Annotated in this window: 107 protein-coding genes, 2 tRNA genes, 3 rRNA genes and 1 pseudogene (2 of these 113 running past the window's edge); 60 read left to right on the top strand and 53 right to left on the bottom strand. The window is 42.6% G+C overall.

Annotation, left to right across the window (positions count from 1 at the left end; all coding sequences use genetic code 11):
- Nucleotides 1–228, bottom strand: the 5' portion of a protein-coding gene (gene purE, locus QLH32_RS10960; RefSeq protein ID WP_267982147.1) for a 5-(carboxyamino)imidazole ribonucleotide mutase. The gene continues 285 nt to the left of window position 1, outside the view; 228 of the gene's 513 nt are visible here — the first part of the coding sequence; the start codon lies at nucleotides 226–228; the stop codon falls past the left edge of the window.
- 134 nt (nucleotides 229–362) lie between these two features.
- Nucleotides 363–716, bottom strand: coding sequence for a DMT family protein (locus tag QLH32_RS10955; RefSeq protein ID WP_061517215.1), 354 nt, complete (start codon nucleotides 714–716; stop codon nucleotides 363–365).
- Nucleotides 717–899: 183 nt separating this feature from the next.
- Between QLH32_RS10955 and mpl the strand changes: the two genes are divergently transcribed.
- A complete protein-coding gene (gene mpl, locus QLH32_RS10950) occupies nucleotides 900–2,261 on the top strand; it encodes a UDP-N-acetylmuramate:L-alanyl-gamma-D-glutamyl-meso-diaminopimelate ligase (RefSeq protein ID WP_283266251.1) in 1,362 nt (453 codons plus the stop codon).
- A gap of 231 nt (nucleotides 2,262–2,492) precedes the next feature.
- Here the strand turns inward: mpl and QLH32_RS10945 are convergent, their stop codons facing one another.
- The 4 genes from QLH32_RS10945 to QLH32_RS10930 are packed head-to-tail and all read right to left on the bottom strand — an operon-like array spanning nucleotide 2,493 to nucleotide 6,319.
- Complete coding sequence (locus QLH32_RS10945; RefSeq protein WP_279960805.1) at nucleotides 2,493–3,236, bottom strand: SDR family oxidoreductase; 744 nt, start codon at nucleotides 3,234–3,236, stop codon at nucleotides 2,493–2,495.
- Between the two features lie 20 nt (nucleotides 3,237–3,256).
- Nucleotides 3,257–3,955, bottom strand: coding sequence for a histidine phosphatase family protein (locus tag QLH32_RS10940; protein WP_283266250.1), 699 nt, complete (start codon nucleotides 3,953–3,955; stop codon nucleotides 3,257–3,259).
- Nucleotides 3,952–5,073 (bottom strand): phosphotransferase family protein, encoded by a 1,122-nt coding sequence (locus tag QLH32_RS10935; protein ID WP_283266249.1) that lies wholly within the window; start codon nucleotides 5,071–5,073, stop codon nucleotides 3,952–3,954. The genes QLH32_RS10940 and QLH32_RS10935 overlap by 4 nt, the downstream gene beginning before the upstream one ends.
- Before the next feature lie 16 nt (nucleotides 5,074–5,089).
- Nucleotides 5,090–6,319, bottom strand: coding sequence for an acyl-CoA dehydrogenase family protein (locus QLH32_RS10930; protein WP_283266248.1), 1,230 nt, complete (start codon nucleotides 6,317–6,319; stop codon nucleotides 5,090–5,092).
- Between the two features lie 105 nt (nucleotides 6,320–6,424).
- On the opposite strand from QLH32_RS10930, the gene QLH32_RS10925 reads away from it, so the two are divergent.
- From QLH32_RS10925 to QLH32_RS10910, 4 genes are all read left to right on the top strand, one after another.
- Entirely contained in the window at nucleotides 6,425–7,375 is a 951-nt protein-coding gene (locus QLH32_RS10925; RefSeq protein WP_283266247.1) for a LysR family transcriptional regulator, read from the top strand.
- A 268-nt stretch (nucleotides 7,376–7,643) separates the two neighbouring features.
- On the top strand, nucleotides 7,644–8,600 hold the full coding sequence (locus QLH32_RS10920) for a TerC family protein (protein ID WP_283266246.1): 957 nt from the start codon (nucleotides 7,644–7,646) through the stop codon (nucleotides 8,598–8,600).
- Nucleotides 8,601–8,791: 191 nt separating this feature from the next.
- Nucleotides 8,792–9,181 (top strand): hypothetical protein, encoded by a 390-nt coding sequence (locus tag QLH32_RS10915; RefSeq protein WP_283266245.1) that lies wholly within the window; start codon nucleotides 8,792–8,794, stop codon nucleotides 9,179–9,181.
- 21 nt (nucleotides 9,182–9,202) lie between these two features.
- A complete protein-coding gene (locus QLH32_RS10910) occupies nucleotides 9,203–10,363 on the top strand; it encodes a glutathionylspermidine synthase family protein (RefSeq protein ID WP_283266244.1) in 1,161 nt (386 codons plus the stop codon).
- Between the two features lie 70 nt (nucleotides 10,364–10,433).
- On the opposite strand, the gene QLH32_RS10905 is transcribed toward QLH32_RS10910, so the two are convergent.
- Nucleotides 10,434–10,907, bottom strand: a complete 474-nt coding sequence (locus QLH32_RS10905; RefSeq protein ID WP_283266243.1) for a hypothetical protein — start codon at nucleotides 10,905–10,907, stop codon at nucleotides 10,434–10,436.
- A gap of 181 nt (nucleotides 10,908–11,088) precedes the next feature.
- Here QLH32_RS10905 and guaD point away from each other — a divergent pair, with 181 nt between their 5' ends.
- From guaD to QLH32_RS10890, 3 genes are all read left to right on the top strand, one after another.
- A complete protein-coding gene (gene guaD / locus QLH32_RS10900; protein ID WP_283266242.1) occupies nucleotides 11,089–12,405 on the top strand; it encodes a guanine deaminase in 1,317 nt (438 codons plus the stop codon).
- 223 nt (nucleotides 12,406–12,628) lie between these two features.
- Nucleotides 12,629–13,159, top strand: coding sequence for a hypoxanthine phosphoribosyltransferase (gene hpt, locus QLH32_RS10895; protein ID WP_267982135.1), 531 nt, complete (start codon nucleotides 12,629–12,631; stop codon nucleotides 13,157–13,159).
- Nucleotides 13,160–13,359: 200 nt separating this feature from the next.
- A complete protein-coding gene (locus tag QLH32_RS10890; RefSeq protein ID WP_004675429.1) occupies nucleotides 13,360–13,611 on the top strand; it encodes a GlsB/YeaQ/YmgE family stress response membrane protein in 252 nt (83 codons plus the stop codon).
- 50 nt (nucleotides 13,612–13,661) lie between these two features.
- Here the strand turns inward: QLH32_RS10890 and QLH32_RS10885 are convergent, their stop codons facing one another.
- From QLH32_RS10885 to QLH32_RS10855, 7 genes are all read right to left on the bottom strand, one after another.
- Nucleotides 13,662–14,360 (bottom strand): DsbC family protein, encoded by a 699-nt coding sequence (locus QLH32_RS10885; protein ID WP_283266241.1) that lies wholly within the window; start codon nucleotides 14,358–14,360, stop codon nucleotides 13,662–13,664.
- A 130-nt stretch (nucleotides 14,361–14,490) separates the two neighbouring features.
- Nucleotides 14,491–15,642, bottom strand: a complete 1,152-nt coding sequence (locus QLH32_RS10880; protein ID WP_283266240.1) for a hypothetical protein — start codon at nucleotides 15,640–15,642, stop codon at nucleotides 14,491–14,493.
- Nucleotides 15,643–15,680: 38 nt separating this feature from the next.
- Nucleotides 15,681–16,862 (bottom strand): TolC family protein, encoded by a 1,182-nt coding sequence (locus QLH32_RS10875; RefSeq protein ID WP_283269327.1) that lies wholly within the window; start codon nucleotides 16,860–16,862, stop codon nucleotides 15,681–15,683.
- Nucleotides 16,863–16,943: 81 nt separating this feature from the next.
- Complete coding sequence (locus QLH32_RS10870) at nucleotides 16,944–18,572, bottom strand: GH3 family acyl-acid amido synthetase (RefSeq protein ID WP_283266239.1); 1,629 nt, start codon at nucleotides 18,570–18,572, stop codon at nucleotides 16,944–16,946.
- Nucleotides 18,566–19,372, bottom strand: coding sequence for a hypothetical protein (locus QLH32_RS10865; protein WP_279960820.1), 807 nt, complete (start codon nucleotides 19,370–19,372; stop codon nucleotides 18,566–18,568). Before QLH32_RS10865 ends, QLH32_RS10870 begins: the two co-directional genes overlap by 7 nt.
- Nucleotides 19,373–19,466: 94 nt before the next feature.
- Entirely contained in the window at nucleotides 19,467–21,005 is a 1,539-nt protein-coding gene (locus tag QLH32_RS10860; protein ID WP_283266238.1) for a DHA2 family efflux MFS transporter permease subunit, read from the bottom strand.
- A gap of 24 nt (nucleotides 21,006–21,029) precedes the next feature.
- Nucleotides 21,030–22,178: an HlyD family secretion protein gene (locus tag QLH32_RS10855; protein WP_283266237.1), complete on the bottom strand. Its 1,149-nt coding sequence runs from the start codon at nucleotides 22,176–22,178 to the stop codon at nucleotides 21,030–21,032.
- A 650-nt stretch (nucleotides 22,179–22,828) separates the two neighbouring features.
- Between QLH32_RS10855 and QLH32_RS10850 the strand changes: the two genes are divergently transcribed.
- Nucleotides 22,829–23,995, top strand: coding sequence for a PilT/PilU family type 4a pilus ATPase (locus QLH32_RS10850; protein ID WP_283266236.1), 1,167 nt, complete (start codon nucleotides 22,829–22,831; stop codon nucleotides 23,993–23,995).
- A gap of 135 nt (nucleotides 23,996–24,130) precedes the next feature.
- Here QLH32_RS10850 and QLH32_RS10845 read toward each other — a convergent pair whose 3' ends face one another.
- From QLH32_RS10845 to rpmH, 6 genes are all read right to left on the bottom strand, one after another.
- Entirely contained in the window at nucleotides 24,131–24,478 is a 348-nt protein-coding gene (locus QLH32_RS10845) for a hypothetical protein (RefSeq protein ID WP_283266235.1), read from the bottom strand.
- Nucleotides 24,479–24,669: 191 nt separating this feature from the next.
- Entirely contained in the window at nucleotides 24,670–26,025 is a 1,356-nt protein-coding gene (gene mnmE / locus QLH32_RS10840; protein WP_283266234.1) for a tRNA uridine-5-carboxymethylaminomethyl(34) synthesis GTPase MnmE, read from the bottom strand.
- A gap of 114 nt (nucleotides 26,026–26,139) precedes the next feature.
- Nucleotides 26,140–27,897: a membrane protein insertase YidC gene (yidC, locus tag QLH32_RS10835; RefSeq protein ID WP_283266233.1), complete on the bottom strand. Its 1,758-nt coding sequence runs from the start codon at nucleotides 27,895–27,897 to the stop codon at nucleotides 26,140–26,142.
- 5 nt (nucleotides 27,898–27,902) lie between these two features.
- On the bottom strand, nucleotides 27,903–28,223 hold the full coding sequence (gene yidD, locus QLH32_RS10830; RefSeq protein WP_283266232.1) for a membrane protein insertion efficiency factor YidD: 321 nt from the start codon (nucleotides 28,221–28,223) through the stop codon (nucleotides 27,903–27,905).
- A 9-nt stretch (nucleotides 28,224–28,232) separates the two neighbouring features.
- The gene (rnpA, locus tag QLH32_RS10825; protein ID WP_283266231.1) at nucleotides 28,233–28,628 is read right to left on the bottom strand and encodes a ribonuclease P protein component; all 396 of its coding nucleotides are present in this window, start codon (nucleotides 28,626–28,628) and stop codon (nucleotides 28,233–28,235) included.
- Between the two features lie 27 nt (nucleotides 28,629–28,655).
- Entirely contained in the window at nucleotides 28,656–28,790 is a 135-nt protein-coding gene (gene rpmH / locus QLH32_RS10820) for a 50S ribosomal protein L34 (RefSeq protein ID WP_000831329.1), read from the bottom strand.
- Nucleotides 28,791–29,455: 665 nt separating this feature from the next.
- Between rpmH and dnaA the strand changes: the two genes are divergently transcribed.
- The 4 genes from dnaA (at nucleotide 29,456) to gyrB (ending at nucleotide 35,724) form a co-directional block, all read left to right on the top strand.
- Nucleotides 29,456–30,847 (top strand): chromosomal replication initiator protein DnaA, encoded by a 1,392-nt coding sequence (gene dnaA, locus QLH32_RS10815; protein ID WP_267982122.1) that lies wholly within the window; start codon nucleotides 29,456–29,458, stop codon nucleotides 30,845–30,847.
- Between the two features lie 89 nt (nucleotides 30,848–30,936).
- Complete coding sequence (gene dnaN, locus QLH32_RS10810; protein WP_283266230.1) at nucleotides 30,937–32,085, top strand: DNA polymerase III subunit beta; 1,149 nt, start codon at nucleotides 30,937–30,939, stop codon at nucleotides 32,083–32,085.
- A 28-nt stretch (nucleotides 32,086–32,113) separates the two neighbouring features.
- Entirely contained in the window at nucleotides 32,114–33,208 is a 1,095-nt protein-coding gene (recF, locus tag QLH32_RS10805) for a DNA replication/repair protein RecF (protein ID WP_283266229.1), read from the top strand.
- Nucleotides 33,209–33,255: 47 nt separating this feature from the next.
- Entirely contained in the window at nucleotides 33,256–35,724 is a 2,469-nt protein-coding gene (gene gyrB / locus QLH32_RS10800; protein ID WP_283266228.1) for a DNA topoisomerase (ATP-hydrolyzing) subunit B, read from the top strand.
- Nucleotides 35,725–35,827: 103 nt separating this feature from the next.
- Here the strand turns inward: gyrB and QLH32_RS10795 are convergent, their stop codons facing one another.
- From QLH32_RS10795 to QLH32_RS10780, 4 genes are all read right to left on the bottom strand, one after another.
- Nucleotides 35,828–36,004, bottom strand: a complete 177-nt coding sequence (locus QLH32_RS10795; protein ID WP_283266227.1) for a hypothetical protein — start codon at nucleotides 36,002–36,004, stop codon at nucleotides 35,828–35,830.
- Nucleotides 35,988–37,139 carry a PepSY-associated TM helix domain-containing protein gene (locus QLH32_RS10790; RefSeq protein WP_283266226.1) on the bottom strand — a complete coding sequence of 384 codons (1,152 nt, stop codon included), beginning with the start codon at nucleotides 37,137–37,139 and terminating at the stop codon, nucleotides 35,988–35,990. The genes QLH32_RS10795 and QLH32_RS10790 overlap by 17 nt, the downstream gene beginning before the upstream one ends.
- A gap of 210 nt (nucleotides 37,140–37,349) precedes the next feature.
- Nucleotides 37,350–37,907 (bottom strand): VTT domain-containing protein, encoded by a 558-nt coding sequence (locus tag QLH32_RS10785; protein WP_267982116.1) that lies wholly within the window; start codon nucleotides 37,905–37,907, stop codon nucleotides 37,350–37,352.
- Between the two features lie 272 nt (nucleotides 37,908–38,179).
- On the bottom strand, nucleotides 38,180–40,108 hold the full coding sequence (locus tag QLH32_RS10780; protein ID WP_283269326.1) for an ATP-binding cassette domain-containing protein: 1,929 nt from the start codon (nucleotides 40,106–40,108) through the stop codon (nucleotides 38,180–38,182).
- Between the two features lie 302 nt (nucleotides 40,109–40,410).
- Between QLH32_RS10780 and QLH32_RS10775 the strand changes: the two genes are divergently transcribed.
- From QLH32_RS10775 to erpA, 7 genes are all read left to right on the top strand, one after another.
- Nucleotides 40,411–41,418, top strand: coding sequence for a putative solute-binding protein (locus QLH32_RS10775; RefSeq protein WP_283266225.1), 1,008 nt, complete (start codon nucleotides 40,411–40,413; stop codon nucleotides 41,416–41,418).
- A 48-nt stretch (nucleotides 41,419–41,466) separates the two neighbouring features.
- On the top strand, nucleotides 41,467–42,474 hold the full coding sequence (locus QLH32_RS10770; protein ID WP_283266224.1) for a putative solute-binding protein: 1,008 nt from the start codon (nucleotides 41,467–41,469) through the stop codon (nucleotides 42,472–42,474).
- A gap of 43 nt (nucleotides 42,475–42,517) precedes the next feature.
- Nucleotides 42,518–43,525, top strand: coding sequence for a putative solute-binding protein (locus tag QLH32_RS10765; protein ID WP_283266223.1), 1,008 nt, complete (start codon nucleotides 42,518–42,520; stop codon nucleotides 43,523–43,525).
- A 216-nt stretch (nucleotides 43,526–43,741) separates the two neighbouring features.
- Complete coding sequence (locus QLH32_RS10760) at nucleotides 43,742–44,743, top strand: putative solute-binding protein (RefSeq protein WP_267982112.1); 1,002 nt, start codon at nucleotides 43,742–43,744, stop codon at nucleotides 44,741–44,743.
- 216 nt (nucleotides 44,744–44,959) lie between these two features.
- Nucleotides 44,960–45,967, top strand: coding sequence for a putative solute-binding protein (locus QLH32_RS10755; RefSeq protein ID WP_283266222.1), 1,008 nt, complete (start codon nucleotides 44,960–44,962; stop codon nucleotides 45,965–45,967).
- Between the two features lie 284 nt (nucleotides 45,968–46,251).
- Nucleotides 46,252–47,256, top strand: a complete 1,005-nt coding sequence (locus QLH32_RS10750) for a putative solute-binding protein (protein ID WP_279960774.1) — start codon at nucleotides 46,252–46,254, stop codon at nucleotides 47,254–47,256.
- 123 nt (nucleotides 47,257–47,379) lie between these two features.
- A complete protein-coding gene (gene erpA / locus QLH32_RS10745) occupies nucleotides 47,380–47,715 on the top strand; it encodes an iron-sulfur cluster insertion protein ErpA (RefSeq protein WP_004675453.1) in 336 nt (111 codons plus the stop codon).
- 59 nt (nucleotides 47,716–47,774) lie between these two features.
- On the opposite strand, the gene QLH32_RS10740 is transcribed toward erpA, so the two are convergent.
- Entirely contained in the window at nucleotides 47,775–48,908 is a 1,134-nt protein-coding gene (locus QLH32_RS10740) for an anhydro-N-acetylmuramic acid kinase (protein ID WP_283266221.1), read from the bottom strand.
- A gap of 61 nt (nucleotides 48,909–48,969) precedes the next feature.
- Between QLH32_RS10740 and tyrS the strand changes: the two genes are divergently transcribed.
- The 7 genes from tyrS (at nucleotide 48,970) to QLH32_RS10705 (ending at nucleotide 56,596) form a co-directional block, all read left to right on the top strand.
- A complete protein-coding gene (gene tyrS, locus QLH32_RS10735; protein ID WP_283266220.1) occupies nucleotides 48,970–50,202 on the top strand; it encodes a tyrosine--tRNA ligase in 1,233 nt (410 codons plus the stop codon).
- A 527-nt stretch (nucleotides 50,203–50,729) separates the two neighbouring features.
- Nucleotides 50,730–52,266: ribosomal RNA gene (locus tag QLH32_RS10730) — 16S ribosomal RNA — on the top strand.
- A 59-nt stretch (nucleotides 52,267–52,325) separates the two neighbouring features.
- Nucleotides 52,326–52,402 (top strand) — tRNA-Ile (locus tag QLH32_RS10725).
- Between the two features lie 68 nt (nucleotides 52,403–52,470).
- Nucleotides 52,471–52,546 (top strand) — tRNA-Ala (locus QLH32_RS10720).
- A gap of 381 nt (nucleotides 52,547–52,927) precedes the next feature.
- Nucleotides 52,928–55,822 (top strand): 23S ribosomal RNA (locus tag QLH32_RS10715).
- Nucleotides 55,823–55,999: 177 nt separating this feature from the next.
- Nucleotides 56,000–56,114, top strand: a 5S ribosomal RNA gene (gene rrf / locus QLH32_RS10710).
- The 16S, 23S and 5S rRNA genes sit together here with 2 tRNA genes alongside, the layout of an rRNA operon.
- Before the next feature lie 152 nt (nucleotides 56,115–56,266).
- Nucleotides 56,267–56,596 carry a hypothetical protein gene (locus tag QLH32_RS10705; protein ID WP_283266219.1) on the top strand — a complete coding sequence of 110 codons (330 nt, stop codon included), beginning with the start codon at nucleotides 56,267–56,269 and terminating at the stop codon, nucleotides 56,594–56,596.
- Between the two features lie 91 nt (nucleotides 56,597–56,687).
- Here the strand turns inward: QLH32_RS10705 and QLH32_RS10700 are convergent, their stop codons facing one another.
- Nucleotides 56,688–57,224 (bottom strand): IS630 family transposase, encoded by a 537-nt coding sequence (locus QLH32_RS10700; RefSeq protein ID WP_283269262.1) that lies wholly within the window; start codon nucleotides 57,222–57,224, stop codon nucleotides 56,688–56,690.
- A 26-nt stretch (nucleotides 57,225–57,250) separates the two neighbouring features.
- The gene (locus tag QLH32_RS10695) at nucleotides 57,251–57,730 is read right to left on the bottom strand and encodes a helix-turn-helix domain-containing protein (protein ID WP_283266218.1); all 480 of its coding nucleotides are present in this window, start codon (nucleotides 57,728–57,730) and stop codon (nucleotides 57,251–57,253) included.
- A gap of 37 nt (nucleotides 57,731–57,767) precedes the next feature.
- Here QLH32_RS10695 and QLH32_RS10690 point away from each other — a divergent pair, with 37 nt between their 5' ends.
- Together QLH32_RS10690 and QLH32_RS10685 are read left to right on the top strand one after the other, a co-directional pair.
- Nucleotides 57,768–57,932 carry a hypothetical protein gene (locus QLH32_RS10690; RefSeq protein WP_283266217.1) on the top strand — a complete coding sequence of 55 codons (165 nt, stop codon included), beginning with the start codon at nucleotides 57,768–57,770 and terminating at the stop codon, nucleotides 57,930–57,932.
- A gap of 3 nt (nucleotides 57,933–57,935) precedes the next feature.
- Nucleotides 57,936–58,248: pseudogene (locus QLH32_RS10685) on the top strand (ankyrin repeat domain-containing protein).
- 219 nt (nucleotides 58,249–58,467) lie between these two features.
- Here QLH32_RS10685 and QLH32_RS10680 read toward each other — a convergent pair.
- From QLH32_RS10680 to ribF, 5 genes are all read right to left on the bottom strand, one after another.
- Complete coding sequence (locus tag QLH32_RS10680) at nucleotides 58,468–59,010, bottom strand: NADPH-dependent FMN reductase (protein WP_283266216.1); 543 nt, start codon at nucleotides 59,008–59,010, stop codon at nucleotides 58,468–58,470.
- Between the two features lie 114 nt (nucleotides 59,011–59,124).
- Nucleotides 59,125–59,607: an FKBP-type peptidyl-prolyl cis-trans isomerase gene (locus tag QLH32_RS10675; RefSeq protein ID WP_283266215.1), complete on the bottom strand. Its 483-nt coding sequence runs from the start codon at nucleotides 59,605–59,607 to the stop codon at nucleotides 59,125–59,127.
- Between the two features lies 1 nt (nucleotide 59,608).
- Nucleotides 59,609–60,139, bottom strand: coding sequence for a signal peptidase II (gene lspA, locus QLH32_RS10670; RefSeq protein WP_283269325.1), 531 nt, complete (start codon nucleotides 60,137–60,139; stop codon nucleotides 59,609–59,611).
- A 4-nt stretch (nucleotides 60,140–60,143) separates the two neighbouring features.
- Nucleotides 60,144–62,981, bottom strand: a complete 2,838-nt coding sequence (gene ileS, locus QLH32_RS10665) for an isoleucine--tRNA ligase (RefSeq protein ID WP_283266214.1) — start codon at nucleotides 62,979–62,981, stop codon at nucleotides 60,144–60,146.
- Between the two features lie 62 nt (nucleotides 62,982–63,043).
- Nucleotides 63,044–64,045 (bottom strand): bifunctional riboflavin kinase/FAD synthetase, encoded by a 1,002-nt coding sequence (ribF, locus tag QLH32_RS10660; protein ID WP_283266213.1) that lies wholly within the window; start codon nucleotides 64,043–64,045, stop codon nucleotides 63,044–63,046.
- 184 nt (nucleotides 64,046–64,229) lie between these two features.
- Between ribF and QLH32_RS10655 the strand changes: the two genes are divergently transcribed.
- Nucleotides 64,230–64,796, top strand: coding sequence for a 5'-methylthioadenosine/S-adenosylhomocysteine nucleosidase family protein (locus QLH32_RS10655; RefSeq protein ID WP_283266212.1), 567 nt, complete (start codon nucleotides 64,230–64,232; stop codon nucleotides 64,794–64,796).
- 48 nt (nucleotides 64,797–64,844) lie between these two features.
- Here QLH32_RS10655 and QLH32_RS10650 read toward each other — a convergent pair whose 3' ends face one another.
- The 11 genes from QLH32_RS10650 to ubiG all read right to left on the bottom strand — a co-directional run bounded on the left by QLH32_RS10650 (nucleotide 64,845) and on the right by ubiG (nucleotide 75,312).
- Entirely contained in the window at nucleotides 64,845–65,456 is a 612-nt protein-coding gene (locus tag QLH32_RS10650) for a TetR/AcrR family transcriptional regulator (RefSeq protein WP_283266211.1), read from the bottom strand.
- Between the two features lie 244 nt (nucleotides 65,457–65,700).
- Nucleotides 65,701–66,501 (bottom strand): ATP-binding cassette domain-containing protein, encoded by an 801-nt coding sequence (locus QLH32_RS10645; RefSeq protein ID WP_283266210.1) that lies wholly within the window; start codon nucleotides 66,499–66,501, stop codon nucleotides 65,701–65,703.
- Between the two features lie 15 nt (nucleotides 66,502–66,516).
- The gene (ssuC, locus tag QLH32_RS10640) at nucleotides 66,517–67,320 is read right to left on the bottom strand and encodes an aliphatic sulfonate ABC transporter permease SsuC (protein ID WP_283266209.1); all 804 of its coding nucleotides are present in this window, start codon (nucleotides 67,318–67,320) and stop codon (nucleotides 66,517–66,519) included.
- Nucleotides 67,317–68,492, bottom strand: coding sequence for an FMNH2-dependent alkanesulfonate monooxygenase (ssuD, locus tag QLH32_RS10635; protein WP_283266208.1), 1,176 nt, complete (start codon nucleotides 68,490–68,492; stop codon nucleotides 67,317–67,319). The genes ssuC and ssuD overlap by 4 nt, the downstream gene beginning before the upstream one ends.
- A 30-nt stretch (nucleotides 68,493–68,522) precedes the next feature.
- Nucleotides 68,523–69,509 (bottom strand): aliphatic sulfonate ABC transporter substrate-binding protein, encoded by a 987-nt coding sequence (locus QLH32_RS10630; protein ID WP_283266207.1) that lies wholly within the window; start codon nucleotides 69,507–69,509, stop codon nucleotides 68,523–68,525.
- 14 nt (nucleotides 69,510–69,523) lie between these two features.
- Nucleotides 69,524–70,465, bottom strand: a complete 942-nt coding sequence (locus QLH32_RS10625; protein ID WP_432442314.1) for a sulfonate ABC transporter substrate-binding protein — start codon at nucleotides 70,463–70,465, stop codon at nucleotides 69,524–69,526.
- 342 nt (nucleotides 70,466–70,807) lie between these two features.
- Nucleotides 70,808–72,163: an amino-acid N-acetyltransferase gene (argA, locus tag QLH32_RS10620; protein WP_283266205.1), complete on the bottom strand. Its 1,356-nt coding sequence runs from the start codon at nucleotides 72,161–72,163 to the stop codon at nucleotides 70,808–70,810.
- 111 nt (nucleotides 72,164–72,274) lie between these two features.
- A complete protein-coding gene (locus tag QLH32_RS10615) occupies nucleotides 72,275–72,688 on the bottom strand; it encodes an RcnB family protein (RefSeq protein WP_283266204.1) in 414 nt (137 codons plus the stop codon).
- A gap of 435 nt (nucleotides 72,689–73,123) precedes the next feature.
- A complete protein-coding gene (locus QLH32_RS10610; protein WP_267981884.1) occupies nucleotides 73,124–73,870 on the bottom strand; it encodes a YciK family oxidoreductase in 747 nt (248 codons plus the stop codon).
- A 30-nt stretch (nucleotides 73,871–73,900) separates the two neighbouring features.
- Complete coding sequence (locus QLH32_RS10605; RefSeq protein ID WP_283266203.1) at nucleotides 73,901–74,599, bottom strand: HAD family hydrolase; 699 nt, start codon at nucleotides 74,597–74,599, stop codon at nucleotides 73,901–73,903.
- On the bottom strand, nucleotides 74,599–75,312 hold the full coding sequence (gene ubiG / locus QLH32_RS10600; RefSeq protein ID WP_279960854.1) for a bifunctional 2-polyprenyl-6-hydroxyphenol methylase/3-demethylubiquinol 3-O-methyltransferase UbiG: 714 nt from the start codon (nucleotides 75,310–75,312) through the stop codon (nucleotides 74,599–74,601). Before ubiG ends, QLH32_RS10605 begins: the two co-directional genes overlap by 1 nt.
- 181 nt (nucleotides 75,313–75,493) lie before the next feature.
- Here ubiG and QLH32_RS10595 point away from each other — a divergent pair, with 181 nt between their 5' ends.
- On the top strand, nucleotides 75,494–76,117 hold the full coding sequence (locus QLH32_RS10595) for a thiol:disulfide interchange protein DsbA/DsbL (protein WP_267981881.1): 624 nt from the start codon (nucleotides 75,494–75,496) through the stop codon (nucleotides 76,115–76,117).
- Nucleotides 76,118–76,168: 51 nt separating this feature from the next.
- On the opposite strand, the gene QLH32_RS10590 is transcribed toward QLH32_RS10595, so the two are convergent.
- Entirely contained in the window at nucleotides 76,169–76,804 is a 636-nt protein-coding gene (locus QLH32_RS10590) for a TetR/AcrR family transcriptional regulator (RefSeq protein ID WP_283266202.1), read from the bottom strand.
- 105 nt (nucleotides 76,805–76,909) lie between these two features.
- Complete coding sequence (locus tag QLH32_RS10585) at nucleotides 76,910–77,560, bottom strand: TetR family transcriptional regulator (protein WP_267981879.1); 651 nt, start codon at nucleotides 77,558–77,560, stop codon at nucleotides 76,910–76,912.
- A 312-nt stretch (nucleotides 77,561–77,872) separates the two neighbouring features.
- Here QLH32_RS10585 and QLH32_RS10580 point away from each other — a divergent pair, with 312 nt between their 5' ends.
- The 3 genes from QLH32_RS10580 (at nucleotide 77,873) to rph (ending at nucleotide 80,872) form a co-directional block, all read left to right on the top strand.
- Nucleotides 77,873–78,898, top strand: a complete 1,026-nt coding sequence (locus tag QLH32_RS10580; protein ID WP_283266201.1) for a ferredoxin reductase — start codon at nucleotides 77,873–77,875, stop codon at nucleotides 78,896–78,898.
- 34 nt (nucleotides 78,899–78,932) lie between these two features.
- Entirely contained in the window at nucleotides 78,933–80,081 is a 1,149-nt protein-coding gene (locus tag QLH32_RS10575) for a fatty acid desaturase family protein (protein ID WP_432442283.1), read from the top strand.
- Between the two features lie 74 nt (nucleotides 80,082–80,155).
- The gene (gene rph, locus QLH32_RS10570; RefSeq protein ID WP_279960850.1) at nucleotides 80,156–80,872 is read left to right on the top strand and encodes a ribonuclease PH; all 717 of its coding nucleotides are present in this window, start codon (nucleotides 80,156–80,158) and stop codon (nucleotides 80,870–80,872) included.
- Between the two features lie 63 nt (nucleotides 80,873–80,935).
- Here the strand turns inward: rph and QLH32_RS10565 are convergent, their stop codons facing one another.
- Nucleotides 80,936–81,181, bottom strand: coding sequence for a hypothetical protein (locus QLH32_RS10565; protein ID WP_283266200.1), 246 nt, complete (start codon nucleotides 81,179–81,181; stop codon nucleotides 80,936–80,938).
- A gap of 198 nt (nucleotides 81,182–81,379) precedes the next feature.
- Here QLH32_RS10565 and QLH32_RS10560 point away from each other — a divergent pair, with 198 nt between their 5' ends.
- Nucleotides 81,380–81,574, top strand: coding sequence for an ABZJ_00068 family colistin stress protein (locus tag QLH32_RS10560; protein ID WP_283266199.1), 195 nt, complete (start codon nucleotides 81,380–81,382; stop codon nucleotides 81,572–81,574).
- Here the strand turns inward: QLH32_RS10560 and nadC are convergent.
- A complete protein-coding gene (gene nadC, locus QLH32_RS10555) occupies nucleotides 81,571–82,416 on the bottom strand; it encodes a carboxylating nicotinate-nucleotide diphosphorylase (RefSeq protein ID WP_283266198.1) in 846 nt (281 codons plus the stop codon). The two genes, QLH32_RS10560 and nadC, sit on opposite strands and share 4 nt — an antisense overlap.
- A gap of 351 nt (nucleotides 82,417–82,767) precedes the next feature.
- Here nadC and QLH32_RS10550 point away from each other — a divergent pair, with 351 nt between their 5' ends.
- The 4 genes from QLH32_RS10550 (at nucleotide 82,768) to murJ (ending at nucleotide 85,778) form a co-directional block, all read left to right on the top strand.
- A complete protein-coding gene (locus QLH32_RS10550; RefSeq protein WP_283266197.1) occupies nucleotides 82,768–83,049 on the top strand; it encodes a hypothetical protein in 282 nt (93 codons plus the stop codon).
- A gap of 72 nt (nucleotides 83,050–83,121) precedes the next feature.
- Entirely contained in the window at nucleotides 83,122–83,535 is a 414-nt protein-coding gene (locus QLH32_RS10545; RefSeq protein WP_283266196.1) for a hypothetical protein, read from the top strand.
- A gap of 61 nt (nucleotides 83,536–83,596) precedes the next feature.
- The gene (gene ampD, locus QLH32_RS10540) at nucleotides 83,597–84,166 is read left to right on the top strand and encodes a 1,6-anhydro-N-acetylmuramyl-L-alanine amidase AmpD (protein WP_283266195.1); all 570 of its coding nucleotides are present in this window, start codon (nucleotides 83,597–83,599) and stop codon (nucleotides 84,164–84,166) included.
- A gap of 61 nt (nucleotides 84,167–84,227) precedes the next feature.
- Entirely contained in the window at nucleotides 84,228–85,778 is a 1,551-nt protein-coding gene (gene murJ / locus QLH32_RS10535; RefSeq protein ID WP_283266193.1) for a murein biosynthesis integral membrane protein MurJ, read from the top strand.
- Between the two features lie 46 nt (nucleotides 85,779–85,824).
- On the opposite strand, the gene bamJ (QLH32_RS10530) is transcribed toward murJ, so the two are convergent.
- From bamJ (QLH32_RS10530) to QLH32_RS10515, 4 genes are all read right to left on the bottom strand, one after another.
- Complete coding sequence (gene bamJ, locus QLH32_RS10530; RefSeq protein WP_267981870.1) at nucleotides 85,825–86,508, bottom strand: BamJ family beta-barrel-assembly machinery protein; 684 nt, start codon at nucleotides 86,506–86,508, stop codon at nucleotides 85,825–85,827.
- A 47-nt stretch (nucleotides 86,509–86,555) separates the two neighbouring features.
- Nucleotides 86,556–87,263, bottom strand: coding sequence for a BamJ family beta-barrel-assembly machinery protein (gene bamJ / locus QLH32_RS10525; protein ID WP_283266192.1), 708 nt, complete (start codon nucleotides 87,261–87,263; stop codon nucleotides 86,556–86,558).
- A 184-nt stretch (nucleotides 87,264–87,447) separates the two neighbouring features.
- The gene (locus QLH32_RS10520) at nucleotides 87,448–89,571 is read right to left on the bottom strand and encodes a GNVR domain-containing protein (protein WP_283266191.1); all 2,124 of its coding nucleotides are present in this window, start codon (nucleotides 89,569–89,571) and stop codon (nucleotides 87,448–87,450) included.
- A gap of 83 nt (nucleotides 89,572–89,654) precedes the next feature.
- Entirely contained in the window at nucleotides 89,655–90,749 is a 1,095-nt protein-coding gene (locus QLH32_RS10515; RefSeq protein WP_283266190.1) for a polysaccharide biosynthesis/export family protein, read from the bottom strand.
- A 495-nt stretch (nucleotides 90,750–91,244) separates the two neighbouring features.
- Here QLH32_RS10515 and rfbB point away from each other — a divergent pair, with 495 nt between their 5' ends.
- From rfbB to galE, 17 genes are all read left to right on the top strand, one after another.
- Complete coding sequence (gene rfbB / locus QLH32_RS10510) at nucleotides 91,245–92,321, top strand: dTDP-glucose 4,6-dehydratase (protein ID WP_283266189.1); 1,077 nt, start codon at nucleotides 91,245–91,247, stop codon at nucleotides 92,319–92,321.
- Nucleotides 92,322–92,333: 12 nt separating this feature from the next.
- Nucleotides 92,334–93,242, top strand: a complete 909-nt coding sequence (rfbD, locus tag QLH32_RS10505; RefSeq protein ID WP_283266188.1) for a dTDP-4-dehydrorhamnose reductase — start codon at nucleotides 92,334–92,336, stop codon at nucleotides 93,240–93,242.
- On the top strand, nucleotides 93,239–94,126 hold the full coding sequence (gene rfbA / locus QLH32_RS10500; RefSeq protein ID WP_283266187.1) for a glucose-1-phosphate thymidylyltransferase RfbA: 888 nt from the start codon (nucleotides 93,239–93,241) through the stop codon (nucleotides 94,124–94,126). The genes rfbD and rfbA overlap by 4 nt, the downstream gene beginning before the upstream one ends.
- Before the next feature lie 42 nt (nucleotides 94,127–94,168).
- Nucleotides 94,169–94,732 (top strand): dTDP-4-dehydrorhamnose 3,5-epimerase, encoded by a 564-nt coding sequence (rfbC, locus tag QLH32_RS10495; RefSeq protein WP_283266186.1) that lies wholly within the window; start codon nucleotides 94,169–94,171, stop codon nucleotides 94,730–94,732.
- A 60-nt stretch (nucleotides 94,733–94,792) separates the two neighbouring features.
- Complete coding sequence (locus QLH32_RS10490; protein ID WP_283266185.1) at nucleotides 94,793–96,076, top strand: oligosaccharide flippase family protein; 1,284 nt, start codon at nucleotides 94,793–94,795, stop codon at nucleotides 96,074–96,076.
- A 154-nt stretch (nucleotides 96,077–96,230) separates the two neighbouring features.
- Nucleotides 96,231–97,127, top strand: a complete 897-nt coding sequence (locus QLH32_RS10485; RefSeq protein ID WP_283266184.1) for a glycosyltransferase family 2 protein — start codon at nucleotides 96,231–96,233, stop codon at nucleotides 97,125–97,127.
- A gap of 43 nt (nucleotides 97,128–97,170) precedes the next feature.
- Nucleotides 97,171–98,235 (top strand): EpsG family protein, encoded by a 1,065-nt coding sequence (locus tag QLH32_RS10480; protein WP_283266183.1) that lies wholly within the window; start codon nucleotides 97,171–97,173, stop codon nucleotides 98,233–98,235.
- 5 nt (nucleotides 98,236–98,240) lie between these two features.
- A complete protein-coding gene (locus QLH32_RS10475) occupies nucleotides 98,241–99,320 on the top strand; it encodes a glycosyltransferase family 4 protein (RefSeq protein WP_283266182.1) in 1,080 nt (359 codons plus the stop codon).
- Nucleotides 99,299–100,099 carry a glycosyltransferase family 2 protein gene (locus QLH32_RS10470; protein WP_283266181.1) on the top strand — a complete coding sequence of 267 codons (801 nt, stop codon included), beginning with the start codon at nucleotides 99,299–99,301 and terminating at the stop codon, nucleotides 100,097–100,099. The genes QLH32_RS10475 and QLH32_RS10470 overlap by 22 nt, the downstream gene beginning before the upstream one ends.
- The gene (locus QLH32_RS10465) at nucleotides 100,096–100,695 is read left to right on the top strand and encodes a DapH/DapD/GlmU-related protein (protein ID WP_283266180.1); all 600 of its coding nucleotides are present in this window, start codon (nucleotides 100,096–100,098) and stop codon (nucleotides 100,693–100,695) included. Before QLH32_RS10470 ends, QLH32_RS10465 begins: the two co-directional genes overlap by 4 nt.
- Nucleotides 100,692–101,825 carry an NAD-dependent epimerase/dehydratase family protein gene (locus QLH32_RS10460; protein WP_283266179.1) on the top strand — a complete coding sequence of 378 codons (1,134 nt, stop codon included), beginning with the start codon at nucleotides 100,692–100,694 and terminating at the stop codon, nucleotides 101,823–101,825. Before QLH32_RS10465 ends, QLH32_RS10460 begins: the two co-directional genes overlap by 4 nt.
- Nucleotides 101,826–102,854: a WaaS/CpsH family glycosyltransferase gene (locus QLH32_RS10455; protein ID WP_283266178.1), complete on the top strand. Its 1,029-nt coding sequence runs from the start codon at nucleotides 101,826–101,828 to the stop codon at nucleotides 102,852–102,854.
- Nucleotides 102,855–103,074: 220 nt separating this feature from the next.
- A complete protein-coding gene (locus QLH32_RS10450; protein WP_283266177.1) occupies nucleotides 103,075–103,689 on the top strand; it encodes a sugar transferase in 615 nt (204 codons plus the stop codon).
- Between the two features lie 12 nt (nucleotides 103,690–103,701).
- A complete protein-coding gene (gene galU, locus QLH32_RS10445; protein ID WP_283266176.1) occupies nucleotides 103,702–104,577 on the top strand; it encodes a UTP--glucose-1-phosphate uridylyltransferase GalU in 876 nt (291 codons plus the stop codon).
- A 16-nt stretch (nucleotides 104,578–104,593) separates the two neighbouring features.
- A complete protein-coding gene (locus QLH32_RS10440) occupies nucleotides 104,594–105,853 on the top strand; it encodes a nucleotide sugar dehydrogenase (protein WP_283266175.1) in 1,260 nt (419 codons plus the stop codon).
- A 2-nt stretch (nucleotides 105,854–105,855) separates the two neighbouring features.
- Nucleotides 105,856–107,529: a glucose-6-phosphate isomerase gene (pgi, locus tag QLH32_RS10435; protein ID WP_283266174.1), complete on the top strand. Its 1,674-nt coding sequence runs from the start codon at nucleotides 105,856–105,858 to the stop codon at nucleotides 107,527–107,529.
- Nucleotides 107,522–108,541 carry a UDP-glucose 4-epimerase GalE gene (gene galE, locus QLH32_RS10430; protein ID WP_283266173.1) on the top strand — a complete coding sequence of 340 codons (1,020 nt, stop codon included), beginning with the start codon at nucleotides 107,522–107,524 and terminating at the stop codon, nucleotides 108,539–108,541. Before pgi ends, galE begins: the two co-directional genes overlap by 8 nt.
- A 90-nt stretch (nucleotides 108,542–108,631) precedes the next feature.
- Here galE and QLH32_RS10425 read toward each other — a convergent pair whose 3' ends face one another.
- Nucleotides 108,632–110,002 (bottom strand): phosphohexomutase domain-containing protein, encoded by a 1,371-nt coding sequence (locus QLH32_RS10425; protein WP_283266172.1) that lies wholly within the window; start codon nucleotides 110,000–110,002, stop codon nucleotides 108,632–108,634.
- 249 nt (nucleotides 110,003–110,251) lie between these two features.
- Nucleotides 110,252–111,457 carry an amino acid aminotransferase gene (locus QLH32_RS10420; protein WP_283266171.1) on the bottom strand — a complete coding sequence of 402 codons (1,206 nt, stop codon included), beginning with the start codon at nucleotides 111,455–111,457 and terminating at the stop codon, nucleotides 110,252–110,254.
- Between the two features lie 441 nt (nucleotides 111,458–111,898).
- Between QLH32_RS10420 and QLH32_RS10415 the strand changes: the two genes are divergently transcribed.
- The 4 genes in view from QLH32_RS10415 to acnD are tightly spaced (at most 31 nt apart) and all read left to right on the top strand, a layout consistent with a single transcriptional unit that may run on beyond the window.
- Nucleotides 111,899–112,609, top strand: coding sequence for a GntR family transcriptional regulator (locus QLH32_RS10415; protein ID WP_283266170.1), 711 nt, complete (start codon nucleotides 111,899–111,901; stop codon nucleotides 112,607–112,609).
- Entirely contained in the window at nucleotides 112,602–113,483 is an 882-nt protein-coding gene (gene prpB / locus QLH32_RS10410) for a methylisocitrate lyase (protein WP_283266169.1), read from the top strand. Before QLH32_RS10415 ends, prpB begins: the two co-directional genes overlap by 8 nt.
- Nucleotides 113,484–113,514: 31 nt before the next feature.
- Nucleotides 113,515–114,672 (top strand): bifunctional 2-methylcitrate synthase/citrate synthase, encoded by a 1,158-nt coding sequence (gene prpC / locus QLH32_RS10405; protein ID WP_283266168.1) that lies wholly within the window; start codon nucleotides 113,515–113,517, stop codon nucleotides 114,670–114,672.
- A protein-coding gene (gene acnD / locus QLH32_RS10400; protein WP_283266167.1) for a Fe/S-dependent 2-methylisocitrate dehydratase AcnD crosses the window boundary here: on the top strand, nucleotides 114,672–115,343 show its start. The gene runs 1,959 nt beyond the window's last position; 672 of the gene's 2,631 nt are visible here — the first part of the coding sequence; it begins with the start codon at nucleotides 114,672–114,674; the stop codon falls past the right edge of the window. The genes prpC and acnD overlap by 1 nt, the downstream gene beginning before the upstream one ends.

Below are 115,343 nucleotides of genomic sequence, written 5' to 3'. Positions count from 1 at the left end.
CGCCGCACCACCTGCACCCGCAATAATCACCTGAATGCCACGATCACGCGCTGTTTCCGCATATTCAAACAAACGGTCTGGGGTACGGTGCGCAGAAACCACTTCAGCTTCAAAAGGCACACCCAGTTGTTTGAGCATGTTCGCGGTATGTTCGAGTGTTGCCCAATCGGATTGAGAACCCATGATAATCCCGACTAAAGGTTGGCTATCTGTTGCGACCGCATTCATTGGCTTTTCCAAAACATGATAAAAATAGGGGAATGTCTCGACTCGCGCCAAGCACAAAGGAATAAATTGGCAAATATTATAGCGGTTTTTTCAGGCATCCCCAAATAAAGAACACCTGGGCAGTGTCCGAAAAATTAGCTTTGGTTACGGAACACAAAATAGACACAGCCCATCAAACAAAACATCGCCCAGACATAGTCCAGTTTAAAAGGCTGCTTAAACAGGAAAATCATAAAGGGCACAAACACCAATAAAGTGACGACTTCCTGTGTAATTTTCATTTCCCCCAGACTCCAGCCATGCTGACTTAACAGTTTGGTTGCAGGAATCATAAAACTGTATTCCAGCAGGGCAATACACCAACTGAACAGGATCGCTTGCCAAAGTGGGGCATCATGTAAAATTTTAAGATGCCCATACCATGCCAAAGTCATAAAACAGTTGGAAATTATCAATAGGCATAACGCCAGCAGAGGGAAGCTCAACATAATGTCCTTTTATAGGAATACTATTTTAAAAACACTGGAATTTTATCATTCCTCAACGTCATTATAAGTAAAGAACAACAACGAATTTTGACTATCTTTTCCATAGCAGCCTTGCTATCTTTTGAGGCAAATTTTTAACTGCATAACACACGTTTTACGTGAATGAATAAAGCGAGATACAACATGCATCTGCATATTTTGGGTATTTGTGGCACGTTTATGGGGTCTTTGGCTCTATTGGCACGAGATTTAGGGCATAAAGTCACAGGTTCAGATGCCAACGTGTATCCACCAATGTCAACCCAACTGGAAAATGCAGGCATTGAGCTAATGCAGGGCTATGACCGCAGCCATTTGCAGCCGCATCCTGACCTTGTGATTGTGGGCAATGCCATGAAACGTGGTATTGATGCCATTGAATATATGTTAAACGAGGGTTTGCCTTATATTTCTGGCCCACAGTTTTTGGCAGATCATGTCTTGCAAGGCAAGCATGTGCTTGGTGTGGCGGGGACACATGGTAAAACCACAACCACGACCATGCTGGCTTGGGTGCTGGATCAGGCAGGTTTAAATCCTGGCTTTTTGATCGGTGGCGTACCACTTGGCTTTAGCGAAAGCGCACGTTTAGGTGGGGGAAAATATTTCTGTGTGGAAGCGGATGAATATGACTCTGCTTTCTTTGATAAGCGTTCCAAATTCGTTCATTACCACCCTAAAACGGCGATTTTAAACAACCTTGAATTTGACCATGCCGATATTTTTGATGATCTGGCTGCCATTCAAAAACAGTTCCACCATTTAGTGCGTACCATTCCAAGTGAGGGTCGTATTATTGCCCCGATTACTGAAAGCAATATTGATGAAGTATTAGCACAGGGTTGCTGGACGCCTGTCATTCGTACCAGTCTCGAAGCCAATGACCAAGCCGCTTTATCTGCTGAGTTGGTCAGTGCCGATGGCAGCCACTTTAAAGTGCTGGAACATGGCAATGTAATCGGTGAAGTACAGTGGAACATGACAGGGCAGCATAGTGTTGCCAATGCCTTAGCCACCATTGCCGCAGCTCAGCATGTGGGTGTAACGATTGAACAGGCTTGTGCAGCTTTATCCAACTTCGGTGGGGTCAAACGCCGTATGGAGCTATTGGGAACAGTTCGTGGCATCGAAGTCTATGATGACTTTGCCCATCATCCAACCGCAATTGAAACCACACTGGACGGCGCACGTAAGCGTTTAGGTGAGCGTAAACTGTGGGCAATCATTGAGCCACGCTCCAACACCATGCGTATGGGCAGCCATAAAGATGGTTTGGCGCATTCTGCACGTTTAGCCGATGAAGTGATCTGGTATCAACCAGAGGGCTTGGACTGGGATTTACAACCTGTGATTGCCGCTTCATCAAACAAGGCCGAAGTCAGCCGTTCTTTGGATGAGATCATTGCCCGTGTGGTCAATGAAGCAGGTGAGGGTGATGCTGTGGTGATCATGTCCAATGGCGGGTTTGGTGGATTGCACCAAAAGTTGATTACGGCTTTGTCGTAATCGAGCTTTTCATAATTTTAGAACGGTATTCACTATCGTGACAGGCGGCATGGATGCCGCCCGTTGAGCAGGGGTTACATGGACGTACACTCTGCTCAACAAAGAATTTTTGTTACTTTTCATCCCTGAAAAGTAAGGGAAATGCCTATACAAAAACAATTAAACCTATTCAGCCTATATAAGGCTGTGCAGCCTTTTCCAAATGAAATATATCCAATCCATTTATTGTAATTAACTCAATTTATTTACCAGTTTTAAAGGCAAAATCCTCATGGCAATCCCCATCGGCAACCACGGCCACTGCGGTACATACGCTTTTACAGGTGCTTTCTCAATGGCTTTGACCAAAGCCTTGCAACCCGTTTTCTCATCCACCTCAAATGGTAGTTTTTTCGCACCCTCATTCATCTCGGTACGAATATAGCCTGGAAAAATCGTGGATACCTTGATTGGTGTATTGAGCAGCTCCGCACGAATCCCTTCTGCCAAGTGTGCAACCGCCGCCTTACTGGCCGCATAGGTCGATAAATGCTTTGGTAGGCCACGTAGTGCGCTCATCGAGGAAATCACCACCAAATGCCCTTTATTCTGCGCCCTAAAGATTTCAACAGCCGCCTCACACTGCGCCAATGCCGAAATAAAGTTGGTTTCAGCAGTGGCTCGGTTCACTTCAAAATTGCCCTTACCAATACGACGGCCATCACCCACACCCGCATTGACAATAATGCGGTCAATCGTCCCGAATTCTTGCTGAAAGGCCTTAAAGACAGTGAAAACATCATCGTAATGGGTAACATCCAGCACCTTGATATCCACCTGCACCGAATGTTGGCTTTGTAGCTCCTGTTTGAGTGTTTCCAACCGTTCCAGTCGACGTGCACACAGCGCAAGGTTGTAACCTTTGGCAGCAAACTCACGCGCCATACCTGCACCCAAGCCCGAACTTGCACCAGTAATTAAAATCGTCTTTGCCATGTCTGCCACCTATTGTTTTTTTAAATCCATGTAAGAAGTTCTGCATCATGTGTTTTTAAATAATGATGCTCATTAAAACTGAGTAACTGCAAACGCCCATCCACCCAACGCAACGTGGTGATACTGGCATTGGTGATAGACCAGTTCAGTGCAAAAATCTGTTTGGCATTTAAACCCAAGACCTTGCCCACAGCCACAGAAATCACACCACCAGAACTAAACACCACCGCCTGACGCTGTTGGGTTGCATCAAGATGCTCACACAGGGTTTGCAAAGCAGTTTCTACACGCGATTGAAAGCCTAACCAAGTCTCATGATATTCATGGTCATATTGCTCTCCAATCCAGCGATCAATCGCGCCATCAAAAATTTTGGCCAGATAGGCACGTGGATTGGCTACCAGCTCGACATCCTGTTTCAGCAATTCAGGCTGATTAAACCGTGGTTCGTATTGTGCAAACACCTGTTGATGGTCAAATTCATTCCATAAAGACTCTGTTTGAATCGGTGCATCGTGGAAACTTTTCGACAAGGCCAACTGTGCGGTTTGCTGATGGCGTTGCATTGAGCCTGCCACCACCAACGGTGTATGTTTCAGGGTTTGCTTAAAAAAATCACCCACAACCTGTGCCTGCTGTTCACCTTTGGCCGAAAGCTGGTCATAACTTGCCGCACCAAATGAGGCTTGCCCATGTCGCACCAAATAAATTGTGCTCATCGTTTTAAAATATCCTGTAGTTTTGCGCCATATTCAGGAATCAATTGCTGTGCTTCAGCATTGTTTGCTGCAATCAGTTTTAATGCCCGAATATGCAAGGCATGAATCAAAATCCAGAAATCCTTAAAGGCAGGATTATCGGTTTGTTGATGGTAATAACGATAATAAATCTGCTGTGCAATCACCGCCAAACGGAACAAGCCAAACACTTCATAGAAAGCCCAATTTTCTGGTTGTAGGCCTGTTTTATCCAGATAGTAATCCACCACCTGCTGGCGTGTCAGCATGCCTTTTAAGTTGGTCGGCTGGCGACGGCTGGATTTCATCAGGGCATCGTCATCTTCCTGAATCCAGTAGGCAAGGGCGCTGCCCAAATCCATCAATGGATCACCCAGTGTCGCCATTTCCCAATCGAGCACACCAATCACCTGAGTCGGTTGTTGTGGATCTAAAATGACATTATCAAAACGCCAGTCATTATGAATCACACAGGTTTTAGAATCGGCTGGAATATGTTGCTGTAACCACTGACGCACAAAGGCAAAATCAGGCACATTCGGCGTTAAGGCTTTGGCATAACGACCCTCCCAACCCTCCACCTGACGGCGGCAATAGCCATCGCCCTTACCCAGTTTTTCCAGCTCAGCTCCCTGATAAGGCACTTGATGCAACTCAATCAGCTTATCCAGCACATTCAAACACAGTTGCTGAACCTGTTGCTCATCCAGTTGTAATTCTTTGGGTAAATTGGCACGTGGAATAATGCCTTCAATCCGTTTCATCACATAGAAATCACAGCCAATTACACTGTCATCCTGACACAGTGCCAGCATTTCAGGCAAAACTGGATAGAATGGTGCAAGATAGTTCTGAACGTTATATTCACGTGCCATATCATGTGCGGACTTGGCTTTGGTGCCTTTCGGTGGACGGCGTAAAATCAGATCTACATTGTCATATTGCAGGCGATAGGTCCAGTTGGATGCACCACCCGAATATTGGGTCACTTGCGCTTGCCCTTGTAAAGACACACCCTGATTTTTTAACCAGTTTTCAACCGCTGCAATATCCAGTTCCTCACCATGTCGAACCTGACCACCCACATCAATCACTGTCATTTTTTTATATCCTTGATTAACGTCCATAACCACGTTTTTTAAGTTCCAGTTTGGCAATCATGCCTTTATGTACTTCGTCAGGTCCATCGGCTAAACGTAAACTACGCGCCTGATTAAAGAACGCAGTGAGGGGAGTATCGCGAGACACACCTTCGCCGCCGTGAATCTGGATCGCCATATCCACCACATTTTGCAATACCGTTGGCGCGACCACCTTAATCGCAGAAATTTCGGTGAGTGCTGCCATATTGCCCAACGTATCCATCTTATAAGCTGCATACAGGGTTAATAAACGGGCTTGGTCAATTTGCACACGGGCTTCTGCCACACGTTCTAAATTCCCACCCAACTTTAATAGTTCTTTGCCAAAGGCTTTACGGGACATACCACGATCAATCATCAACTCTAAGGCTTTTTCTGCTGCCCCAATACAACGCATACAATGGTGGATTCGTCCTGGCCCTAAACGCCCTTGTGCAATTTCAAAACCTTGCCCTGCGCCACCAATAAAATTGCTCACTGGCACACGCACATTGTCAAAACTGACCTGCCCATGTCCATGTGGCGCATCATAATCACCAAACACAGGCAACATTCGTTCAATGGTCACGCCTTGCGTTTCAATCGGCACAAGTACCATCGAATGTTGATGGTGACGGTCTTTGCTTGGGTCAGGGGTATAGGCCATAAAAATAATCACTTTGGCATTGGGGTCACCCAAACCAGACGACCACCATTTACGCCCATTCAGTACAATTTCGTCCCCATCCACCACCGCAGTCGCTTGCATATTGGTGGCATCACTGGACGCCACCGCAGGTTCGGTCATACAGAATACCGAGCGAATTTCACCATTGAGGAGCGGTTGTAGCCATTGTTGTTTTTGTGCCTCACTGCCATAACGCCATAACACTTCCATATTGCCGCTATCAGGCGCGTTACAGTTAAAAACCGTTGGTGCGAGCAAACTACGCCCTGTCAGTTCAGCAATATGTGCATATTCCTGCACCGATAAGCCTGCACCCAACTCGGCATCAGGTAAAAACATATTCCACAAGCCTGCGGCTTTGGCCTTATTTTTCAGTTGTTGTAATTGCTCAGGCCATTGCCATTTGGTCCAGTCACCATCGACATTTAAATGATGCACCTCATCCCAAAATGTTTTTTCAATGGGTTCTATTTCTTGTTGAATAAAGGTTTGCGTTCGTGCAATAAAATCCTGTGCGCGTTCGGATAATGCAAACATCATCAGTTCCCTCAATGTAAAATATGGCGAATATTGATTCGCTGCTTTACATCACCATAAGCGAAATTTTATTATGAATGAAATGATTTTATTTTATGCATGACTATGAATCATATTCATAATATAAGCCCACTGGAAGTGGGACATTTTCATCGGATTGACATTAATCTCTATCCACTTTTTATCGCCATTTTTGAACAAAAGAGCATTTCCAAAGCAGCGCAACTGCTGTGTATCAGCCAGTCTGCGGTTAGCCATGCCTTGCAACGTTTACGCACTCAACTAAATGATGAACTATTTGTGCGTAGTGGACAGAAAATGCTTCCCACACCGTATGCCGAGCAGATTTATCAGCCGATTCAAACCGCCTTATTGACTATTCAGGGTATTGCGGTACCGCAACAGGACTTTGACCCAAGCATGTTGCACAGCCTGAAAATTGCCATTCACGATGAAATTGAACCGATTATTTTTCCCCAGTTGGTGCATCACTTTGCCCAACTAAATCTGGATATTCAGTTTTTGAGCTCCAAGCTGGATCGTAAAAATATGTTGGCTGATCTTTCAGCCCAGCAAATTGATTTTGTGATTGATCTGGTACAGCCTTATCAAGCCAATTTGCAGTTTGAAAACCTGATTGAAGATCATTTTGTGGTATGTACGCAACAGCCTAAAATGGATTTATCGCTGTATTTATCCTCGCCGCATATTGGTGTGTCTTCACGGCGTACAGGTTTATTACTCGAAGATATTTATCTCAACCGCCAACAATTATCCCGTCAAATTTTCCTGCGTTGCCAGCACTATGCAACCGCCTTGCAGGTACTGGCACAATATCCAAATGCCATCCTCACCATTCCACAAAGCATCCTCAAACATTTGCATTATTCAGCAGATTTGCATATCCATGCCTTGCCGATTGAACTGCCCAAAATCAGGATGGGCATGTACTGGCATGAGCATGTCAAACACAATCCACGACACCAGTTTTTACGGACTGAGATCTTAAAGATTTTTAATCCTGACTTATTTGATAGAGATTTGCACATTGTTTAAAAGTATGTAATTCTATACACATCTTTGGATGTCATTATCCATACAGAATTTGACAAGGGGAGTAGCCTCCTCCAAACCTCAGTGCTGAAATCGTGGTACTCAGGTGTCAGAGCTCCGTCATTACACTTTGCAAAAAGTCGGACTCTGAGCATCATCCTTTATGGTGATGTAGGCAAGACCTTGATCATGTTGAAACAGATGTTTTATTTAATTCATCTGGCAACTGGTCAAGGTTTTTTTATGTCCATTTGCCAGATAGGGAGTTGTGATGGAAACTATCGGCAATCTATGGCTGTATGTGGTGTTTTTCGGCATTGTGGCGGTCATGCTACTGGTCGACTTTTTAGGCTTTAAACAAAAACAGGAGCAGGATGTTCCAATCAGGCAGGCTGCCTACTGGAGTGTGGCCTGGGTCACTGTGGCGGTGCTGTTTGGTGGAGGTTTGTGGCTCTATCTACAGCAAACCATCGGGACAACCATCGCCAATCAAAAAACCATGGAGTACTTTGCGGGTTATTTACTGGAAAAATCGCTGGCGATTGACAACGTCTTTGTCTGGCTGATGATTTTCGCCGCATTTGCCATTCCACCTGCGTTGCAGCGTAAAATCCTGCTGTACGGCGTACTCGGCGCAATTGTCCTAAGAACCATCTTTATCTTTATTGGGGCCTGGTTTGTTCAGGAATTTTCTTGGGTGCTCTATATTTTCGGTGCGTTCCTTGTCTATACAGGCTTCAAGTTCCTGAAAGGGCAGGATGAAGAAACCAATATCGAAGATATTAAATTACTTAAATGGCTGCGCGGGCACATGCGGATTACCCCACAGCTTGAGGGCAACAAGTTCTTCGTGCGTCAGAATGGCCTACTATGGGCAACGCCATTGTTTCTAGTCTTAATCCTGGTTGAGGCATCCGATGTGATTTTTGCGGTGGATTCCATCCCTGCAATCTTTGCCGTCACCAGTGACCCGTTCATTGTCCTGACCGCAAACCTGATGGCGATTCTAGGCCTACGTGCCATGTTCTTCCTGCTGGCTGGTGCCGCAACCAAACTGCATTACCTACCGTATGGACTGGGCATCATCTTATTGTTTATTGGTGCAAAAATGTTATTGCTGGATGTATTCCACATGCCAATCTGGATTTCATTGGGCTTTATCGTACTGGTACTCAGTATCACCGCTTATCTATCATTACGTCATAATAAAAAGCAGTTGCAATCTTAATCATTTGAATTCAGGCATTTGATAAATTCAGGTGCCTGAACAGTTAAATCATAAAAATAGACTGTACATTAAAAAAACAGATCAATATCATATGGCGGCTTAAAGCTTTTATCTTTCCTAATCAGAAACATAATAAAACAAGGGCTGTTCACATCAATGTCGATCATGCCAATTAAAATGAGTGGGGTCTCATGCGTTCTCAAAAAATTAATCTTGTGGTGGTGCCATTGTTACTCACTGCGTGTAGCCACAATGATGGCCCATTGGTGCAGGATGTCTACAACAACCAATATGACTGTGCAAGCGACTGGAACACTGAAACCTGTGAAGAGGAAAATAGTTCGGGTAGCGGTGGCTCAAGTGCTGGTGTGCGCTACTACGGCGGTTTTGGTTCTGGACGTTACCTCGGGCCACAGTATTATCAGGGCAATCGGGAAGTGTCCTTTCGCGGCAATACCCTACGCCCGCGCAGCAACCTCAGTGTCGGGCAGCCCATGATCTCAACCACGGCAAAAAGTTACTCTGCCTCCTCACCTGTTCGTGGTGGTTTTGGCCGTGGCGGTTCTTCATTTGGTGGCTGATCAGGAAAACTGAAATTTTGTATGAAAAGAAAAATCCTAGCACCGCGTACCGACTGGCAGCTTGAGCACCAAAAGATTGGTTTTGACTACTTTAACTTACCCTCACTGGATGGCTCAATTTATTGGTCAGAGGGCATTGCCTACGAATTTACCCTCAGGCAGATTGAACAGCTTGAAGATGCGTCCAATGAACTGCATCAAATGTGTTTATCTGTTGCTGGCGACTTGATTCAGCGCGGTAACTATCCTGATTATTTCCAGATTCCACAGGACGCGATTGCTCACATTGAACAGTCATGGCAACGCAATGCACCGATGCTGTATGGGCGTTTTGACTTTGCCTATGATGGACGCAACATCAAAATGTTGGAATACAATGCGGATACCCCGACAGGCCTGCTGGAAGCCTCTGTGGCGCAATGGCTGTGGATTGAACAGGTTTCAGGTATTCCCAACCGTGATCAGTTCAACAGCATCCATGAGGAATTGATCAAGCGTTGGCGAACCATTCTGCCAAGAGGTAGCCATGTGCATTTCGCTGCCTGTCAGGAAGCAGGGCGGGAAGATTGGGGCAATCTGGAATACCTGATGGATACCGCTTATCAGGCCCAACTACAGGTCTCTGAACTGTCGATGGAAAATATCGGCTGGGATGGGCAGGGTTTTGTTGATCTAAACAATCGTCCCATTCACAACCTGTTTAAGCTTTACCCATGGGAATGGATCTGGGAAGAGTCATTTTCAAAATACCTGACAGCACAAAGCAACTGGATTGAACCCTGCTGGAAAATGCTGCTTTCCAACAAGGCCATCTTAGTTGAGCTGTGGAAACGCTATCCACACCATCCGCTTTTGCTTGAAACCCATGCCTTTGACCCTCAACAACACCTTGCTGGCAAATGGGTGAAAAAGCCGATTTTGGCGAGGGAGGGAGCCAATATTCGCGTGTTGCAGGATGGTCAGGACCACGGCGCTGCATCTGGCAGTTTCTATTTTGATGACTATGACAAATACGGCTATGTGGTACAGGAATGGGTGGATACGCCATTGTTTGCAGGGCAGTTGCCCACCCTCGGTTTATGGATGGTTGGACATCAGTGTGCAGGCATGTCGATTCGTGAGGACTGCTACGACATTATTGGCAATGATGCCCATTTTGCCGCGCATTATTTTGTGGAGTAATAAACGAAGTTTAAATCCTCGCCTTATATATTGGTTTGCAATACCAATATATAAGGTAGATGATCTCATCTTAGATCGTATGCGCCGCCACCCGTTTCATATAGGATACTAAACGGGTAAAAAACAGGATTTGCAGGAAAATCGTAAAGGCAGAGACACACCATTCATACCACATCTCAAATGCGGTCTGTGCCAGACCAAAATATTGGTAAATTCCCAGTAACACCAGTCCAAAGACAACCCCAAACACCGTGTTCTGCATTAAGATGGGAAACGATAGGGCAGTAATCCGATTCAGGAAGTTCATCCCCTCATCGCCACCATTGGCCTGATAGGTACGCTGAATGCCGATCACCATAATCACCAGTGTCAATGCAGCCTCAACCCCAATCACGCGCATATCATAATAAGGGGAATACATACCGTAGTAGTACACCACACTGACAACCAACGCCGCCGCAAGATAATAGTTTTTATAGTGTTGCCTGCTCAAGGTATCTTCAGCCAGCTCATGCGCCAAAGCCTTGGTATTCCAGTAATACATATGTATTTTTCTCAAAGGGTATAATTATTGCTGACAATTTACCCATTTCCACCCAAAAGTAAAGTGAATTGATTCAATCCATTACTCACATTTATATACGTTTTAATGGCCCAAATTAGGCGAATAATCCAGTAAGCTGAATAAAATCGGGTACAATCAACGAAAAACATTGTAGGTTGTTATGACTTTGACTACTCCCATCACGGTCGTTCGTGGTCGCTTCTTGGATATCCAAAAAACCGTTTCCCAGGCAAAAGATATTATTGATCAGGTTCGTTATATCGAAGACGGCGTGCTGATCGCTGAACAGGGTAAAATTCGCTGGTTTGGCAGTTGGGATGATGCCCAAGCGTATTTACCTGCAAACGTTGAAATTCAGCATTATCCAGAGCAATTGATCATTCCAGGCATGATTGACACCCATATCCATTTTCCGCAAACTGAAATGGTCGGGGCCTACGGTGAACAGTTGTTAAGCTGGTTGAACACCTATACTTTTCCAACTGAAATCCAGTTCAAGGACAAAGCCTATGCGCAAGGGATTGCAAAGTTCTTTGTACAGGAACTGCTTAAAAATGGCACCACCACCGCACTGGTATTCTGTACCGTGCATCCTGAATCGGTGGATGCTTTATTCGAAGCCGCAGCACAGCAGCAGATGCGTTTAATTGCAGGCAAGGTGATGATGGACCGTCATGCACCAGAAGCGCTGTGTGATACTGCCGAGAGCGCCTATGACGATTCCAAAGCATTGATTGAAAAATGGCATGGTCAGGGTCGTGCCTTATATGCGATTACCCCACGTTTTGCGCCGACCTCAACACCTGAACAGTTAGAGCGGGCAGGACAGTTAAAAGCCGAATTCCCTGATGTCTACATTCATACACATTTAAGTGAAAATAAGGATGAGATTGCATGGGTCAAGGATTTATTTCCTGAGCAAAAGGGCTATCTCGATGTTTATCATCATTATGGTTTAACAGGAAACCGTTCGGTGTTTGCACATTGCGTGCATCTGGAAGATCAAGAATGGCAATGTATGCACGATACCGACTCTGCAATTGCCTTTTGTCCAACCTCAAACCTGTTTTTGGGCAGTGGCTTGTTTCCATTGAAAAAAACATGGCAGCAGCAGGTTAAGGTCGGTCTCGGTACCGACATTGGGGCGGGGACCTCGTTTAGTTTGTTGCAGACCGTCAATGAGGCCTACAAGGTGCAACAGTTGCAGGGTGATAAATTGTCTGCGTTTGAATCGCTGTACCATGCGACACTGGGCGGTGCGAAAGCCCTCGACTTGGATGACAAACTCGGTAACTTTAATGTGGGCAAGGAAGCTGATTTTGTGGTGTTGAATCTCAAGCCGACCGCATTGCAGCAACTGCGCCAGTCACGCTCAAAGTCAATCGAGGATAGCCTATTCGCCTTGTTTACCATGGGTGATGACCGAAATATTGAGGCAACCTATATCTATGGACAAAAAGCCTACAGCCAAAACTAAGGTTTTGAATAAACGCAAGTTTGGGTGGATTTTATTGGCAACCTGCTGTGCTGCACTGCTGAGACGTGACAGTCATCAGCCGAAAAATGATACATTTTCTGCACCATCAAAGGTGCATGAACGGTGATTTTGTTTTAAAATTCGCATATTCGCTCAAGATTTCGAGGTGTTGCAGGTCAACACCTTTTTTATTTCCCATTTTTTACGTTTTAGGAATCTGCCAATGACCATTGCAATGCGCATTATGATTTCCAGTGAAGAGATTCAAGCCAAAGTGAAACAACTCGGTGAGAAAATCAATGCACACTATGCTCAAAGTGACAAGGAACTGGTATTGATTGGTTTACTGCGTGGTTCAGTCATTTTTATGGCAGATTTGTGCCGTGCCATTGAAAAGCCGCACGAACTGGACTTTATGACCGTGTCCAGCTATGTCAATGGAACAACAGTTTCATCACGGGATGTTAAAATTTTAAAAGACCTTGATGGAGAAATTCGGGGTAAAGATGTGTTGGTCGTGGAAGATATTATTGATTCTGGACATACACTAAGTAAAGTGATGGAAATTCTACAAACCCGTAATCCAAACTCAATTGAACTGTGTACGCTGGTGAGCAAGCCATCACGCCGTGAGATTGACCTGGAAGTGAAGTTTTTAGGCTTTGAGGTTGAGGACCGTTTTATTGTGGGTTATGGTCTCGACTTTGACCAGAAATATCGTCACTTGCCATTTATTGGTGAGATTGGTCTTTAAATCCATATTCCTGTGCGCGGCCAAAGGCCGTGCTCTACTCAGGGGTTGAAAAGCTCCTTTTTTTATATCGCCGTATTAATCAAACCCTGCTAAAGACTGCACAAAAATACGACATAAGTGGGGAATCCACTACAGACAAAAGCTGCTCTAATCAAGCAGGATAATTATAAATACCGTTGTTAAAACAAGGAGAAAAGACAATGTGGTCTCTAATTGTGGCAATTGTAGTGGGTTTCTTTGCGGGTCTGATTGCCCGTGCGTTACACCCAGGAGATGATAAGGCGGGCTTTATCGTGACCACCCTACTGGGTATCGCAGGTTCGTTGTTGGCAACCTACGGTGGCCGCTTGCTGGGCTTATACGGCGAAAATTCGGTGGCGGGATTTATTGCCTCCGTTATTGGTGCGGTGATTATTTTATTTATCTACAACCTGGTCAGCAAAAAAAGCTAAACTCATTGAATACTCCCAATTCATGCTGTAATGGATTGGGAGCTGTTTATTTATAATCCCAGTTCTTTCCAGATCAGCTGAATTTCCTCTGCACTGCGTTCCCCCGTCATTTTAAAACCCGTCTCAAAAATCAGGGTAGGGGTTCCCTCAACACCCAGTTTACGTCCCAACACCAGATTACGCTCAATCGGGTTGGCACAGGTTTTTTCTTTAGGCTGAACATTTTTTTGCAGCAGGTTTTTCCATGCATAGGCCTGATTCGGGTCACACCAAACTTGCTTAGACACTGCAATAGATTGGGATTTTAATGGATAGATAAAGGTGTAAATGGTTACATCATTCAACTTGTCCAGCTCCGCCTCCAGTTTTTTACAGTAAGGACAATTCGGGTCTGAAAACACGACAAGCTGACGTTTTCCTGTCCCCTTAACGGTTTTGATCGCGTCCTTGAATGGAAGCTGCTTCCAGTCAATTGAATTCTGCTGAAGTAGCAAATCCTTGGTCAGGTTCTTCTGGTCTTTTAAACGCACCATTGATCCAACCAGCATATATTGCGCATTTTCATCCAGATAAATAATCTGGTTATCCAGACTGGCGCTGTATAGACCTGGCATTTCCGTGGCCTGAATGTTGCTGACCTGAATATTGGGATAATGCCTGCTTAAATTGCTTTTTAATGTCTCCACATTGGCTAAGCTGATGGCTGAAACACAGCTCAATAATGAAAACATGGCAATTTTTTTTAACATGGATATTCACTCAGGCACTGTTACGCTGGTTATTGTAATCCAGCTCCATTTCACAAACAGCCAAATTTACCGAGCAGCAACCAAAAACCAAACAGGAACATCAAGGTTTCACGTGGAACGTTGCATCTGCTTAAATCCGTCCCACTTCAAAATAGGGAATTCGTGCAAGGTCAAACAATGGTCTTGGGTCTTGTTGATAGCTTAAAAAACCATGCATGCCAGTAAGCAGTTCACCCTTATAAAACTGATTCAGTTTCTGACGTGGGTCCTGATGCGACAGGGTAAATGAAATGCAGCCAACGCCTTGTTGTCTGGAAAGTTTTAACGCCTCCCGCAACATATGGTCGTGCAGGAACAGGTGTTCAGGATGACATAACAGTGAATGCAGGGCATGATATTTAAATGATTCGCCAATTTTAGGCAGAGTCATGAGTCCAGCCCATTTTGCAAGTAGATTATAAATTGGTCGGATCAGGCCAATCGACCAGTGATAATGCAAAATCTTGCTTTGCTTGAATGCCGATTGGCGCCATAAACCAAACATGCCCACAATCTCATCATCCAGCAGGTACAACTGAAAATCATGTAAACTCAGGCCTTGAAAATACTCATCTTTTCGTAGTAAATGATAAAAATCATAGGCAGGTATAAAGTTATAGAACTGCGCCATTTTTTGCACAAACTCATTCATTTGCTCAATATACTGTGGCTGTGCGGTGACTCGTTTCACCCTGGAAAAATCAAGCTGACCCTGTGTCTTCATAATCTCTGGATACTGGGCTGTTTTAAATCCTGTCAGAGTCAAAGTTTCCACCAATCCCTCATCATAATAGTCAGGTAATCCTGTCCTACCTGTCTGCAAGGCAGCCCGTGCGGCATAATTGTCATTAAAAATAATGATTTGATTAAAATTAGGATGATGCATGGTCTCCTGCATTTTTTTACCGAGTAATTTAAGTAAGGATTGACCACGAAATTGCAGATCGACCCTTAAATCACAGGCATAACGCATTGGAAAAACATGCCCATTGACATAGCAGTGGCGATAGCCATTGCCATAGCATGCCAGTAGTTTTTTGGTGGTTTTATCCTCAATCTCTGCATTGTCATTGGCCTCATAAATGACCCTGGCTGCCTGAAAATAACTGGGCTCACGCTGAAAGCTCAGCATGACACCGCGTGTGGTCATCGGTACTGCCACCAATTGGCGTAATGCCTGATCATCTTCTGGTGTGGCTTCCCTGACCACCAGATAGGGTGCCTTTTTCTCGGTCGTTTGCATCCTGTTTACTCCTTTAAACATAGGTGGCTATCAGCAAATCATTTGCTGTTATTTACAGCGTTCAGCCCTCCCATCTGATCCAGCAATTGATAAACCAACACCACCTCATCCTGATCATTCAGGACTTGCTGGGTCTGCATATCGAATAGGGTTTGTTCTGCGGTGAGTTCATCAAAGGTGGTCTTAGTACCAACTTCCTGTTCTTTTTTGATGTATTGCAAGGCCACTGTGGCAGACTGAACTGCTTCATGAAGCGCCAGCCTATTTTGTCGGATAGCTTCAAGCTGGGCATAGCTGGTCTGAATGTCCTGCTGCAAATTTTGTTTCAGGGTTTGTGCCTTTTGCTTTGCCAGATCAACATCCGTTAACGCTTTTAAGCGATTGGCGCGATTTAACCCATCATCAAACAGTGGAATTTTCAGTTGCGCACTGACCGAGTAATTTTCACTTTTGCTGTTTGGGGTTTCAAGCTGATCCTGTACACCTGCTCGGCTATTCAACATCAACATCGGCTTAAGTTCCAGCTTGCTAAGATGATACTGTTGCTGTGCGGCCTGTTGTTCATACTGCGCCTGTCGTAACAGGGGATGTTGCTCTAATTGCCCCAAAGCGGTTTCAACATTGGCTGGAATCGTGGGTAAGTTGGCAATTTGTTTTAAGTCTTGTGCCACTTGACCCGTCACCAGATTAAACTGGGTCTGCGCTATTTTAAGGTTGGACTGTACGCTGACTACATCAGCAATGCCTTGCGCATACTGCGCCTGTACCTGCGCCAGATCGGCACGGGTAATCATGCCGACCTTAAAACGTCGTTCCGCTTCATATAAGGACTGCTTTAAATTGGCACGCATCTGGATTTTCAAGTCCAGCAAAGCCTGCTGTTTCAGTACATTACAATAGACTTTTACCGTTTGTAGAATCGTGTCAGCACTTTGACCAGACACAGCCTGTCCACGAGCTGCCAGTTGCATCTTGGCAGCATTGATGCCTGTACGGTAACGGCCAAAGGTATACAGTGGATAGTCAAATTGCAGCTCTGCACCATGAAAATTTCTGGAACCCTCGGTCGGCACATACACACCTTGCGGTGTCACCACTTTTTCATGGCCATACTGTCCCACCAGATTGACGTTAAGGCCATATTGCTGTTTGGCCTGTTGCAACATGGCCTGACCCTGTGCCAAATTCAACTGACTCAGCTTTAACTGGCTTTCATGCACCAATGGCCTGATCCAGTGTCAGGGCAAAACCTGTAGGCGCAATGCTTAAACTGCCCATTAAAAATAGCAGCTTGAGTTTAATCATTCAACTACCTCACCATTTTTAGTTGCCTGAAAACGCTGGAGGCTGGCAAAACTGACTTTTTTTAATGGCTCTGGCTTGATATTGCCCTCAATCATGCCATCCCGCATCACCAACTGTTTGTAGGCTTCCCAGCCATTGTCGGCCTCACAACATTGTGGCGGGACGAGCTGTCCTAAATCCCGTGCCAGTTCATAGTGAAAATTTTGTCGTAACACCAGATCAAGCTGTGCAGCAAATTGCGCCATTTGAGTTGGGTTAAATTGTCCTTCAATCAAGGCACAATAAAAGGGCTTGGCAGGTTGTTCGGTTTCAACCGCCAACAATGAAATCGCCTGTAGCTGTTTTTCAGCAAACATGGCAATCACTTGTTGCGCAATTTCAGGTGACAGCTTTTCACCCACCAAGTCCACGCCAAAACGTCTTCCCTGAAATTCAAAACAGGGCACTTGTCCAAAAAATCCCGTCACTTTCAGGCAATCATCCAGACAGTAACGCAATAATCCATTGCCACTGCTTAAAATCGGACTGACTACATCCCCAATTTGCAACTGCCATGAGGGAATAATCTGCCCGACTTTTTCACCTGTCAGGTATTCAAACTCATAAAAATGGCTGTGATAAGCCAGCGGATATTTACCCTCATAGGGAATGGTCACCACTCCCTCAGTCGCCCATAAACCTTTACTTTCAAACTGGGCAAAGGGCAGGGCATTCTGTAAATGTTGCGCCCATTTTTTGGAACCCGCAGTATCCCAACTGGACACAAAACTCAGCTTTTCCCATAACTGGGCAATATCGGTTGCGCCAGCCTGCTGCCATTGCTGTAACATTTTGGCACGTTGTGGCGCATAAGGTGCCTTAACTGCCTGTAATGACGCCTGACGCCCTCCCCATTGTCCATGTGCCAGCACCTGCGCAATTTCTTCCGCATACTGTTGAAGTTGATCGAGTAATTGCAGGGCAAAGGTCGGACTCCACACGGAAATCATGCTTAAATTCCGCTCTGCCACCAGATAACAGAGGGTGGCAAACATGGCATCCTCAGCATGCGCAGCAAAGGCAATTTCACTCGGCACTGCCTGCGTAAACTTGGCTAAAATCCGTTTGCCAATGCCCAATAATGCGCTGTCATCATTCAGGTTGTCATCCTTTAAGATTTCTCGCTGGCTTTCAGGCAGCCATGACACCGACCAGTAATGCTTGCCCTGTGCCAGTTGCGGACATCGCCGATACATACTTGACAGCCACGGCGCAATCGCATGATCCAGCTCATCCAAAAAAGCCTGCGTATAGGGAATAAACTTGATCTGTTCACTGGAACCGCTGGTCGGTTGATAACGCACCAGTTTGCTGGCGGATAAGGGTTGTTTTTGTGTCCGCCATTGCTGGATTTGTGCTTTCCAGTCAGCATAGCGTGTTGGCTGGAATTGCCGACAAAATCCCTCATAATCAGTGATGCCATGCTGTTTTGCCAGACTGGACTGTGCCAATACCTGTGCCAGCCGTTGACGCTGCACCGCTTCAAGCTGCATATTCTGCCGCTTAAAACGCTGGTCTGCACCACGGCAAAACCATTGCAATATCAGGTGTGCGGTTGAACTCAACCATGCAATCGCCATCAGCATCCACCCTGTTTATTGCACAACCTTGCCTCTAGTTTTCCCTTGCTGATCGGCTTACTAAAAAAGCGCAATGGATAACGCATAATGTCACCCCAGCCCAGATAGCCTATACAAGGCAACTCTGTCCCTTGCTCCCAAGTTGGATTCATTTTGGCAAAATAATCAATCTTCGGATTATCCAGACGCATTTTGGCAGTAATCGGTGCCACCTCACCTTTAAGCGGTTGGTAGTCCTCACCAAAATTCAGCAAATGACTCATTTCATTATAATATTTAGGGAAAAACTTCTTGCAGTAATATTCCAGTACAGGCGCAAGCTGCTGATGCTTACCCTCAACATTTGGATAATACACATAGTAATTATTTGCCATGAGCAAATAGGTTTTATAGCCTTTAGAAATCAGCAGCCAGTAAAACTCATCACGTGGATACTGAAAGCGGAGACGCATCACTAGCTTAACAAAGGTCGCCTGCAAGGCACGGTTGCCCCAGAATTCACGTTTCACTACGGTATCACCACTAAACAGGAACGTATAACGCTGATGCCCAAATTCAAATTGGTGAATCGCCATGGTAGAAAAACCCACGATTTGCTCAGTCTTAGGATGAAAAATCAGGATCGCCCCATGCTTATTACTAAAGTCATCTAAAAATAGCGGAAAATTGGTATTGTCATAATATTGCGCATAAATTGCATACATTTCTTGGAGTTGCTGCATACTAATTTTGCGACGTTCCAGATATTTTCCAAAAGGTTCCTGCTTCACCTGTGGCTTTTTCATTTTCGCCTTAACTAACTTCATCACCATGACATTTCATCCCTAAAATAATTTACATTTCACCTGTTCAATCAGTCTGATAAGTACAAACTGATTTAATCTTTTTAATTTCAATCCATTAAATTGACATTTTGCGTGAGCGATCCATCCATAGTGTTAATAGCGCAGCACCTAACATCAGCAGCGACAATAGCTTTAACAGGTCATTAAAACTGGCGGTCAACGCCTGATAGTGCACATCCCGATAAATGCTACTGATCGCCAGTTGTTGCGCCTGTTCGCCCAGTTCGGCATATTGCGCAGTCAGTTGATCCAGACGTTCCATAAACACAGCATTGGCAGGCGTAAGCGCACTATTTAGTTCAGTGACATGCCATGCGGTCAGCCAGTCCAGTGACGAGTTAATCAACGCCAGCCCAACCGCACCACCAATGTTGCGCATCACGTTATAAATCCCGCTGGCATCGGCAATCTTATGCATGGGCAGGGTGCCCATTGCCAGATGTGACACCACAATCAGGCAAATCATCAGGCCAATACCCCGATACACCTGCGGCCAGAACATAAAGTCGTAGTCACTGTGAATGGTTAAATGTGCATTCAGCCACACCCCAAAAGTGGCCAACAACATGCCGACAAACACCGTTTTACGGGTATCAAAATTCGGAATCAGCCAAGCCAAAAGTGGGGCAAAACAGAACATGACAATGCCCGTCACCATCATGATGTGACCGATCTGGCTACTGTTCATTTCCCGAACCTGTCCCAGAAATACAGGGATCATATAGCCCAGACCATACAAAGCCATGCCAATCACAAAGGTGATGATGGCACTTAGGGTAAAGTTCTTATTTTTAAAGACACTCAAATCCAGCAGGGGATTCGGCGAGGTAAAACTACGGTAAAAGAAAATCATTGCACCTGTAATACAGGTAATAAATGCCGTCCGTACCGCTACATCGGCAAACCAGTCATGGCGAGCGCCCTCATCCAGAAAATATTCCAGTCCACCCAGAAACATCGCCATACCGATCAAACTCAACCAGTCCAGTTGCTTGATCAGACTATGTTTTGGCTGATCAATTGCCTGATTGCTATACACAATGGTGGCAATCAAGATGCCTGGAATGATGTTGATCAGGAACATCCAGTGCCATGAAAAATGCGTGGTCAGATAACCTCCAATGGTCGGGCCAATGGCAGGACCAAGGGTACTGACCATGCCAAACAGCACTAATGGAATCGCCCGTTTATGATCTGGAAACAACAGGTATAAGGCGGTCATGGAGGTGGGAATCATGCCACCACCTGTAAAGCCCTGAATGGCCCGAAACACCAGTAAACTTTCCAGATTCCACGCCAGTGCGCACAATAGCGAACTGAGGGTAAAACCGACCGCACACAGGGTGTAATAAACACGAGTTGATAAAATCCGTGCCACAATACTGGACATGGGAATGGCAATAATTTCCGCAATTAGGTAAGTCGTTTGTACCCAAGTCACTTCATAGCGACTGGCACTCATCCCTGCCTGAATTTCATTCAGCGAACTGGCTACAATCTGGATATCCAGAATCGCCATAAAATTGCCAAAAATCATGGCAGTGAAAATGATCCATGCGGTTTTGGGAGAAAATTTCCAGTCCTGTGCAGCCATCCTGTTCTTCCTGTTTCAGCCCATTTAGCTTCTAAGGTCGACGGTTGCCAGTACAGACAAACCTGGCTTGACCAAATCCAGTTGCGGATGAGGCTGAATCGCAATGCGCACAGGAATGCGCTGTACCACCTTGTTGAAATTTCCTGTGGCATTGTCAGGTGGCATCATGGAAAAGGTGGCGCCCGAAGCAGGGGCAAAGCTTTCAATCTTGCCCTGAAAAGTCAGGCTCGGATAAGCGTCCAGCGTCAATTCTACCCGCTGCCCAATCCGCATTTTCTCAATCTGGGTCTCCTTAAAGTTGGCTTCCACATAGACGCTGTGGTCTGGAATAATTGCCATTAAACGGGTCTGTGGTGAGACACGCGAACCGAGACGTACTGCAATGTTGCCGACTTTTCCAGAAACTGGGGCGACCACCTGTGAAGAACTCACATCAATCTGGTTAAATTTTGCTGAAGCTTTGGCACTGTTCAGGTCGGCCTGCATCTGCATACGGGCAGCCTTGACACTTTCAGTCTGTGCCTGTGATGCGTAAACCACAGCCACTGCATGCTGATATTGCGCCTTTGCCGACTGAACCGCAGCTAGGGCATTTTGGTAATTTGCCTGTGCACTTAGATACTGGGCACGAATAGATTCAAATTTTTGTTGGGTAATTACTCTATCATTCAATAACTGCTGATAACGGACATGCTCAGCCTGTAACCGATCCAGTTCAGCCTTGCTGGTTTCCACAGATGACTGCGCCTGAGTAATGCTGGCCTGAGCAGCATCAACTGAAGACTGGGCCTGAAAAACACCTGCCTCTGCCGCTTTTTCATTCTGGTTCTGTACCGCAAAACTGGCTTGTTTAGCCGCAACCATCGCCTGTGACTGCTCATAACGGGCCTGCAAATCCCGATTGTCCAGCACCGCCAGCAACTGACCCTGTTTCACGGTTTGATTATCTTTCACCTGTAATTCGGTCACGGCACCTGAGACACGAGGCACAATCCAGGTTAGGTCAGCCTTGACATAGGCATTATCCGTGCTCTGGTAATAGCGATACACCAGCATGTAATAGCCCAGACCCACCAGCAAACCGATCAATAAAATCCCAAAAACCAGCCATGCGACTTTTTTTCGGTGATGAAAATCTGGCTCCTCCACCACAACTGGGGAAAGCTCATCCATGATAAAAATCCTTTATTCCTTCAACGTATTCCTCTGCCAGACATTGCTCAGTTCAAATTAAAGATGTAGTGAATGGGGAGGGCAATCTTGCTTTGCCAAACCTTAAAGGTGATATATAGAAAGCGATTCATTCACCACAAATACGGAACATATGTATAGCAATCATCATTAAGACAATTTTAGGAAATCAAGACAATGATAATTGCTGGAGAAAAATTGATACTTTATGGAGTACTGAACTGCAAAATTTCTTATAATTTTTTGTGTTTCAGTGAAATAATCAAAAATACCTGATCAATTCATACCGCCGAAATTTTTTATGTTCCACGTGAAACGTTTTTGTTGAGGCTCAAATAACTTTCTTCTTCCATCTCCAGTTTGGTAATAAACTGACAATAAATATCACACCATTTTGACAGATAAATATAAAACCAGAATAAGGTGGATCATCGCATTAAATTTTGGAATAATTCCGCCACAACCGATCATTGCGTCATATCCAGACTCACAATGATGCTTAAAATTCGTTTTGATAAAACCTATTTTCAAGGAATCTCATTTTAGAGAAACAGGGAGATGTTTTTCGGACAAATGAGATTCAAGCCCAGATCACCTGATTATTTTAAATTTTATCCAGTTTAGGTATAGCGATGTACAACGCGGAACTACTAGAAGAAGCCAAAACCTTTATGTTTCACATGCTCACCAAGGTGGTGGAGTATGGAGGATCGGATTTATTCATTACGGCGGATTTTCCCCCAAGCATTAAATTGCAGGGCCTGATGCGCCCCTTGGGACAGCAGGCATTAACAGCGGAAAAAACCAGGTTGTTTGCCTATAGTCTGATGAATGAAAAGCAGCGGCAGGAATTTGAAAATGAATGGGAATGTAATTTTGCCATCAATGTTCCCAACGTTTCACGCTTCCGTGTCAATGTGTTTAAGCAGCAACTCCAGACAGGGATGGTGATTCGAACCATCACTTCCGAAATTCCAACGTTTCAAAAGCTGAAACTTCCAGAATCCCTTAAAAATGTCATGCTGGAAAAACGTGGTCTGGTCTTGGTGGTGGGAAGTACAGGCTCAGGAAAATCAACTTCCTTGGCTGCAATGATTGACCATCGTAACGAAAACTCGGCAGGGCATATCATTACCGTTGAAGACCCAGTGGAATATGTGCACAAGCATAAAAAATCGATGGTGACCCACCGTGAAGTTGGGGTTGACTGCCACACCTGGCACCATGCCTTGAAAAATACCCTCCGTCAGGCGCCTGACGTGATCCTGATTGGTGAAATCCGTGATACCGAAACCATGGAGCATGCGATTGCCTTTGCCGAAACAGGGCATCTCTGCCTAGGCACGCTACATGCCAACAATGCCAACCAGGCCCTTGACCGTATTATCAACTTCTTCCCTGAAGAACGCCGCAACCAACTGCTGATGGATTTATCATCCAACATGAAAGCTATTATTTCCCAGCGTTTGGTACGCACCCAGGATGGTAAAGGCCGCCGTGCAGCGGTAGAAATTCTACTCAACACCCCCTTGATTGCCGAAAATATACTCAAAGGCCACTTCCATAACTTGAAAGAGATTATGACCAAATCCCGCGAACTGGGTATGCAAACATTCGATCAGGCGCTGTTTGATTTATACAATGAGGGAGATATCAGCTACGATGAGGCATTGCGCAATGCCGATTCCGTGAATGAATTGCGTTTACAGATTAAGTTAAAAGGCAATCGCCCAGAAACCTCAGTTGTCATGACACCCCTGAATATGGTGAAAGAAGAAACTGAACAACCAGAGCCTTAAAAATAAAACAGCTTAGATAAGCATGATTTATCTAAGCTGTTCATTGTTAATTCTGGCTATATTATAAAAAATAATAATCGTTATTTAATACCCATCATGTGATTATAGGTCTTATTTATATAGATTCATATATTTTCAGGAATCAACCGTAAATCTATCTTTAAAATTTTCCCACGAACGAGAAATCTTATTTTTAAAGTGCTTCATCTTTTTAATGAGAGTCATGTCTTTATTTGGTTGCTGTTTTAACTGCTCCTGTAATCTATCTTCTTTTTCACGCAGTTCAGCGATTCTCTTCTCTTTTGCCTGCTGTTCCTGTTGTAATTTATCCGCCACTGTTTGCCCCGTACCCTGGCAAGGCTTTGATTGATATATGATTGAGCCATTTTCCCTACATTTATACACTTCTGTGATTGCATACGAGGAATTCATCAACACTCCACCAATCACAACAAAAGCAAGGCTATTTAGTAGATATGACATAATATTCTTTAATAATAAACTTCTAAATTTTTAATAGATTAACAAAATGTTATTCTACAGTGATGAAATCGAATAAATTATATATCAACTAAAGTATGTTTAAATAAAAAAATATATAAAACTATTAAGTCGATATAGCTTAATACCTAGAACAGCTTTAATTGCCAAATGAATAAAAATATAGGTTTAAATTACTTTCCAATACAGAATGAACCAAAAATCTTACCCAAAAGATCATCGGCACTAAAGTCACCCGTGATTTCTCCCAAGGCATTCTGTGCCAAGCGCAGTGACTCTGCCACCAGCTCACCCGCATTAAATACCACCAACTGCTCACGAGCTTCTGATAGATAACGCTGGGTGCGCTTCATTGCGTCTAAATGACGTGTTCTGGCAATAAAGGTGTCTTCCTCAGGCTGGAAGCCCGCATGCGCTGTAATCGCATCTATAAGCGCATGAACGCCCCTATCTTGCTTGGCTGAAACGCTGATGTGACGAAAACCCTGATAATCTGTCATTTCCGCCTGCTGACCTGTTAAATCACATTTATTGCCAATCAGCAGTAAACGCTTTGGTTCAAGATGATCAGCAAAATATTCATGTGCAAGCTGTAACGGTTCATCAGCTTGGTTCAAGTCATACACCAACAGCAATAAATCCGCCTGTTCAATTTCCTTGATCGCACGACGAATCCCTTCCTGTTCCACAATATCGCCCGTTTCACGCAAGCCTGCGGTATCAGTTAGGGTAATCGGCAAGCCATTGAGGCTAATCTTTTCATGCAACACATCACGGGTGGTTCCCGCAATATCAGTGACAATGGCACGCTCATGCCCCGCCAACGCGTTTAACAGGCTGGATTTACCCGCATTTGGCTTACCTGCGATCACCACCTGCAAACCCTCACGTAATAGCTGTCCCTGGCGTGCGGATTGCTGCACTGCCTTGACCGAGTCCTGCACATCATCCAACAAAGCCAAAATCTTACCGTCAGCAAGGAAATCAATTTCTTCTTCTGGAAAATCAATTGCAGCTTCAACATGCAAACGCAAGTGAATCAGCTTTTCTAAAACGGTATTAATTTTGGTTGAAAAAGCACCCTGCAATGAACGAACTGCTGAACGGGCTGCGGCCTGTGAGGTGGCATCAATCAAGTCAGCAATCGCTTCCGCCTGCACCAGATCCATTTTGCCATTTTCAAAGGCACGCATGGAGAACTCGCCTGCCTTTGCTGCTGTCGCACCCAAATCAAGTAAACGTGCCAACAGGGCATTCTGAATGACTGGGCCGCCATGTCCCTGCAACTCCACAACATCTTCACCCGTAAAGGAATGTGGGTTCGGAAAGCACAATACAATGCCTTCATCCATCACCGAGCCATCGGCATCACAAAACTGACGAAATCCAGCCATTCGAGCCGCAGGCAGACTTTTTTGAGTCAGTTGCTCGGCAATCGCATAGGCTTTCGGCCCAGAGAGCCGAATCACCCCCACACCACCACGACCTAATGGGGTAGCAATCGCAGCAATTGTGGTTTGATGTTGCATGTTGAATTCACCTAAAAAATGAAAGGTTTGCTTGATTCAAACCTGAAATACAGACAAAGAAAAATCCGCCTAAGATTACCATCTTAAGCGGATTTATTCAGTAAAAGTTCGAACTTAAGAACTCGATTCAACCTTGTTGAGACGGTCTTTTTCGACACCTTTGTTAATAAACCATTGTTGCAAAATGGTAATACTGTTGTTGACGATCCAGTAAAGCACCAAGCCCGCAGGGAAGAACAACATGAATACCGTAAACATGATTGGCATGATACGGAACACTTTTGCCTGCATTGGATCAGTTGGTTGTGGGTTCAACATTTGCTGAACGAACATGGTCACACCCATGATCAACGGCAAGATAAACCATGGATCCATTGCTGATAAGTCTTGAATCCAGCCTAACCAAGGTGCATGACGCAGTTCAACCGATTCCATCAATACCCAGTACAGGGCCAGGAAAATTGGCATTTGCAATAGCAATGGCAAGCAACCAGACAGAGGGTTAACCTGTTCACGCTTGTAGAGCGCCATCATTTCCTGAGAGAAACGCATGCGGTCTTCACCAAATTCTTCTTTCATGCGTTGCATTTCTGGTGCAATCACACGCATTTTCGCCATCGAACGATAACTTTTTGAAGAAAGTGGCCATAAAATCAATTTCACCAAGATCGTCAACAAAATAATTGACCAGCCCCAGTTACCGATGATGTTATGGAAGAACTGTAAGCCCAAGAACAATAATTTAGCAATTGGCCATAACCAGCCATAATCAACAGTCTGGTTTAAACCATCCGCCAAATCCTTAAGTTCAGACTGAATTTTTGGACCAGAATACAGTTTCGCATCCACTTCCATTGAGGTACCCGCAGGTACATTGATCACTGGAGAGGTGAAGCCCATGATATTCATGCCATCAGCTGACTGGCGTGACTCCAGCTTAGCGTTGTATGGCTGACCATCGGCCTGGGTCAGTTTTAGGTTTCCAGGAATCCAGGCACTGACAAAGTAGTGCTGAACCATGGCAACCCAGCCACCCTTGGCCTCAACATTCAGTTTTTCATCATTAAAATTACTGAATTTTAACTTGTTGTAATGCTCATTTGGTGTACCCCAGGCACCGCCAAGATAAGTTCCCAAGGTGAAGATACCCTGAGAGGATTTACCTGGATCATCAGAATTGTCACGCTTTAACTGACCAAACATTTGGCCTTGCCAGTTTTGCTGGCTACGGTTAATGACCTGATGTTTTACCGTAATTGGATAATCACCCTGTGTGAAGGTGAACGACTTGATCACTTCCACACCTTCTGGTGTTTTAAAGACCAATGGCACCGTCAACACCTGATGGGTCTTGCCATCCTTGGACACGACACTTTTTGCATCAGCCAAGGTATACGCTGTTTTTTCAACATCATACATTGGGCGTCCGCTACGGCTGCTATCTGGTCCATTTAAACCAATTAAACCCGATTGAGCGACATAAGTACGTTTCGCGTCACTTTCCAGCATAACGAACGGTTTTTCACTATCCTTGCTTTCATCATGGCTTAACAGTTCAACACGAACGATATCACCACCTTTTGGGTTGATCCAAAGATGATAAAGATCTGTTTGAACTGAAATCAGTTGCTGACTCACAGAACTATGTTCTGTGGTTTGTGATGCAGTCACATTTGCTTGTGGCAGGTCTGAAGCCGCAGTTGCATTTTGAGCATTTGGCAAATCTGCTGACACATCATGCGCACTGACCAGCGCCGCTGGTTGTTGCGGTGCTGGTGCAGCATGACCATAGTCTTTTTGCCAAGCCAAAATAAGCAAATATGCGGTAACAAACATGGCTCCAAGAATTGCAAATCTGGCCCATTGTTGCATATCTATTATCCCAAATGGTTAGAGAGATTTTGCTTGAATAAACGATCACGAAAGGGTACAGCAACGTGATGCTTTTGAGAATCTATTTGATGAAACGAAATAAAACGAAGTGATTTGCGCGGTACGGGATCATAGCCTGAACCACCCCAGGGATGACAACGGCAAATCCGCTGAGTCGACAGCCATACGCCCTTGACCGCACCATGTGTCTGCAATGCTTCAATCGCATACTGTGAGCACGTGGGAATATAGCGACAACGAGGACCTAATAATGGACTAATTGCAATTTGGTAACATCTGATCAACCAATGCAGTAAACTTACCATTGGCGGTCTCTAATTCTGGAGGGGTGTCACAACGACTTTGGAATGCTTCTTGGCTAAGCGTTTTAATTTTTGCCAGGCAAAATCCAATTGTTGATATAATTCTTGATTGCTAATTGCCTCTATGCCCATCTTTGGCATCACCACAATATCGATATCAGCATTAAATTGTGCCTGATGTACACGGAAGCTCTCCCGAGCAAGACGTTTTACCCGATTTCTTTCATGAGCACGACGCACCTTTTTTTTGGCAACAACAATACCCAAACGGCTTTTTGGCTGTTCGGTTAATTTTGCTAAAAAAAGGAAATGGGGCTGATGCACTTTAAAAAGCGCACCATCAAACACACTTTTATAATCTGCAGCACAGCGAATACGGGATTCAGTGCCGAAACTGTAAAGTGACATCACCCAAGTCTGGTCAGCTTAACAGTATTAAACGGTTAAGCTATGACGACCTTTTGCACGACGACGAGCTAAAACCTGACGACCTGCTTTAGTAGCCATACGAGCGCGGAAACCATGAACGCGTTTACGCTTTAATTCAGATGGTTGGAAAGTACGTTTCATTTCGAAACTCCAAAATGATCTTTCTATAAAGGTCCGCGATTTTATTGTGCAATGTTTACGCTGTCAATGAAAAATCGAAAACTTTACATTTTGTTTGTTCTGTTTTGAAGCAATAAACCTGCATGCAGTTACATGCTTTTATTGAAAACAAAAAATATACACAAGCTATCTGTTTAAATTATATCAGTATTCGTTTATATTCACAGCTTACAAACAGCCTTATCAACAATCCACTTCCTAATTTAAATTTAATTCTTGGATTTTGAATTTAAATTTCGATATGCTCAGTTATCCACAATTCAGGTCAACTCTATAAGTAAATTCAAATTTTAAAATTTAAATTTATTCTTATTAGTGTGGATTTATTCTGTGGAAATTGATGTTTTTTTATGGATAAACATAAATTTATGTTGTGGATAAGCATGTTTTTATCAACTTTATGGTTTGTGGATAACTTTGAGCTTAAAACTATCCACAGCTTGTGCAAAAAGTTATACACATGCAGTTTTGAATTTAAATTTATAAACGAGTGCTGTCTTTTTCAGCGAAAGTCTAATAAATGGTCCTGACAGATGTGGATAACTTGGTTAGAATGGCGACCCCTTTGAGAGATGAGGGTAACGGTTTTTATTTTTGAATTTAAAATGGATAGATAGGGGATGCACATGCTCTGGACAGACTGCTTAACTCGCTTGCGACAAGAGCTCTCTGATAACGTCTTTGCGATGTGGATTCGTCCCTTGGTTGCTGAAGAAGTGGATGGGGTAATGCGTTTATATGCACCCAACCCTTATTGGACACGCTATATTCAAGACAATCATCTGGAACTCATTTCAATTTTGGCGGAACAGTTGTCTGAAGGGCGGGTTCGTCAGGTTGAGATATTGGTTGATTCCCGTCCTGGTACCATTTTGTCTTCCAGTGAGCAGCCAGCAACCACGACTGCCGCTTTAAATACCCAGATCACTCCAACACGTATCAAGAAAGAACCTGATTTGGTCCAGCCAAGTCAAAATACTGCGAAAATATCAAAGAAAAGACAGCTCAACCCGCAATTCACTTTTTCATTGTTTGTGGAGGGGCGTTCCAACCAGATGGCTGCGGAAACCTGCCGCAAGGTTTTGACCCAGCTTGGTGCGTCTCAGCACAACCCTTTATTTTTATATGGTCCAACAGGCCTAGGGAAAACCCACTTGATGCAGGCGGTGGGTAATGCACTTTTGCAAGCCAAGCCAAATGCCCGTGTCATGTATATGACCTCGGAAAGTTTTGTACAGGACTTTGTCAGTTCACTACAAAAAGGTAAGGTTGAAGAATTTAAGAAAAATTGTCGCTCTTTAGATTTGTTATTGGTCGATGATATTCATTTACTCGCAGGAAAAGAAGCCAGTCTTGTTGAATTCTTCTATACATTCAATGCGTTGTTGGATGAATCTAAACAAATTATTTTAACCTCAGACCGTTATCCAAAAGAACTCACGGAACTGGATCCGCGTTTGGTGTCCCGTTTTTCATGGGGATTGTCGGTGGGAGTTGAACCACCCGATATTGAAACCCGTATTGAAATTCTATTGAAAAAAGCTGAAAACAGTGGTGTGGATTTACCCCGCAACTGTGCCCTGTTTATTGCCCAGCAAGTGGTTGCCAACGTACGTGAGCTTGAGGGGGCACTGAATAAGGTGGTGGCCATTTCCCGTTTCAAGGGGACAGCCATTGACCTGGATGTGGTGCGTGAGTCCTTGAAGGATGTGTTGGCAATTCGTGCCCGTACCATCAGTGTGGAAAACATTCAGCGTGTGGTCAGTGAATATTTCCGTATTCCGCTCAAGGAACTGGTGGGACCAAAACGTACCCGTATTTATGCACGCCCACGCCAGCTGGCAATGGGGCTGGCGCGTGAATTGACAGGGGATAGTTTCCCTGAGATTGGCATGGCATTTGGTGGACGTGACCACAGTACCGTGATGCATGCCTGTGAAAAAGTGGCCAGCCTGCGTGAGGAAGACCCAATTTTTAATGAAGACTATAAAAACCTGCTGCGTCTTTTACAAAGTTAATTCATTTTTCAGAGTTGCAAACTGCTTTTAAGTGCAGCATAGTACACTGCTAACATTCATATCGGCTTCTGTTGTAAGAGGAATAAATCGTGCGTTTGAAAATCGCTAAAGAAAGTTTACTCAATGTTTTATCGCATGTGGTGGGGGCGGTTGAACGCCGTCACACCTTGAATATTCTTTCCAATGTCAAAATTCAAACCACTCAACAGGCTTTAACCATTACGGGTTCTGATCTGGAGGTTGAACTGGTGGCAAGCACCACGCTGGCTGAGGGTGCCTGTTTGCAGGCTGGCGAAACGACTGTTCCAGCACGTAAACTGGTCGAAATTTGTAAATCCCTACCTACAGCAGCCTTGATTGACCTACAAATTACTGAAGACCAGCGTTGTATCCTGAAATCAGGCAATAGCCGCTTTGTTCTGGGTACGCTTCCTGCCGAGGATTATCCATTACTGACGACTGAAAATAGTCAGGGTACACAGGTGCAGGTCACACAGCGTGAATTAAAAAGATTGTTTGAAAAAACCTCTTTCGCCATGGCGGTTCAGGATGTTCGTTTCTATCTGACAGGTACATTGTTGGAAATTGATCAAAATCAATTGCGTACAGTCACAACCGATGGACATCGTTTGGCATTGTGTGAAGTGTCGGCTTCATCGACAGCATCTGCATCAATTCAAGCCATTGTGCCACGCAAGGCGGTTGGTGAATTACAGCGTTTACTTAGCATTGAGGATGAGCAGCTGACCTTGTTGATTGGTCGTGAATTGTTGAACGTCACCATCAATACACCAAGCCGTGATAAGGAGCAGGGTGATATCACTGTTCGTTTTACCACCAAGCTGATTGATGGCAAGTTCCCAGATTATCGCCGTGTGATTCCACGAGGTGGTGATAAGCATGTGCTGATTGCCCATGATGTGTTTAAACAGTCACTGCAACGTGTGGCGATTCTGAGTAATGAGAAACTGCGAGGGGTTTTCCTGAATTTTAGCCAGGATACCTTGCAGTTGCGTGCCAATAACCCTGAGCAGGATGAGGCCAGTGAAGATTTGGTCATTCAATATCAGGATGCGCCGCTGGAAATGTCATTTAATGCACAATATATCCTGGATGTCCTGAGTGTGCTGGATGGTGATGATGTAAAAATGAGTATGACCGAAGCCAATCAGTCGGTGCTGGTGCAAGACCCAGCCCATCCAGACCAAACCTATGTCGTAATGCCGATGCGGGTTTAATTGCCATTGATGGTTTGAGTTTTAAAACATGCAAATCACGCGTTTGAACATTGAGCGTGTACGTAATTTAAAGGCGGTTGCACTCAGCGAGTTGCAACCGTTTAATATTTTTTACGGGGCGAATGGTTCTGGAAAGACCTCAGTTCTGGAAGCCATTCATTTATTGGCGACAGGCCGATCATTCCGTACCCATATACCGAAACATTACATTCAGTACAATGCAGATGATGCGCTTGTATTTGCCCAATCCGCCAGTGAACGGATTGGCATGCAAAAGCTGGCTTCTGGTGAGCAGTTGATCAAGGTCAATGGTGATACCATTGCCACGCAGGGGCAGTTGGCAAAACTGCTGCCTTTGCAGCATATTGACCCACAAAGTACCGATATTATTGATCATGGGGCTAAACCAAGGCGGCAACTGCTGGACTGGTTGATGTTCCACGTGGAACCTGAGTTCTATTTTGCCTGGCAATATTATTCACGTGCATTAAAGCAGCGGAACAGCCTGCTCAAGTCACGGCGTAACTTGACCTTGGCTGATTTGGAACCATGGAACAAGATGCTGAGCGACTATGGTGAAATTCTGCATTCACAACGGGTCAGCATTGTGGAGCAATGGAACCATTTTTTTCAGGAAGATTTAAAACAGTTGTTGCCTGATCTGGAGATTTTGCTGGAGTACAATCCAGGTTTTCATACCGAGCAGGGACTGCTACAGGATTTGGTGCAGCAGCATCAAAAAGACCTGGAACGGCGCTATACCGAGTATGGTCCACACCGTGCCGACCTGCGTTTAAAAACGGGTGGCGATGCCCTGCGCAGTGATGCTGCGGATGTGTTGTCCCGTGGGCAAAAAAAGTTGTTAATCATGGCATTAAAACTGTCACAAATTGCAATGCTGCATGCGAGCAACAAGGAAACTGTGGTATTATTGGATGATCTGACAGCAGAGTTGGATGTAACCGCACAACAGCGTTTAATTGAGCGACTGAGTCAGCTGGGAAGTCAGGTTTTTATGACCACCCTGGACCATGCGTCGGTATTAAAACACTTACATGATTTGTCGATTCCTTTTCAATTGTTCCATGTTGTTCACGGTCAAGTCAGTCTTGCTGCACCATAATTTTATTTTCTCATCTTCAAATAGATCAATATTACTAGGGAGTAACCATGAGTTCAGAGTCTCAATCAGTCTCTCAAACAGAACAAACAAATGAAAAGGCTTATGATTCCTCTAGTATTAAAGTATTACGTGGATTAGATGCGGTTCGTAAACGTCCTGGGATGTATATCGGTGACACCGATGATGGTACTGGTCTGCACCATATGGTGTTTGAGGTGGTGGACAACGCCATTGATGAAGCCCTGGCGGGTCATTGTGACGAGATTTTGGTGACCATCCATGAGGATGAATCGGTCAGCGTGTCGGATAATGGACGTGGTATCCCAACCGACATACATCCTGAAGAGGGTGTATCCGCGGCAGAAGTGATCCTGACCATCCTGCATGCGGGCGGTAAGTTCGATGACAACAGCTATAAGGTGTCGGGTGGCTTGCATGGTGTGGGTGTATCGGTTGTAAACGCCTTGTCGAAAAAACTACAGTTGACGATTTATCGTGCGGGTCAAATACATGAACAGGAATACCAGCATGGTGATTCACAATATCCGTTAAAGGTGGTGGGGGAAACAGATAAAACAGGAACAATAGTACGTTTCTGGCCAAGTGAGCTGACTTTCAGCCAGACCATTTTCAATGTTGATATTCTGGCACGTCGTTTAAGGGAGCTTTCATTCCTGAATGCTGGCGTGCGTATTGTATTGCGTGATGAACGGATTAACCTCGAACACGTCTATGATTATGAGGGTGGCCTTTCAGAGTTCGTTAAGTACATCAACGAAGGCAAGACCCATCTCAATGATATTTTCCATTTCACGGCCGATGCTGAAAATGGGATTACCGTCGAAGTTGCCTTGCAGTGGAATGACAGCTATCAAGAAAATGTACGCTGCTTTACCAACAACATTCCACAGAAAGATGGTGGTACACACCTTGCTGGTTTCCGTGCGGCGCTTACTCGTGGCTTAAACAGCTACATGGAAAATGAAAACCTGCTGAAAAAAGAAAAGGTTGCCGTGACAGGTGATGATGCCCGTGAAGGCTTAACCGCGATTATTTCGGTGAAGGTGCCTGATCCAAAATTCTCTTCACAGACCAAGGAAAAACTGGTGTCGAGTGAAGTTAAACCTGCGGTGGAGCAGGCCATGAATAAGGAATTTTCAGCGTATTTGCTGGAAAATCCACAGGCGGCTAAATCAATTGCAGGCAAAATTATTGATGCGGCGCGTGCTCGTGATGCGGCGCGTAAGGCCCGTGAAATGACCCGTCGTAAGAGTGCGCTGGACATTGCGGGTTTGCCTGGCAAATTGGCGGACTGTCAGGAAAAAGATCCAGCCTTGTCTGAACTGTATCTAGTCGAGGGTGACTCTGCGGGCGGTAGTGCCAAGCAGGGCCGTAACCGTAAGATGCAGGCGATTTTGCCGTTGAAAGGTAAAATCCTCAACGTTGAGCGTGCCCGCTTTGATAAGATGATTTCCAGTCAGGAAGTTGGCACCCTGATCACGGCTTTAGGCTGTGGTATTGGGCGCGAAGAATATAATCCAGATAAGTTACGTTATCATAAAATCATCATCATGACCGATGCGGACGTGGATGGTTCACATATCCGTACCTTGTTGCTGACGTTCTTCTTCCGTCAAATGCCAGAACTGGTTGAGCGTGGTTATATCTATATTGCCCAGCCACCGCTGTACAAATTGAAGAAAGGCAAGCACGAACAGTACATCAAGGACAATGATGCACTGGAAGAGTTTTTGATCTCCAATGCGATTGATGAGTTGGCGTTACATATCAGTGCGGAAGCACCTGCAATTACAGGTGCGGCATTGGCGAGTGTGATTGCGGATTATCAGGTGTCACAGAAGAGCTTACAGCGCCTCACCCAGCGTTATCCTGCGAGCCTGCTGGATGGCCTGCTTGAGCTGGAGGCATTTAAGGCTGACCACAACCATGAGCGTGACTATGTGGAATCATGGGCTGAGCAATTGCGTGTGGCTATTGAAAAACTACAGCCTAGCCTACGTCCTGAAATTTCACTGGAGTCTTTTGAACGTGAAAACTCCTTGGGTGAAAAATCGGCACACTACTGGCCGCGTGTCACGGTATACGTGCATAACTTGCCACATGCCTATTTGCTGGATGCAGGTCTGCTCAATTCTGCTGAATATGCACGTTTGCTGAAAAATGCCAAGAGCTGGTTCAAGCTGCTTGAAGAGGGGGCTTACCTGCAAAAAGGTGAGCGCCGTATTCAGGTCAACAGTTTCCATCAGGTATGGCAGCATATTTTGCAGGACTCACGCCGTGGCATGATGATCCAGCGCTATAAAGGTCTGGGTGAGATGAATGCCGAGCAGCTTTGGGAAACCACGATGGACCCTGAAAACCGCAATATGTTGCAGGTCACCATTGATGATGCGATTGAGGCGGACCGTATGTTCTCATGTCTCATGGGTGATGACGTGGAACCACGTCGTGCATTCATTGAGGAAAATGCATTGAATGCCGATATTGATGCTTAACTAAGTTAGGCATTTTTCAAATTTATTTTAAAGGCGGGGCTAAAATGATTAGCCCCGCCTTTAAGTCTTCTGCTTTATTGGAAATTATTGAAAGGTTTGTGGCTTATTTTTTATCTCTTTGCAGAACATAGGCTCGCCATATCGCAATCAAAATGGGAAAAAGCGTCACCACTAGAAAAATAAAATCGGCTAAACCATCCATCAACAGCATCCCGACAATCCCTGAAATACTGCATAGTGCAAGCAACCATAAGGTGCTGAGTTTATTCCACAGTTGCATTGCCTACTCCTTTTAAGCCCTTTTGTTGACGCTTTGCCCACCATAACCATGCACCATTCAGCGTGATAAACAGTGTTAGCAGGGTACACAAGGTCCAGAGGATTTTAAGGGGCATACCACCATAATTACCAAAATGGAGAGGCTGTGACAGTAAAATGGCCTTGAGATAGGTTGGCAGTTCTTCCACCGTATCAACCTTGCCCGTTTCTGCATTGACCAAGGCAACTTTCAGCATTTTTTCATTCAGGCCCTCATTTCCCTGTAACAGCACCATGTAGTGGCCTTGGGTTGAATATTCTGTTTTAGGATAAAAGACACTGGTTGGATGCCAGCCAGATTCCCCCTTTTGTGCCGAGGCATAGATCGTATCAAGATCAAGCCTTGGATTGATGACAGTGGCATGCTGATACTTTTCTTGCAGTGCTTTAAGTTCCGTGATTTGCCACACGCCAATCGCCACCGTTCCAAAACCTAACAGGAATCCCGTAAATGTCACCACCAGGGCCCAGCCCAACACTGCCGAGCCAATCAGGTTATGTAAATCCAGTTGCAGTAGGCGCTGGCCTCTTCCGATACGGATAATGCCAAACAGGAATTTTTTGACATAGGGTGCGTACACCACCAAACCTGAGATCAGGGATAGCAACACTAAAAATGCAATCAGCGCACCAATCAGTTGTCCAATAAATCCCAAAAACCAGTTGGCATGTAGTTCAAGCAGGAAACCCGTCAGGGTATCGCGTTCATTCGGTTTCTGGATCAGGCTTGCAGAACCAATATCCGCAAACAGCCAGCGTGCCTGTTCAAAACCTTGATTCGGCTTTGCCATGCCAATCAGCAGTACCCCAGGGTGGTGTTCTGGATCATAGCCTGTACTGATGACCTGTTCATTGGGGTAGGTTTTTTGTGCAGTTGCGATTGAATCTGCCAATGGGCGTTGCTGGGATGAGCTTAGGGCAGTGGGTTCCACCCCAAGTGCGTGATCAATTTCTTCATGGAAAATAAGAATCACACCTGTAATTGACAGGATTGCGAACGGAATCACCACCACAAGACTGACCCAGCGGTGAATCCATAGATTGAGACGGAACCAGCGTGAATTGGTTTTTTTAACGGAAGATAAGCTTTGGCGCATAGCACGTTATCCAATGAAAATAATCATTGGTTTTCCTAAGAGGGATATTTGTTTAGATATTAATTTAAGTGATAATTATTTGCATTATTATTTTAATATTTTGTTTCACGTGGAACATCTGTTTATTTGTTTTGCAAACTAAAAATTCCAGCGTGACAGACATTTTTTGTCCAAGATTGGTTGATGAAATCAGTTCTATAAAAACTAGATTTAATTATCGACCAGATCACTGACCTGAATAATTGCATGGCCGAATATGTAGCCTGCACTGAGTAATAAACTAATCCAAAGTAACGCACCTAAAATATTATACAGACAGAAGCTTAAGTACTTCATGTTGCTGGAACCTGCCGCCAGAGGTGCAAAGGAGCGGGCAAAGGGAATAAAACGTGCAAGCAGAATGGTTTTGCCACCGTGACGCAGGAAAAACGTGTTGGTCTTTACCAGATATTCCTGTTTGATAAAACGTGATTCCATATTAAAGATACGGTCACCAAAATGACGGCCAATATGGTAATTGACCATATAACCCAGGGTTGCGGCAACAAAAAGCAAGCTGATCATATAACCAAGATGCATGATCTCGATCATGGAGCACAAGGCACCTACGGTCAGCAACAGGCTGTCGCCTGGCAAAAAGAACATAAACACAAAAGCTGTTTCTAAAAAAATAATCAGGAACAGGATGGCATAAATCCATAAACCATATTCCTGAATCAGGATGGGAAGGAAATGTTCAAAATTAAAAATAAAGTCGAAAGAACTCATGCAGTTTGTTCGATCCAAAATAACGTACCAACCAAACATGGGGTACAAAAAATTAAAATAAATTTAACTCTCTGGTTTCATTAGAAAGTTTCAACTTTAAAATGATACTCGTCGAGTATAACGGGCCTGAACCCAAAGCTCAATTTTCTGGGAAAATTACAACTTTAGCTTAGCCTAATTTTTTTGTTGTTTCATGACATCTTTATTGGTATTTAAGTAGCCTCAACCTAACCAGACGATGTTGACCAGTTAGGTTGATATTTTTTTAGCTTTTAGGTTTCGAATGAACTTTCCAGTTCCTCCAGCTCCATCATTAACTCCAAAAGCTGTTCTTCGAATTGTTCTAGTTTTGCCTTTAAATCATTTTGCTCATTCATGAGTTTGATCAAGTCATCTTTTCGATTCGCTTCATACAGGGCACTATCCGCCAAAGCCTGTTCAATCTCAGCTAAACGCGGTTGAACCTTGTCAATCTGTGCCTCAACCTTTTCGATGTTCTTGCGAATCGGGCGGGTCAGTTCACGGCGACGGGCAGCCTCTTTTCGCTGGGCTTCCTTATCCACTTTTGCACTTGGGGTGGGTGCATTGCTGCTTTGTTGCTGTAGGGCATTTTGAGCGTTGATCTGCTGTTGGCGCGCTTCACGCAACCATTTCGCATAATCCTGTAAATCGCCCTCAAACTCTGTGCATTTGCCTGCATGAACCAACAGTAAGTCATCGCAGACGCTGGCAATCAGTTGGCGTTCATGCGAGACCAGAACCACAGCACCTTCAAAATCCTGTAATGCCATACTCAGGGCATGACGCATATCCAGGTCCAGATGGTTGGTGGGTTCGTCCAGAATCAATACATTTGGGCGTTGCCATACGATTAGGGCCAATGCCAGACGTGCGCGCTCACCACCTGAAAAGCTCTCGCATGGGGTGTCCATACGTTCACCACTAAAACCAAACCCACCCAGAAAGGCGCGCAAGGAAGCTTCACTGATTTGTTTATCTGCAATGCGGGCCAGTTGCAGCATTGGGCTGGCATTGGCATCCAGTGCATCCATTTGATGCTGGGCAAAATAACCGATGTTCAAGAGTTCCGAGGCTTTGCGCTCGCCTGCCAAGAGCGGTAAATCACCCACCAATGTTTTGATCAGGGTTGATTTACCTGCACCATTCATCCCCAACAAGCCAATGCGTGAACTTGGCGTGATTTGCAGGCGGATTTTTTCCGCAATGATTTTATCGCCATAGCCAATTGTCGCCATATCCAGACTTAACAGCGGTGAACTCATTTTGCTGGGTTCACGGAAGCTAAAGGTAAATGGCGTGTCCACATGCGCAGGCGCAAGCTGTTGCATGCGCTCTAGCTGTTTAATACGACTTTGTGCCTGACGGGCTTTGGTGGCTTTTGCTTTAAAGCGGTCAATAAATTTTTGTAGATGTGCACGGGTTTCCTGTTGTTTCTCAAACGCCTGTTGCTGTTGTGCCAAGCGTTCGCTACGGGTGGTTTCAAAGGTGGAGTAGTTGCCTGTATAGAGCATGAGTTCCTGATTTTCGATGTGCAGGATATGGTCGGTAATGGCATCAAGGAAGTCACGGTCATGTGAAATCAACACCAGCGTGCCCTCATAGGCTTTAAGCCAGTCTTCCAGCCACAGAATTGCATCCAGATCCAAATGGTTGGTGGGTTCATCCAGCAACAGTAGGTCTGAGCGGCTCATCAGCGTGCGTGCCAGATTGAGGCGCATACGCCAGCCACCTGAGAAGCTTGCCACATTTAAACGGATTTGATGGTCCAGAAAACCCAGACCCGCCATAAGCTGGGCAGCCTTGGCAGGTGCGGCATAGCCGTGAATCTCATCAAAACGGCCATGTAGTTTTGCCAAATCATCATTGCTGAGCTGTTCAGGGTGTGCCAGTTTTTCCTGAATCTGCCAATATTCCTCATCCCCTGACAGCACAAAGTCCAGTGCAGGCATTTCCAGTGCCTTAATTTCCTGTGCCATATGCGCCACTGTCCAGACAGCGGGACGGCTTAGGTTGCCTTCATCTGCAACAAGGTCACCCAAAAGTGCGGCAAACAAGGTCGATTTACCCGCACCATTCACACCTGTAAGGCCAATTTTCCAGCCAGGATGGAGCTGCATCGATGCTTTCTGAAAGAGGACTCGCCCACCACGGCGTAATGAAACTTGGTCAAACTGGATCATGAGCATGCAAAATTACAAATAGTTGGCTGCATTTTAAGGTGAACGTGCATGAAAGCAAATTTTTATCTGGCAGCCATTCAATATTCATTCATAAATTGCATTCTGGCCTCAAACTTCGTTGGGTTTGGTATGAAATATAAATACAGCAATGCATCTGCCCTAAAGATCAATTCGATTGAATCCAGCAATTCAATCAGTAAAAATAGAGTTTTTACTCTATTTTTGTGATGGAAATCAGATTATTATTTAGTTTTAATGAAAAAATAAGCAACAAGATTAGAAGTATAGTGACAGGATTAGGGATGAGGAAAGGGATTCTTGCCGTGGGGGCAATGCTGATGCTGGGGGCAAGTATGCAGGCCAGCGCAGACGCTAAAATTTGTGTTTTTGACTTGTTGGGAAAATCTGGCGAGGCCTATAAGGCAATGGAGGAATGGGCTCTGGCTGCCAAAACATGGCACAGTGACATCACTTTACTGAGTTACCAGAATGAGGCCCAGGCCCAGAATGATTTTGAGCAGGGCAAATGCGATGGCGTGTACATGACCTCCATGCGGGCGCGGAGTTATAACAAATTTGCGGGATCAGTGGATGCAATCGGTGCGGTTCCCAGCTATGCGATTGCCCAAAAGGCGATTAGTTTCGCGTTAGACAGGCGTAACCAGCGCCGTCTAAACAGCCGTATTGGCAAGCAATCCTATGAGGTTGCAGGTATTTCACAGATTGGTCTGGCTTATATCTTTGTAAAAGATAAAAACATGAACACCATTGAGCAGATCAAGGGTAAAAAATTTGCGGTACTGGCTTATGACGAGGCACAAAAGATCGTCGTAAAAAGCCTGGGTGGGCAAGCGGTCCTTTCCGATATTTCGGATATTGCCAAAAAGTTTAACAGTGGTGAGGCCGACATTATGGCGGCACCTGCTTATGCCTACAAGCCACTGGAATTATATAAGGGGCTGGGAAATGACGGGGCAATCATTCAGTTTCCAGCGGTGAATATGACCATGGACCTGATCATTCGGCCAGAAAAATTCTCCAGTGGTTTTGGCCAACATTCGAGGGCCTGGTTCATTAACCGCCTCAATACCAACTTTGCCCTGATTCAGCGGATTGAAGCGGAATTACCCGCCAAATATAAAATGAATCTGAGCAATGAGGACAGGACACGTTATCAGCAAATCCTGCGTGAGGCACGTATTGGCTTGACCTCACGTGGCATTTATGACGCCACCATGATGAATGTACTCAAGCGTGCGCGCTGTACGGTGGATCGGACCAATTTTGAATGTACCCTTGGTGGTGAATAGATTTTTTAAGTTTTTTTGTGCGTTTGATAATTTTTATAGGGAAATGAAATGAATAAGGGGTTGTTTGCTTTGGCTGCCGTGGCGTTGTTGAGTGTTGCAGGGCAAACTCAGGCAAAGCAAAAAGTATGTGTTTTTGATTTGCTGGGCAAGGCTGGTGAGACATTCAAGGTGACTGAGGAATGGGCTGTCACAGCAAAGGATTGGCAGGCAGATATACGCCTGATTCCCTATCAGGATGAGGCCAAGGCCCAGAATGATTTTGAGGCAGGTCTCTGCGATGCGGTGTATATGACCTCCATGCGCGCCCGTAAATACAACCGTTTTGCGGGTTCGATTGACGCGATTGGCGGTGTCACCAGTAACCATGTGGCCCAGAAAGCCATCAGCTTCGCTTTGGACAAGCGTAACAAGCGCCGTTTGCTGGCAACGGTTGAGGGAGAAAACTACGAGGTTGCAGGGATTTTGCAGTTTGGTCTGGCCTATGTCTTTGTGCGCGACAAAAATGTAAATACAATTGAGAAAGCCAAGGGCAAGAAGTTTGCATATTTACAATATGACATTGCCCAGAAAACCATTGTGGACAGTCTGGAAATGGTCTCGGTGCCTTCAGAGATTTCAGATTTTGTGAAGAAGTTTAACACTGGTCAGGTCGATGTGATTGCCTCTCCTGCTTACGCCTACCGTCCTTTGGAAATTGAGAAAGGCATTGCCAAGAGTGGCGCGATGTTTACGTTTCCTGTGGTCAACATTACGGGTGACCTGATTATTCGTCCTGAAAAGTTTCCAAAAAATTTTGGTGTGCAGTCACGGGAATGGTTTGTAAAACAGGTTCCAAAGAGCTTTACCATGGTGAAGCGACTTGAGGCTGGAATTCCCGCAAAATACATCGTGCAGTTGCCGAAAGAGGATGAGGTACGCTATCAGAAAATTCTGCGCGAGGGGCGAATTAACCTGACCAAACAGGGCGTTTACGACCCCGTCATGATGAGTGTACTCAAGCGTGCCCGCTGTACGGTGGAACGAACCAGCTTTGAATGCTCACTGGGTGGTGAATAGATTTTAAGTTGTTGAGTATTCAATAATTTTATAGGGGAATGAAATGAATAAAGGATTATTCGCTTTGGCTACCGCAATATTGCTCAGTGTTGCGGGGCAAACCCAGGCAAAACAGAATATTTGTGTTTTTGACCTGTTGGGTAAAGCTGGAGATGCTTTTAAAATCACCGAGGACTGGGCAATTACGGCAAAAAACTGGCAGGCTGATATTCGTTTGATTCCTTATCAGGATGAGGCCAAGGCCCAAAGTGACTTTGAGGCAGGGAAATGTGACGGCGTGTATATGACCTCCATGCGTGCCCGTAAATACAACCGTTTTGCAGGTTCGATTGACGCGATTGGTGGTGTGACCAGTAACCATGTGGCGCAAAAGGCAATTCACTTTGCACTGGATAAACGCAATAAATCTCGTCTATCTACCATAGTGGATGGACAAAACTACGAAGTTGCGGGAATCTTACAGTTTGGTCTGGCCTATGTTTTTGTGCATGACAAAAACATGAATACAATCGAAAAATTCAAGGGAAAAAAGTTTGCCTATCTGCAATATGACGAGGCACAAAAAGAAGTGATCAATAGTTTGGAAATGATCGCAATTCCCTCTGAAATTTCAAATTTTGTGAAGAAATTTAACAGTAATCAGGTCGATGCGATTGCAGCACCTGCCTATGCCTTTAAACCACTTGAAATTGAGAAAGGCATTGAAAATGGTGGCGCAATGTATCTTTTCCCTGTGGTCAACATTACAGGTGACCTGATTATTCGTCCTGGAAAATTCCCTGCCAATTTTGGCGTCCAATCACGTCAATGGTTCATACAGCAGTTACCGAAAAGCTTTGCGATGGTGAAACGTCTTGAAGAAGACATTCCAGCAAAATACAAAGTCAGTTATCCCAAGGAAGAGCTGGTTCGTCATCAAAAACTGTTACGTGATGGACGAATTAGCCTGACCAAACAGGGGATTTATGACCCAATCATGATGAGTGTACTGAAACGTGCCCGCTGCACTGTGGAACGGACCAGTTTTGAATGTTCGTTGGGAGGGGAATAAAATCTTAATCAAAGTTGAATTGCATGGTGATTTGGAAAAATGATCAGGCATTGGAAATAGATATTTCATCAAGGAATAAAATGTGATGAGTGCTATTAAAAATCAGTAAAACCCGACGTATGTAAATAAAAGGACTAGGCTTTTAGTCAAAATCTGACTATATTTGTCTCTCGCTGGTGGAAAAATATGCAAAAACAGCAAATAAGGGAAAACAAGATGAAAAAAGGACTTTTGGCATTGAGTGCTGCGACTCTATTTGTCATGACCACTCCTGTACAGGCAAAACAAGAAATTTGCGTATTCGATTTGTTGGGAAAGGCGGGGGAGTCTTACAAACTGATCGAGGAATGGAAACTGGCCGCCAAAAACTGGCAGGGCGATGTCGAGCTAATTCCCTATCAGGATGAGGAAAAGGCTGAACAGGATTTTGATGCAGGCAAGTGTGACGGTGTCTATATGACTTCCATGCGCGCCCGTAAATACAACAAGTTTGCTGGTTCAATTGATGCGGTTGGTGCGGTCACCAGTAATGCCATTGCCCAAAAAGCCATTACCTTTGTGTTGGATAATCGCAATAAACACCGTTTAACTGCGTCAGTCGGTGGTGAGAAACACGAAGTTGCAGGGATTATTCAGGTTGGACTGGCTTATATTTTTGTTCGGGACAAAAATATTGACACCATTGAAAAAGCCAAAGGCAAAAAATTCGCGTACCTCCATTATGACCAGGCACAAAAGGCGATTGTTGAAAGCATCGACCTGGTTGCCGTACCTTCCGACATCTCAGATTTTGTGAAGAAGTTTAACAGTGGTCAGGTCGATGTGATCGCCGCTCCTGCCTATGCCTACAAACCTTTGGAAATTAGCAAGGGTTTGGCAAATGGGGCATTGTTCAATTTTCCAGTCGTCAACATTACTGGTGATTTAATTATCAAGCCTGGAAAATTCCCTGCAAATTTTGGTACACAGTCACGTCAATGGTTCATCAACAAATTACCAGGCAACTTTGCAACGGTACAGCGTCTAGAGGCTGGCATGGATGCGAGAAGAATCACACTGTCCAATGAAGACAAAATCCGCTACCAGAAACTACTGCGTGATGGACGCATGAATTTGACTAGACAGGGAGTGTACGATGCCAGCATGATGAACGTGCTGAAGCGTGCGCGTTGTACGGTGGAACGGACCAATTTTGAGTGTTCACTCAGCGGTGAATAAGGCCATTGTGCTGCCTCAAATAAACCCGTTTATAAACAAATTGTGCTGTTTATAACAAATTTGCCTATGAAAATAAGCGAATGAGATAAAACAGGACAAAAAATCAACAATATTGATATAAAAATAGAGTACAAGCTCTATTTTTTTCCAAGAAACATGATTAATATTTGCTTCGAACAAGGAGACAAACATAAAGTTTGTGAAAGGATGAAAAATATGAAAAAAATTGCATTGGCTATTGCAACAACTTCAATCTTAGGTGTATCTGCCTCAACTCAGGCGGCAATTGATGTGTGTGTATTCGACTTATTAGGAAAGTCAGGTGAATCATACAAAATGATGCAGGACTGGGCACTGGCCGCAAAAAGCTGGGGTGCTGATGTTAACCTTCAGGCGATTACCGATGAACAGGTTGCAGACAACAACTTTAAAGCGGGTAAATGTGATGCTGTGGCAATGACAGCAATGCGCGCCCGTCCGTACAACAAATTTGCTGGTTCTGTTGACTCATTGGGCGGTGCGCCAAGCAATGAAACAGCTCAGCGTGCAATTACCTATGTACTGGATGCACGTAATGCAGCAAAAATGACCACTAATCTTGGTGGTAACAAATACGAAGTTGCGGGTATCTCTCCACTAGGTGCTGCTTACATTTTTGTACGTGACAAGAGCATTAACTCAATTGAAAAGGCAGCGGGTAAAAAATTCGCGGTATTGGGTTATGATGATGCACAAAAAATCATGGTTCAGCGTGTAGGCGCTCAGGCTGTACTGTCTGACATCTCTAACTTTGCCGCTAAATTCAACAACGGTCAGGTAGACATGGTGGGTGCGCCTGCTTATGCATACAAGCCATTGGAATTAAGCAAAGGTTTGGGTGCAAATGGTGCGATGTTTAACTTCCCAGTACTACAGGTGACTGCGGATCTTATTATTCGTCCAGAGAAGTTCCCAGCAGGTTTTGGTCAAAAATCTCGTGATTACTTTGTAAAATCCTTGCCTAAGAGTTTTGCAATGATCAAGCGTTACGAAGCTGAGATTCCAGCGAAATACAAAATGAACCTAAGTGCTGAAGACACTTTAAAATACCAAAAATTGTTGCGTGATGGTCGTATGGACTTAACTAAACGTGGTATTTACGATGCAGGCATGATGTCTGTATTGAAGAAAGCTCGTTGTTCAGTAGACAAGGCGAACTTTGAATGTGCTTTACCAGGTGAATAATCAGCAATTGCTAAAGCAAACACTTAAAGCCTAGATTTATCTAGGCTTTTTGTTTTTTAAGCATTGTCATTTAAGTCATTGTCTTTAGCTGCTAAGATTATGATTATAGAGAGACATAAGAAATCAAATGGAATCTTGAGGATTTAAGAATATATTGAAACCATTAGGAGGAATGATGGTTGATTTCAAATCTATTGTTCATTTGAAGATATTGGAAAGATATAACGCAACTTTTTAGTTTTGGATGTAACAACAATCACCATAGATGCAAAGGAAAAAATAAGATGCAATGGTTTAAAACACTACTACTGGCGACAGGTATTGCTGCGGTATCTGCGGGCGCTCAGGCACAACAGACCATTTGTGTATTTGACATTGTCGGTAAAAGTGGCGATGTCTATGCACTGATGAAAGACTATCAGCTTGCCGCAAAAACCTGGGGTGCGGATATTGAGTTGAAAGTGGGGACCAATGAAGCGGTGATAGCGGAAGATTTCAAGGCAGGTAAATGTGATGGGGTCAGTATCACAGGCATGCGTGGTCGCCAGTTTAACCAGTTTACAGGCTCATTGGATGCGATTGGTGCGATCACAGACCTGAAGCTTGCGGTAAAAGTGATGCAGGGATTGGCAAGCCCAACATTTGCCAAGGCCATGGTGAATGGTAAGTATGAAGTTGTAGGCGTGATCCCGATTGGTGATGCCTATCTGCTGGTCAATGACCGCAATATCAACACTGTTGCCAAAGCGGCAGGTAAGAAAATCGCTGTTCTGGACTATGATGAAGCACAAAAAATTATGGCTTCTCAGGTGGGTGCCCAGGCGGTCAGTTCTGACATCACCAACTTTGGTGCGAAATTCAACAATGGTCAGGTCGATATCATTGGTGCACCAGCAGCAGCATTTAAGCCTTTAGAACTTTACAAGGGCTTGGGCACCAAGGGTGCAATTGTAAATTACCCAATCTTGCAGGTGACGGGTAACCTGATTATCCATCCTGAGAAATTCCCAGAGGGTTTTGGACAAAAATCAAGGGAATGGGTAAAGGCGCAGTTACCACGTGCTTTTGGCATTCTTGGCAAGATGAAAGCGGATATTCCACAAAAATACTGGATGGAAGTTCCTGCGGCTGACAAGCCTGGCTATCAAAAGCTGATGCGTGAAGCACGTATCAACCTGACTGCAAAAGGCATTTATGACAAGCGTATGATGAAATTGTTATGGCAATTCCGCTGTCGTGAGGATGCCAAGAACTTTGAGTGTGCGCTACAAGATGAAAACTATAAATAATCTTGTAAAAAGTCTTTAAACGCCCTTTAAACTTCAAATACAGACCCGATATTGAGTATGCTATACTGAATATCGGGTCTTTTATTTTTTTTAAAGACATATTGAAGTCTGAGGAACATCATCATGAACGCCCAAGCTCTTGAATTGTCAGATAATGCTGCCAAAAAAGTTCGCCAATTACGCGAGAGTGAGGGGAATAACGATCTCATGTTGCGTGTTTATGTCACGGGTGGTGGATGTTCTGGATTCTCTTATGGCTTTAATTTTGCTGAAAGTGTCAATGAAGATGATGCTGAATTCAGCAATGGTGATGTAAAAATGTTGGTTGACTCCTTGAGCTATCAGTATCTGGTGGGGTCAGTGGTTGACTATCTTGAAGGATTGGAAGGTTCTCGTTTTGTGGTTCAAAACCCGAATGCCACCACGACCTGTGGCTGTGGTTCATCTTTCTCGATTTAATAGAATATAAATATAAAAAGGCTTCTCAAAATTGAGAAGCCTTTTTTATTGCTTTGGCCTTAAACAGCGGTGATAGTTCCCAGGATACGATCACCTGACGCGCCTGTAACAGCGGGTAAATTGCCACTGAGTTGCTGAACAAAGCGCATGGCCAACCATGCAAAAGCAGTTGCCTCCACCCAGGTTGGTGCCAGCCCTAAAGCATCAGTGGTTTGTACAGACCAATTATGCTTGCGTAAACGCCAGCGTAACTGTTCCAGTAAATGTGAGTTGTAGGCTCCGCCACCGCAGACATAGATTTCACCTGTAGGCATCAGCTCCTTGCTGCGGTAGATGGCTTTCTTAATCGCCCGCGTTGTTAGTTTCATCAATGTGGCCTGCACATTCTCAGGTGTATCTTCCAGCTCATCATAGTCAAGGCCATTACGCCAGTCGCTCAGCTGTTCATCCAGCCATTCTAGGTTAAAATCTTCCCGTCCCGTACTTTTCGGGGGTTCTTTGGTAAAGAACTCGTGGGTTTGTAGGCGATCCAGCAATGAACGGATCGGATTGCCATAGGCTGCCCAGTCACCATTTTCATCATACGGATGCCCCGTATGACGATGACACCATGCATCCATCAAGATATTGGCTGGGCCTGTATCAAAGCCATAGACGCCGTTTAGGTTGTTGGCGGGCAACATACTGACATTGGCTATCCCACCCAGATTCAAAATCACCCGATGGATACTGTCATGCTGAAACAGTGCCTGATGGAATGCGGGAACCAAAGGCGCACCCTGTCCACCTGCCGCCATATCACGACGACGGAAATCAGAAACGACAGGAAGTTGCGTGATCTCAGTGATGATGTTGGGATCACCAATTTGCAGGGTAAAGCCATGTTCAGGGCGGTGGCGAATGGTTTGCCCATGTGAACCGATGGCCTTAATTTGAGTGCGGTCTAAATTATTCTTTTCAATCAGTTCATTGATACCCTGACCAATCATTTGCGCCAGAGCCACATCCGCCTTGCCCATGCGGTCAATTTCATTGTCATCAGGCAAGGTCAGTGCCATCAGCTCATCACGTAGCTCAGGTTCAAAAGGCACAGTCAGCGTGGCGTGTAGCGTGAGCGGCCCAAATGAAGCTGCGACAATATCCACACCATCCATGCTTGTGCCTGTCATTACACCAATATAGATTGCGTTCACCGCAACTTCTCCCTGCAACACGCTGAAAAAATGTTAGTATATCGCACAAATTGAATAACTGATGTGTTTAGGTTTTGTGATGTCAAATTTCTTGCCCGCCGAAGAACAGCTTGCTCTCATTCAACGAGGCACGCACGAAATTATTTCTGAAGAAGATTTACTGAAAAAACTCAAGGAAAATCGCCCCCTCCGTGTGAAAGCAGGTTTTGACCCAACGGCTCCCGACCTACATTTGGGACATACGGTCCTGATTAATAAACTCAAAACGTTCCAGGATTTGGGACATGAGGTTTATTTCCTGATCGGTGACTACACCGCAATGATCGGCGACCCAACAGGTAAGAGTGCAACGCGCCCGCCGTTGTCCCGTGAACAGGTTGAAGCCAATGCCAAAACCTATCAGGAACAGGTATTTAAAATTCTTGATCCAAATAAAACCAAGGTTGTCTTTAACTCGGAATGGTTCAACCAGAAATCAGCTGCTGACCTGATTCAATTGGCAAGTCAGCAAACTGTTTCACGTATGCTGGAGCGTGATGACTTTACCAAGCGCTATAGCAACCACCAACCGATTGCGATCCATGAGTTCCTCTACCCATTGGTTCAGGGTTATGACTCGATTGCGCTTGAGGCGGATGTCGAGCTGGGTGGTACAGACCAGACCTTTAACCTGCTGATGGGACGTACTTTACAGGGCCGCTACGGTCAGGAATCACAAGTATGTATCACTGTGCCAATTCTTGAAGGTTTAGATGGCGTCAATAAGATGTCTAAATCTTTAGGCAACTATATTGGCGTATTTGACACACCAGGCGCGATGTACCAAAAAATCTTGTCTATGCCAGATAGCCTGATTGAGCGTTACTTTGACTTGCTCAGCTTTAAGTCACTGGACGAAATTCAAGGCCTGCTGGATGAAATGGCTGAGGGCCGTAACCCACAAGAGATCAAACGTATTTTGGCACTTGAGCTGGTGGAGCGTTTCCATGATGCAGAAGCCGCAGAAAATGCACACAAGAGTGCAGGCAACCGTGTTACTGAAGGTGAAGTACCAGAAGACACGCCTGAAGTGACTATTTCCCGTGCTGAGTTTGGCGGTGAATTGTTCATTGCAACCATTCTTCGTGTGGCAGGCCTAAACCCAAATGCTGCGGCTGCGAAAGATGCAGTTGGCCGTGGTGCCGTTAAAGTCGATTGGAATGTGGTGGATATGAGCTACTCGGTAAAAGAGAATGTCACTTTGATCATCCAGTCAGGCAAAAAAGCGATTGCGCGTGTGACTTTCACTGATTAAATCCAAATGAAAATAATAAAAAGCAGGTCACGAGCCTGCTTTTTATACATAAATAGATGATAAAAACAACGAAAACATCAGTTTTGTAGAAAAAAGAAACATGCAAAAGAAAATAATAAAAAAGGGGGTTGTATTGGTTCGGGAATGCTGTAGAATGCCCACTCATCGGCGGTGATGCGGATAAAAACTTGTTGATAAACATGGATTTGATTAAAGTGGTCTAGATTCTAGGCTGGATTGGTCAGGTTTGTTTAGGTTAAGGTAAGTTTTAAAAAATCCAAATTATCAGTTGACTTTAAAGAGATTTAGGGTAACATAGCCGACCTAGCTTGATGATGACGAATCATCGAGAAGATCATTAAGAGAATAGAAGAACAACTTGTGTGGATTTTTACTGGTTGATCGATCGATAAATTATCATTGATTAATTGGTTAAAATTTCTCGAAGTTTATTTGAGCGAATATATAAGTCAGTAATTGATGAGCCAGAATTGGCACCTTGTCTTTAATAAGGTGCAAAATGATTTTAACTGAAGAGTTTGATCATGGCTCAGATTGAACGCTGGCGGCAGGCTTAACACATGCAAGTCGAGCGGGGTGAGGTGCTTCGGTACTGATCCTAGCGGCGGACGGGTGAGTAATGCTTAGGAATCTGCCTATTAGTGGGGGACAACATTCCGAAAGGAATGCTAATACCGCATACGCCCTACGGGGGAAAGCAGGGGATCTTCGGACCTTGCGCTAATAGATGAGCCTAAGTCGGATTAGCTAGTTGGTGGGGTAAAGGCCTACCAAGGCGACGATCTGTAGCGGGTCTGAGAGGATGATCCGCCACACTGGGACTGAGACACGGCCCAGACTCCTACGGGAGGCAGCAGTGGGGAATATTGGACAATGGGGGGAACCCTGATCCAGCCATGCCGCGTGTGTGAAGAAGGCCTTTTGGTTGTAAAGCACTTTAAGCGGGGAGGAGGCTCTTGAGGATAATACCCTTGATGAGTGGACGTTACCCGCAGAATAAGCACCGGCTAACTCTGTGCCAGCAGCCGCGGTAATACAGAGGGTGCGAGCGTTAATCGGATTTACTGGGCGTAAAGCGTGCGTAGGCGGCTGAATAAGTCGGATGTGAAATCCCCGAGCTTAACTTGGGAATTGCATACGATACTGTTTGGCTAGAGTATGGGAGAGGATGGTAGAATTCCAGGTGTAGCGGTGAAATGCGTAGAGATCTGGAGGAATACCGATGGCGAAGGCAGCCATCTGGCCTAATACTGACGCTGAGGTACGAAAGCATGGGGAGCAAACAGGATTAGATACCCTGGTAGTCCATGCCGTAAACGATGTCTACTAGCCGTTGGGTCCTTTGAGGACTTAGTGGCGCAGCTAACGCGATAAGTAGACCGCCTGGGGAGTACGGTCGCAAGACTAAAACTCAAATGAATTGACGGGGGCCCGCACAAGCGGTGGAGCATGTGGTTTAATTCGATGCAACGCGAAGAACCTTACCTGGCCTTGACATACTAGAAACTTTCCAGAGATGGATTGGTGCCTTCGGGAATCTAGATACAGGTGCTGCATGGCTGTCGTCAGCTCGTGTCGTGAGATGTTGGGTTAAGTCCCGCAACGAGCGCAACCCTTTTCCTTACTTGCCAGCATTTCGGATGGGAACTTTAAGGATACTGCCAGTGACAAACTGGAGGAAGGCGGGGACGACGTCAAGTCATCATGGCCCTTACGGCCAGGGCTACACACGTGCTACAATGGTCGGTACAAAGGGTTGCTACCTAGCGATAGGATGCTAATCTCAAAAAGCCGATCGTAGTCCGGATTGGAGTCTGCAACTCGACTCCATGAAGTCGGAATCGCTAGTAATCGCGGATCAGAATGCCGCGGTGAATACGTTCCCGGGCCTTGTACACACCGCCCGTCACACCATGGGAGTTTGTTGCACCAGAAGTGGGTAGTCTAACCTTAGGGAGGACGCTCACCACGGTGTGGCCGATGACTGGGGTGAAGTCGTAACAAGGTAGCCGTAGGGGAACCTGCGGCTGGATCACCTCCTTAACGAAAGATTGGTGACTGGTAAGAATCCACAACAAGTTGTTCTTCGAAGATGTATCTGAGGGTCTGTAGCTCAGTTGGTTAGAGCACACGCTTGATAAGCGTGGGGTCACAAGTTCAAGTCTTGTCAGACCCACCACTACTGACGAAGTGATGAATAGTCACAAGCTGCTAGATGAGAAGATATATCGTTCAAGATGATAAGCTGGGGACTTAGCTTAGTTGGTAGAGCGCCTGCTTTGCACGCAGGAGGTCAGGAGTTCGACTCTCCTAGTCTCCACCACGAATTAAATGGAAACATTTAATTTAAAGCTAAATAAATTATAGAAATTAATAAATGTATAAATAAATCAAAAGAGATTTTGATTTGAGTTTATTAACTTCTGTGATTTATCACAGTTTACTACTCGCTGACGAGGCAGTAGTTAATCATTAACAGATTAGTAGAATTGAGTCTGAAATAAATTGTTCAAACTCGATTAAGTATTAAATTAACAAATAATTGTTAAGAAGATATTTAATCTGAGAACTAGCAAAAACACTGAATCAAGCGTTTTGGTATATGAATTTAGATTGAAGCTGTACGGTGCTTAAGTGCACAGTGCGTCAAACTGAAATGTTGGTAATACTACTTGTAGGTATTAACGACTGTTTGGGGTTGTATAGTCAAGTAATTAAGTGCATGTGGTGGATGCCTTGGCAGTCAGAGGCGAAGAAAGACGTGATAGCCTGCGAAAAGCTCCGGGGAGGCGGCAAATATCCTGTGATCCGGAGATTTCTGAATGGGGGAACCCACTTACCATAAGGTAGGTATTATATTCTGAATACATAGGAATATAAGGCGAACGAGGGGAAGTGAAACATCTCAGTACCCTTAGGAAAAGAAATCAATTGAGATTCCCTTAGTAGCGGCGAGCGAACGGGGATCAGCCCATTAAGTGGTGTGTGTTCTAGTGGAACGCTCTGGGAAGTGCGAACGTAGAGGGTGATATTCCCGTACACGAAAGGGCACACATCATGATGACGAGTAGGGCGAGGCACGTGAAACCTTGTCTGAATATGGGGGGACCATCCTCCAAGGCTAAATACTCCTGACTGACCGATAGTGAACCAGTACCGTGAGGGAAAGGCGAAAAGAACCCCTGTGAGGGGAGTGAAATAGATCCTGAAACCGCATGCATACAAGCAGTGGGAGCCCACTTTGTTGGGTGACTGCGTACCTTTTGTATAATGGGTCAGCGACTTACATTCAGTAGCAAGGTTAACCGCATAGGGGAGCCGTAGGGAAACCGAGTCTTAATAGGGCGTATAGTTGCTGGGTGTAGACCCGAAACCAGGCGATCTATCCATGAGCAGGTTGAAGGTTGGGTAACACTAACTGGAGGACCGAACCCACTGTCGTTGAAAAGCCAGGGGATGACTTGTGGATAGGGGTGAAAGGCTAATCAAGCCTGGTGATAGCTGGTTCTCCCCGAAAGCTATTTAGGTAGCGCCTCGGACGAATACCATTGGGGGTAGAGCACTGTTTCGGCTAGGGGGTCATCCCGACTTACCAAACCGATGCAAACTCCGAATACCAATGAGTACTATCCGGGAGACAGACTGCGGGTGCTAACGTCCGTAGTCAAGAGGAAAACAATCCAGACCGCCAGCTAAGGCCCCAAAATCATAGTTAAGTGGGAAACGATGTGGGAAGGCATAGACAGCTAGGAGGTTGGCTTAGAAGCAGCCACCCTTTAAAGAAAGCGTAATAGCTCACTAGTCGAGTCGGCCTGCGCGGAAGATGTAACGGGGCTAAAACTATGTGCCGAAGCTGCGGATTTACGCATTAGCGTAAGTGGTAGGGGAGCGTTCTGTAAGCCGATGAAGGTGGATTGAGAAGTCTGCTGGAGGTATCAGAAGTGCGAATGCTGACGTGAGTAACGACAAAACGGGTGAAAAACCCGTTCGCTGAAAGACCAAGGGTTCCAGTCCAACGTTAATCGGGGCTGGGTGAGTCGACCCCTAAGGCGAGGCCGAGAGGCGTAGTCGATGGGAAATTGGTTAATATTCCAATACTTCTGTGTAATGCGATGAGAGGACGGAGAAGGTTAAGTCAGCCTGGCGTTGGTTGTCCAGGTGGAAGACAGTAGGCATGCATCTTAGGCAAATCCGGGGTGCTCCATGCTGAGAGTCGATAGCAAGCTGTACTTGTACAGTGAAGTGGCTGATACCATGCTTCCAGGAAAAGTCTCTAAGCTTCAGTTACACAGGAATCGTACCCGAAACCGACACAGGTGGTCAGGTCGAGTAGACCAAAGCGCTTGAGAGAACTCTGCTGAAGGAACTAGGCAAAATGGTACCGTAACTTCGGGAGAAGGTACGCTGCTGACGGTGATGGGACTAGCTCCCTGAGCGGTTGGCAGCCGCAGAAACCAGGCCGCTGCAACTGTTTATTAAAAACATAGCACTCTGCAAACACGAAAGTGGACGTATAGGGTGTGATGCCTGCCCGGTGCTGGAAGGTTAATTGATGGGGTTAGCGTAAGCGAAGCTCTTGATCGAAGCCCCAGTAAACGGCGGCCGTAACTATAACGGTCCTAAGGTAGCGAAATTCCTTGTCGGGTAAGTTCCGACCTGCACGAATGGCATAATGATGGCGGCGCTGTCTCCAGCAGAGGCTCAGTGAAATCGAAATCGCTGTGAAGATGCAGTGTACCCGCGGCTAGACGGAAAGACCCCGTGAACCTTTACTGCAGCTTGACATTGAACTTTGACCTTACTTGTGTAGGATAGGTGGGAGGCTTTGAAGTACGAACGCTAGTTTGTATGGAGCCGTCCTTGAAATACCACCCTGGTAATGTTGAGGTTCTAACTCTGCCCCGTAATCCGGGGCGAGGACCATGTCTGGTGGGTAGTTTGACTGGGGCGGTCTCCTCCTAAAGAGTAACGGAGGAGTACGAAGGTGCGCTCAGCGTGGTCGGAAATCACGCGTAGAGTATAAAGGCAAAAGCGCGCTTAACTGCGAGACCCACAAGTCGAGCAGGTACGAAAGTAGGTCTTAGTGATCCGGTGGTTCTGTATGGAAGGGCCATCGCTCAACGGATAAAAGGTACTCTGGGGATAACAGGCTGATACCGCCCAAGAGTTCATATCGACGGCGGTGTTTGGCACCTCGATGTCGGCTCATCTCATCCTGGGGCTGAAGCAGGTCCCAAGGGTATGGCTGTTCGCCATTTAAAGAGGTACGCGAGCTGGGTTTAGAACGTCGTGAGACAGTTCGGTCCCTATCTACCGTGGGCGCTGGAAATTTGAGAGGATCTGCTCCTAGTACGAGAGGACCAGAGTGGACGAACCTCTGGTGTACCGGTTGTGACGCCAGTCGCATCGCCGGGTAGCTATGTTGGGAAGGGATAACCGCTGAAAGCATCTAAGCGGGAAGCCTACCTCAAGATAAGATTTCCCTAGGACTTTATGTCCTCTAAAGAGCCGTTCGAGACCAGGACGTTGATAGGTTGGGTGTGGAAGCACGGTGACGTGTGAAGCTGACCAATACTAATTGCTCGTGAGGCTTGACTATACAACACCCAAACAGTTGTATATAAAGCATCAACTTAAATGATTAAACCAAAGTAAAACTTGATTTAGTGCAGAAACTAGTTAAACTACGAACACTAAAACAGACTCAACAGCTAATCCGTTAAACTCTTCGGTACTAAGTGGCAGAATGTAAGACCACCGAAAGCCAAAACAGTTTGCTGGCGACAATAGCAGGAGTGAACCACCTGATCCCTTCCCGAACTCAGAAGTGAAACCTCCCCGCGCTGATGGTAGTGTGGCGTTTGCCATGTGAGAGTAAGTCATCGCCAGCTTTTAAATTGAAAACCTCCCAACCAATGTTGGGAGGTTTTTTTATGCTGAAGAAATAGAGAAAAGTATAATGAAAATATAAGTCAATATTGAAAGAATTGTGCTAATTTTTATTTTAATAATATGCTAAATGATAAATTAAGATAGGACTAGCGTGATTTTATATACATTTTTATCTGGTATTGGGATTGTCTATTTATGTTTTTTAATAGAGAAGAGTCTAAAAAAATCTAAGCAAAAATATCAAGCACCTAGAGTAATTCATGAATGGATATGTGATGACCCTAAAGGCGAGCTGTATGTAGCTTTTATTACATCAGATCAGAAAGTTTGGTCTGCTGGTGGACGGTATGCGCATTCTTCTGGTTCAACAAGTACGACTTGGTCTGGTTTCTTGTCTGGTGATTTAAACGATCTTGTCCTGAAAACGATGGGGCAACAGGTGCTTGAGGAAATGATTGAGTGTCTTAAGCAACAAAAATAATAAATGTGTAGGATGTATAGTTAAGCCTGTATCTAGCTTAGATTATTATTCAAGTGACATCTGATTTTTTATACCAATTTTCAGAATTAAATTAAATTTTAGCCCACTGCCGTTGGGTTAGGGATTTTATAGTATCGACAGCCTCACAAATGCCTTGCCACGCTTGGCAACACCCATCTAATATTGCTTCGATATTTGAATAGCAGCGATTAGATAAATACCGCTTCTTCATCATCAACCAAACTTGCTCCATAGGGTTAAGCTCAGGTGAATATGGAGGGAGCTTCAATATGCTTACATTTGGTAAATTTAAACTCTCCTGATGCCACAATGCGCCATCCATAACTACAACAGCATGTTTTCCTTGAGAAACATATTTACTTATTTCAGCCATATGTAGTTGCATTGTCACTTTATTTACTTGAGGTAAAATCAGCCCTGCACTTGTACCATGCTCAGGGCAAATTGCTCCAAATATATAACGACACAGAAATTGTTGTTGTCTGATCAACCGTGGGCGTTGCCCACAATAATGCCATATTCGACTTAATGAACCCTGTTGTCCTATACGTGTTTCATCCTGAAACCAAATTTCAACATCTTGAAGTGCAACATGTTCAGGTAATATTGACTCAACTAATGCACTGAAGTTTTTTAAAAATCTTCTTGTTTTGCTATATCTGCTTGTGGGTGTTGGCTGCGTGCAGAAATCCAGCTCATTCCTATACGTTTTAATACATGGTACATACCATTACGACTATAATCTACTTTGAAGTGTTCTTTTGCCAATTCCACAATATCATCACAGACCAAACTTCCTCTTTCTTTGTCTTCCTGTTCTTTTACAATCAATGTTTTAAAGGTATCTATATCTTGCTTGGCTAACTTGGGTTTGCGTCCTGAGCGTGGTTGGTCGTAGATACTGGATAATCCATATTTCCAATATTTTCGCCTTGTTTTCATGACAGTATGTTCTGAAATATACATGGATTCTGATATTTCAGGCGTGCTTTTACCGATTGAATATTGATGTAAAATCAATAGACGTGTTCTTGCCCGAGGGTCTTTTTCTCGTGTGGATAATTCCCCAAAATTGTATGCACTTAGGTCATGCTGAATCTGTTGATTTTTCATCTTATTAGTTTAACTTATTTTTGGGGATTAGTATTAGATGGATATTCAGACTTACAGCATTATCAAAATAGCAAAAATAAGTATATCTGATAGAAAGCTTTTTATTATAGAATTTCAAGATGCCTTTTATTTTTATAATCAACGTATTATAAGGTTGAAGCTTGATGAGTTAATTTTAGAATCTCAAAAATTGCATAATTAAACTATGAAACTTAACTCTTTCTCTCCGCTCCCTGAGGATGATGACGAACTGCTTCTGCCTGAACTTGTCTATTGGGCATCTCTAGGTGATGTGGAACAAGTCGAGCAATTATTGGCAGAGGGTACAGATCCTAAACCAGACCGATGACGAAGGCTACAGCGCATTACAGGCTGCTGCCGAGAACGATCATTTGGCCGTAGTGAGGCTGTTGGTGAGTAAAGGCGCGAATGTCTCTTATAAAGGCGAATATACAGCCTTACAGCTAGCGGAAATGGCAGAGAATACCGAGGTGGTTGCATATTTAAGAAGTCTTTAAATCATATAAAAAATCGATGGATAAAAAGAAGCCCCATCATCCTGACAGGGCTTCTTTATATTCAGTTTATTGTCGTTTATTTCCTATTAACGACCACGTCCTGTGGGTCTTGTTGTTCTGAATGAGACTCCGTGTCTCTCTATGATTGGTATATTAAAACTAAAGTTGAGAGCCGTATATTCGTTAATGACCCTGATTACTGTAAGTTTAAGCTTACATTTATCTCACATGATATTTCTGTAATTTTTCAATGGTGACCTTGAGTGCCTTAATCTCAAATTCATTTGCCTCAAAAGTTTCCGTGTGGTTTCTTTTAAAAATATCCCGAATTTCAAGAACGGCATTGGAGTCAATCAGTCCAAGTTGTGTGCCTACCTGACGGATTTGATCAATCGAACGTGAACCATTGGTTGAGCCATAGCCGATATAGGCTGCGGGTTTACCCTGCCATTCTTTACCAATGTAATCCAGTGCATTTTTAAGGGCTGGGCTGTAGCCATGATTATATTCAGGGCTGATAAGAATAAATGCATCTGCCGTGGCAATTTTATCTGCCCATTGCTGTTGCTTCGGTTGATCATAGATTCCAGTCGCGGGTGGATGAGCACCTGCAAAAATTGGTAAATCCCATTCCTTTAAGTCAATAATTTCTGTTTGGATGTCTTTTAAGGAAAAATTGCCAATCTCTTGGTGTAGCCAATTGGCTACCTTAATTGCGGTTCGGTTTTCACGGACACTGCCAACGATAATATAAATAAGCATGGGTGGATTCCTATATCTCTGATGTTGGATTGATTTTTTAATGGAATTGGATGAACATAAATGATTTTATAGTTGTTTATTGATTAAAAAAGCTCTCATTTGAGAGCTTTTGTGTTACATCAATTGAACGCCTTGCTGTCCAGCAGGGGTGACCTTAAAGATTTCAACCTCAAAGGTAATATTTTTACCTGCAAGCGGGTGGTTAAAATCAATTTCGGTGATGTTATCATTGACGGACTTAACCACGCCAAACAGCGTTGCCTTGGCCTTGTCTTCAAACTCAATCATATGGCCTACGATTGGGCGTTGTTCAAATTTCACGGTATCGAAAGTTTGGATGTTTTCAGGATTCCACGGACCAAAGGCATCTTCAGGCGGTAAATGTACAGTACGGCGGTCACCTGCACGTAAACCAAATAAAGCTTTTTCGAATCCTGGCAATAAACTGCCATCACCCATGACCAGACTTACAGGCTCTTCACGGTTACGTGTGTTGTCAATTTCAACGCCATTTTCGATTGAAACAGAAAAATGCAAGTCGACCTTTGAGCCATCTTGAATACGAATTTCTTCGTTTGGTTGGATAATTTCAGTCATCTTATGCATCCGCGTTTTGGTTGCGTTTCTTCTCAAGGAAGAACGTATCGATCAGCAGCAAAATTGTGCCTAGGGTAATCGCACTATCGGCAAGGTTGAATGCTGGGAAGTGGCTGTTTTGGTAGTAAACATGGATAAAATCAACCACATAACCCAGGCTGACACGATCAATCAGATTGCCAATTGCACCACCTAGAATCAAGGCAATTGCCATAGGTAGAACAATCATTTTCTTAGGCATACGCATCAGCCAGAAAATGAAAATAACCGAGACCACGCCTGCTAAAGAGGTGAACAGGTAACGTTGCCAACCACCCGCATCTGACAGAAAGCTGAATGCTGCGCCATGATTATGCAGTAAGGTCCAGTTTAAAAAAGGCAGTACTGGAACGGGATCAGCATAATTTAAATGCGAGCTGGCAATCCATTTGGTCCATTGATCCAATACAATGGCAAGGACAGAAATTCCAAGCCAAAGTAGGTTATGCGGATAAAATTGAAATAAGCTTTTCTTTGCTGGGCTTGATTGCACAGAATTATGCATATTTTCTCACTTCGCCACTGCCTGTGACGTTGACAATACAACGAGCGCATAAACCAGCATGGCCAACGTGCGTATTGACATCTGGCAGCACATGCCAGCAACGTACACATTTTTCACCATCTGCTGCTGAAACTTTCACACGTAAACCTGCGAGGTCTGTGCTTTCGCCTTGTTCAGCATATGGATGAACGATGACTTGAGAGGTGATCAAGACAAAACGTAATTCATCAGCCAATTGGTTTAATAATTTTTGTAAAGCTTCATCTGCCCAAAGTTCAACTTTAGCAGATAAGTTACTACCGACTAGTTTAGCGTTACGTGCGGCTTCAATCTGTTTATTTACTGCTGATTTTACGCTAATCAATGTTTGCCAATCTGCTTCAGAAAGTAAGTTTGCTGTTGATGCGGTTGGGATGTCATACCATTCAGCCGTGAACACATATTTGTCAGTTTGTTCAGGAATCAATGGCCAGGCTTCTTGCGCGGTAAAGCTCAAGATTGGTGCCATCCAGCGAACAAAAGCTTGGACTATATGATACAGCGCTGTTTGAGCAGAACGACGTGCCTGTGAATCCGCTTTGGTGGTGTACTGACGATCTTTGATGATGTCGAGATAAAAGCCACCTAAGTCATTGATACAGAAGTTGGTCAATGCATTGGTCACAATATGGAAATTCATCTCTTCGTAGGCTTGCTGAATTGTTTTCTGCACTTCAGCAGCACGTTGCAAGATGTATTGGTCTAATGCGATCAATTCGTTTACAGGTAAAGCATCTGTTGATGGTTTGAAGCCATTCAGGTTTGCCAACAAGAAACGTAAGGTATTTCGAATACGACGATAACCATCAGAGGCACGGCTAAAGATTTCTTTACCAGCCGTCATTTCATAACGATAGTCAGCAGAAGCGATCCAGAAGCGTAAGCCATCTGCACCCATATCTTTGATGATGTCTTGTGGGGTGATGATGTTGCCTAATGATTTAGACATTTTACGACCTTTCTCATCCACGACGAAACCGTGGGTGAGTAGACCTTTATATGGCGCACGTTCATTGATCGCAATTGAAGTTAACAATGAAGATTGGAACCAGCCACGGTGTTGGTCTGAACCTTCAAGATACAGATCAGCAGGATCTTGTAACTCTTCACGTTCACGTAGGACTGCGTAGTGTGTTGTTCCAGAGTCAAACCAAACGTCTAATGTATCGCGGACTGCGTTATATTGTTCAGCATCTGCACCAATGAAGTCGCTGGCATCACGGTTATACCAACCATCAATCCCTTCTTCTTCGATCAGTTTGGCAACTTCTTCAATGAGTTCTGGTGTACGTGGATGCAAAGCATTCGTATCTTTGTGTACAAAGAATGGGATCGGTACACCCCAGGTACGTTGGCGTGAAATACACCAGTCAGGACGGCCTTCAATCATCGACTGAATACGATTTTTACCCCAATCAGGAACAAACTCGATGTCATTTTCAATCGCATTCAAGGCTGTCTGACGTAACCCTTTGGCATCCATGCTAATAAACCATTGTGGTGTTGCACGGAAAATAATGGGTGTTTTGTGACGCCAGCAATGTGGGTAGCTGTGTTTAATCGGCTGATGTGCCCATAAACGACCCACAGCACCTAATGCTTCGATAATTTTTGGATTGGCTTTATAGATATGCTCGCCTGCAAAAATCGGTGCAGTTGGTAAATATACGCCATTACCGCCGACGGGGTTGTCTACTTTTAGATTGTACTGTAAACCGACTTTATAATCGTCCACACCATGTCCAGGTGCAGTGTGTACAGCGCCTGTACCACTGCTGGCAATAACGTGTTCACCGACAATCACTGGGACCTGACGATCAGTAATGAGTGGATGTTGTAATAATAAATTTTCGATTGCTGAGCCTTTAAAATCAGCCAGCACGACTGGATTTTCAAGCTGATAACGTTCGATTGCTGATTCAACCAGATCTTTGGCAAGAATAAAGTTTTGCGAACCACGATCAGTCGAGACTTGTACGAGTTGATAGTCAATGTCGGCATGTACCGCAACTGCCTGGTTGGCAGGTAACGTCCACGGTGTAGTTGTCCAAATCACAATATCAGTCACATCTTGAACATCAACATTCAAGCGTGCGCTTAAATTTTTGAGATCAACCACGGTGAAGCCAACATCAATCGCATCAGATTTTTTATCTTCGTATTCAACTTCTGCCTCTGCTAGTGCAGAACCACAGTCCAAGCACCAGTTCACAGGTTTCAGGCCAGGTTCGATGTGACCTGCCTTGGCAATTGCACCCAGTGAACGAACGATGTCTGCTTCTTGCTTAAAATTCATCGTAAGATATGGATTATCCCAATCCCCAAATACGCCCATACGCACGAAGTCTTTCTTTTGTAATTCAACCTGGGTGTAAGCATATTCACGGCAGGCTTTGCGGAACGTAGATGCATCTACTTTTACACCAACCTTACCCACTTTTTCTTCGACTTTCAGTTCAATCGGTAAGCCGTGACAGTCCCAACCAGGTACATAAGGTGCATCAAAGCCATCTATCACGCGGCTTTTAACAATGATGTCTTTCAAGACTTTATTCACCGCATGACCTAAATGGATTTGACCATTGGCATAGGGAGGGCCATCGTGCAAAATGTATTTTTTCTTGCCAATACGCGATGCGCGAATCTGCTGATAAATGTTGTCGGCATACCACTCTTCCAGCCATTTGGCTTCACGCACAGCCAAGTTTGCCTTCATGGCAAATTCAGTGTCTGGCAAATTGAGTGTGGCTTTATAATCCACTGCATTTTCAGGAGTTTGCTTATCGCTCATGCAAGTTGTCTTCCAGTTTCATCAGTTTGTAAACTGACAGGTTTTACAAATGAAAATTAAATTTAAAAAGGAAATTCTGCTGTGCGCTTACGGTAGTCCCGCAATTTCTGCACGTCATCATCAATTCCAGCTTTGAGTGCCTCAAGCGAAGGGTAATTCAGTTCACCATGCAAATAGTGAAGAAAGGTTACCCGCATCAACAAGCCATACAGATTAGCAGAAACATCAGGGAAATGTACCTCTAATCGCCATTCAGGCTGTTGCTGCTTGATGGCTGGTCGGGTTCCCACATGCCCTGCGCCAAACAGGCTGTCATTTTGGTAGCCTGCGATGCCATTTTGTGTTGCATCCGCATGTTTGACCTTTACGGTCAGTGAGGCATTTTCACACAACACATCCACCGCATAAATACCATTTAGACAGGGTTTGTGACGGTTTAAACGGACATTGATGGTTGGAAAATCAAGGGTGCGTCCAATCTGGTCGCCATATTGCACCCGTCCCGTGATGCTGTAGGGGCGGCCCAGCAGCTTTGCCGCCAAAGCAAGGTCACCCTGCTGTAGAACCTGACGGATACGGGTTGAACTGACTCGTTCTCCATTCAATGCCACTGTATTTAAATTGGTGACATCAAAGCCATATTCGCGTAGAAACTCGCTGTTGCCCTGACGGTCCTTGCCAAAATGGAAATCATCGCCCAGCACCAGACTTTGTGCGTTCAGCTTTTTCTTGAGCAAATCGGCAAAGGCGGTGGCATTCATGCTTCTAAAGTGCTGGTCAAACTTTGCCACAGCAATGTAGTCCACCCCCAGCTCTGTTAAATATTCTACTTTTTCACGTAGGGAGTTGATGCGTGGTGGGGCATCATAGCCCTGAAAGAATTCGAGTGGCTGTGGTTCAAAAATCATCACCAGTGTTTTTAAGCCTTTGGCGCTTGCCAGCATTTTAAGCTGGGCAATCATCGCCTGATGTCCCAAATGGACACCATCAAAATTGCCAATCGTGACCGCAGTTGGGGCTAACTGAAAATCTGGCGATAATGCGTTGAGACGAAGCAACTTCATGGGCGTTAAATACAGTGAATTTTGCAAAGGCTATATATTGCCATATTCTCGGCGTTTCGTCTTGTTGTTGTGTTTTTCATCAGCAAAAAATTCGGAGAAAGGGTTTTTAGGACAATTGCTGACCCTGCTTCATTCTGTGGGATAATCCGCTACACTACGCATTTTAAATTGTTGGGGGATCAGGATGCAGTCTGAGATTGCTTTAATTATGGCATTGCCGAATGAATCAAAGGGCCTGTTTGAACAGGCAGGCATTCAGGTTCACTATAGTGGCATTGGCAAAATCAATGCGGCATTTAAAGCCTTTGAGGTGATTCAGAAAACTGGCTGTAAAACCCTGATTAATCTAGGCAGTGCGGGCAGCTCGCACTTTGATGCACACAGTCTGGTTGAGGTGATCACCTTTGTGCAACGGGACATGGATGTGTCACCGCTGGGTTTTGCCGTGGGCGTGACACCAATGGATGAGGACATTCCCGCCGAAATTCATGCCCAGCCGCATTTTGAACATTTGCCTAAAGGCGTTTGTGGTACAGGCGACTCTTTTGAAATAGGGCAACCAAAAGTATCCTGTAATCTGGTAGACATGGAAGCCTATGCCCTCGCTAAAGTGTGTCAGAAGCTGGGGGTGCGCCTGATTTCAGTCAAGTATATTACCGATGGCGCCAACGATACTGCGCATCTGGACTGGGAGGAAAATCTACTGGTGGGGGCACAGAAATTATTGGCCTTATACCAGACACATTTTTAAATAAAAAAGCCTATCTGTTGAGATAGGCCTGTTCAATGCTTTCTGGTTTTAACGTGGCAACACACCATACAGCATCAAGTGTACCGTATGCTCAATGGTGCGTTGATACATACTGCGGTTGCGCAGGGTCTTGCCTGTGACCATTTCCATTTGAGTAGAAAAATCCGCATAGTTTTGGGTGATCGCCCAAATATTGATAATTAATAATTCTGCATCAATTTCTTTGGATAATTTGCCTTGTTCCTGCCAAGTCTCAATCACTTTGGTTTTGCGTTTAAACAGCTTTTTCAATGGACCTTTTAAAATCGGTAAAATATGTGGTGCACCCTGAATGATTTCCAATGCAAATAAACGAGAAGCTTTGGGCTGATCTTTTGAAATTTCGATTTTTTGCATCAAATAATGGGTTAAGGCCTCAGTTGGCTCAAGCTCGACTTCCAATATTTGTAAGGGTGCCAGCCATTTTTGCAGTACAGTGGTGAGCACCTCAACATACAGTGACTCTTTGTTTTCATAATAATAAAAGATATTGGATTTATGCATATTTGCCAGTTGTGCAATTTCATCCAGACTTGCACCACTAAATCCATAGACGGAAAAAACATCCAGGGCAGCATTCAGTAGTTGATTGCGCTTTTGTGTACTCTTTTTCTGTTCCATCTGCGAGCTTGATTCAAAAAATGTCATTGACATTGTAAGATAAATTGGCAGATTTGTGCAAAATAACCGCATTTTTTTATCGAAAAATCAGTGATTGCCAGACCAGTAGTCACGATGTGTTTGATAATTATTGAAATCTAAAACAGGTGAGACATATTTTGTAAATAATTTCTCAGTCATTGCGAGAAATTGTCGAGTGGTTATTGTTCTTGATATGTGGTTTTTGAGATGGGCAAAAGCGGTTTTAGGTGGCTAAAACCGCATCAAGGACCTGTTGTTCCAACTGGGCAAAAGCAATACTTTTTTTGCGTGGACGCGGCAGATTGACCTGAAAATTATGCGCAATATGCCCCTGATCCAGCAGAATAATTCGGTCAGCAAGTTGTACCGCTTCACTGACATCATGTGTCACCAGAATTGCGGTAAAGCCCTGTTCTTTCCAGAGGCGTTCAATCAGGTTCTGCATTTCCAGACGTGTAAGTGCGTCCAGTGCGCCAAGTGGTTCATCCAGCAACAGGATACGCGGCGCATGTGACAATGCCCGAGCCAGTGCGGCACGTTGACGCTGACCGCCTGATAGCTGGGCAGGCCATTGTGTGGCTTTTTCCTTTAGGCCGACTTTTCCTAGAAGTTGCTCTGCAAGCCCATGCTGACTTTTGGCCAATCCCAGCTGCACATTTTGCAAGACACTTTTCCAGGGTAGCAGGCGTGGGTCCTGAAACATCACCCGAATGTCGTCACTGGTGATGCCCTCACGGAAGTTGCGTGCGGACTGGAACTTGATTTCACCATAGCTGGTCTTTTCCAGTTGTGCGATTAGGCGTAGCAGGGTGCTTTTACCACAGCCACTGCGCCCGACAATGGCAACAAACTCGCCTGCCTGAATGTTTAAATCCAGATCCTCAAGCACCTTGACATCGCCATAGAACTTATACAGTTGCTCAATCAGGATATCTGCACCATTGGCTGGGGTGGTTGTGGTGTCTGGCTCAATAATGGGCTGGATGAAATTATTTTCATATAGGTTTAGATTGAGGTTGCTCATGTTTATTTTCCCTTATTATTTTTGATAACCCGAATGCCAGCGTAATAAATAACGTTCCAGCAGTTGTGCAAAGACATCGGCCAGTTTCCCCAGCAAGGCATACAGCAGGATACCCACCAGTACGATATCAGTTTGTAAAAACTCCCGTGCATTCATGGTCATATAGCCAATGCCTGACTGGGCGGAAATGGTTTCAGCAACAATCAGTAGCACCCACACCAAACCGAGAGAGAAACGTAGCCCCACTAAAATGGAGGGCATTGCGCCAGGTAAAATAATGTCTTTATACAGTTGCCAACGATTGAGGCCATAGCTTTTGCCCATTTCAATCAGTTGAGGGTCTACCGAGCGAATCCCATGATAAGTATTGATATAAATCGGGAAGAATACGCCGACAGCAACCAGAAATAATTTCGCGGTTTCATCAATACCAAACCATAAGATCACCAGTGGAATCAGGGCGAGTGCAGGGATGTTGCGGATCATTTGCAAAGTGGTGTCCAGCAACGTCGATGCAACACGGGATGAGCCATTCAGCAAGCCGAGAACTAGCCCCAGCCCCCCACCTACCAATAAGCTGAGTAAAGCCCGTCCAGCACTGACCTTGACATGCTGCCAAAGCTCACCACTGATGAGCAGGTGCCAAAAGGCACTGACCACAGCAGTGGGGGCGGGCAGAACCCGACTTTGCAGTAAGCCTGTACTTGAAGCAATTTGCCAGATGGCGATCAATAGGATTGGGAACAGCCACGGTAACAGGCCTTTGCTGAGCTGCTGTGTTCCACGTGAAACATTGTTTAAGAAAACTTTTGCACTCATGCTGTCTCCTTGACCAGATTTTTTGCTTCCGTGGTCTCAGGGACGTAGTTGTTGGCAATAATTTCCCCAAATGGTCCTGTTAAGTGCGGTTGTGCCAGTTTCTTACGTGTTTTCAGCGGCAAGAGTGGAAACACCAGTTCCGCAAAACGAATCGATTCTTCCAGATGTGGATAGCCTGAGAAAATAAAGGTATCAATGCCTAAATCCGCGTACTCCTGAATTCTGGCCACTACGGTTTCAGGATCACCGACTAAAGCTGTTCCTGCACCACCACGAACCAGACCAATACCTGCCCAAAGATTCGGGGACACTTCAAGTTGATCTTTACGTCCACCATGCAGTGCCGCCATGCGTTGCTGACCCACTGAATCCATTTGTGCAAATTTCTTCTGTGCCGCGGCAATGGTGGCATCATCAAGGTATTGGATCAGTTCATTAGCGGCTGCCCAGGCCTGTTCATTGGTTTCACGTACAATCACATGCAGGCGAATGCCGTAATTTAGGGTTCTGCCTTTAGCTGCAGCTTTGGCACGTAAATGTTGGATTTTTTCCTTGACTGCGGCAGGTGGTTCACCCCAGGTTAAATAGGTATCAACCTGTTCTGCTGCCAGCTCAGTCGCCGCTTCGGATGAGCCACCAAACCATAACGGGGGATAAGGCTGTTGTACAGGTGGATAAAGCAGTTTGGCATCATCGACGCTTAAACGTTCACCATGAAAAGTAAAAGCTTCGCCTGTATGCGAACGAGTCAGGATTTCACGCCAAATTTTGACATATTCAGAAGCGGTCTGATAACGGGTACTGTGATCTTCATATAAGCCATCGCCCTTGAGTTCCTGTTCATCGCCACCTGTGACAAGGTTTAGCAAAATTCGCCCATTGGATAAACGGTCGAAAGTTGCTGCCATGCGGGCGGCGAGCGCAGGCGTGGTGATGCCTGGACGGAGGGCCACCAGAAACTTAAGTTGTCTGGTGGCATCAATCAGGCTGGCAGCGGTAATCCACGGGTCTTCACAGGAACGGCCTGTTGGAATCAGTACGCCATCATAGCCCAGGTTGTCGACTGCCACCGCAATCTGTTTTATATAGGCATGATCGACCTGACGCGCACCCTTGCTGGTGCCTAGATAACGACTCTCACCGTGAGTGGGGATAAACCAGAAAATATTCATGTCGATGTTCCTTATGAAAAAGTAAAAAATTTATTTGGCAGACCAGACACTGTGCTGAATGTCGATCTGTACAGGGATAAGTTGTTCCTGTTTAAACAAATCGGCGATCTGTTGCTGATTGTTGATTACCTCGGCCGTGAGGGCGTGTACAGGCGAGGGTTTTGGGCGCTTGTCTAAAACTCGCTGTGCGATCTGAGTATTCAGTCCTGTGCTTTGTGCGTAAATCTGTAAAGCCTGATCCTGATGTTTCACAATCCACTGGTCGGCCACATTGACACTATTGATAAACTTTTGTGCAGCCTTAGGATGCTGCTGAATGAAATCAGGGCTGCCAATATAAAATGAATAGGTGGTTGGAAAGGCAGACCCATCAATGAGGGTACGGGTATGGCCCTGTATTTCCGCCGTCCCCAGATAGGGTTCCCAAATCACCCAGGCATCAACCGCCTGTTTGTCAAAAGCGGCACGGGCATCTGCTGGAGGCAGCCAGATGGGTTGAATGTCCTGCCACGACAGGCCTGCTTTCTGTAAGGTCTTTGCCAATAACTCATGGGCACTTGAACCTTTTTGCACTGCAATCCGTTTACCCTTTAGGTCTTGCAGCACCTTAACCTTGCCATCGGCATGTACCAAAATTGCCTGTGCATCTGGAGCAACCACTTCATAGGCAACATAGCTCAATGGCTTTGCCGCAGCCTGCGCAAAGATCGGCGGGGTATTGCCCACATAGCCAAAATCAACCGCACCTACCGCCAGTACCTCCAGCATTTGTGGGCCAGCAGGAAACTCACGCCATTCAATTTTGGCATTTGGAAATTCCTGCTCGAATAGTTTTTGTTGTCTTGCAACCAGTAAGTTGAGGGATGATTTCTGGAAACCAATTGAAAGCGTTTTGACAGTCTGGCTTGCAGGGGATGAAGCTGTTTCCTGTGTCGATGCTTCAGGTTTTTGACAACCATTCAGGAAAAGAGTGCTGATGACCAGACTGGTGAGTGAAACCTGAGACCATAACTTCATACCCGTTCCTCCTGTTACCTGATTTCGTTCTTAAGCAACGCGTCCTGAATTACCAGCTGTTTGGGAATCAGTTTTTGCGCGTAGAATGCATCAGCAACATATTGCTGTTCCTTGGCAACCTTTTCAGAGATTGGCTGAACCCCGAAGCCCATGCGTGAAATCGACGCTTTTAACACCTCAAATTCCAGTGCGGTTGGTTTTTCCAGTAGTTTCGCGGCATCATCTGGATGGGTCTTGACCCAGTCGGTGGTCTGGTTCAGGGTTTGAACAACGGTCTTTAAAATTTCAGGATGATTTTCGGCAAATTTACGGTCCGCTAAATAGAACTGGTAATTGCTGACCAAATGCTCACCATTGGCAATGACACGCGCATGTACCTGATGTTCCGCCGCAGCCAGGAACGGGTCCCAAATCACCCAGGCATCAACTGCGCCCTTTTCAAAGGCGGCACGGGCATCTGAGGGTGGAAGATAGACAGGCTGGATGTCATTGAGGGTGAGGTTGTTGGCTTCTAACAGTTTCAATAATAAATAGTGGACATTTGAACCCTTGTTCAGTGCAATACGTTTGCCTTTCAGGTCTTGTACGGATTGAATTGGGGAATCTTTTTGTACAATCAGGGCTTCAGCAGTAGGTGCTGCTGGCTGGTTGGCCACATACACCAGATTTGGATTGGCTGCCTGAGCGAAAATAGGCGGGGCTTCACCTGCCTCACCCAAAGAGACACTGCCAACATTCAAGCTTTCCAGAAGTTGTGGACCCGCTGGAAACTCCACCCATTTGACATTTACACCTTGAGCAGCCAGGTTTTTTTCTAGTTCCCCTTTTGCTTTAACAATCGGCAAAATCCCATACTTCTGAAAGCCGATATTTAATGTTGTGGTTTCTTGTGGTTTGGCCTCTTGCTGCTCAGTCTGTTTTGCACAACCTGTGATATTAACCAAGCTGGCAAGCATTGCTGTAATCAGGATAGGTTGTGTCCATAAACGATTGATAGAAATGGCCATGCTGGTTGTGCTCCCCGAAAATTAAAAGATGAAATAAGCTGAGCAATCAAACTAAAACTTTTTTTATTGCATAAAAAATAACTAATCAGGCTTTGTTTATCTAAAAAAGTGCAAAACAGAATATTGGATATGCTTATCGTGGGTATAGATGTCAAAAAGGGGCTTAATTTTTATAAATTATTGTTTTTAATATTTTTCTATTTTAAGGCTATGGTTTTGCTGAGGGCAGATATAACAAAAAGACAGGATGTGGAGATATCATTATCAAAAATAACAATATCTCCAGAGGCATTAGCCAAGGGATTTTTTAAATACCAAAGAATTACGTTGATAGTTATAAAGTGCCTGACGTGCATTTGGCAGGTCATCCACACTGGCAGGGCTAAAGCCATGTTCCAGAAACCAGTGCGCCGTGCGTGTGGTGAGGACAAACAGTTGCTGGATTCCTTGCTGTTTGGCCCTGCTTTCCAGAAACTGCAAAATCTGGCTACCACGATTGGACTTGCGGTAACTGGAGTCGACAGCAACACAGGCAATTTCAGCAGAACGTTTTTCATTGGCTTCCGCTGGAATCGGGTAGAGTGCGGCACAGGCCAGAATCATGCCATCACGCTCGATCACGGCAAAGTGCTCAATCTCACTTTCAAGACGTTCGCGGGAGCGATACACCAGAATACCTTCCTGTTCAAGTGGCCGCAGCAGGTTCATCAAACCGCCCACATCATGAATGTTGGCAATCCGTACCTCCTCATAATGGGCATCGGTAATCATGGTGCCAATGCCATCACGGGTGAACAGTTCCTCAATCAGTGCGCCATCATAGGCATAGGAAATCAGGTGTACACGATGTACGCCTGACAGGGAAGCCTGTTGCGCCTGTTTTAAATGTAGGGCAAATTCGGGAGACTGGTTTTGGTATTGCTGAATATAGGGATCAAGCTGACGTGGACTGAGTTCACGCAGCAACTGCTGTTTGGCATCCATTAAACCTTGCTGTTCGCCCAGAAAAATCAACTTGTCGGCCTTTAACATGGTTGCTGTTTTGGTGGCCACTTCCTCAGCCAGCAAATTAAACACTTCGCCTGTGGTCGAGTAACCCGTTGGCCCCAACAGCACAATGTTGTGATTATCCAGATGGCGCTGGATGGCATCGGTGTCAATCGAGCGGACATCGCCTGTAAGCTGGAAGTCAACGCCGTCACGGATGCCATAGGGTTTGGCGGTGACAAAGTTTCCAGAAACCACATCAATGCGAGCGCCGTACATGGGTGAGTTGGCAAGTCCCATCGAAAGCAGCGCCTCAATTTCCAGGCGAATTGAACCCACGGCATTCATCACTCCACGCAGTGACTCACGTGTGGTAATACGACGATTTTGGTGGAAAGGTGTTTCAATATTCCGTTCAGTGAGGTTCTGGTTAATCTGTGGTCGTGCGCCGTGTACCAGAATCAGGCGGATGCCGAGTGAATGTAACAAGGCAATATCATGGATGATGTGCTGGAAATTTTTATGCTGAACCGCTTCACCGCCAAACATCAGTACAAAGGTTTTATGGCGGTGTGCATTGATATAGGGTGCGGAATGGCGAAACCAATGCACATAATCCTGTGTGCTACTCTGTGATATTTCAGTGATTTGGTTCGCCATGTTGATCTCAGATCGCTATCAATTGATCTGATTCTAACGAAAAAAATGAAAAGATAAATCTATTCCTAAAACAACGGCCCAAGTTTATTGAACCTGCACATGGGAAAATGCCTAGAATCCCATGATGCGCACAATGCTGTTGTCATCCGAGTTGACCAAGATGTAGTCATTGTTGATTTTGTACCATTGCTCGTTACGGCCTGGTTTTGGCAGATTATTGTCCTTATAGTCAACCTTGTAGCTGTTACCACGGTAATGCTGCGGCATGACATAACCCTCCTGCCAGCGATGCTGCTTCAGGCGTTCAACACCGCGTTCCTGACGCATGCGGCGCTCACGATCACGGTTTTCCTCTCCTGGACGGCCCTGCCAGTTGCCGCGCGGATCATCATCACGTTCAAGGTTGCGGCCCTGCCAACCACCGCCACGGGAATCGTCACGGTCAAAATGCGGGCCTGCAAAACTACCCATACTGCTGAAAAGGGTGGTTGAACCTAATATCAAGATGATGAAAATTTTTTTCATGATGCACCTAGGCGGATGTCTCTCATGGGAAAACTGTACTCTAAAAATGCAGAGAAACTGTGAAGATCACTAGGGTTTGTTGATATTTCAACCATGCCTTGCGTTATAGGCTAAAACGACATAAACGAGGCATGAAACGACGGGAATGGTGATTCCCTTGCCAAGTTTCATAACGACGTTTAGGGAAGTTTTAGCCATAACCCTACGGGACAGGGACATTTTTTGCCGCTACGGCGTTATGTCTTATTCATTTAGAATAGCTAAATTTCATAAGCCATGCCTTGTACCGTCTAAAAAATGTCCTCTGTCGCAAGCATCTGTGAAATACCAACAGACCCTCAATTATTCCATTAAAAAGATGGAGATTCTCCCCAGTTCCCCTTTAAAAACGATGGGCTGTGACACGCAGGCCCATTGTTGGTTGATGCTGAAAACCTAGGCCTGCGCATCAATGCTCTGACCATTCATGTCAAGACTATCATCACCCATGAGGTAAAGATAGGCAGGCATAATCTCGTCAGCTGTTGGCAGCACTTTCGGGTCTTCATCAGGATAGGCCTTGGCGCGCATGGCGGTGCGTGTGCCCCCTGGATTGATGCAGTTAAAACGGATATTTGGATAGCTATTCTCCGCGGCAAAAATCTTGCTCATGGCTTCCGTAGCCACCTTGGAGACTGAATAGGCACCCCACAGCGCACGCGGTTCACGTCCCACACTGGAACTGGTAAACACCACCGAGGCGTGTGCCGATTTTTGCAGCAGTGGAAGCAGTGCCTGTGTCATGGCAAAAGGCGCACGCAGGTTGACGGACAGCACGTCATCCCAGACATCAATTGGATAATGCGCCAGTTCAACACGGTCACCCAGCATGCCCGCATTGTGCAGGATACCGTCTAAACGGCCAAACTGCTGTTCCAGTGTATTGACCAGAAGCTCATAGTCATGGCTGGAGGCGGTTGAAAGCTGTAAGGGCAGAATGGCAGGCTGTGGTGCACCCAGTCCCTCAATTTCATCATAGATGACTTCGAGTTTGTTCAGGGTACGACCATGAAGCACAACCGTAGCGCCATGTAAGGCATAACTAATAGCAGCGGCACGCCCAATTCCATCACCTGCACCTGTAATCAGGATAATGCGATCCTTGAGCAGGTCTGGACGAGGTTGATATTCTGAATATTTCATTGTTATACCTCCTATTGTTATCTCGTATGCTTAGCCCATCATACCCTGATTTTCGGCTAAAACCGCGATTTTATTTTTTAACAGTTGGTGAAGTTCAGGCACGGTTTGAATAATCGCATCGGCCTGCCATGCCAGCAGGTTATCACGGGACTCAACAGGCAGGTAACCATAGGCCGCCAAAATCGTGTACATCTCCGCATTGCGCCCTGCATCAATATCACGTGGGTGATCACCCACATAGATAATGTCCTTGGCCTCCAGATTCAACTGTTTCGCCGCCAAATACATCGGTTCAGGGTCAGGCTTGGTTTTGCTGACATCCTCTGGACACACCAGTACCGCGCAGCGTTCGGTCAGGTTTAGTGCGGCCAGCAACAATTCACTTAAACCACGCGGTTTATTGGTGACAATACCCCAGGGGATTTGACTCGCTTCGAGTTCCTCAAGCAAAGGATACATGCCTGTAAATAAATCAGTATCCACTACGATTTTATCGCCGTAGATATCCAAAAAACGCTGACGATGCGCCAAAAATACTGGGTCTGTTACGTCCATTTCAGGATAAACCAGTTTGACCATCGCACGTGCGCCTTCAGACACCTGGGTTCGGATGATTTCCGCCTCCACCACAGGACGCTGCTCATCACGGCACATTTGCTGGATAATACGGACAAAGTCCGCCGCTGTGTCAATCAGGGTACCATCAAGATCAAATAAAACCGCTTTCATTAGGCACCTGTATTGACTGTATGAACCATGTAATTGACATCAACATTGGGTGCCAGCCAGTAATGCTTGGTGATCGGATTGTAATGCAGGCCCGTCATTTCTTTCAGGGTTAAGCCCGCATTGCGGATATCATGTGCCATTTCAGAAGGACGAATGAATTTATGATAGTCATGGGTGCCTTTTGGCAGTAGGCGCAGCACATATTCCGCACCGATAATCGCAAACAAGTAGGATTTGGGATTACGATTGATGGTGGAGAAGAACACATGACCACCTGGTTTAACTAAACTTTGGCAAGCCTTGACGATGGAAGCGGGATCAGGCACATGCTCCATCATTTCCATACAGGTGACGACATCGTATTGTCCTGCCTGTTCCTGAGCCAGTTGCTCCACTGGAATCTGACGATATTCAATATTCTGTACATTGTCCTGCTGTGCATGCAGACGGCCCACCGCAAGTGGTGCCTCGCCCATATCAATACCCAGCACATTGGCACCACGGCGTGCCATGCTTTCCGCCAGAATACCACCACCACAGCCCACATCCAGCACTTTCTTGCCCGCCAGTCCACCAACCCGCTCATCAATCCAGTTTAAGCGCAACGGATTGATTTGATGCAGGGGGCGAAACTCGGAATGCTGATCCCACCATTTGGCAGCCAAGGCCTCAAATTTTGCGATTTCCTGTGGGTCAACATTCAACTGCGACATGGTGTCACCTCATTCATATTAGGATGATTATTTTGGTTTAATCTGTTGGTAGTGTAGCGATTCTGGAAAAAAAAGCGATAAATCCAATAAAAAACTTCACAGAAGCAAAACGAATTGGTCGTGTTTGTTTTATATTTAGCATATAAACTTACGAAAAATGCTTAGAGGAAAAGCAAACTCAATGAAAAAGTTAGTATTAAGTGGTTTAAGTGCAGTTGTAATGGCGTTTTCAATGAATGCAATGGCTGCTGATTTTGTTGCTGGCAAGGACTATACCGTGGTGGCCAACCCAGGTAAGACCGCGGCGCCAGCAGGCCAAATCGAAGTACGTGAATTCTTCTGGTATGGATGCCCGCACTGCTTCAAGCTTGAACCGCACATGCAGGCATGGTTAAAGAAAATTCCAAAAGATGTCTATTTCCTGCGTACCCCAGCGGCAATGAACAAGGTATGGGAACAGGGTGCCCGTGGCTACTATGTGTCAGAGGCACTGGGTGTGCGTAAGAAAACCCATATTCCACTGTTCCACGCCATCCATGATGGCGGTCAGCAGATTTTTGACCAGGCTTCACAGGCAAAATTCTTTGCAAACTATGGTGTGCCTGAGCAGAAGTTCAACAGCATGTTTAATTCATTCCCGATCACTGCAAAAGTGGCTGAATCTAATCAGTTGGCACAGCAATACCAGTTGACGGGTGTGCCAGCCGTGGTGGTCGCAGGCAAATATGTGGTGCAGGGTGAAGATGGCAAGGTAACCCAGGTAGTTGACTATCTGCTTGAAAAAGAACGTAAGGGCGGTAAGTAATTTACTGGTTTGTAGCGTAAAAAAGGACTGTTCAATACAGTCCTTTTTATTTTAGGACTGTTCCAGTTGAAACTCTTTTAAATCAATCTGTACCGTCTGGGTCGGTAGTGACAGCGCCTGACTGACATAGAGGTTGATCAGCTTCTGGCGGGAACCAATTGAACGCTGGTAATAGCTTGAGTTAAGCAATAGGGCGGCACCGTAGGTCAAGGACCAGATATAGGACAGGTAATCACGGATCGACATATCATAGTTAAGTGACTTTAAATATTTCTCGGTCATCTCTTTTAGTGAAACAATACGTTGCTGGCGAACCGCATACAACTCATCAAACAGGTGCTTCAGCTTTGACTCGGTCATGGTGAGATGTTCTTCGAGTTGATGCAGCAGGATGGTGCGGCTTGGCGCGGTTAAGTGATGCAGCATGTAGCGTGGGGCATACTCCTTGAAATCGGTATTGTATCGATCCGAGATTTTGAGAATTTCCTTTTCATTCTGAATAATCAGTTCCAGTAGCAGCTCATTTTTACTGCGGAAATGTTTGTACAAGGTGCCTTTGGCAATGTCCAGTTCGGCAACCAGTTCATCCAGGGTCATTTCTTGGTTGTTTTCGAGTAATAGCTTTTCCGCAACCTGCAAAATTTTTTCTTTACGAATTAAGAACTGCGTATGACGATCAGGATTCATGGTGCTTATAGCTCCTCATAGTGTTCTAAACGGCATCGCACTATTGTCTAACGCATAACAACGTTAGGCAATGCTTTTATATATCAAACCATGGCCTAGATATGATCAGGCATTTTGTGGTTCCCAGTTGGAGATGCCACGGAATAATAAGCGTACCTGAGTCGCCGCGTTGTCAATAAACAGGTTCTGTTGTTCTAATAAATGATCAATCGTGAACTGTTTCGGGAGGTTGATCCAGGTCATCGCCCATGTAAATGACATATTGATCAGGATGGTGGATAGCACTTGCAGGTCCTTGGACTCTTTAATGTGCTTAAAGGTTTCAAGCTTGCACAAATCAATGGCAAGGTCCTCAATCAAAAACTCAATTTCCCGTGCGATTGCGATTCTTACCGTCTCAGAACCGCCCCAGCGTTCAGCAATCATGAATTGCCACTGCTGCGGGCTATGGTTGACTGCCTGTACAAACAGTTCAATGCTGGTACGGGTTTTGGCGCTTCCGCCATGCTGTAGATAGCTTTGTCCCAATTGATGGATTAGGCTTTTTAAATGTAGCGAGACCTGGTCGACCAGCTCCTGTCCCAATGTATCCATGTCCTGAAAATGACGATAGAACGCCGTTGGCACCAACCCAACTTCGCGAGCCACCTCACGCAAACTAATGCTACTAAATGAGCGCCCAGAGGTACTGAGATGAAGTGCTGCATCCAGTAGAGCCTGCCGACTCTGTTGTTTTCGTTCATCTCTAATCGACATGAATAAGTTCCATTAAAACCATACAGCAGAGTCTAGCAAAAAAAACAAAACTTTTTTAGTCCCAACCATTGCTAAATAAGACAGATTCCTGCTTGTCCAAAACCAGGGTGTTGTGGCTGGGCAAAAAGCATCAAGTTTAAATCACTTATTTTTTCATGATTTTTAGCCACTTATAAAAAAGAATAAAAAATATTCAAAAAATTAGTGAACAAGTGTTGACTCAGTGAACACAAATAAATATAGTGTACATATGTTCACTACATGAACATACGTTCACTCAAGATAAATAGCCAGATACAAAACGAGGAACTTATGAACGCACAGTTAAGCTATCAGCCACATTGGGTTAGAGAAGATTTTGTTGATTTTATCTTACAGAAAATCAAGCCGACTTTTGCATGGAAACGCATCCTTGCTGAAGTGACTGGGGTACAGTCTTTAAGTAAAGATATGGTTTTATTGACTTTAAAACCAAACAAAAACTTTGATATCGCTGCGGTACGTGCAGGTCAAAGTATTTTGCTTACCTTGATGATTCACGGGGTTTATCATCAACGTAGCTACTCAATTATTGATGTGACCGCACAAGGCGAAATTCGTCTGGGCATTAAAGTACAGGGCTTGGTGTCAAGCGCAGCGCAACTTTTGCATGTGGGTGATAGTCTTGAGATTTCACAGGCGCAAGGTGATTTTGTTCTGCATCAAGGATCACAAGCTGCATTATTGATTGCATCAGGCTCGGGGATTACAGCGATTTATTCACTGTTACAACAAGCTATTGCACAGAATTTAAAAGAAGTTCACGTGGTGTATTTTAACCGTGACGAAATCTTCCATAGCGAGATGGCGGCTCTAGCAGAGCAGTATCCACAAGTGAAGTATCATTTTTTTAATACCACACAACAGAAGCAGCATTTAACGGTTGAACTTTTGGCGGAACGAGTGCCTGACTTTCAAACCATGCAAGCCTATGCCTGTGGTCACCATGCCATGATGCGTCAGGCGCAGGAGATTTATCAACAATGCAATGCTGCATCGAATTTTCATCAGGAATTTTTCCAGCCTGTTCAAATTGAGCAGAGCAGTGAAGCGCAACCAATTAGTTTCCGCAGAGCGCAACAAGAGTTTATTGCGACCACAAATTTATTGAGTAGCGCAGAAGAAGCAGGATTACGTCCGCAACACGGCTGCCGTATGGGGGTATGTAATCGCTGTAGTTGTACCAAGGTCAGTGGTGTCACCAAAAACCTGCTTACAGGTGAAATTGATGATCAACCTAACCAAGCCATTAAATTGTGCGTCAGTCAGGCACTTAGTCCTGTGACCATTGACCTATAAACCCAGCGTTACTCAGAATTAAAGGAATACGATTATGAATATGGCAGTAGAATTAAAATCAGCATCAAAATCAGCACATTTAAGCCCTGAACAAGTTCAGGAATTTGGTCGCCGTGTCGAAGAAATCCGTTTAAACGTGATGAAAAATTTGGGTGAAGAAGACTCAAAATATATCTACAAAGTACGTAACTTTGTGCGTTATACCGAAATCGCATCTCGTGGCATGTTGATGTTTGGTGGCTGGATTCCACCTGTATGGCTGGTGGGGACAGCCATGCTAGGTGTGTCTAAAATCGTGGAAAATATGGAACTTGGACATAATGTAATGCACGGTCAATTTGACTGGCTCAATGACCCAAGTTTGCGTGGCGAAAACTACGATTGGGACAATACCTGTTCAGGTAATGACTGGCGTTATACCCATAACTATATGCACCACACTTATACCAATATTATTGGGCAAGACCATGATGTTGGTTATGGCATCCTGCGTGTCAGTGAAAAACAGGAATGGATGCCATTAAACTTATTGAATATTCCGTTGGCATTACAATTGATGTTCTTCTTCCAATGGTATGTGGGTGTGCAAAACCTGCATTTGGAAGATGCGATTATCCATAAAACCAAAAGCTGGAAACAAGTCTGGGCAGATGCGGCCGAGTTTCGTAAAAAGGCAACTCGCCAGACGCTAAAAGATTATGTGTTCTTCCCTGCGATTGCGACCATCAACTTTATTCCTGTATTGGCGGGCAATGCAGTCGCAAATATTATGCGTAATCTTTGGGCTTCTGCGGTGATTTTTAATGGTCACTTTACTGAAGACGCAGAAATTTTTGAGCCTGACAATACTGCAACGGAAACCAAGGCAGAGTGGTATTTACGTCAGATTCGTGGCTCAAGTAACTTTACGGGCGGTAAATGGATGCACTTTATGAGTGGTAATTTGAGCCACCAGATTGAGCATCACTTGTTCCCTGATATGCCTGCCAATCGTTATGAACAAGTTGCCCCACAAATCCGTGCTTTATGTGCTGAATATGGCATCAATTATAACGAAGCCAACTTTATGAAACAGTTTGGTACTGTGTGGGTGGCTTTGGCGAAATGTTCATTGCCAAATGATGTACGTGGACACTTGAGTCAGGCAGTTAGTAAGTTTAAAGCTAAGTTTAAATTCGCTTAAATACACAATCCTTGAGCTGAAAAGCCTTATACTATGGCGCAATACATATTGTGCCATAGGATTGAGGAATTGTTATGCGTATTGACCAACGAACATTAGACCAGTTACGTGAGGTAAAAATTACCCGTAACTATACCCGCTATGCAGAGGGTTCAGTTTTGGTTGAATTTGGTCATACCAAGGTGTTGTGTACAGCGAGTATTGACAACTCAGTACCACGCTTTTTGAAAGGACAAGGGCAAGGCTGGGTCACTGCGGAATATGGCATGTTACCGCGTTCAACGCATACACGAAGTGATCGTGAGGCGGCACGGGGAAAACAGACAGGCCGTACCCAGGAAATCCAGCGTTTAATTGGTCGTAGTTTACGAGCAATGGTTGACCTGAAAAAGCTCGGTGAAAACACCATCACCATCGACTGTGATGTGATTCAGGCGGATGGTGGTACGCGTACCGCAGCAATTACAGGGGCGGCGGTTGCACTGGTTGATGCGATGAATGTGTTGCTCAGCAACAAGAAAATTAAACAGGACCCGTTAAAAGGTCTGGTGGCAGCCATCTCGGTGGGGATGTATCAGGACGAGGTTTTACTCGACCTCTGCTACGAAGAAGATTCAAATTGCCAAACGGATTTAAACGTGGTGATGACACAGGCTGGTGAATTTATTGAGATTCAGGGAACGGCAGAAGACAAGCCGTTTACCCGTAGCCAGTGTAATGCCATGTTGGAGCTTGCAGAAAAAGGAATCGCAGAACTGATTCAGAAACAACAGCAGGCACTCGGTTGGTAATTTCCAGTTGATAGTGCAGGCGGTCTGGCTACTTTAGACCGCCTTTTTTTTGTCCAATGATTGTTATTTGAATACAAAAATATAAAGGCTGAATGGAATAAGCCCAAGCCAAAAGAGAAATCCCATCAAAATGACTTCAAAACTGTCTATATCGACATTTTGCCCAAAGCGATAACAGTAAACAATTCCATAGCCTGTCGCACGAACTCCCATTTCAACAATGATGTCTAAGAGGATATTTACCAAGACCAAGATAAAGCGAAAGATAGCACTGATAATATGAAAACCAACTTCAAAAATAATTTCCATCGTTACAGGTATTTATTCTTTTCATAAATTGAATGACTTGGATTGTATATTTACATAGGGAATAAAAATGGACAGAAAGACATCATCCTCAACATAAATTCACTTAGTCTGCGTATGTTGTAACAAAGCCAGCAAATTCATCTCACTTTGCCCTGTTAGATTAAGCAAATCAAACAGGAACAATAAATAGGGATAATCATGTTACAGGTTTTTTTAGTATTTCTTACCGCAGTGACTTTCGTTCTCATGGCAGCTGATCCACGTCCAACTGATTCAACTGAAGCCAAGTCAGCTTGGACTGAACAGCTCAAGACATCTGAAACCCCAAAGGTTGCAGATGCTTCGGCTAAAGATAAAACAACTATAGAGGAAGATGATTCCGAACAGGTCTAGCCGTTAAAACGCATGGATAAATCAACAGCTCTCACATCTTTGGTCAATACGCCCATCGAAATGTAGTCAACCCCTGTGCTGGCAACTTCACGTAGGTTCTCAATGGTGATATTGCCTGATGCTTCCAGTTTGCAACGTCCTGCAACGTGTTTCACGGCATCAATCATTTGTTGCTGGCTGAAATTATCCAGCATCACAATATCTGCACCTGCTTCCAGTGCCTGATTCAGTTCATCCCAAGTTTCGACTTCAACTTCGACAGGCTTTCCTGGGGCAATCTCATGGGCTTTGGCAATTGCCTGAGCAATTCCACCTACCGCCATAATGTGGTTTTCCTTGATCAGGAATGCATCAAACAAACCTAAACGGTGGTTTTGTCCGCCACCGATACCAACCGCATATTTTTGCGCAATACGCAGGCCTGGTAATGTTTTACGAGTATCCAATAGTTTGGTATGTAAACCATCGAGTTGTTTTACATAACTTGCGGTTTTGGTTGCCACCGCAGACAGGGTTTGGATGAAGTTCAATGCAGGGCGTTCTACTGTCAAAAGACTACGGGCAGAACCAGCAAGCTTTAAAAATGCTTCATTGGCTGCAACCACTTCACCCTCTTGTTTTAACCAAGTGACTTGAACGGTATTGTCATAAGCCTGAATCAATGCATTGACCCAAGGTTGTCCTGCCAACATCATCTCTTCACGGCTAATAATGGTCGCAGTGGCCTGTTCATCCGCTGGTGTGAGCAGGGCAGTGATGTCGCCGTCCCCAATATCTTCCTGTAATGCTTGCTGAATATTGATTTGAATAGATTGTTCAAGCAAAGATTGTGGGATGCTCATACGATTTCCAGTAGATGTTGACCAAAAAACTTGGGGCTTATCTTAGCATTCTCTTGATAAAAAAGGGTATGTCATCACAGGCTAAAATGAAAGTGTAAATATAACGTGAAAACTAAAATTAGTTCACGAAAATGCTTTAAAAATTGTGGATAATAAGTGATCAATTTTGGTGATTTTTATAAAATTAAAAATTTTTAATATCAATAAGTTATATTTTTAATTACAAAAAATTACATTTTGCGCTTAACTTCTCGCCCTCTCGTTTGTATTCATATATGTGAAAACCAAAATTAATAGAGTTTTTACATTGATTTTTATTTCATCTTGGAAACTAAATTAAAGGAGAAAATGATGATTTGGGGCGATCCTATTTATAAGTTAGGTATATTTCTTGAGATTGTATTGGAAAATATGGAATCCACTGATCAAGTGAGATTTGGTGAAACAGGGACAGGTATTCGACCGAGGTATGCGGTTTATACAGAAAATGGTGATTTTAAACAAAGTTATCATGGTAAGGAATTTGATACTGAACGCCCTAAAGGTTATCTTCCAGAAAATATTTCGGCAAAATATTTTAGTTACCAAGAGGTCTTAGAAGCCAAAAAAATTGCTGAATTGCTCAATCAATAAATAGACTTAGACCTCTAATCTATGTTTAGGTTAGGGGTTTTCATTGGACAGTTAAACGTAATGTAAAAGAAGATGAACCTCTATTTAGACTGCGAATTTAATGGCTTTGGTGGTGAACTGATTTCAATGGCATTGGTTGATGAAGAGGGTCACTATTTTTATGAGGTTTTAGATTGTCCTCAACCAATGGCTTGGGTGGCTGTAAATGTGATGCCCATACTTGCTCAAGCATCGATTCCATTCACCGAATTTCAAAATAAATTAGGTTTATTTTTGAATGAATATGATGAAATTCATGTAATTGCGGATTGGGCAGAAGATTTATCATTATTTACCCGTAGTCTTGTGCTTGGGGCAGGGCGAGCAATGCGAATACCGCCTTTAACTCTGGAGTTATGGACGGGAACAATTCGATTTCCCTCTCAAGTTCCACACAATGCACTTTCGGATGCAGAGGCTTTAGCTGATTCTTATAGGTTGCAATAACGCTATCTACCTGAGTTATGTTATATAGGAAACATAAAACTGTGAGTGGATCAGACTCAGCATGCAACAATTTAAAGTCCAAGATGGAATACTACACGGCGCAACACAAATCGCATCTCCCAATTTTAATGAACGTCCTGTGAATACTGAAATTCAGTTGATTGTGATCCATAACATTAGCCTGCCACCGTCACAGTTTGGGGGAGGCTATATCCAGCGGTTTTTTCAGAATCAACTGGATTGGACGATCCATCCTTATTTTCAGACCATTGAGGGCATGCAGGTTTCCGCTCATCTGTTGATCTTGCGTACAGGAGAGGTCATCCAGTTCGTCAACTTTAATGACCGTTCATGGCATGCAGGACGTTCCAGCTATCTGGCCCAGAAAGAATGTAATGACTACTCAATTGGAATTGAGCTTGAGGGTAGTGATGACTTGCCTTTCGAACCAGAACAATATCAGTCCTTGGCAGAAGTAGTAAAAACACTGCGCCAGACTTATCCAAAAATTCAGAACCATATTGCAGGGCACTCAGATATTGCACCAAAACGTAAGACCGACCCAGGCTTGTATTTTGACTGGCAATTGTTCCGTCAGTTGTTATCTGAAAAAACATCAACTGATTTATGATTTCACAACGAAATCTATTTTAACTTTCATTACAATAACGCTTTTTAAAGATAAGCCGTAGGTGAGTGCGATGGCATTGTGGCGATCGACTGTAATTGTCAGTGCAATGACGATGTTATCCCGAATTTTGGGTTTGGTACGCGATGTGGTGCTGCTCAACGTATTTGGTGCGGGTAAGGACTTTGATACCTTTGTCGTTGCCTTTCGTATTCCCAATTTTTTTCGGCGCCTGTTTGCTGAGGGGGCATTTTCCCAGGCCTTTATTCCTGTCCTGACAGAATATAAGACCAGTCGTGCCCATGCCGAAGTTCAGATCCTGATTAGCCGTGTCTTTGGCTGTTTACTCACCGCAATGACCTTGCTGACCTTTGTGGCGATGGTTGCCGCACCTGCAATTATTTATCTGTATGCGCCTGGTTTCCACAACGATCCTGAGAAATTTGATCTGGCGGTCAGTATGTTCCGTCTGACCATTCCTTATCTGATGTTTATGTCATTGACAGCATTTGCCAGCAGTATCCTGAACAGTTATGGTTCATTTGCCTCACCTGCGTTTTCACCTGTATTGCTAAATGTAGCCATGATTGCAGGGGCGTGGTGGTTAACGCCATATATGGCCGAACCGATCATGGCGTTAGGCTGGGCAGTGGTGGCTGCGGGTATTTTGCAGCTTGCCATCCAGATTCCTGAATTATGGAAAAAGAATCTACTGATTCCACCGAAGGTTGATTTTAAACATGAGGGTGTCGACCGTATTTTAAAGCTGATGCTACCAGCATTGTTTGGTGTGTCAGTCACACAGATCAACCTATTGCTGAATACCATTTGGGCATCATTTATGCAGGATGGTTCGGTTTCCTGGCTTTATAGCGCAGAACGGATGACTGAACTACCTTTAGGCTTGATCGGTGTGGCGATTGGCACAGTGATTCTGCCATCACTTTCGGCCCGTCATGCTGAACAGGACCAAGCCAAATTCAGGGGTATGATTGACTGGGCAGCCAAGATCATTATGTTGGTGGGTATTCCTGCAAGTATTGCCCTATTTATGTTGTCTACGCCGATTATTCAGGCATTGTTCCAGCGTGGTGAATTTACTCTTGAAGATACACACATGACAGCATTGGCGTTGCAGTGTATGAGTGCTGGTGTGATTTCTTTCATGTTGATTAAGGTGTTTGCACCAGGCTTCTATGCTCAGCAAGATACCAAGACGCCTGTCCGTGTGGGGTTAATGGCGGTTGCGGCGAATGCCATTTTAAATGTGGTGTTTATCGGTTTCTTTAAGCTGATTGACTGGCATGCAGAACATATGGCTTTGGCGCTGGCTTCTTCAGGTTCTGCCTTGGTCAATGCAGGCATGCTGTATTTCTATTTGCATAAACGCAATATCTATCGCTTTGGAACTCACTGGAAAAAACTGGCAATGCAATTTACCATTGCCAACCTGACCATGATTGCTGCGCTTTGGTATGCACTGACTTGGTATCAGGGCGATATTTCACAGTGGTTACGGATTGCTGAAGTGGTTGGGTTGTGTGTTGTTGGGGTAGTGGCTTATGCTGTAGGATTGTTGGCAACAGGTTTTCGCCCAAGACATTTAAGGGCCTAATACCTCTCTAAAAAAAACTAAACCCTCCTGATGGAGGGTTTTTTTACTATTTAACTTCAAGTAATTCAATATCAAAAATCAGGGTACTGTTGGGGCCGATTGCATCACCTGCACCAACATCTCCATAGGCCAAATTGGCTGGAATAAAGAAACGGCTTTTACCACCCTCTTTCATGGTTTGCACACCCTCAGTCCAACCAGCAATCACTTGGTTCAGTTTAAACTCAATTGGATGGTTGCGGGCAATTGAGCTGTCAAACACAGTGCCATCCAGTAAACGACCTTCGTAGTTTACTTTAACTGTAGAGGTTGCCTTTGGAGATTTCCCTTTGCCTTCCTGCAAAATCTGGTACTGCAAGCCTGACTTGGTGGTTACGATGCCTGTCTTTTGACCATTTTCAGCGAGGAATGTTTTACCAGCAAGTTCATTTTTCTGGCCAACTTCCTGAAACTCAATCAGCTGTTTCGCCTCTAAACGTTTTTTATATTGGTTGAGTACCTTTGCCATGTCTTCATCAGTCAAAGACGCGGCTTTTCCTTGAACAGCTTCCTGTAATCCCTGAACAAAAGTTTCAATATTCAGATCTTTTAGGGTTTCGGCGTTGCCTTTGCCCATTAAGTAACCGTAACTATAGCCCAGTTGATCTTTTTGTGGGCTTTTTAGCGTAATTGGTGCAGCGTGGACTGTACCAAAAGTTGAAGCTATTAAAATAAGGCTTAATTTTTTCATTATTTCTTCCAAAATAAAGGAGAGCACATGCTCTCCCTATTAATCAGTTATTTTACAGCAATGAGTTCTACATCAAAGATTAAGGTACTATTTGGTGGAATAGAACCAGGTACACCCTGAGCACCGTAACCCAGGTTTGCTGGAATATAGAGTGTGGCTTTACCACCCTCTTTCATAAGCTGTAGACCCTCGGTCCAGCCTGGAATGACTTGATTCAATGGGAATTCAATGGGCTCACCACGGCCATAGGAGCTGTCAAAGACCTTGCCATCAGTGAGCTGTCCCTTATAGTGAACTTTTACAACAGAAGTAGCGGTAGGCTGTTTGCCTGTACCTTCAGTAATGATTTTATACTGCAAACCTGAAGCAGTGGTTTTAACGCCGTCTTTTTTAGCATTTTCAGTGAGGAATGAATTACTTGTTGCCTCTGCTTTCTTGGTCTCGTTCAATTGCTTTTGTTGTAATTCTTTTTGGAATTCCATATACGCGGCTTGTAATTCCTCTTCAGTATAGGCAGCAGGCTTTTGTGCATGTGCATCACGGAAACCTGTAATAAATGCACCTGTTTCCAATTCAGGTGGAGTCTGCTTTGCAACTTCATAACCTAGCGCATAACTGATTTTTGCAACAGGTGCCGCATTTTTATCTGCTTTTGTGCCTAGCTCAGTCGCTGGGTGTTGAGTTGCATAATAAATTGGAACAAGGGCTGCACCAGCTAAAACAACTGCAACCACAACAGGTAAAGCTTTACTCATTGAACTATCCAGAATGAAATCTTCATAAAAACCTGGCAATGATCTTACCATGCTTGCGTAGTCGCTAGAATAATGAACAGTAAAAATGCAGGCTTTTTATATGAGGATTTTGTGTTTTGCTCAAATAAAAAAACAGGAAGCTGGTAGGTTCTTCCTGTTTTGTAAGCATAATCAGCAAATAGGGTTAATTTGGCTGATATTGATACTGCTTGGTTTGATAGGCGGGTACCTGATCCAGAATCAGACCATCAATCTCGAGCCCTGCATTTTCAAAATAAGATTTTGCCAACTCAATATCTTTGAGTTGGGTTTGAGCATATTGCACTAAACACAGGTTAAAGCCTGTAAACTGAGCAAGGGTCAAACTATCCGATGTCGCCAAAACAGGGGCGGCACTTAAAAGGATGTAATCATATTGAGCTCGGACCTGCTGGATCAGTTGGGCAATATGCGTTTGATGAGAGGATATGGAAATCTCATCACTGCTTTGACCACGACCAATCAAGCTTAAATTCGGAGATGTCGTATTTACGATAACCTGATCCAGATTGGCTTGGCCTCTTAAATATTCGGATAAACCAGTCTTTGTAGAACTATTGAAAAGTTGATCGAGTTGACCACGATAAAGATCACTATCGATGAGCAATACCTTTTTCCCTGTTTGGCTGAGATAAAGTGCCAAGTGTTGAGCAATAATATTCTGGTTCTGATCAGGAACAATGCTGGAGATAAGTGTCACATTATGCTGTCTTTGCTGTAATTTGAAAGTCAGGGTTGGAATAAACGTTTTAAGTGACTGTAATGACGCATTACTTTTTTTGCTGATTTCTGATAACTCGGCGTAGGTTTTCACCCCTACAGTTTGTTCAATCTCGTCTCGGTTGCGTACACCAGTTTTTAACATATTACGAATTAAGGCAATTAATATACCGATAAAGCCACCAACAAAAATAGACAGAACTAAAATAATGAGTTTACGTGGTTTAATTGGTCTGGTCGGCTCTACAGGATAATCCAGAATACGTAAATTGCCTGTTTCACCTGCTTTGGCCAAATTTAAAGATTGGTAGGTTCCCAATAAATTTGTATAAAGTTGGGTTTGAACCTGTACATCGCGATAATATTGCAGATATTGGCTTTGAGTGTTGGGTAGTTTCTTTAAGGCACCATTCAACTCATTAATCTTCTTATTAAACACGCCAATTTGTGCATTAATTTCCTGCATCATTGGATGTTGTGGCGTATATTGTGCCGCTAGCTCAGCCTGTTTCTGCTCCAGCTGTACTTTTTGGGTTTCCAGTTCAACACTCTGTTTTAAATAAAGCGCTGATTCCTGCTGAATATCAATGGTCCCGTGGGTTTCACGGAACGCATTGAATTTTCTTTCAGCCTGTTCCAAATTGTTCTTAAGTTCTGGTAATTGCTGATTTAAAAAAGACAAAGTTTTTTCTTTTTCAGCGGATTTAGTTGCCAGATTTTGTTCCTGATAAATTTCCAGGATATGATTGAGCACTTTTATAATATGGGCTTTATCTGTACCCTCATAATTGATGCTAATAATTCCTGTTTGTTTGGCAAGTTCCGCCGCTTTTAAATTGAGTAATATGCTTTTGACTGCTGTAAGTGTAGATTGTTTTTGAACAATATATTTTCCGTCGAGTGGCTGTTGACTGCTAATGTCGATTGCCCATGCGGTTTGGAGAGTGGCAGGTTTCGCTTTTTGATTAACCGTACCTTTAAATACTTCTAGTCCTGTCTTTTCTGATACAAGCTTAAAGCTTTGTCCATGAAAAGTTAAAATCAGGTTCTGGTCGAGATATTGTGGTGGAATATTAAAGTGATGGATAGAAAATTGAGTTTTATGATTTTTAACCTGTATTTCATCAGCTTGATAGTTGATTTGGAACTGATCAGCGCTAAGAAATTTGTTGATTAGGGACTGTTCAGGTTGAATTTGAACATCAAGGTTTAAATCCTGAATGGCTTTTGTCAGAATAGAACGAGACTGTAAAATTTCAATCTCTGTCTGGATGGATTGTGCTCCCCCCATACCTCCAAGATTTACTCCAGCCAGACTGCCTAAAGAGGCAAGTTGTGCATTTAATCCAGCTAGCCCATTTTGTTTATTATCAATAATTTGAATTTTAGCATCAACAGAATATGTCTTTTTTGCTACTTTAAGATAGGTCGCTGCACACACGAGGGCGAGCACTGTGCAAAAAACAATAAGTTTCCATTGGGTCAGCAGTGTAAACAATAATTCTCTGAGATCAATTGTATCATCGGTCAGTTGTGTATTTTGATTCATAAGGGAAACAACTATCTTAAATTTTAAAGAAATTACTTGTCGCTTTGTACGGTATTTAAACTATTCAATAGACCAATCTATGTCTATTTACCTAATTGGTCAAAGCTATAAAGTGCATTCGAGAATGGTATAATCTGATTAATCATACGTTGCCAACGAGTCAGGCCAGTTGCATCAATATAGACAATATCATTTTTTTGCATGGCAAACTGATTGGCCAAAGCTAGATTGCCTAAACTACTAAGGTTGAGTTGATAAATGGTTGAATGACGATCATTTAGATTAGTACGCATCACATAAATACGTGCCGCGCTTGCTGTATAAGGATTAATGCCTTCACTTTCACCGAGTACATCACTTAAGGTCATCCCTTGATCACGTAAAGCAAGCGCCTGATTTTTACTGGATTCACCAAGAATATAAATTTTTTGATTTTGTTTGGTATTTACGAAAACAGTATCGTTGGGCTGGATCAACAATTTATGGGGTGACAAGCCACTTTTCTCCAAAGCAACCAGATTCAGATCATAGGTGACTCCTCTGCGAATCAACTGTACAGACGTATTGTCACCAGTTTCAGGGCTAATGCCTCCCGCCATACTTAAAGCCGTATACAAACTAACAGGTTGATCATTAAGTGTATATTGCCCACTCCTCATGACTTGACCGTTTACAAAGTAGCGGTTTCCCTCATAGGACAAGATACGGACAATGACATCTGGTGTCTTTAAATATTTGGCAAACTGGCTACGCAAATAGCGGTTGGTTTCTGCTAAGGTCTTACCTGCAATATGGACTTGACCTATTAGTGGGAGTTGTATATTGCCATTACTATCAATCGGGTATCCAATGCCTTTTGTATTGTTTCCATCCTGGAGAGGAGGCGTTATTTCTGGATAAGCCCATAACTGGATAGACAGGACATCTCCCGAACTTAAGCGATATTGATGGTGTAGGGTATTAAATAAACGATCTAAATTATTTGCAGTCTGTGAAAATTGTAAATTTAATGAGGGCATGTTTTCCTGGGAAAGAGGAATAACAGTAATTTCTGCACCTTGTTCAGTACGAAAACTTCCTTCTGCAGGTAAATCATGTGTTTGAAGCCCTGAAGTGATTGCACAGCTTGCAGCACTGATACTTATTGTAAGAATAGAAAAAAGTTGGTAATACTTCACAAAAAAACCTTATTCAGTGGTATTGAAACTCAATCTTCCGCCATACTTTTTCTGATACTGTAATCAGTCAAGAAAGTAGATAGGAAGCTAAATAGCACTGATTTTATCCTAAAAACCAAGAAAAAACATAACTTCTTTTTAGGCTATATATTTTATAACGATAGGTTAGATTGTGTAAAAAATAGTTTAAAACTTTTAAATGACATCTAAGTCTTTAGAAATAAAAACATACTAACAAATTGATGGTTTTTGTTATATTATGCCGCATCGTGATCTCCCAATTCGCTGAAAAATTGAATATCTAAAAGCTTATTGAATATTTTAAGCCAGGTCATAAAGTAATGATGAAATGTATTCATTGTTAATTAGATTTGTCTTTATTTTCAATAAGCTATAAAACTTTAACTAAGCCTCTGCCGCTTTATTGGTTTTTAAGTTCAATAAGTATGTATTGGAGTAAGCAAAATGGTTGATTGAATAAGTGTGTGGTAAAATATGAAAATATTATTAACAGGTGGCGCTGGATTTATTGGGTCTGCTGTGGTTCGCCACATTATACAGAAAACAAATGATGTCGTTTTGAATATAGATAAACTCACTTATGCGGGTAACTTGGAGTCATTAAAAGAAATTAATAGAGATTCTCGTTATCAATTTCAACAGATTGACATTTGTGATGATTTAAAATTAGAACAAGCTTTTGAGCAATTTCAACCAGATGTCGTGATGCATCTAGCTGCTGAATCTCATGTTGATCGCTCTATTGATGGTCCTGCTACATTTATTCAAACCAATATTGTGGGAACATATACTTTATTGGAAGTGGCACGTAAATATTGGCAAAGTTTAGATGATAGTAGAAAGACTGGATTCCGTTTTCACCATATTTCTACGGATGAAGTCTATGGTGATTTGGATGGAACAACTGATTTATTTACCGAGACAACACCCTACGCACCAAGTTCACCTTATTCAGCAAGTAAGGCGAGTTCAGATCATCTAGTACGTGCCTGGCATAGAACCTATGGTTTACCTACGATTGTGACCAACTGTTCAAATAATTATGGTCCTTACCACTTCCCTGAAAAGTTGATTCCTTTAGTGATCCTAAATGCTTTGGATGGTAAAGCTTTACCCATTTATGGTAAAGGTGATCAAATTCGTGACTGGTTATTTGTCGAAGATCATGCCCGAGCATTATATTTGGTCGTCACGCAAGGTATGGTTGGTGAAACCTATAATATTGGTGGGCATAATGAAAAGCAGAATATTGAGGTGGTCAAAACCATTTGTAAGATTCTGGATGAGTTGAGACCACAAGCGAATGCCCAGCCTTATGAAAGTTTAATTACTTTTGTGAAAGATCGTCCAGGCCATGATCTACGTTATGCGATTGATGCTGCGAAAATAGAAAGAGAACTTGGCTGGAAACCTCAGGAAACGTTTGAAACAGGTATCCGTAAAACGGTTGAATGGTATTTAAACAATCAAGAATGGGTGCAACATGTTCAAAGTGGTGAGTATCAAAATTGGATGAAACAACAGTATCAGACTATAGAAGAAACCAATTAAGTTATTAATGTTATGAAAATATTATTGCTAGGAAAAAACGGCCAGGTTGGGTGGGAGTTGCAGCGAGCGCTTCAGCCGCTTGGCGAAGTGATTGCTTTAGATCGCCAACAGAGTTTAGAGGGGTTGAGTGGCAATGTTTCAAACTTCGCGGCAATTTCACATGTTTTTGAACAAGTTCGACCGAATATTGTAGTGAATGCAACTGCCTATACTGCTGTGGATAAGGCAGAATCTGATTTAGACCAAGCATATTTAATTAATTGTTTAGCGGTTAAACACTTGGCAGAAGAGTGTCAAAAATATCAGGCGCTTTTAATACATTATTCCACTGACTATGTATTTGATGGTAATGGTATAAATACATGGAAAGAAGATGATCATACATCTCCTGTTAATTTTTATGGCAAAACCAAGCGTGATGGTGAGATTGCTTTAGAGCAAAGTGGTACAGCATTTGTTAATTTTAGGACATGTTGGGTTTATGCTTCACGTGGTAACAATTTTATTAAAACAATGCTTAAGCTTGGTCAAATTAAAGATGAATTAAATATTATTCATGACCAAGTTGGCGTGCCAACAGGGGCTGCCTTAATTGCGGATGTAACGGCTCAAGCTATTCGTTATTATTTATTGCAATCTCCTGAGCAAAAGAAACAATTGCATGGGCATTATCATTTAGCTCCAGCGGGTGAAACGAATTGGTATGATTATGCCCAGTTTATTTTTACTACAGCAACGGAACATGGTTATGAACTTACATTAAAAAAAGTTCATCCTATAGAAACAAAAGATTATCCAACGCCAGCAAAAAGACCTTTGAATTCGAGGTTGAATACGGATAAGTTGCAACAAAATTTTGAAATACATTTACCAAGTTGGCAGCATGGTGTAACACAAGTATTAAAGGAGCTGTTTTCATGAACCCAAAACAACAACGTAAAGGTATAATTCTTGCTGGTGGTTCAGGGACTCGTTTATATCCCATCACAATGGGTACATCAAAACAGTTACTCCCAATTTATGATAAACCAATGATTTATTATCCGCTTTCAGTCTTAATGTTAGCTGGTATTAATGAGATATTAATTATATCGACCCCAGAAGATCTGCCAAACTATGAAAAAATGTTAGGTACAGGCGAAGAGATCGGTTTAAAACTTTCATATAAGGTTCAGCCATCGCCTGATGGGCTGGCTCAGGCATTTATTATCGGTGAAGAGTTTATTGGTGATGATGATGTCTGTTTGATTCTGGGTGATAATATTTTTTATGGTCAACACTTTAGTGAACAGTTATTACGTGCAGCAGCAAGAGAAAGTGGAGCGACTGTATTTGGTTATTATGTAAATGATCCAGAACGTTTTGGTGTGGTGGATTTTAATGCTTCAGGTAAGGCATTAAGTATTGAAGAGAAGCCTGAGCAGCCAAAATCAAATTATGCAGTTACAGGACTTTATTTTTACGATAATAAAGTTGTTGAAATTTCTAAAAATATTAAGCCATCGCATCGCGGAGAGCTGGAAATTACTGATGTAAATAATATTTATTTACAACAGCAAGAGCTAAATGTTGAATTGTTGGGACGTGGTTTTGCCTGGTTGGATACAGGTACGCATGATTCTTTGTTGGAAGCGAGTCAGTTTGTTCAGACGATTGAGCATCGCCAAGGGTTGAAAGTTGCGTGTTTAGAAGAAATTGCATTTTACAATGGCTGGATCAATAAAGAGCAGTTATTGATTAGAGCTAATTTCTTCAAGAAAACAGGTTATGGTCAATATTTATTGAAATTATATCAGGAACAGTAAATCTCTATTAAAGTGTAAATATAAACTATTTGAGTGAAATGAATGAATATTATTGAAACAAAAATTAAAGGCCTACTCATCCTTGAACCTCGTGTATTTGGAGATGAGCGTGGTTGGTTTATGGAGAGTTTTAACCAAAAAAACTTTGAGCAGGCTCTGGTTGAGCGTGGTCTTGAAGTTCCACATTTTGTTCAGGATAATCATTCTTATTCACAAAAAGGTGTATTAAGAGGATTGCATTATCAACTAAATCCATATGCCCAAGGTAAACTTGTTCGCGTTGTTCAAGGACGGGCCTGGGATGTGGCAGTCGATATTCGACAAGAATCACCAACATTTGGACAATGGGTAGGTGTGGAATTAACAGGTGAAAATCATAAGCAATTCTGGATTCCAGCTGGGTTTGCTCATGGGTTTATTGCACTTGAAGATAATACTCAGTTTTTATATAAAACAACAAATTACTATCATAAGGAAAGTGAGGGAGCGATTATTTGGAATGACCCTCGTATCGGAATTGAATGGCCAATAGATGAGATGGATGAGGTTTTGGTTAGTACTAAGGATCAAATAGCTTCTAAACTTGAAGATTCAAAATTATTTTAATAGGGCTCTTTATAGAAATGGGAGTAAATTCTTGAATTAACAAGTTGGTATTTATGAGTTATGAAAATAAGTAGCGCGCAAAAGGATACTTTATACCTTTTTGTATTGCAAGGTATGAATTATGCGATACCAATATTATTAATGCCATATCTAATGATTAAGCTAGGGGTTAAGTCATATGGATTAATTGGTTTTTCGACAGCTATAATTCAGTTTTTGATATTGTTTGTGGATTTTGGTTTTAATATGAGTGCAACAAAAAGAGTTGCAGTTCATAAAGACAATAAGTTGGTTTTGAGTCGTATATTTTATTCTACTATTTTTGCTAAAACTATTTTGTTGATTGTTAGTATTTTTATTTTTATTTTTATAATAAATATTTCAAAGTTTGATGAATATAAAATTGCTCTATTATGTTCTTTACCAATGCTTTTAGGTAATACTTATACTTTCACATGGTTTTATCAGGGAATAGGGAATATTAGGTTTTTATCAATTTTGAGTATGTTTTGTCGTATTTTAATTTTACCAACGATTTTTTATTTTGTACAAACCTCTCAAGACTATGTTAAAGCTATATTTATAAATTCTTTTGTGTACATGGTTATTGCATTTATATCAATTTTTTGGATTTTCAAAAATAAGATGATTGATAAGGCGAAAATATCACTAGAAAGTATAAAATTTGAAATAAAGGAAAGTTTTCCATTTTTTCTATCTACTGCTTCAATTTCCATTTATACCCAACTATTTGTTGTTATATTGGGTTTGTTTGCAACGCCTGCGATTGTTGGTATCTATACCGCGGCCGATAAGATTATTCGTGCAATAAGCTTACTATTTTATACCCCTATCAATCAGGTATATTATCCAAAGATTGCTAATATTTCATCTCAAGACCAAGAAAAAGCTCTAAGTTTATTAAGAAATGTATTTAAATTTAGTATAGCCTTGATGACATTTTTATCTCTTATTATATTTATTTTTTCATCATTTATTGAGAAAAAAATTGGTGTTGAGTATGAGGGCTTAAGTAATTTATTAAAAATATTATCTCCTGTGCCGATTGCTGTTGCCATAGGTGGGATAGCAGGTCAGTTGGGGTTAATTGCATATATTGATAATAGTAAAACAAAACAAATTTTTCAGAATATATATATAGTAGCAGGGATATTTGCTATATGTCTGGTATCTTTTTTAGCATATTTTTTTCAAGCGCAGGGAACAAGTATAGCTGTATTGTTGACAGAAAGTTTAGTCGCAATATTGATGGTCTATTACTTTAATAAATATTTGCGAGATAATAACAGTAGTAAAAATATTTTTTCTAGAATAGAAGACTAAAATATATTAAAATTAGGAAAGAAGAGAAAGATGAAATTTTTTCATTACTTGCTTAGATATAGTTATTTCAATGAAGAATGTAAAGGCCTGTCTTGTTAGCTTACTTCAAGATTTTATATTTTTTAATTATCTATAAATTGTTGAGGTTTTAGAAATGACAATAGATGTATCAATTATTATTGTAAATTACAATACATATGATCTGGTTCTACAGTGTATAGAGTCTGTCCTTAAGCATACAAAAAATATAACTTTTGAAATTATTGTAGTAGATAATAATTCTCCAAATCGAAATATTGAGCAACTTAACCTAATTTATCCACAAGTTACATTGGTTTTGAATGAAAATAATAGTGGATTTGGGATTGCTAATAATATTGGAAATAAAGTTGCTAAAGGTCAATTTATTTTTTTATTAAATTCAGATACTATTGTTATAGATAATTCGATTTATGTTTTATATAAATTTATGGTTGAGAATAAAAATGCTGGGGCATGTGGTGGAAACTTATGTGATATAGATTTGGAGCCTGCTACATCTTTTACTAGATTTATGCCATCATTGTTATCTGATATTGATTATTTGTTTTTTAATATATTGTCAAAATTAATATATGGAAATAATATTAACTATTGTTATGATAAATTACCAATTAAGATAAATGGTAATATTTCTGGGGCTGACTTAATGATTTCAAAAAAGCTTTTTGATGAATTGGGTGGCTTTGATGAAAATTTCTTTATGTATTATGAGGAAACCGATTTATTATTTAGAGTAAGGCAGAAGAATTACGAAACATTTATTGTGCCAAAAAGTAAAATTATTCATCTTGAGGGTGCTTCAGAGGCAGTTAAAGAAATTAAGTTAGATTGGACTTATGAGAGTAAGAAGAAGTATTATTTAAAAAATAAAACAAAAATTGGACTTATTGTATCTGATTTTATTTTTTACTTGACGATTTTGCAAAGATTGTTTGTTTTTAAATTGATTGGTAAAAAAGAGAAATTTAATTATTGGCTGATTTTTTATCATTGGTTTAGACGAAAATGAATTTTAGTTTAATATTTTTATTAATTATTTTGGGAAATTTATAATGCTATATTTTTTAATAGCAGCTATAATGCTGGTTTTTTCTATAATGTTGGATAAATTTCGTAATAATAATTTAAAAATATTGGTTTATATTATTTTAATTTTTATCTTAGTTTCTTTTACAGGATTGAGAGGAGATATTGATCCTGATTACTCCAATTATATAGATATATTTAATGGTGCTAGAAATAATATTAATTTGGGTGTTGAACCAGCTTTTTTTTATTTTAACAAGATCATAGCTTGTTTGAATTTAGATTTTCAATGGGTCATATTTTTAATAGCGTTGTTTTCAATTACGCTGAAAATAAATTTTTTCCTAAATAACTCTAAGAATTTTGCATTTTCAATATTAATATATTATTGTTCGATGTTTTTCTTATATGACTTTATTGCCATAAGGCAAGCTTTGGCAATGGCATTTTTTATGACTTCATTACCTTACTTGATGGAGAGAAAGTTTATACCTTATTGTTTTTTTATAATATTTGCATCATTATTTCATTTGTCTGCTTTGGTTTTATTGCCATTATATTTTTTTATTTATTATTCATGTAGAAAAATATTTTTATATTTTATTTTAAGTCTTGCTACTTTAGTTTCTGTTTTAAAAATTGATATTCAATTAGTAAGCTTGGTGTTAGGATATCTTTCTCTTCCAGGATTTGCATTAAACAAATTAGATATTTATGTACAAGAAGATGTTTTTGCTGCCTTGTCTTTTAGGCAGTTACTATTAGGCTTTATTTTTGTTTTATTTTCTTCCAGACAAGATGATAAAATAATTAAAATCTTCCTCAATATTTATATATTAGGGATAATTGTTGGTACTTTATTTAATGAAATTCCTCAGTTATCTTTTAGATTGAAAGCTTATTTTTTGTGGACAGAATCTATTCTGGTCGTTTACTATATTTGTAAAACATTTAAGAATAATGATCTGTTGAGATTTTTTGTTTACCTAATTTTAGCTGGACTATATATGTTGTCATTATATAGTTATTTGGGAGCTCTATCTGAACGACAAGGTAACTATATCTATCCTTATAAAGTATTCTTTGAGTAATATTGATGAAAATTTTATTTTATTTTACAAGTATGACTCCAGCTGGTGGGATTGAAAGAGTGATTAGCACCCTAGCCAATCATTTTAGTGATTTTCTTGAAGTTACAATTTTAGTTAAAGATCAAGCATATAGTCATTATCCACTTTCAGAAAAAATTAAGTTAATTTCTTTGGATTCAGAGCTTAAGCTTAATATGGGTAGCAGAACTAAAAGAATTGGTCAGGTGAGTATAAATCTAGTCCAAAGTGTTGCTAAATTAAAGCATCATTTGACTTTAAATAAATATGATCTCTACTATCTAGCTCATCCATTAAATGTTTTAGAATTTTTTTTAGCACATGGGATTAATAAAAATGTGATTATTTCTGAGCATGGAGGGATAAATGCATATAACTTAATTTACAAGCAAATAAAAAAATGGTTATATCATAAAGCTCGTGTTTATATTGTTCCTACACGTAGTGATGCAAAAGTATACGCGGATTTGAACTTTCCAGTTAAATATATCCCACACTTTAAATCATCTCTAAATTATGAATGTAGCGACTTATCAAAAAAAGTAGTTTTATCCATTGGACGAATGACAGAAGCAAAACGTCAATGGATTATGATTGATTTATGGCATAAAATTATATACGAGGATAATATAAAGAATTGGGAATTACATTTAGTTGGAGATGGAAACTTAAAAAAACAGTTTGAGGGCAAAATAGTTGCTCTTGAGTTACAAGATTATGTAAAAATACTACCACCAATTAAAAATGTTGATAAATACTATAAGGCTTCATCTATTTTTATGCTAACCTCTCACTCTGAAGGGTTTGGTATGGTTCTATTGGAAGCAATATCATTTGGTTTGCCTTGTATTTCTTATGATTGTCCTTCTGGTCCGAGAGATATAATTGAAAATGAGGTAAATGGGTACCTAGTACCTATGGATGATTTTGATCATCTAAGAGATGCTACTCTGAGTTTGCTCACTGATCCTGAGAAATTAAATAAGTTTGCAACTGGTGCTTATAACACTAGTTTAAAGTGGAATGATGAGGTTGTACTAAATAAATGGAAAGAAATTCTCTTTTAATTTCTGTTATTGTACCAATGTATAATGCTTCAGATACAATAATAAGGGTTTTAGATTCAATAAGAAATCAAACTCTAAAATGCAAATATGAAGTAATTGTGGTTAACGATGGTTCTAAGGATAATAGTAGGGCTCTCGTTGAGGATTATATTAATAAAAATAAAGAACTAAATGTTATTTTGCTAAATCAGCTGAATGGTGGAGTATCGAAAGCTAGAAATACAGGAATGCGTGCTGCAAATGGAGAGCTTTTAGCTTTTCTTGATTCTGATGATGAATGGTTTCATGACAAAATAGAAAAACAGGTTGGACTTTTAAAAGCTAGACCTGAAATAGATTTTCTGGGATGCGCTTTTGATGGCTTATACTTAAATAGGTTACCAGATGGGTATTTATTGAAAATCTCAATTAACCATTTGATTTATAAAAATTATTTTCAACCCTCAACCGTGATGCTAAAAAGAAATGTTTTAGATGAGATTGGTTATTTTGATGAAAATCAAAAGTATGCAGAAGAAGGGAATTATTTTATTCGAGTAGCCAGCAAATTCAATTGCTATTTTTGGAATATGAAAGTAATTAACTATGGTGATGGAAAGTCTGGTTTTGGTGTTAGTGGTTTAAGTGCGAATTTAAAAGAAATGCATCGTGGTGTTATTAAAAATCTTAAATTTGCACAAAATAAGCACTTAATTTCATTAAGTCAATATATTGTTGCAAGAGCTGTTGCTGAATTAAAATATCTAAGGCGTAAGATAATAGTTAGGTTGAATAAATGATTTCAGTTTATGGTATAGGGGGCTCAATAAAATTATTTTGGTTTTTTCTCAAAACTAAAATTTTTTATCCTCAAGCTAGACTTATCCGTTTTCCAATTGACATTAGAAATAAGCATAATATTGATTTTGGTAAAAACCTTACGACTGGTTTTGGGTGTAGATTAGAGTGTTTTCCATTAACCTCTACCAAGTCGAAGCTATTGAAAATTGGTTCTAATGTTCAGCTTAATGATTATGTTCACATTACGGCATCAACTTCTGTAGAAATTGGGGATAATGTATTAATGGCGAGCAAAATTTATATTTCTGATTGCTCTCATGGTAGCTATGCTGGGGATATACATGACAGTTCCCCTATAACTTTACCTATTGATCGACCATTAAGCAGTAAACCTGTAAAAATTGAAGAAAACGTTTGGCTAGGTGAGTTCGTATCCGTTTTACCTGGAGTTACTATTGGACGAGGTACTATTGTTGGTGCTAATTCTGTGGTTTCCAAGAGTTTGCCTCCATTTGTGATCGCAGTTGGAACTCCTGCCAAGCCAATAAAATGTTATAATTTCGATAGTCAGAGATGGGAGAAAATCTGCGAATGAAGAACGTACTAATTACTGGTGGAGCTGGCTTTATCGGTTCTAACTTGGCCTTAAAACTCATTTTTAAAGGTTATAGTGTTACGGTCTTGGATAATTTGTCTCCGCAAATTCATGGTGATAATCCAGAAGAGACATCACCATTATTTTTGAGTATTAAAGATAAGGTTAATTTCATTCGAGGGTCTGTAACCAATATAGCTGATTGGACCACGGCATTGAAAGATCAAGATGCGATAATTCATTTAGCAGCTGAAACTGGTACAGGACAATCTATGTATGAAATACAAAAATATGTAGAAGTAAATATAAATGGCACTGCCTTAATGCTTGACTTACTTGTAAATTCTTTACACACGGTCAAGAAAGTTATCGTTGCTTCTTCGCGTTCTATATATGGGGAAGGTAAGTATGTCAGTGAAGAACTGGGGGTGGTTTACCCAACACATAGATATGCTGAGTCAATGGATAGAGCTGATTTCGAAGTTAAATATCCAGGTTCTTCTACCTTAACATTGGTTGCTACAGATGAAGAGTCAAAAATACATCCGTCTTCAGTTTATGGTATCACCAAGCAAAACCAAGAACAAATGGTCTTGACAGTTTGTCCTAGTATTGGTGTTGCAGGTGTGGCTTTTCGATATCAAAATGTTTATGGTCCAGGTCAATCTTTAAAAAATCCATATACAGGTATTTTATCTATTTTTTCAACACAAATAAAAAATGGCAATAACATTAATATATTTGAAGATGGCTTGGAAAGTCGGGATTTTGTATATATTGATGATGTTGTTGAGGCAACGATTTTAGGACTTGAATCAGATACAGCAAACAATCAAGTATTTAACGTGGGAACTGGAGTAGCTACGAATGTCCTTGCCGTTGCAAATGGGTTGGTAAAAAACTATGGTATTAACGTTGAGATCAATATATCAGGCAACTATCGTCTAGGAGACATACGTCATAATTATGCTGATTTGACTAAAATTAAAAATTTATTAGGATTTACTCCAAAAATATCTTTTGAAGAGGGATTGAAAGAGTTTACGAAATGGGTCAACACTCAAGAGATCCAAGTAGACAATTATCAAAAATCAATTGATGAGATGAAATCTAAAGGTTTGTATAAGTAAATGAAAGAACTTGAGCATCTAAAGGGAAAAAAAATATTATTTTTTTGTGTACAAACTTTTGATTTGGAAAAAGGTATTGTTCAGCAATTAGAAAAACATGGTGCTCAGGTCACTTATTTCGATGAAAGACCTAAAAATAACAACTTTACTAAGGGAATCATCCGCTTAAAAAGGGATCTTTTAGAAAAGAAGATTCAAAAATATTATGACTCTATTTTGGAACAAATCCAAGCTGAGCGTTTTGATTTTTTATTGGTTAACCGAGGAGAGGTTGTTCCATCTAGCTTTCTTGAGCGTTTTATAAAGTTACAACCTGAATGTATACGGATATTTTATACATGGGATAGTTTTCATAATCATAGTCATGGCTTGGAAATTCTTAAATATTTCCAAAAGAGATTTACTTTTGATCAAAAAGATGCTGAAGAGTATAATATAGGTTTTAGGCCTTTATACTTTACTGATAAATATAAAGATATTTGTTCTAATAATACGGAAATAGATATTGACCTCTTATTTTTAGGAACAGCCCATTCAGATAGATATGTGATTAGCAGCAAAATTGCAGAGTGGTGTGTTTCAAACGACCTGATTTCATTTAACTATTATTATATGCAAGGCAAATTTGTCTACTTTTATAAAAAATTTTTTGATAAAACCTTTTATAAATTTGACTATAAGAAGTTAAGTTTTAAAGGTTTAAATTTGGATCAAATTATTGATTTTTATAAAAAGTCAAATGTAATTCTGGATATTAGTCATCCTGGACAAACAGGTCTAACTATGAGGACTTTCGAAGCATTAGGTGCAGGAAAGAAACTGATTACTACAAACACGAATATTATTGGATATCCTTTTTATAATCCAAATAATATTTTTGTGATTGATCGCAAAAATATTAAATTAGATAAAGAATTCTTTTTAAATGATTATGAGCCTCTTACTCAAAATTTGTATGAAAAATGCTCAATTCATGGTTGGTTGGTAGATATCTTTTTGAGAAATGAAATTGATGACTGGAGCAAGTAATTAGGTTCTTTAAAAGAGGTAATGACTTTCTCAATTTAGGGCCAGTATGATCTAAAAAATTGGAATTTGTGGTAAAATTTTGAGTTTAGATTATGTTGTGGTTAAACAGAGTGATTAAGTAGGATTAACTTAACTTGTGTTAGATGTAATATCGAACTACTGTTTTGTAATGATACTTTTAGCATTTTGTTGCAAGTCATAAAAACTATGTGGGGCTGCTATGATGAAAAGGCTTGTTGATATTGTTGTTGCATCAATTGCAATTCTACTCCTGAGTCCAATTTTTCTATTTGTTGCTTATAAAGTGCGTAAACATTTAGGTTCACCTATCTTTTTTTGTCAGGAACGCCCAGGAAAAGATGGTAAAATTTTTAAGATGATTAAATTTAGATCAATGAAAAATGCATTGGATCAACAAGGTAATTTATTGCCAGATGAGCAACGTATTACTCCATTTGGCCAAAAATTGCGTGCAACGACACTTGATGAAATGCCCCAATTATTCAATGTACTAAAAGGTGACATGAGTATAGTTGGCCCTCGTCCACAAATGCCTGAATTTTTGGAACATTATACTCCTAATCAAATGCGTCGTCATGAAGTTAAACCTGGAATGACAGGGTTAGCACAAGTGAGTGGACGCAATAACTTGTCATGGGAAGAAAAATTTGATTTAGATGTCCAATATGTAGAAAATCGTAATATATTATTAGATTTTAAAATTATGGTTAAAACCGTTGATGTTATGTTGAAGAGGGAAGGGGTTAATGCGCCAGATCAAGCAGTTGGTGCAAGTCGTTTCACTGGTTCACAATCCAATTCTATTGTAAAGTAAAGATTTTAAATTATGATTAAAAAAGCTATTCTACCTGTTGCTGGTTTGGGAACCCGTTTTTTACCTGCTAGTAAGTCGATTCCAAAAGAAATGGTCACTGTTGTAGATCGTCCAGCAATTGAATATGTGGTACGGGAAGCGGTAGAAGCAGGGATTGAACAAATTATTTTGGTGACGCATTCGTCTAAGGCATCAATTGAGAACTATTTTGATCGTAACTTTGAGTTAGAAACAACTTTAGAGCAAAAAAATAAATTTGATTTACTCAAGGAAATTACTGATATTTTACCTAAGCATGTGAGTGTGGTGAGTGTACGCCAACCGCAACCTTTAGGATTAGGTCATGCAGTGTTATGTGCCAAAGATATTGTCGGTAATGAAGCATTTGCGGTGTTACTCCCTGATGTTCTGGTAAAAAATCGATCTAGTGAAAATGACTTATCCCTCATGATCCAGCGTTTTGAACAGTCTCAAGCTGCACAAATTATGGTGGAAGCTGTGCCTGATCATTTAGTCGATCAATATGGTATTGTTAACGTAACCATTTCACCACAAGAGGGTGAAAGTGTTGCGATGCAAGGTATTGTGGAAAAGCCTGCTGTTGGAATTGCCCCCTCAAATTTATCTGTAGTAGGACGTTATATTCTACCTGCTGAGATTATGCCTTTATTGGAAAATACGCCTCGTGGTGCAGGAAATGAAATTCAACTGACAGATGCGATTGCGGCCTTACAGCAAATTGAAACCGTTGAAGCGTATCGTATGAAAGGGCAGACTTTCGACTGTGGTAGTAAAATTGGTTATCTTAAAGCCGTACTGCATTATGGTATTGAACATCCAAAATTAGGTGAAGCGTTTAAGGGTTTAATTCAGGAATTAGCTTTGTAGTTTAAGGTTTATCATTATGAAAATTGCAATATTTGGTAAGACCTTATATGCAGGAGTGATGTCTGCCTTACTATCTGAATCTGGACATTTTGTTTATTGGTGTACCCATTCAAAGATCACTACCGACGCGGTTCAATATTCATTTTATGATGAAAGTGTGAGTCGTTTATTGGATCAGCAAGTAGAAAGTGGTTTCCTGCATTATTGTGATTTTTTTAGTGTGCCTTTAGAGATTGATGCCTATTTCTTTAGTTTTAATCAAACACAGGAAAGCCAAGTTTTTGAGTTGTTGAATAATCTCAAGCAACGTCCAATTATCCATCCAAAATTAATGATTAACGCATCAACCTTTGGTTTGCAACGTACTGAAAAATTTAAACAAATATTGAATGATGATGATTGGGTCTATCTACCTGATATAATTCAAGAGGGAAATGCTTTACAAAGCCTGACACAGGCTAAACAATTGATTGTTGGATGTACCCAGACGGAAGTACAAAAAAAGGTTAAAGAATTATTGAGACCATTTTTCCCTTTGGACCATCATTATTTATTTATGCCAATTCTGGATGCCGAATTTACCAAATTAAGCATTTCTGGTATGTTAGCAACGCGAATCAGTTATATTAATGATCTTGCTGTTGTTGCGGAAAAGTTAGGAATTGATATTTTATCTGTGCGTCAGGGAATGATTGCTGATAATCGGATTGGTTCAGCGTACTTAGCCCCAGGTACTGGTTTTGGAGGAGAAAATTTCTCCCATGATATTTTGACTCTGGCAAATACGGTTGCGAATACAGGGGTTAAAAGTCAATTATTGGCGCAAGTTTGGGAAATCAATGAGCAACAAAAAGAGCTTTTATTTCGTAAGTTATGGAATTATTATCATGGCGATTTGCATGGAAAGACAATCGCAATTTGGGGGGCTTCCTTTAAAGAAAATACTTCTAGTGTTCAGCATTCTCCAATTCACCAAATGTTAGAGGCCTTATGGGCGCAAGGTGTAACCGTACGTTTACATGATCCGCAGGCCTTAGATGAAATTGAAGCAATTTATGGGAAGCGGAATAATCTTGTCTTGTGTCAAGATGTATATGAGGCTGTAGAAAATGTACATGGTTTATGTGTTCTAACGGCATGGAAGCAATATTGGAGTCCAGACTTCAAAGAATTATTAAAATTAATGGCACATCCTTTGCTTCTGGATGGTCGTAATATCTATAATCCACAATATGTAAAATCACAAGGTTTTGCTTATATGGGAGTGGGGCGCTAATTATGTTAAAGAATATCCATCCATTTTTAGTAAAAGACCAAGAGGTTATATTAGAAAATCTAAAGAACTTACAAGAACAAGTGAAAGAGACTCACCTAAACCAATTATTTGCTCTTGATCCTTTGCGTTTTCAGAAGTTTTCAGCTGAATATGATCAAATCGTTTTAGATTTTAGTAAGCATCGAATCAACCAGAAAATATTGGATGAGTTGATCGCATTCGCCCAAACACAAGATTTAGCAAAATGGATTAAAAAGTTATTTTCATCAGAACAAATCAATTATACTGAACAGCGTGCAGTCATGCATTGGGCTTTACGGCGACCAAAAAATAGTCAAAGTTTTGTAGCCACAAACCAACAGGTTCATACCGAACTAGAGCGTATGTATGCATTGGTTGAAAAAATTCATGCGGGGCAATATCGTGGTGCAACTGGTGAAGTGATTAAGGATGTGGTGAATATTGGAGTAGGGGGGTCAGATTTAGGTCCTTTAATGGTGACCCATGCGCTTTGTGACTACAAGGTTGCAACAGCTAAACCACTGGATGTTCACTTTGTTTCAACCATGGATGGCAGTCAGCTCTCTGATTTACTTCATCAATTAAGACCCGAAACAACGCTGTTCATTATCTCGTCCAAGTCTTTTGGTACGATTGATACGCTTTCCAATGCACAAACTGCACGCCAGTGGCTGGAAAAAACATTAAATGCAGATGATACCATACTCAAGCATCATTTTATTGGTGTTTCTACAAAACCAGACAAGATGACTGCGTGGGGCATCGCACCAGAGAATCAATTATTACTATGGGATTGGGTTGGTGGTCGTTATTCGCTTTGGTCATGTATTGGTTTACCAATAGCATTAACCATTGGTATAAATGGATTTAAGCAATTATTAGCAGGCGCTTATGCCATCGATCAGCATTTCCAGACTGCACCATTTCAACAAAACATCCCCGTACTAATGGGGTTATTAGGTGCTTGGAATAATAATTTCCTCAATATTCAAACTCATGCTGTACTTCCCTATGATGGTCGATTGAAATATTTCGCCGCATATTTACAACAGCTTGAGATGGAGTCTAATGGTAAATCCATTCAGCGTAACGGTGAGAAAGTTGATACATCCACCTGTCCGATTGTATGGGGTGAAGTGGGTCCCAATGCACAACATGCCTTTTATCAACTGTTACATCAAGGCACACACTCAGTCAGCTGCGATTTTATTGCCCCCGTAAAACGGTATAATTCAAATCAATTCACTTACGCAAAAAATGCGGATGCATTGGTAGAACAGCACCATTTAGCATTGTCCAATTGCTTGGCACAATCTCGTTTGCTTGCATTTGGCAATCAGGCACTCTCAGCCGATGAGCTGAAAGATTTGCCTAGTTATAAGCAATATGAAGGTAATCAACCGAGCTCAACCATTCTATTAAAAGAGTTGAATCCCTATAGCTTAGGGATGCTGATCGCATTGTATGAACATAAAGTGTTTGTACAATCAGTGTTATGGAATATTAATCCTTTTGACCAATGGGGTGTCGAAAAGGGTAAAGAAATTGCCAATCAACTTTTACCTATTTTAAATGGTGAACAAGGTGATTTATCTGGATTTGATACCTCAACTCAAGGTCTACTTAAAATATTATTAGGAAAAACAGATGGCTAAGATTCTAGTGACAGGTGGCGCTGGCTATATTGGTTCTCATACTTGTGTTGAATTACTGAATGCAGGACACGAAGTCATTGTATTTGATAATTTATCGAATAGTTCTGAAGAGTCATTAAATCGTGTCCAGCAATTAACCAACAAAACTTTGGTTTTTGTACAAGGTGATATTCGCTTTGAAAAGGAACTTGATCAAGTTTTTCAGGAACATAAGATTGATGCGGTAATTCATTTTGCGGGTTTAAAAGCAGTCGGTGAGAGTCAAAAGATTCCATTGACCTATTTTGATCATAATATTGCTGGCAGTATTCAGTTAATGAAGTCGATGGAAAAAGCAGGTGTATTTACACTGGTATTTAGTTCATCGGCAACGGTTTATGGTGAATTAAACCCATCGCCATATCAAGAAGATATGCCATTGAGTTTACCAAATAATAATTATGGCTATACAAAATTGATGATTGAGCAAATGTTACAAAAAATCGCGTTAGCTGAAATGCGGTGGTCGATTGCGTTATTGCGCTATTTTAATCCAGTAGGGGCTCATCAAAGTGGTCAAATTGGGGAGGATCCACAAGGAACACCAAATAATTTGATGCCTTATGTCACTCAGGTTGCTATTGGGCGACGTGAAAAGCTTTCAATTTTTGGAAGTGACTATCCAACTGCGGATGGAACATGTGAACGAGATTTTATCCATGTTGTTGATTTAGCCAAGGCGCATGTTTTAGCAGTAACCAATCGCTTGGATCAGCAGGGATGTCGGGCGTGGAATATTGGAACTGGCATTCCAATTTCAGTTTTACAAATAAAAGAAACCTTTGAAAAAGTAAATAGAATTGTGATTCCGACAGAGTTTGTTCATCGAAGAGTTGGGGATTTAGCAGCCTTTTATGCTGACGCTTCTCGAGCAAAAAATGAACTAGGTTGGCGACCTCAATATACCTTAGAGGATATGTTGGCAGACAGCTGGAATTGGCAAAAGCAAAATCCAAATGGCTATAAGAGTTAGCAAGCCAATTGATATTATTCAACACTGAAAGGTGTGTTTTAAAAAAGCGATTCCTATAATTTACAGGAATCACTTTTTAGCTGATTCAGATTAAGCTTGGATTAAATTGGTTAATTCACCTACATAATGTTGCATTGGTTGTGGATTCTGATCAGCACGACTTTCAATATTTAAACGCAATAAAGGTTCAGTATTCGAGGCGCGTACATTTAAACGCCATGCACCAAAATCAAGGCTAACCCCATCAGTACGATCAACCTGTGGATTTTGGTCAGCATAATGATCAAAAATCTTTTGAACGGTTGCTTGAGTATCAACGACTTTAAAGTTGATTTCACCGCTACATGGAAATTTGGCAATCATATTTTGAACCAATGTTGAAAGTGTTTGATCTGTCTCTGATAATAAAGCAATAGTCAGTAACCATGGAATCATGCCGCTATCACAATAAGCAAAATCACGGAAATAGTGATGTGCACTCATCTCTCCACCGTAAACAGCATTATGTTCACGCATCACATCCTTAATAAAGGCATGACCTGATTTTGACTGTACCGCGATGCCTTGATATTGGTCGACAATATCAAAGGTATTCCAGACAAGACGAGGATCATGTACGATTTTTTCGCCTGATTGCTTGATCAAGAATGCTTGAGCCAATAAACCAACGATGTAATACCCCTCAATAAACTGTCCTTTTTCATCAAACAGGAAGCAACGGTCAAAATCACCATCCCATGCAATCCCCATATCTGCCTTATGCGCAAGTACAGCATCACGGGTACTATCACGGTTTTCGATTAAGATTGGGTTAGGAATCCCATTTGGGAAAGTTCCATCCGCTTCGTGATGAATTTTAATAAACTCAACAGGGATATTTAGTTGTTGGAATTTTTGTTCAATGGCATCAATGACATGACCTGCGGCACCATTTCCTGCATTCACCACAAGTTTAAGTGGCTTAATTTTTTGTGGGTCAATATAAGTGAGTAAATGGTCAATAAACTCAGGCAAGATATTATAGTTTTCAGTTGTGCCTTTTTGTTCAACCTCTGCAAATTCACCTGATTCAGCCAGTGCCTGTATCTCTTTTAAACCTGTATCAGCACTAATGGGACGTGCATTTTCACGCACCAATTTCATACCATTATAATCCATTGGGTTATGGCTCGCCGTGACTTCAATGCCACCCTGAACATCTAAATGAAACGCTGCAAAATAGACTTCTTCTGTGCCTGTCATACCCAAATCTAAAACATTGACACCTGCATCATTTAAACCGCGAATAGTGGCTTGTTTTAAGCCCTCACTACTCAAACGGATATCACAACCAATTACGACCTTTTTAGGTTGATAAATTTGTCCATAGGCACGTCCAATTTTATAGGCAATTTCTTCGTTGAGTTCTGTACCAAGTTTGCCACGAATATCATAGGCTTTAAAGCAGGTGAGTTGAGTCATTTTTTATTTACACAGTGGTTTTAAATGCCTTGCAGTATACAAAGACTTGACTGGCTTGAACAACTATAGATACAGATTTCATCCCTTTTATAACTGCCTTAATTAGATGTATTGATTTCAAGCAATACAAGTGATTTCATTATTATAGGTAATAAAAAATGGTTGTTCCACGTGAAACAACCATTTTCATTAAAAAGTCCCCCTTTGAAAAAGGGGGATGAGGAGCGATTATAGCTCCGCAAGGGGATTCTAAGCAGATTTTGCCAACACTTCCGCCATCGCTTGTGCAACTTTATACACATTATTCATGTTTAAACCCGCAACGCAGATACGACCACTACGCACCAGATAGATTGCATAGTCTTCACGTAAAGTATCCACTTGCTCAGCAGTCAAACCTGTGTAGCTAAACATACCTTTTTGATTGACAAGGTAGCTAAAGTCACGTTCTGGCAATGCTTTAGTCAACTCATCTTTGAGGATGCTACGCATTTTAATAATACGTTCACGCATCTCTTTGACTTCATCCTGCCATTGTTGGTTTAAGTCGGTGTCATTTAAGACCTGATCAACCAGCCATGCACCAGTAGTTGGTGGGCTAGAATAGTTGCGGCGTACGGTTGCCTTTAACTGACCAAATGTGCATTGTGCTGCTTCAGCATCATCACATACAAAGGTTAAGCCGCCCACACGCTCACCATAAAGTGAGAAGATTTTAGAGAATGAGTTGCTGACAATAAAGTTTAAGCTTGCCTGGTCTAAAGCACGGATTGCATAGGCATCTTGCTCCATACCATCACCAAAACCTTGATAGGCGATATCGAGGAATGGAATTAAGTTGCGTTCTTTTAATATCGCGATGACCTGATCCCATTGGGCTGGATTGAGATCTGCACCCGTTGGGTTATGGCAGCAAGGATGTAACAACACAATGCTTTGCTCAGGCAATGTTTTCAGTGTTGACAACATGCCATCAAAGTCAACGCCACGCGTTTTGGCATCAAAATATGGGTAGAAATGACTCTTGATTCCCGCGCCATTGAAAATAGCAACATGGTTATCCCAAGTTGGCTGACTCACCCAGACCTCTGAATTTGGGAAATAGGTTTTTAAGAAGTCCGCACCGACCTTTAATGCACCTGAACCACCCAATGTCTGGATTGTTACAGCACGACCCTGCTGAACTGCTGGACTATTTGCACCAAACAACAACGCCTGAATCGCCTCACGATAAGGTTTGAAACCTTCCATTGGAAGATAGAGCTTGGTTTGGGTATTTTTAGGTGCAATACGTTTTTGCGCTTCGATAATGGTATCTAGCTGTGGAACAATACTGTCTTCGTTATAGTACAAACCGATACTAAGATTAACCTTTTCAGCGCGTGGATCAGTGTTGAACTGCTCCATCAAAGAGAGAATTGGATCGCCTGCATAAGGTGGGATATGTTGAAACATTAACAATGTCCTTTTATTCAACAAGGGGCATGGATGTGTCTTGAGGAGCGTTGCTCCAGATGCCCAATAATGTACCAATAAAGCCAATATGAAGCACGCTGTTATTTGCATTTCTAGTGCAGTATTTACTTACAAATTTTGTGGAGAATGGACTCATGATAAGGATTGTTTACAATCAGGCTGTCATACCATCGTCGTAAGATAGAAAGCCTAAATAATGAAAAAGAGAGATAAGTTAAAATCGAAAACAGGAAATTTATTATTATAATTATTTGTTTTATATTGTTTTAATATGGATTTCTATTTAGTTTTAATTAGCTTTCATGGTGCCTCAAGGGAATATGGTTGACCAGATCAGTCTTTTTTATTGTCGACAATCCTATTGCAATTTTTCTTATATCTCGTTATAAAATCATAAAAATGGTAGAGATTGTCGACAATATGCAAGATACCCTTGTTCCACAAGCCATCAGCACAAGTCAGGGAATGACCTTGACGGAACACGTATTCAAGCAAATTCAATCGGCAATCGTACTTGGACAGATTCCCGCAGGTAGCAAGATTTCAGAACCTGAGTTGGCACGGATTTATGGTATTAGTCGTGGTCCACTACGGGAAGCGATTCATCGTCTGGAAGGGCAGAAGCTGGTTGAACGTACTGCCCATGTCGGTGCTAGGGTGGTTTCGCTTTCATTACAACAGTTTAAAGAGTTGTACCAGATTCGGGCTTCATTAGAGGGTCTGGCCTGTAAATTGGCGGCACAGCATATTGATAAAAAACAAATTCTAGCCTTGCGTGACGTGTTGCGCATGCATGCCGAAGATGAAAATTTTAAAGCAGGTAAGGGTTATTACCTACAAGAAGGTCAAGACGATTTCCATTACTGCATTATTAAAAGTAGTGGCAACAAAACCTTAGAAAAAATGTTATGTGATGAGCTGTATCACCTCATCCGTATGTATCGAATCCAGTTTTCAAATACCCCTGATCGTCCAAGTAAGGCTTGGGACGAACATATCCGCATTTTAGATGCGATTGCTGATGGTGACGGTGAACTCGCCGAAATGCTGATGCATCGTCATATCAATGCATCCTACAAAATTGTTGAGCAAACATTGCTGCACACTCAAGGAGAATATCAACATGGCTAAATCTGCTGGTCAGCTATTCCGCGACGCGGTCGCAAATGAAAAACCATTACAGGTGGTGGGGGCGATCAATGCCAACCATGCGTTATTGGCAAAACGTGCGGGCTATAAAGCGATCTATTTGTCAGGTGGTGGGGTTGCTGCAGGTTCGTTGGGGTTGCCTGATTTGGGCATTAGTAACCTTGATGATGTGTTGACTGATGTACGCCGTATTACTGATGTCTGTGACTTACCCTTATTGGTTGATGTGGATACAGGTTTTGGTGCGTCAGCATTCAATATTGCACGTACCACTAAATCAATGATTAAGTTTGGTGCTGCTGCGATGCACATCGAAGATCAGGTTGGAGCAAAGCGTTGTGGCCACCGTCCGAATAAAGCCATCGTAACACAACAAGAAATGGTAGATCGTATTAAAGCGGCAGTCGATGCGCGTACCGATGAAAACTTTGTGATCATGGCGCGTACCGATGCACTTGCGGTTGAGGGTTTACAGGCTGCCATTGACCGTGCGGGTGCATACATTGAAGCGGGTGCAGATATGCTGTTCCCTGAAGCAATCACTGAATTGGCAATGTATAAGCAATTTGCTGACCTGACCAAAGTTCCAGTTTTAGCAAACATCACAGAATTTGGTTCTACGCCATTATTTACCACTGAAGAACTCGCTTCTGCTGATGTGAGCATTGCGTTGTACCCACTTTCAGCATTCCGCGCGATGAACAAAGCAGCGGAAAATGTGTATGTGACTTTACGTCAGGAAGGCACACAAAAGAACCTTGTTGACACCATGCAAACCCGTCAGGAATTGTATGAGCGTATTAATTATCATGCGTTTGAACAATATCTTGATGCATCGTTTGAAAAAAATAAATAACCCAACTTAATAGATAGAAAAGGACAATCTTATGAGCTCTAATGAAACACCAGTAGGCTTTAAGCCAAAGAAATCGGTTGCACTCAGTGGTCAAGTTGCAGGGAACACTGCATTATGTACCGTTGGGCGTAGTGGTAATGACTTACACTATCGTGGTTATGACATTCTTGATCTTGCAGTCGGCAGTGAGTTTGAAGAAGTCGCTCACTTACTTGTACATGGCAAACTCCCAAATAAAGCTGAACTCAAAGCCTATAAAGCTAAACTTAAAGCGCTTCGTGGTTTGCCAGCAGCATTGAAAACCGCACTTGAACAACTTCCACCATCTGCGCACCCAATGGATGTGATGCGTACTGGTGTATCAGTTCTCGGTTGTTTAACCCCAGAACATGAAGACCATAATGAGGCAGGTGCAAAAGATATTGCTGATAAATTGATGGCAAGCTTAGGTTCAATGTTGTTGTATTGGTATCACTTTAGCAACAATGGTCGTCGTATCGAAGTTGAAACCAATGATGATTCGATTGCTGCACATTTCCTCCATTTACTTCATGGTGAAGTACCATCTGAAGAATGGATTCAAGCAATGCATACCTCTTTGATTCTGTATGCAGAGCATGAGTTCAACGCGTCTACATTTACTTCTCGTGTTGTGGCAGGTACAGGTTCAGATATGTACTCAGCCATCACTGGCGGTATCGGTGCACTGCGTGGTCCAAAGCATGGTGGCGCAAACGAAGTTGCATTCGTGATTCAACAACGTTATGACAATGCCGATGAAGCAGAAGCCGACATCCGTAGCCGTGTTGAGAAAAAAGAAGTGATCATCGGTTTTGGTCACCCTGTTTATACCATCTCTGATCCACGTAACGAAGTGATCAAGAAAGTGGCACGTGATCTTGCCGAAGCGCAAGAAAATACCAAGATGTACTTGATCGCTGAGCGTTTAGAAGCAGTGATGAAAGAAGTGAAGAATATGTTCCCGAACCTTGACTGGTTCAGTGCGGTGAGCTATCACTTGATGGGTGTTCCAACAGCAATGTTCACCCCATTATTTGTGATTGCACGTACAGCAGGTTGGTCAGCACACGTAATTGAACAACGTCAGGACGGTAAGATCATTCGTCCAAGCGCGAACTATACTGGCCCTGAAAACTTAGAATTCAAACCATTGGCGGAGCGTGGTTAATGACAAATCAATACCGTAAACCGCTGCCAAATTATAATGGCAATACCCAGCTCGAATACTATGACGTGCGTCAAGCCGTTGAAGATATTCAGCCAGGCGCATATGCAACTTTACCATACACCTCTAAAGTGTTGGCTGAGCAGCTTGTGCGTAAAGCTGATGCAGAAAACTTAACCGACTATTTAAAGCAACTGATCGAACGCCGTCAGGACATGGATTTTCCTTGGTACCCTGCACGTGTGGTGTGTCACGACATCTTGGGTCAAACGGCATTGGTTGACCTTGCTGGCCTACGTGATGCGATTGCCGATAAAGGCGGCGACCCATCTAAAGTCAATCCTGTTGTGCCGACTCAATTGATCGTAGACCACTCATTGGCAGTGGAATATGGCGGTTTTGACCCTGATGCGTTTGAGAAAAACCGTGCAGTGGAAGATCGCCGTAATGAAGACCGTTTCCACTTTATTGAGTGGACCAAGACCGCATTTAAAAATGTTGACGTGATCCCTGCGGGCAACGGCATCATGCATCAGATCAACTTGGAGAAAATGTCTCCAGTGATTCAAAACCGTGATGGCTTGGCGTTCCCTGATACCTGTGTTGGTACAGATTCACATACCCCCCATACCGATGCGCTTGGCGTGATTTCTGTGGGTGTAGGTGGTTTAGAA

Origin of the sequence: Acinetobacter corruptisaponis (assembly GCF_030053775.1) — a bacterium.
Lineage (GTDB): Bacteria > Pseudomonadota > Gammaproteobacteria > Pseudomonadales > Moraxellaceae > Acinetobacter > Acinetobacter corruptisaponis.
This window is presented reverse-complemented; position numbering and strand designations above follow the sequence as displayed.

Excerpts from the sequence above, each read along its gene's own strand:
- QLH32_RS10955 (WP_061517215.1), bottom strand. The coding sequence starts at position 716 with ATGTTGAGCTTCCCTCTGCTGGCGTTATGCCTATTGATAATTTCCAAC.
- mpl (WP_283266251.1), top strand. The coding sequence starts at position 900 with ATGCATCTGCATATTTTGGGTATTTGTGGCACGTTTATGGGGTCTTTG.
- QLH32_RS10945 (WP_279960805.1), bottom strand. The coding sequence starts at position 3,236 with ATGGCAAAGACGATTTTAATTACTGGTGCAAGTTCGGGCTTGGGTGCA.
- QLH32_RS10940 (WP_283266250.1), bottom strand. The coding sequence starts at position 3,955 with ATGAGCACAATTTATTTGGTGCGACATGGGCAAGCCTCATTTGGTGCG.
- QLH32_RS10935 (WP_283266249.1), bottom strand. The coding sequence starts at position 5,073 with ATGACAGTGATTGATGTGGGTGGTCAGGTTCGACATGGTGAGGAACTG.
- QLH32_RS10930 (WP_283266248.1), bottom strand. The coding sequence starts at position 6,319 with ATGTTTGCATTATCCGAACGCGCACAGGATTTTATTGCACGAACGCAA.
- QLH32_RS10925 (WP_283266247.1), top strand. The coding sequence starts at position 6,425 with ATGAATCATATTCATAATATAAGCCCACTGGAAGTGGGACATTTTCAT.
- QLH32_RS10920 (WP_283266246.1), top strand. The coding sequence starts at position 7,644 with ATGGAAACTATCGGCAATCTATGGCTGTATGTGGTGTTTTTCGGCATT.
- QLH32_RS10915 (WP_283266245.1), top strand. The coding sequence starts at position 8,792 with ATGCGTTCTCAAAAAATTAATCTTGTGGTGGTGCCATTGTTACTCACT.
- QLH32_RS10910 (WP_283266244.1), top strand. The coding sequence starts at position 9,203 with ATGAAAAGAAAAATCCTAGCACCGCGTACCGACTGGCAGCTTGAGCAC.
- QLH32_RS10905 (WP_283266243.1), bottom strand. The coding sequence starts at position 10,907 with ATGTATTACTGGAATACCAAGGCTTTGGCGCATGAGCTGGCTGAAGAT.
- guaD (WP_283266242.1), top strand. The coding sequence starts at position 11,089 with ATGACTTTGACTACTCCCATCACGGTCGTTCGTGGTCGCTTCTTGGAT.
- hpt (WP_267982135.1), top strand. The coding sequence starts at position 12,629 with ATGACCATTGCAATGCGCATTATGATTTCCAGTGAAGAGATTCAAGCC.
- QLH32_RS10890 (WP_004675429.1), top strand. The coding sequence starts at position 13,360 with ATGTGGTCTCTAATTGTGGCAATTGTAGTGGGTTTCTTTGCGGGTCTG.
- QLH32_RS10885 (WP_283266241.1), bottom strand. The coding sequence starts at position 14,360 with ATGTTAAAAAAAATTGCCATGTTTTCATTATTGAGCTGTGTTTCAGCC.
- QLH32_RS10880 (WP_283266240.1), bottom strand. The coding sequence starts at position 15,642 with ATGCAAACGACCGAGAAAAAGGCACCCTATCTGGTGGTCAGGGAAGCC.
- QLH32_RS10870 (WP_283266239.1), bottom strand. The coding sequence starts at position 18,572 with ATGCTGATGGCGATTGCATGGTTGAGTTCAACCGCACACCTGATATTG.
- QLH32_RS10865 (WP_279960820.1), bottom strand. The coding sequence starts at position 19,372 with ATGAAGTTAGTTAAGGCGAAAATGAAAAAGCCACAGGTGAAGCAGGAA.
- QLH32_RS10860 (WP_283266238.1), bottom strand. The coding sequence starts at position 21,005 with ATGGCTGCACAGGACTGGAAATTTTCTCCCAAAACCGCATGGATCATT.
- QLH32_RS10855 (WP_283266237.1), bottom strand. The coding sequence starts at position 22,178 with ATGGATGAGCTTTCCCCAGTTGTGGTGGAGGAGCCAGATTTTCATCAC.
- QLH32_RS10850 (WP_283266236.1), top strand. The coding sequence starts at position 22,829 with ATGTACAACGCGGAACTACTAGAAGAAGCCAAAACCTTTATGTTTCAC.
- QLH32_RS10845 (WP_283266235.1), bottom strand. The coding sequence starts at position 24,478 with ATGTCATATCTACTAAATAGCCTTGCTTTTGTTGTGATTGGTGGAGTG.
- mnmE (WP_283266234.1), bottom strand. The coding sequence starts at position 26,025 with ATGCAACATCAAACCACAATTGCTGCGATTGCTACCCCATTAGGTCGT.
- yidC (WP_283266233.1), bottom strand. The coding sequence starts at position 27,897 with ATGCAACAATGGGCCAGATTTGCAATTCTTGGAGCCATGTTTGTTACC.
- yidD (WP_283266232.1), bottom strand. The coding sequence starts at position 28,223 with ATGGTAAGTTTACTGCATTGGTTGATCAGATGTTACCAAATTGCAATT.
- rnpA (WP_283266231.1), bottom strand. The coding sequence starts at position 28,628 with ATGTCACTTTACAGTTTCGGCACTGAATCCCGTATTCGCTGTGCTGCA.
- rpmH (WP_000831329.1), bottom strand. The coding sequence starts at position 28,790 with ATGAAACGTACTTTCCAACCATCTGAATTAAAGCGTAAACGCGTTCAT.
- dnaA (WP_267982122.1), top strand. The coding sequence starts at position 29,456 with ATGCTCTGGACAGACTGCTTAACTCGCTTGCGACAAGAGCTCTCTGAT.
- recF (WP_283266229.1), top strand. The coding sequence starts at position 32,114 with ATGCAAATCACGCGTTTGAACATTGAGCGTGTACGTAATTTAAAGGCG.
- gyrB (WP_283266228.1), top strand. The coding sequence starts at position 33,256 with ATGAGTTCAGAGTCTCAATCAGTCTCTCAAACAGAACAAACAAATGAA.
- QLH32_RS10795 (WP_283266227.1), bottom strand. The coding sequence starts at position 36,004 with ATGCAACTGTGGAATAAACTCAGCACCTTATGGTTGCTTGCACTATGC.
- QLH32_RS10790 (WP_283266226.1), bottom strand. The coding sequence starts at position 37,139 with ATGCGCCAAAGCTTATCTTCCGTTAAAAAAACCAATTCACGCTGGTTC.
- QLH32_RS10785 (WP_267982116.1), bottom strand. The coding sequence starts at position 37,907 with ATGAGTTCTTTCGACTTTATTTTTAATTTTGAACATTTCCTTCCCATC.
- QLH32_RS10780 (WP_283269326.1), bottom strand. The coding sequence starts at position 40,108 with ATGATCCAGTTTGACCAAGTTTCATTACGCCGTGGTGGGCGAGTCCTC.
- QLH32_RS10775 (WP_283266225.1), top strand. The coding sequence starts at position 40,411 with ATGAGGAAAGGGATTCTTGCCGTGGGGGCAATGCTGATGCTGGGGGCA.
- QLH32_RS10770 (WP_283266224.1), top strand. The coding sequence starts at position 41,467 with ATGAATAAGGGGTTGTTTGCTTTGGCTGCCGTGGCGTTGTTGAGTGTT.
- QLH32_RS10765 (WP_283266223.1), top strand. The coding sequence starts at position 42,518 with ATGAATAAAGGATTATTCGCTTTGGCTACCGCAATATTGCTCAGTGTT.
- QLH32_RS10760 (WP_267982112.1), top strand. The coding sequence starts at position 43,742 with ATGAAAAAAGGACTTTTGGCATTGAGTGCTGCGACTCTATTTGTCATG.
- QLH32_RS10755 (WP_283266222.1), top strand. The coding sequence starts at position 44,960 with ATGAAAAAAATTGCATTGGCTATTGCAACAACTTCAATCTTAGGTGTA.
- QLH32_RS10750 (WP_279960774.1), top strand. The coding sequence starts at position 46,252 with ATGCAATGGTTTAAAACACTACTACTGGCGACAGGTATTGCTGCGGTA.
- erpA (WP_004675453.1), top strand. The coding sequence starts at position 47,380 with ATGAACGCCCAAGCTCTTGAATTGTCAGATAATGCTGCCAAAAAAGTT.
- tyrS (WP_283266220.1), top strand. The coding sequence starts at position 48,970 with ATGTGTTTAGGTTTTGTGATGTCAAATTTCTTGCCCGCCGAAGAACAG.
- QLH32_RS10695 (WP_283266218.1), bottom strand. The coding sequence starts at position 57,730 with ATGAAAAATCAACAGATTCAGCATGACCTAAGTGCATACAATTTTGGG.
- QLH32_RS10690 (WP_283266217.1), top strand. The coding sequence starts at position 57,768 with ATGGATATTCAGACTTACAGCATTATCAAAATAGCAAAAATAAGTATA.
- QLH32_RS10680 (WP_283266216.1), bottom strand. The coding sequence starts at position 59,010 with ATGCTTATTTATATTATCGTTGGCAGTGTCCGTGAAAACCGAACCGCA.
- QLH32_RS10675 (WP_283266215.1), bottom strand. The coding sequence starts at position 59,607 with ATGACTGAAATTATCCAACCAAACGAAGAAATTCGTATTCAAGATGGC.
- ileS (WP_283266214.1), bottom strand. The coding sequence starts at position 62,981 with ATGAGCGATAAGCAAACTCCTGAAAATGCAGTGGATTATAAAGCCACA.
- ribF (WP_283266213.1), bottom strand. The coding sequence starts at position 64,045 with ATGAAGTTGCTTCGTCTCAACGCATTATCGCCAGATTTTCAGTTAGCC.
- QLH32_RS10655 (WP_283266212.1), top strand. The coding sequence starts at position 64,230 with ATGCAGTCTGAGATTGCTTTAATTATGGCATTGCCGAATGAATCAAAG.
- QLH32_RS10650 (WP_283266211.1), bottom strand. The coding sequence starts at position 65,456 with ATGGAACAGAAAAAGAGTACACAAAAGCGCAATCAACTACTGAATGCT.
- QLH32_RS10645 (WP_283266210.1), bottom strand. The coding sequence starts at position 66,501 with ATGAGCAACCTCAATCTAAACCTATATGAAAATAATTTCATCCAGCCC.
- ssuC (WP_283266209.1), bottom strand. The coding sequence starts at position 67,320 with ATGAGTGCAAAAGTTTTCTTAAACAATGTTTCACGTGGAACACAGCAG.
- ssuD (WP_283266208.1), bottom strand. The coding sequence starts at position 68,492 with ATGAATATTTTCTGGTTTATCCCCACTCACGGTGAGAGTCGTTATCTA.
- QLH32_RS10630 (WP_283266207.1), bottom strand. The coding sequence starts at position 69,509 with ATGAAGTTATGGTCTCAGGTTTCACTCACCAGTCTGGTCATCAGCACT.
- QLH32_RS10625 (WP_432442314.1), bottom strand. The coding sequence starts at position 70,465 with ATGCTTGCCAGCTTGGTTAATATCACAGGTTGTGCAAAACAGACTGAG.
- argA (WP_283266205.1), bottom strand. The coding sequence starts at position 72,163 with ATGGCGAACCAAATCACTGAAATATCACAGAGTAGCACACAGGATTAT.
- QLH32_RS10615 (WP_283266204.1), bottom strand. The coding sequence starts at position 72,688 with ATGAAAAAAATTTTCATCATCTTGATATTAGGTTCAACCACCCTTTTC.
- QLH32_RS10610 (WP_267981884.1), bottom strand. The coding sequence starts at position 73,870 with ATGAAATATTCAGAATATCAACCTCGTCCAGACCTGCTCAAGGATCGC.
- QLH32_RS10605 (WP_283266203.1), bottom strand. The coding sequence starts at position 74,599 with ATGAAAGCGGTTTTATTTGATCTTGATGGTACCCTGATTGACACAGCG.
- ubiG (WP_279960854.1), bottom strand. The coding sequence starts at position 75,312 with ATGTCGCAGTTGAATGTTGACCCACAGGAAATCGCAAAATTTGAGGCC.
- QLH32_RS10595 (WP_267981881.1), top strand. The coding sequence starts at position 75,494 with ATGAAAAAGTTAGTATTAAGTGGTTTAAGTGCAGTTGTAATGGCGTTT.
- QLH32_RS10590 (WP_283266202.1), bottom strand. The coding sequence starts at position 76,804 with ATGAATCCTGATCGTCATACGCAGTTCTTAATTCGTAAAGAAAAAATT.
- QLH32_RS10585 (WP_267981879.1), bottom strand. The coding sequence starts at position 77,560 with ATGTCGATTAGAGATGAACGAAAACAACAGAGTCGGCAGGCTCTACTG.
- QLH32_RS10580 (WP_283266201.1), top strand. The coding sequence starts at position 77,873 with ATGAACGCACAGTTAAGCTATCAGCCACATTGGGTTAGAGAAGATTTT.
- QLH32_RS10575 (WP_432442283.1), top strand. The coding sequence starts at position 78,933 with ATGAATATGGCAGTAGAATTAAAATCAGCATCAAAATCAGCACATTTA.
- rph (WP_279960850.1), top strand. The coding sequence starts at position 80,156 with ATGCGTATTGACCAACGAACATTAGACCAGTTACGTGAGGTAAAAATT.
- QLH32_RS10565 (WP_283266200.1), bottom strand. The coding sequence starts at position 81,181 with ATGGAAATTATTTTTGAAGTTGGTTTTCATATTATCAGTGCTATCTTT.
- QLH32_RS10560 (WP_283266199.1), top strand. The coding sequence starts at position 81,380 with ATGTTACAGGTTTTTTTAGTATTTCTTACCGCAGTGACTTTCGTTCTC.
- nadC (WP_283266198.1), bottom strand. The coding sequence starts at position 82,416 with ATGAGCATCCCACAATCTTTGCTTGAACAATCTATTCAAATCAATATT.
- QLH32_RS10550 (WP_283266197.1), top strand. The coding sequence starts at position 82,768 with ATGATTTGGGGCGATCCTATTTATAAGTTAGGTATATTTCTTGAGATT.
- QLH32_RS10545 (WP_283266196.1), top strand. The coding sequence starts at position 83,122 with ATGAACCTCTATTTAGACTGCGAATTTAATGGCTTTGGTGGTGAACTG.
- ampD (WP_283266195.1), top strand. The coding sequence starts at position 83,597 with ATGCAACAATTTAAAGTCCAAGATGGAATACTACACGGCGCAACACAA.
- bamJ (WP_267981870.1), bottom strand. The coding sequence starts at position 86,508 with ATGAAAAAATTAAGCCTTATTTTAATAGCTTCAACTTTTGGTACAGTC.
- bamJ (WP_283266192.1), bottom strand. The coding sequence starts at position 87,263 with ATGAGTAAAGCTTTACCTGTTGTGGTTGCAGTTGTTTTAGCTGGTGCA.
- QLH32_RS10520 (WP_283266191.1), bottom strand. The coding sequence starts at position 89,571 with ATGAATCAAAATACACAACTGACCGATGATACAATTGATCTCAGAGAA.
- rfbB (WP_283266189.1), top strand. The coding sequence starts at position 91,245 with ATGAAAATATTATTAACAGGTGGCGCTGGATTTATTGGGTCTGCTGTG.
- rfbD (WP_283266188.1), top strand. The coding sequence starts at position 92,334 with ATGAAAATATTATTGCTAGGAAAAAACGGCCAGGTTGGGTGGGAGTTG.
- rfbA (WP_283266187.1), top strand. The coding sequence starts at position 93,239 with ATGAACCCAAAACAACAACGTAAAGGTATAATTCTTGCTGGTGGTTCA.
- rfbC (WP_283266186.1), top strand. The coding sequence starts at position 94,169 with ATGAATATTATTGAAACAAAAATTAAAGGCCTACTCATCCTTGAACCT.
- QLH32_RS10490 (WP_283266185.1), top strand. The coding sequence starts at position 94,793 with ATGAAAATAAGTAGCGCGCAAAAGGATACTTTATACCTTTTTGTATTG.
- QLH32_RS10485 (WP_283266184.1), top strand. The coding sequence starts at position 96,231 with ATGACAATAGATGTATCAATTATTATTGTAAATTACAATACATATGAT.
- QLH32_RS10480 (WP_283266183.1), top strand. The coding sequence starts at position 97,171 with ATGCTATATTTTTTAATAGCAGCTATAATGCTGGTTTTTTCTATAATG.
- QLH32_RS10475 (WP_283266182.1), top strand. The coding sequence starts at position 98,241 with ATGAAAATTTTATTTTATTTTACAAGTATGACTCCAGCTGGTGGGATT.
- QLH32_RS10470 (WP_283266181.1), top strand. The coding sequence starts at position 99,299 with ATGGAAAGAAATTCTCTTTTAATTTCTGTTATTGTACCAATGTATAAT.
- QLH32_RS10465 (WP_283266180.1), top strand. The coding sequence starts at position 100,096 with ATGATTTCAGTTTATGGTATAGGGGGCTCAATAAAATTATTTTGGTTT.
- QLH32_RS10460 (WP_283266179.1), top strand. The coding sequence starts at position 100,692 with ATGAAGAACGTACTAATTACTGGTGGAGCTGGCTTTATCGGTTCTAAC.
- QLH32_RS10455 (WP_283266178.1), top strand. The coding sequence starts at position 101,826 with ATGAAAGAACTTGAGCATCTAAAGGGAAAAAAAATATTATTTTTTTGT.
- QLH32_RS10450 (WP_283266177.1), top strand. The coding sequence starts at position 103,075 with ATGATGAAAAGGCTTGTTGATATTGTTGTTGCATCAATTGCAATTCTA.
- galU (WP_283266176.1), top strand. The coding sequence starts at position 103,702 with ATGATTAAAAAAGCTATTCTACCTGTTGCTGGTTTGGGAACCCGTTTT.
- QLH32_RS10440 (WP_283266175.1), top strand. The coding sequence starts at position 104,594 with ATGAAAATTGCAATATTTGGTAAGACCTTATATGCAGGAGTGATGTCT.
- pgi (WP_283266174.1), top strand. The coding sequence starts at position 105,856 with ATGTTAAAGAATATCCATCCATTTTTAGTAAAAGACCAAGAGGTTATA.
- galE (WP_283266173.1), top strand. The coding sequence starts at position 107,522 with ATGGCTAAGATTCTAGTGACAGGTGGCGCTGGCTATATTGGTTCTCAT.
- QLH32_RS10425 (WP_283266172.1), bottom strand. The coding sequence starts at position 110,002 with ATGACTCAACTCACCTGCTTTAAAGCCTATGATATTCGTGGCAAACTT.
- QLH32_RS10420 (WP_283266171.1), bottom strand. The coding sequence starts at position 111,457 with ATGTTTCAACATATCCCACCTTATGCAGGCGATCCAATTCTCTCTTTG.
- QLH32_RS10415 (WP_283266170.1), top strand. The coding sequence starts at position 111,899 with ATGCAAGATACCCTTGTTCCACAAGCCATCAGCACAAGTCAGGGAATG.
- prpB (WP_283266169.1), top strand. The coding sequence starts at position 112,602 with ATGGCTAAATCTGCTGGTCAGCTATTCCGCGACGCGGTCGCAAATGAA.
- prpC (WP_283266168.1), top strand. The coding sequence starts at position 113,515 with ATGAGCTCTAATGAAACACCAGTAGGCTTTAAGCCAAAGAAATCGGTT.